103 protein-coding genes are annotated in these 115,086 nt (G+C 60.6%); 49 read left to right on the top strand and 54 right to left on the bottom strand.

What is annotated here, in order from left to right; all coding sequences use genetic code 11:
- The first annotated feature begins 120 nt into the window (after positions 1–120).
- From GVN17_RS14695 to azu, 3 genes are all read left to right on the top strand, one after another.
- Positions 121–2,622, top strand: a complete 2,502-nt coding sequence (locus GVN17_RS14695; RefSeq protein WP_166596000.1) for a circularly permuted type 2 ATP-grasp protein — start codon at positions 121–123, stop codon at positions 2,620–2,622.
- A complete protein-coding gene (locus GVN17_RS14690; protein ID WP_166595999.1) occupies positions 2,622–3,518 on the top strand; it encodes a transglutaminase family protein in 897 nt (298 codons plus the stop codon). Before GVN17_RS14695 ends, GVN17_RS14690 begins: the two co-directional genes overlap by 1 nt.
- Positions 3,519–3,834: 316 nt before the next feature.
- Complete coding sequence (azu, locus tag GVN17_RS14685; RefSeq protein WP_166595998.1) at positions 3,835–4,281, top strand: azurin; 447 nt, start codon at positions 3,835–3,837, stop codon at positions 4,279–4,281.
- Between the two features lie 123 nt (positions 4,282–4,404).
- Here the strand turns inward: azu and GVN17_RS14680 are convergent, their stop codons facing one another.
- The 4 genes from GVN17_RS14680 to GVN17_RS14665 all read right to left on the bottom strand — a co-directional run bounded on the left by GVN17_RS14680 (position 4,405) and on the right by GVN17_RS14665 (position 8,988).
- The gene (locus GVN17_RS14680; protein WP_166595997.1) at positions 4,405–5,427 is read right to left on the bottom strand and encodes a DUF1338 domain-containing protein; all 1,023 of its coding nucleotides are present in this window, start codon (positions 5,425–5,427) and stop codon (positions 4,405–4,407) included.
- A 223-nt stretch (positions 5,428–5,650) separates the two neighbouring features.
- Positions 5,651–6,478 carry an ammonia-dependent NAD(+) synthetase gene (nadE, locus tag GVN17_RS14675; RefSeq protein WP_166595996.1) on the bottom strand — a complete coding sequence of 276 codons (828 nt, stop codon included), beginning with the start codon at positions 6,476–6,478 and terminating at the stop codon, positions 5,651–5,653.
- A 63-nt stretch (positions 6,479–6,541) separates the two neighbouring features.
- Positions 6,542–7,741 (bottom strand): nicotinate phosphoribosyltransferase, encoded by a 1,200-nt coding sequence (gene pncB, locus GVN17_RS14670; RefSeq protein WP_166595995.1) that lies wholly within the window; start codon positions 7,739–7,741, stop codon positions 6,542–6,544.
- A 341-nt stretch (positions 7,742–8,082) separates the two neighbouring features.
- Positions 8,083–8,988, bottom strand: coding sequence for a LysR family transcriptional regulator (locus GVN17_RS14665; RefSeq protein ID WP_166595994.1), 906 nt, complete (start codon positions 8,986–8,988; stop codon positions 8,083–8,085).
- A 163-nt stretch (positions 8,989–9,151) separates the two neighbouring features.
- Here GVN17_RS14665 and GVN17_RS14660 point away from each other — a divergent pair, with 163 nt between their 5' ends.
- From GVN17_RS14660 to GVN17_RS14625, 8 genes are all read left to right on the top strand, one after another.
- Complete coding sequence (locus GVN17_RS14660; protein ID WP_166595993.1) at positions 9,152–10,642, top strand: aldehyde dehydrogenase family protein; 1,491 nt, start codon at positions 9,152–9,154, stop codon at positions 10,640–10,642.
- A gap of 161 nt (positions 10,643–10,803) precedes the next feature.
- A complete protein-coding gene (locus tag GVN17_RS14655; protein ID WP_166595992.1) occupies positions 10,804–12,087 on the top strand; it encodes an FAD-binding oxidoreductase in 1,284 nt (427 codons plus the stop codon).
- A gap of 357 nt (positions 12,088–12,444) precedes the next feature.
- Positions 12,445–13,578: a branched-chain amino acid ABC transporter substrate-binding protein gene (locus tag GVN17_RS14650; RefSeq protein ID WP_166595991.1), complete on the top strand. Its 1,134-nt coding sequence runs from the start codon at positions 12,445–12,447 to the stop codon at positions 13,576–13,578.
- Between the two features lie 183 nt (positions 13,579–13,761).
- Positions 13,762–14,676, top strand: a complete 915-nt coding sequence (locus GVN17_RS14645) for a branched-chain amino acid ABC transporter permease LivH (protein ID WP_166595990.1) — start codon at positions 13,762–13,764, stop codon at positions 14,674–14,676.
- Positions 14,677–14,678: 2 nt separating this feature from the next.
- A complete protein-coding gene (gene livM, locus GVN17_RS14640; protein ID WP_166595989.1) occupies positions 14,679–15,974 on the top strand; it encodes a high-affinity branched-chain amino acid ABC transporter permease LivM in 1,296 nt (431 codons plus the stop codon).
- The gene (locus tag GVN17_RS14635) at positions 15,974–16,849 is read left to right on the top strand and encodes an ABC transporter ATP-binding protein (protein WP_166595988.1); all 876 of its coding nucleotides are present in this window, start codon (positions 15,974–15,976) and stop codon (positions 16,847–16,849) included. Before livM ends, GVN17_RS14635 begins: the two co-directional genes overlap by 1 nt.
- The gene (locus GVN17_RS14630; RefSeq protein WP_166595987.1) at positions 16,846–17,562 is read left to right on the top strand and encodes an ABC transporter ATP-binding protein; all 717 of its coding nucleotides are present in this window, start codon (positions 16,846–16,848) and stop codon (positions 17,560–17,562) included. Before GVN17_RS14635 ends, GVN17_RS14630 begins: the two co-directional genes overlap by 4 nt.
- Before the next feature lie 1,024 nt (positions 17,563–18,586).
- A complete protein-coding gene (locus GVN17_RS14625; protein ID WP_166595986.1) occupies positions 18,587–19,360 on the top strand; it encodes an SDR family oxidoreductase in 774 nt (257 codons plus the stop codon).
- Between the two features lie 135 nt (positions 19,361–19,495).
- On the opposite strand, the gene GVN17_RS14620 is transcribed toward GVN17_RS14625, so the two are convergent.
- The 7 genes from GVN17_RS14620 to GVN17_RS14590 all read right to left on the bottom strand — a co-directional run bounded on the left by GVN17_RS14620 (position 19,496) and on the right by GVN17_RS14590 (position 24,667).
- Positions 19,496–20,632 (bottom strand): AGE family epimerase/isomerase, encoded by a 1,137-nt coding sequence (locus GVN17_RS14620; RefSeq protein ID WP_166595985.1) that lies wholly within the window; start codon positions 20,630–20,632, stop codon positions 19,496–19,498.
- A 225-nt stretch (positions 20,633–20,857) separates the two neighbouring features.
- Positions 20,858–21,445: a HupE/UreJ family protein gene (locus tag GVN17_RS14615; protein WP_166595984.1), complete on the bottom strand. Its 588-nt coding sequence runs from the start codon at positions 21,443–21,445 to the stop codon at positions 20,858–20,860.
- A 25-nt stretch (positions 21,446–21,470) separates the two neighbouring features.
- The gene (ureG, locus tag GVN17_RS14610; protein ID WP_062378949.1) at positions 21,471–22,085 is read right to left on the bottom strand and encodes an urease accessory protein UreG; all 615 of its coding nucleotides are present in this window, start codon (positions 22,083–22,085) and stop codon (positions 21,471–21,473) included.
- 56 nt (positions 22,086–22,141) lie between these two features.
- A complete protein-coding gene (locus GVN17_RS14605) occupies positions 22,142–22,816 on the bottom strand; it encodes an urease accessory protein UreF (RefSeq protein WP_166595983.1) in 675 nt (224 codons plus the stop codon).
- 10 nt (positions 22,817–22,826) lie between these two features.
- On the bottom strand, positions 22,827–23,327 hold the full coding sequence (ureE, locus tag GVN17_RS14600) for an urease accessory protein UreE (RefSeq protein ID WP_166595982.1): 501 nt from the start codon (positions 23,325–23,327) through the stop codon (positions 22,827–22,829).
- A gap of 296 nt (positions 23,328–23,623) precedes the next feature.
- Complete coding sequence (locus GVN17_RS14595) at positions 23,624–24,256, bottom strand: TetR family transcriptional regulator (RefSeq protein WP_166595981.1); 633 nt, start codon at positions 24,254–24,256, stop codon at positions 23,624–23,626.
- A gap of 141 nt (positions 24,257–24,397) precedes the next feature.
- Positions 24,398–24,667, bottom strand: coding sequence for a hypothetical protein (locus GVN17_RS14590; RefSeq protein WP_166595980.1), 270 nt, complete (start codon positions 24,665–24,667; stop codon positions 24,398–24,400).
- A 318-nt stretch (positions 24,668–24,985) separates the two neighbouring features.
- Here GVN17_RS14590 and GVN17_RS14585 point away from each other — a divergent pair, with 318 nt between their 5' ends.
- A complete protein-coding gene (locus tag GVN17_RS14585; RefSeq protein ID WP_166595979.1) occupies positions 24,986–27,052 on the top strand; it encodes an AsmA family protein in 2,067 nt (688 codons plus the stop codon).
- A gap of 164 nt (positions 27,053–27,216) precedes the next feature.
- Here the strand turns inward: GVN17_RS14585 and GVN17_RS14580 are convergent, their stop codons facing one another.
- Together GVN17_RS14580 and osmE are read right to left on the bottom strand one after the other, a co-directional pair.
- On the bottom strand, positions 27,217–27,750 hold the full coding sequence (locus GVN17_RS14580) for a bacterioferritin (RefSeq protein WP_166595978.1): 534 nt from the start codon (positions 27,748–27,750) through the stop codon (positions 27,217–27,219).
- A 272-nt stretch (positions 27,751–28,022) separates the two neighbouring features.
- The gene (osmE, locus tag GVN17_RS14575; RefSeq protein WP_166595977.1) at positions 28,023–28,361 is read right to left on the bottom strand and encodes an osmotically-inducible lipoprotein OsmE; all 339 of its coding nucleotides are present in this window, start codon (positions 28,359–28,361) and stop codon (positions 28,023–28,025) included.
- Positions 28,362–28,669: 308 nt separating this feature from the next.
- Here osmE and GVN17_RS14570 point away from each other — a divergent pair, with 308 nt between their 5' ends.
- Entirely contained in the window at positions 28,670–29,560 is an 891-nt protein-coding gene (locus GVN17_RS14570; RefSeq protein WP_166595976.1) for a triacylglycerol lipase, read from the top strand.
- Between the two features lie 59 nt (positions 29,561–29,619).
- Positions 29,620–29,856 carry a hypothetical protein gene (locus GVN17_RS14565; protein WP_166595975.1) on the top strand — a complete coding sequence of 79 codons (237 nt, stop codon included), beginning with the start codon at positions 29,620–29,622 and terminating at the stop codon, positions 29,854–29,856.
- A 3-nt stretch (positions 29,857–29,859) separates the two neighbouring features.
- Here GVN17_RS14565 and GVN17_RS14560 read toward each other — a convergent pair whose 3' ends face one another.
- The gene (locus GVN17_RS14560) at positions 29,860–30,744 is read right to left on the bottom strand and encodes a DMT family transporter (RefSeq protein WP_166595974.1); all 885 of its coding nucleotides are present in this window, start codon (positions 30,742–30,744) and stop codon (positions 29,860–29,862) included.
- 149 nt (positions 30,745–30,893) lie between these two features.
- Between GVN17_RS14560 and GVN17_RS14555 the strand changes: the two genes are divergently transcribed.
- Positions 30,894–31,184, top strand: a complete 291-nt coding sequence (locus tag GVN17_RS14555; RefSeq protein ID WP_166595973.1) for a PsiF family protein — start codon at positions 30,894–30,896, stop codon at positions 31,182–31,184.
- Between the two features lie 249 nt (positions 31,185–31,433).
- On the top strand, positions 31,434–32,444 hold the full coding sequence (locus GVN17_RS14550; protein WP_166595972.1) for an AI-2E family transporter: 1,011 nt from the start codon (positions 31,434–31,436) through the stop codon (positions 32,442–32,444).
- A 214-nt stretch (positions 32,445–32,658) separates the two neighbouring features.
- Here GVN17_RS14550 and GVN17_RS14545 read toward each other — a convergent pair whose 3' ends face one another.
- On the bottom strand, positions 32,659–33,924 hold the full coding sequence (locus tag GVN17_RS14545; RefSeq protein ID WP_166595971.1) for an Hsp70 family protein: 1,266 nt from the start codon (positions 33,922–33,924) through the stop codon (positions 32,659–32,661).
- Between the two features lie 295 nt (positions 33,925–34,219).
- Here GVN17_RS14545 and cbpA point away from each other — a divergent pair, with 295 nt between their 5' ends.
- Both cbpA and GVN17_RS14535 read left to right on the top strand, forming a co-directional pair.
- Positions 34,220–35,179, top strand: a complete 960-nt coding sequence (gene cbpA / locus GVN17_RS14540; protein WP_166595970.1) for a curved DNA-binding protein — start codon at positions 34,220–34,222, stop codon at positions 35,177–35,179.
- A gap of 2 nt (positions 35,180–35,181) precedes the next feature.
- Positions 35,182–35,481, top strand: a complete 300-nt coding sequence (locus GVN17_RS14535) for a chaperone modulator CbpM (protein WP_166595969.1) — start codon at positions 35,182–35,184, stop codon at positions 35,479–35,481.
- Positions 35,482–35,635: 154 nt separating this feature from the next.
- On the opposite strand, the gene GVN17_RS14530 is transcribed toward GVN17_RS14535, so the two are convergent.
- From GVN17_RS14530 to cbiE, 21 genes are all read right to left on the bottom strand, one after another.
- Positions 35,636–36,769 carry a sensor histidine kinase KdpD gene (locus GVN17_RS14530; protein WP_166595968.1) on the bottom strand — a complete coding sequence of 378 codons (1,134 nt, stop codon included), beginning with the start codon at positions 36,767–36,769 and terminating at the stop codon, positions 35,636–35,638.
- Between the two features lie 224 nt (positions 36,770–36,993).
- Positions 36,994–38,694, bottom strand: a complete 1,701-nt coding sequence (ureC, locus tag GVN17_RS14525) for an urease subunit alpha (protein ID WP_166595967.1) — start codon at positions 38,692–38,694, stop codon at positions 36,994–36,996.
- Positions 38,695–38,814: 120 nt separating this feature from the next.
- On the bottom strand, positions 38,815–39,120 hold the full coding sequence (locus tag GVN17_RS14520; protein WP_081563916.1) for an urease subunit beta: 306 nt from the start codon (positions 39,118–39,120) through the stop codon (positions 38,815–38,817).
- Positions 39,117–39,653 (bottom strand): GNAT family N-acetyltransferase, encoded by a 537-nt coding sequence (locus GVN17_RS14515; protein WP_166595966.1) that lies wholly within the window; start codon positions 39,651–39,653, stop codon positions 39,117–39,119. Before GVN17_RS14515 ends, GVN17_RS14520 begins: the two co-directional genes overlap by 4 nt.
- A 51-nt stretch (positions 39,654–39,704) precedes the next feature.
- Positions 39,705–40,244 (bottom strand): GNAT family N-acetyltransferase, encoded by a 540-nt coding sequence (locus GVN17_RS14510; RefSeq protein WP_166595965.1) that lies wholly within the window; start codon positions 40,242–40,244, stop codon positions 39,705–39,707.
- 31 nt (positions 40,245–40,275) lie between these two features.
- Entirely contained in the window at positions 40,276–40,578 is a 303-nt protein-coding gene (locus tag GVN17_RS14505; RefSeq protein ID WP_081563993.1) for an urease subunit gamma, read from the bottom strand.
- Between the two features lie 157 nt (positions 40,579–40,735).
- Positions 40,736–41,581: an urease accessory protein UreD gene (locus GVN17_RS14500; protein WP_166595964.1), complete on the bottom strand. Its 846-nt coding sequence runs from the start codon at positions 41,579–41,581 to the stop codon at positions 40,736–40,738.
- Between the two features lie 49 nt (positions 41,582–41,630).
- Positions 41,631–42,329: an urea ABC transporter ATP-binding subunit UrtE gene (gene urtE / locus GVN17_RS14495; protein WP_166595963.1), complete on the bottom strand. Its 699-nt coding sequence runs from the start codon at positions 42,327–42,329 to the stop codon at positions 41,631–41,633.
- 129 nt (positions 42,330–42,458) lie between these two features.
- Positions 42,459–43,313, bottom strand: a complete 855-nt coding sequence (urtD, locus tag GVN17_RS14490) for an urea ABC transporter ATP-binding protein UrtD (protein ID WP_166595962.1) — start codon at positions 43,311–43,313, stop codon at positions 42,459–42,461.
- Entirely contained in the window at positions 43,310–44,389 is a 1,080-nt protein-coding gene (gene urtC / locus GVN17_RS14485) for an urea ABC transporter permease subunit UrtC (RefSeq protein WP_166595961.1), read from the bottom strand. The genes urtD and urtC overlap by 4 nt, the downstream gene beginning before the upstream one ends.
- On the bottom strand, positions 44,389–45,981 hold the full coding sequence (urtB, locus tag GVN17_RS14480; protein WP_166595960.1) for an urea ABC transporter permease subunit UrtB: 1,593 nt from the start codon (positions 45,979–45,981) through the stop codon (positions 44,389–44,391). The genes urtC and urtB overlap by 1 nt, the downstream gene beginning before the upstream one ends.
- Positions 45,982–46,194: 213 nt before the next feature.
- On the bottom strand, positions 46,195–47,460 hold the full coding sequence (gene urtA, locus GVN17_RS14475) for an urea ABC transporter substrate-binding protein (protein ID WP_166595959.1): 1,266 nt from the start codon (positions 47,458–47,460) through the stop codon (positions 46,195–46,197).
- A gap of 352 nt (positions 47,461–47,812) precedes the next feature.
- Positions 47,813–49,186 carry a PepSY domain-containing protein gene (locus GVN17_RS14470; protein ID WP_166595958.1) on the bottom strand — a complete coding sequence of 458 codons (1,374 nt, stop codon included), beginning with the start codon at positions 49,184–49,186 and terminating at the stop codon, positions 47,813–47,815.
- Positions 49,187–49,270: 84 nt separating this feature from the next.
- Entirely contained in the window at positions 49,271–49,675 is a 405-nt protein-coding gene (locus GVN17_RS14465; RefSeq protein WP_371928553.1) for a DUF2946 domain-containing protein, read from the bottom strand.
- 80 nt (positions 49,676–49,755) lie between these two features.
- Positions 49,756–50,232, bottom strand: a complete 477-nt coding sequence (locus tag GVN17_RS14460; protein ID WP_166595956.1) for a copper chaperone PCu(A)C — start codon at positions 50,230–50,232, stop codon at positions 49,756–49,758.
- A gap of 54 nt (positions 50,233–50,286) precedes the next feature.
- Positions 50,287–50,703 (bottom strand): DUF2946 domain-containing protein, encoded by a 417-nt coding sequence (locus GVN17_RS14455; RefSeq protein WP_166595955.1) that lies wholly within the window; start codon positions 50,701–50,703, stop codon positions 50,287–50,289.
- A gap of 67 nt (positions 50,704–50,770) precedes the next feature.
- On the bottom strand, positions 50,771–51,064 hold the full coding sequence (locus GVN17_RS14450; protein ID WP_166595954.1) for an addiction module antidote protein: 294 nt from the start codon (positions 51,062–51,064) through the stop codon (positions 50,771–50,773).
- Positions 51,065–51,066: 2 nt separating this feature from the next.
- Entirely contained in the window at positions 51,067–51,369 is a 303-nt protein-coding gene (locus GVN17_RS14445; protein WP_166595953.1) for a type II toxin-antitoxin system RelE/ParE family toxin, read from the bottom strand.
- Positions 51,370–51,476: 107 nt separating this feature from the next.
- Positions 51,477–52,199, bottom strand: a complete 723-nt coding sequence (locus GVN17_RS14440; protein ID WP_166595952.1) for a cobalt-precorrin-6A reductase — start codon at positions 52,197–52,199, stop codon at positions 51,477–51,479.
- Positions 52,196–53,293 carry a cobalt-precorrin-5B (C(1))-methyltransferase gene (locus GVN17_RS14435; protein WP_166595951.1) on the bottom strand — a complete coding sequence of 366 codons (1,098 nt, stop codon included), beginning with the start codon at positions 53,291–53,293 and terminating at the stop codon, positions 52,196–52,198. The genes GVN17_RS14440 and GVN17_RS14435 overlap by 4 nt, the downstream gene beginning before the upstream one ends.
- A complete protein-coding gene (cbiE, locus tag GVN17_RS14430; RefSeq protein WP_166595950.1) occupies positions 53,293–54,495 on the bottom strand; it encodes a precorrin-6y C5,15-methyltransferase (decarboxylating) subunit CbiE in 1,203 nt (400 codons plus the stop codon). Before cbiE ends, GVN17_RS14435 begins: the two co-directional genes overlap by 1 nt.
- A gap of 415 nt (positions 54,496–54,910) precedes the next feature.
- On the opposite strand from cbiE, the gene GVN17_RS14425 reads away from it, so the two are divergent.
- From GVN17_RS14425 to GVN17_RS14385, 9 genes are all read left to right on the top strand, one after another.
- Positions 54,911–55,885, top strand: a complete 975-nt coding sequence (locus tag GVN17_RS14425; RefSeq protein ID WP_166595949.1) for a hypothetical protein — start codon at positions 54,911–54,913, stop codon at positions 55,883–55,885.
- 493 nt (positions 55,886–56,378) lie between these two features.
- Positions 56,379–56,753, top strand: coding sequence for a hypothetical protein (locus tag GVN17_RS14420; RefSeq protein ID WP_166595948.1), 375 nt, complete (start codon positions 56,379–56,381; stop codon positions 56,751–56,753).
- Between the two features lie 396 nt (positions 56,754–57,149).
- Positions 57,150–58,586, top strand: coding sequence for a precorrin-3B synthase (gene cobG / locus GVN17_RS14415; protein WP_166595947.1), 1,437 nt, complete (start codon positions 57,150–57,152; stop codon positions 58,584–58,586).
- The gene (locus GVN17_RS14410; protein WP_166595946.1) at positions 58,579–59,205 is read left to right on the top strand and encodes a precorrin-8X methylmutase; all 627 of its coding nucleotides are present in this window, start codon (positions 58,579–58,581) and stop codon (positions 59,203–59,205) included. Before cobG ends, GVN17_RS14410 begins: the two co-directional genes overlap by 8 nt.
- A complete protein-coding gene (locus GVN17_RS14405) occupies positions 59,202–59,936 on the top strand; it encodes a precorrin-2 C(20)-methyltransferase (protein WP_371928548.1) in 735 nt (244 codons plus the stop codon). Before GVN17_RS14410 ends, GVN17_RS14405 begins: the two co-directional genes overlap by 4 nt.
- A complete protein-coding gene (gene cobJ, locus GVN17_RS14400) occupies positions 59,936–61,651 on the top strand; it encodes a precorrin-3B C(17)-methyltransferase (protein ID WP_166595945.1) in 1,716 nt (571 codons plus the stop codon). Before GVN17_RS14405 ends, cobJ begins: the two co-directional genes overlap by 1 nt.
- Before the next feature lie 336 nt (positions 61,652–61,987).
- Entirely contained in the window at positions 61,988–62,758 is a 771-nt protein-coding gene (locus GVN17_RS14395; RefSeq protein WP_166595944.1) for a hypothetical protein, read from the top strand.
- 49 nt (positions 62,759–62,807) lie between these two features.
- On the top strand, positions 62,808–63,524 hold the full coding sequence (locus GVN17_RS14390) for a hypothetical protein (protein WP_166595943.1): 717 nt from the start codon (positions 62,808–62,810) through the stop codon (positions 63,522–63,524).
- Positions 63,521–64,165 (top strand): hypothetical protein, encoded by a 645-nt coding sequence (locus GVN17_RS14385; RefSeq protein ID WP_166595942.1) that lies wholly within the window; start codon positions 63,521–63,523, stop codon positions 64,163–64,165. The genes GVN17_RS14390 and GVN17_RS14385 overlap by 4 nt, the downstream gene beginning before the upstream one ends.
- Positions 64,166–64,168: 3 nt before the next feature.
- Here the strand turns inward: GVN17_RS14385 and GVN17_RS14380 are convergent, their stop codons facing one another.
- The 12 genes from GVN17_RS14380 to GVN17_RS14325 all read right to left on the bottom strand — a co-directional run bounded on the left by GVN17_RS14380 (position 64,169) and on the right by GVN17_RS14325 (position 79,468).
- Positions 64,169–64,765, bottom strand: a complete 597-nt coding sequence (locus GVN17_RS14380) for a MarC family protein (RefSeq protein ID WP_166595941.1) — start codon at positions 64,763–64,765, stop codon at positions 64,169–64,171.
- A 66-nt stretch (positions 64,766–64,831) separates the two neighbouring features.
- Complete coding sequence (locus GVN17_RS14375) at positions 64,832–67,627, bottom strand: hybrid sensor histidine kinase/response regulator (protein ID WP_166595940.1); 2,796 nt, start codon at positions 67,625–67,627, stop codon at positions 64,832–64,834.
- Between the two features lie 94 nt (positions 67,628–67,721).
- Positions 67,722–69,017 carry a phosphoribosylamine--glycine ligase gene (gene purD / locus GVN17_RS14370; RefSeq protein ID WP_166595939.1) on the bottom strand — a complete coding sequence of 432 codons (1,296 nt, stop codon included), beginning with the start codon at positions 69,015–69,017 and terminating at the stop codon, positions 67,722–67,724.
- A 204-nt stretch (positions 69,018–69,221) separates the two neighbouring features.
- Positions 69,222–70,829, bottom strand: coding sequence for a bifunctional phosphoribosylaminoimidazolecarboxamide formyltransferase/IMP cyclohydrolase (purH, locus tag GVN17_RS14365; RefSeq protein WP_166595938.1), 1,608 nt, complete (start codon positions 70,827–70,829; stop codon positions 69,222–69,224).
- A gap of 79 nt (positions 70,830–70,908) precedes the next feature.
- On the bottom strand, positions 70,909–71,229 hold the full coding sequence (gene fis / locus GVN17_RS14360) for a DNA-binding transcriptional regulator Fis (RefSeq protein ID WP_007907419.1): 321 nt from the start codon (positions 71,227–71,229) through the stop codon (positions 70,909–70,911).
- Positions 71,226–72,239: a tRNA dihydrouridine synthase DusB gene (gene dusB, locus GVN17_RS14355; protein WP_166595937.1), complete on the bottom strand. Its 1,014-nt coding sequence runs from the start codon at positions 72,237–72,239 to the stop codon at positions 71,226–71,228. Before dusB ends, fis begins: the two co-directional genes overlap by 4 nt.
- A gap of 292 nt (positions 72,240–72,531) precedes the next feature.
- Positions 72,532–73,911: a DUF3426 domain-containing protein gene (locus GVN17_RS14350; protein ID WP_166595936.1), complete on the bottom strand. Its 1,380-nt coding sequence runs from the start codon at positions 73,909–73,911 to the stop codon at positions 72,532–72,534.
- Between the two features lie 49 nt (positions 73,912–73,960).
- The gene (prmA, locus tag GVN17_RS14345) at positions 73,961–74,839 is read right to left on the bottom strand and encodes a 50S ribosomal protein L11 methyltransferase (protein ID WP_166595935.1); all 879 of its coding nucleotides are present in this window, start codon (positions 74,837–74,839) and stop codon (positions 73,961–73,963) included.
- Between the two features lie 279 nt (positions 74,840–75,118).
- On the bottom strand, positions 75,119–76,483 hold the full coding sequence (gene accC, locus GVN17_RS14340; protein WP_166595934.1) for an acetyl-CoA carboxylase biotin carboxylase subunit: 1,365 nt from the start codon (positions 76,481–76,483) through the stop codon (positions 75,119–75,121).
- Between the two features lie 17 nt (positions 76,484–76,500).
- Positions 76,501–76,956, bottom strand: a complete 456-nt coding sequence (gene accB, locus GVN17_RS14335) for an acetyl-CoA carboxylase biotin carboxyl carrier protein (RefSeq protein WP_166595933.1) — start codon at positions 76,954–76,956, stop codon at positions 76,501–76,503.
- A gap of 80 nt (positions 76,957–77,036) precedes the next feature.
- Positions 77,037–77,489 (bottom strand): type II 3-dehydroquinate dehydratase, encoded by a 453-nt coding sequence (gene aroQ, locus GVN17_RS14330; protein ID WP_166595932.1) that lies wholly within the window; start codon positions 77,487–77,489, stop codon positions 77,037–77,039.
- Positions 77,490–77,653: 164 nt separating this feature from the next.
- On the bottom strand, positions 77,654–79,468 hold the full coding sequence (locus tag GVN17_RS14325) for a protein-disulfide reductase DsbD (RefSeq protein WP_166595931.1): 1,815 nt from the start codon (positions 79,466–79,468) through the stop codon (positions 77,654–77,656).
- Positions 79,469–79,657: 189 nt separating this feature from the next.
- Between GVN17_RS14325 and GVN17_RS14320 the strand changes: the two genes are divergently transcribed.
- The gene (locus tag GVN17_RS14320; RefSeq protein WP_166595930.1) at positions 79,658–80,629 is read left to right on the top strand and encodes a hypothetical protein; all 972 of its coding nucleotides are present in this window, start codon (positions 79,658–79,660) and stop codon (positions 80,627–80,629) included.
- Positions 80,630–80,631: 2 nt separating this feature from the next.
- Positions 80,632–80,991 carry a hypothetical protein gene (locus tag GVN17_RS14315; RefSeq protein ID WP_166595929.1) on the top strand — a complete coding sequence of 120 codons (360 nt, stop codon included), beginning with the start codon at positions 80,632–80,634 and terminating at the stop codon, positions 80,989–80,991.
- Between the two features lie 35 nt (positions 80,992–81,026).
- Here the strand turns inward: GVN17_RS14315 and GVN17_RS14310 are convergent, their stop codons facing one another.
- Positions 81,027–81,620 (bottom strand): HD domain-containing protein, encoded by a 594-nt coding sequence (locus tag GVN17_RS14310; RefSeq protein WP_166595928.1) that lies wholly within the window; start codon positions 81,618–81,620, stop codon positions 81,027–81,029.
- A 161-nt stretch (positions 81,621–81,781) separates the two neighbouring features.
- Between GVN17_RS14310 and gcvA the strand changes: the two genes are divergently transcribed.
- Together gcvA and GVN17_RS14300 are read left to right on the top strand one after the other, a co-directional pair.
- Positions 81,782–82,696, top strand: a complete 915-nt coding sequence (gene gcvA / locus GVN17_RS14305) for a transcriptional regulator GcvA (RefSeq protein WP_166595927.1) — start codon at positions 81,782–81,784, stop codon at positions 82,694–82,696.
- Positions 82,697–82,876: 180 nt separating this feature from the next.
- The gene (locus tag GVN17_RS14300) at positions 82,877–84,019 is read left to right on the top strand and encodes an alpha/beta fold hydrolase (protein ID WP_166595926.1); all 1,143 of its coding nucleotides are present in this window, start codon (positions 82,877–82,879) and stop codon (positions 84,017–84,019) included.
- Between the two features lie 9 nt (positions 84,020–84,028).
- On the opposite strand, the gene GVN17_RS14295 is transcribed toward GVN17_RS14300, so the two are convergent.
- Positions 84,029–85,690 carry a PleD family two-component system response regulator gene (locus tag GVN17_RS14295; protein WP_166595925.1) on the bottom strand — a complete coding sequence of 554 codons (1,662 nt, stop codon included), beginning with the start codon at positions 85,688–85,690 and terminating at the stop codon, positions 84,029–84,031.
- Between the two features lie 423 nt (positions 85,691–86,113).
- Here GVN17_RS14295 and GVN17_RS14290 point away from each other — a divergent pair, with 423 nt between their 5' ends.
- The 6 genes from GVN17_RS14290 to GVN17_RS14265 all read left to right on the top strand — a co-directional run bounded on the left by GVN17_RS14290 (position 86,114) and on the right by GVN17_RS14265 (position 92,868).
- Positions 86,114–87,217 (top strand): DUF2333 family protein, encoded by a 1,104-nt coding sequence (locus GVN17_RS14290; RefSeq protein WP_166595924.1) that lies wholly within the window; start codon positions 86,114–86,116, stop codon positions 87,215–87,217.
- Between the two features lie 3 nt (positions 87,218–87,220).
- A complete protein-coding gene (locus GVN17_RS14285) occupies positions 87,221–87,766 on the top strand; it encodes an NUDIX hydrolase (protein ID WP_166595923.1) in 546 nt (181 codons plus the stop codon).
- Positions 87,767–87,952: 186 nt separating this feature from the next.
- Positions 87,953–88,324, top strand: coding sequence for a translation initiation factor Sui1 (locus GVN17_RS14280; protein ID WP_092407562.1), 372 nt, complete (start codon positions 87,953–87,955; stop codon positions 88,322–88,324).
- Between the two features lie 184 nt (positions 88,325–88,508).
- Positions 88,509–90,422, top strand: a complete 1,914-nt coding sequence (gene speA, locus GVN17_RS14275) for an arginine decarboxylase (protein WP_166595922.1) — start codon at positions 88,509–88,511, stop codon at positions 90,420–90,422.
- Between the two features lie 289 nt (positions 90,423–90,711).
- Positions 90,712–91,959 (top strand): contractile injection system protein, VgrG/Pvc8 family, encoded by a 1,248-nt coding sequence (locus GVN17_RS14270; RefSeq protein WP_166595921.1) that lies wholly within the window; start codon positions 90,712–90,714, stop codon positions 91,957–91,959.
- Positions 91,960–91,998: 39 nt separating this feature from the next.
- Positions 91,999–92,868, top strand: coding sequence for an alpha/beta hydrolase (locus GVN17_RS14265; protein ID WP_166595920.1), 870 nt, complete (start codon positions 91,999–92,001; stop codon positions 92,866–92,868).
- A 44-nt stretch (positions 92,869–92,912) separates the two neighbouring features.
- Here the strand turns inward: GVN17_RS14265 and GVN17_RS14260 are convergent, their stop codons facing one another.
- Positions 92,913–94,250: an MATE family efflux transporter gene (locus GVN17_RS14260; protein WP_166595919.1), complete on the bottom strand. Its 1,338-nt coding sequence runs from the start codon at positions 94,248–94,250 to the stop codon at positions 92,913–92,915.
- 284 nt (positions 94,251–94,534) lie between these two features.
- Between GVN17_RS14260 and GVN17_RS14255 the strand changes: the two genes are divergently transcribed.
- On the top strand, positions 94,535–99,457 hold the full coding sequence (locus GVN17_RS14255) for an alpha-2-macroglobulin (RefSeq protein ID WP_166595918.1): 4,923 nt from the start codon (positions 94,535–94,537) through the stop codon (positions 99,455–99,457).
- Between the two features lie 197 nt (positions 99,458–99,654).
- On the opposite strand, the gene GVN17_RS14250 is transcribed toward GVN17_RS14255, so the two are convergent.
- On the bottom strand, positions 99,655–99,948 hold the full coding sequence (locus tag GVN17_RS14250) for a hypothetical protein (RefSeq protein WP_166595917.1): 294 nt from the start codon (positions 99,946–99,948) through the stop codon (positions 99,655–99,657).
- Positions 99,949–100,088: 140 nt separating this feature from the next.
- Here GVN17_RS14250 and pbpC point away from each other — a divergent pair, with 140 nt between their 5' ends.
- The 3 genes from pbpC to GVN17_RS14235 all read left to right on the top strand — a co-directional run bounded on the left by pbpC (position 100,089) and on the right by GVN17_RS14235 (position 106,427).
- Positions 100,089–102,389, top strand: coding sequence for a peptidoglycan glycosyltransferase PbpC (gene pbpC, locus GVN17_RS14245; RefSeq protein WP_166596138.1), 2,301 nt, complete (start codon positions 100,089–100,091; stop codon positions 102,387–102,389).
- A 501-nt stretch (positions 102,390–102,890) separates the two neighbouring features.
- Positions 102,891–104,567 carry a collagen-like triple helix repeat-containing protein gene (locus GVN17_RS14240; RefSeq protein WP_166595916.1) on the top strand — a complete coding sequence of 559 codons (1,677 nt, stop codon included), beginning with the start codon at positions 102,891–102,893 and terminating at the stop codon, positions 104,565–104,567.
- Positions 104,568–104,750: 183 nt separating this feature from the next.
- Entirely contained in the window at positions 104,751–106,427 is a 1,677-nt protein-coding gene (locus tag GVN17_RS14235) for a ShlB/FhaC/HecB family hemolysin secretion/activation protein (protein ID WP_166595915.1), read from the top strand.
- Positions 106,428–106,702: 275 nt separating this feature from the next.
- On the opposite strand, the gene GVN17_RS14230 is transcribed toward GVN17_RS14235, so the two are convergent.
- Complete coding sequence (locus tag GVN17_RS14230) at positions 106,703–107,113, bottom strand: response regulator (protein WP_166595914.1); 411 nt, start codon at positions 107,111–107,113, stop codon at positions 106,703–106,705.
- Positions 107,114–107,164: 51 nt separating this feature from the next.
- Positions 107,165–107,386, bottom strand: coding sequence for a Flp family type IVb pilin (locus tag GVN17_RS14225; RefSeq protein WP_166595913.1), 222 nt, complete (start codon positions 107,384–107,386; stop codon positions 107,165–107,167).
- A gap of 332 nt (positions 107,387–107,718) precedes the next feature.
- Between GVN17_RS14225 and cpaB the strand changes: the two genes are divergently transcribed.
- The 8 genes from cpaB to GVN17_RS14185 form a co-directional block, all read left to right on the top strand.
- The gene (gene cpaB, locus GVN17_RS14220) at positions 107,719–108,666 is read left to right on the top strand and encodes a Flp pilus assembly protein CpaB (protein ID WP_166595912.1); all 948 of its coding nucleotides are present in this window, start codon (positions 107,719–107,721) and stop codon (positions 108,664–108,666) included.
- Positions 108,667–108,735: 69 nt separating this feature from the next.
- The gene (locus GVN17_RS14215; RefSeq protein WP_256665235.1) at positions 108,736–109,944 is read left to right on the top strand and encodes a type II and III secretion system protein family protein; all 1,209 of its coding nucleotides are present in this window, start codon (positions 108,736–108,738) and stop codon (positions 109,942–109,944) included.
- Positions 109,941–111,140 (top strand): pilus assembly protein, encoded by a 1,200-nt coding sequence (locus GVN17_RS14210; RefSeq protein ID WP_166595910.1) that lies wholly within the window; start codon positions 109,941–109,943, stop codon positions 111,138–111,140. Before GVN17_RS14215 ends, GVN17_RS14210 begins: the two co-directional genes overlap by 4 nt.
- Positions 111,137–112,399 carry a CpaF family protein gene (locus GVN17_RS14205; RefSeq protein ID WP_166595909.1) on the top strand — a complete coding sequence of 421 codons (1,263 nt, stop codon included), beginning with the start codon at positions 111,137–111,139 and terminating at the stop codon, positions 112,397–112,399. Before GVN17_RS14210 ends, GVN17_RS14205 begins: the two co-directional genes overlap by 4 nt.
- A 20-nt stretch (positions 112,400–112,419) precedes the next feature.
- The gene (locus GVN17_RS14200) at positions 112,420–113,304 is read left to right on the top strand and encodes a type II secretion system F family protein (RefSeq protein WP_166595908.1); all 885 of its coding nucleotides are present in this window, start codon (positions 112,420–112,422) and stop codon (positions 113,302–113,304) included.
- Position 113,305: 1 nt separating this feature from the next.
- On the top strand, positions 113,306–114,193 hold the full coding sequence (locus GVN17_RS14195) for a type II secretion system F family protein (RefSeq protein ID WP_166595907.1): 888 nt from the start codon (positions 113,306–113,308) through the stop codon (positions 114,191–114,193).
- Between the two features lie 8 nt (positions 114,194–114,201).
- Positions 114,202–114,930, top strand: a complete 729-nt coding sequence (locus GVN17_RS14190) for a tetratricopeptide repeat protein (RefSeq protein ID WP_166595906.1) — start codon at positions 114,202–114,204, stop codon at positions 114,928–114,930.
- Positions 114,927–115,086, top strand: a 160-nt coding sequence (locus GVN17_RS14185) for a DUF3613 domain-containing protein (protein ID WP_166595905.1), incomplete at its 3' end; no start/stop codon positions are given. The genes GVN17_RS14190 and GVN17_RS14185, both read left to right, overlap by 4 nt.

Genomic DNA, 115,086 nt, shown 5'->3' with positions numbered 1-115,086 from the left:
GGCCAGCCTGATCTCATGAATCGGGCTGGCTGGCTCAGAAAGCGGCCGCAGGGAAGCGAGCCACTTCGTGTCACGTTGTCTGCGCTAATCTGACCTCTTTAGTTGTCTGCCGAGCCTTCCATGCCCGACCTGCTTGACCGATACCCGCTCTCTGCGGGCACCTATCACGAGATGCTAGATGCCAGCGGCGCCATTCGCCCGCACTGGCTGCGTTTCTACGAGCAGCTGCAACGCAGCACTCCCGCACAGTTGATCCAGCGGCAGGCGTTGCTGGCCAGGCAAATTCAGGAAAACGGCGTCACCTACAACGTCTATGCCGACCCCAAAGGGGCCGATCGTCCTTGGGAACTGGACCTGTTGCCGCATTTGATTCCGGTCGAGGAATGGCAGCAACTGGCGGCGGGTATCGCCCAACGTGCGCGATTGCTCAACGCGGTGTTGGCCGACCTTTATGGCCCGCAAAACCTGATCGCCGAGGGCTTGCTGCCTGCGGAACTGGTCTTTGGCCACAACAATTTTCTCTGGCCCTGCCAAGGCGTAACGCCGCCGGAAGGCACCTTTTTGCACGTGTACGCCGTGGACCTGGCGCGCACCCCCGATGGCCGCTGGTGGGTCACCGCTGACCGAACGCAAGCGCCGTCCGGTGCGGGTTATGCGCTGGAAAACCGGCTGATCGTGTCTCGCGCTTTCCCCGAGCTGTATCGCGATCTGGAAGTGCAGCACCTCTCGGGTTTCTTCCGCTCGTTGCAGGAAACACTGGCGCGACAGGCGCCGAGCAGCAACGAAGTGCCGCTGGTGGTACTGCTGACGCCGGGTCGCTTCAACGAGAGCTATTTCGAACATCTGTATCTCGCCGGGCAATTGGGTTATCCGCTCGTCGAAGGCAGCGACCTCACGGTCCGCGACGCCACGGTGTACCTGAAAACCCTCAGCGGCCTGCGTCGGGTGCACGCGATCATGCGGCGTCTGGACGACGACTTCTGCGACCCGCTGGAGCTGCGCACCGATTCCGCCCTTGGCGTGCCGGGGCTGCTGGAAGCCGTGCGTCAGGGCCGCGTGCTGGTGGCCAACGCCTTGGGTAGCGGTGTGCTGGAATCGCCGGGCCTGTTGGGTTTCCTGCCGAAGATCAACGAGCACCTGTTTGGCGAAGCGTTGATTCTGCCGTCCATCGCGACCTGGTGGTGCGGCGAGCCTCCCGTTCTGGCCCAAGCGCTGGAAAAAATGCCGGAATTGCTGATCAAACCGGCATTTCCTTCTCAGAGCTTTGTCCCGGTTTTTGGCCGTGATCTGAACGGTGAGCAGCGTCAGGCGCTGGCGGCTCGGATGCAGGCGCGGCCTTACGCCTATGTCGCTCAGGAACTGGCGCAGCTGTCCCACGCGCCGGTCTGGCAGGGCGCCGACGCACAGCTTCAACCCCGTGCCATCGGCATGCGGGTGTATGCCGTTGCCACCGCCGACGGCTATCGTGTGCTGCCGGGCGGCCTGACGCGGGTGGCCGCCGATGCCGACGCCGATGTGGTGTCGATGCAGCGCGGCGGGGCCAGCAAGGACACGTGGATTCTGGGCGAGCGCACGTTGGGCAGCGAACCGTGGAAAGGCCGTCACTCGTTGGGCGTGCATGACCTGATCCGCCGCGATCCTTATCTGCCGTCGCGTGTCGTGGAAAACCTGTTCTGGTTCGGTCGTTATTGCGAGCGTAGTGACGATAGTGCTCGCCTGCTGCGGATCATGCTGGCGCGCTACGTCGATGGCGATGACCCGCTGGCGCTGCAAGCGGCGGTCGAGCTGGGCGAGCGCTTGAATCTGGTGCCACGCGAGGACGAAGACGAGCCGAGCGAGCTGCATGACCGCCTACTCGCAGCGTTGCTGGGTGAGGACTGGCCGTTCAGTCTGCGTTCCAACCTGCAGCGTTTGCAGTGGGCCGCCTCGCAGGTGCGCGGCAAGTTGTCTCGGGAGAACTGGCAAGCGTTGGTCGAATTGCAGCGCGAAGCCGCGAACCTGGACACCGACGCCCCCGACTTCGGCGAGCTGCTGGATTTTCTCAATCGCTTGGTGATGTCGCTCGCGGCGCTGTCCGGTTTTGCGCTGGACGACATGACCCGCGACGAAGGCTGGCGTTTCCTGATGATCGGGCGGCGCATCGAGCGTTTGCAGTTCCTCAGCACCAGTCTGGCCGCATTCCTGCGCAGCGACGCGGTGTTCGATCAGGACGCGCTGGACTGGCTGCTGGAACTGGGCAACAGCAGCATCACTTACCGTTCGCGGTATCTGGCGTTGCCGCAGTTGATTCCGGTCCTTGATTTGTTACTGCTGGACGAGCAAAACCCCCACGCCGTGCTGTTCCAGCTCAAGCTGGTGACGCGTTCGGTGAAGCGTTTGAACGACGATTTTGGCGTGCCCCAGGACAATAGCCTCGCGGTCTTGCGCCAGCGGTTGGCAGCGTTCGACCTGGGTTGTCTGGAAAACGGGCTGTTCGGTCAGAGCAGCGTCAAGGCTGCGCTGCACGGCCTGGCGGACTTGCTGCAAAGCATCGGCGACACTAGCGGCCAGGTCTCTGACCGCTTGGCCTTGCGCCATTTCGCCCACGTTGATGATGTCAGCCAGCGCACGGTGTCCGTCTGATGAGCAGCGCTTTCTACCAGATCCTTCACGATACCCACTACAAGTACGACAGCCCGGTGTCGCTGGCCCAGCAACTGGCGCATTTATGGCCTCGGTGCAGCCCTTGGCAGCGTTGCCTTGAGCAGCACTTGGAGATCAGCCCGGCGCCGACCACGCGCCGGGATGAGCTGGACGTGTTCGGCAATCCGCTGACCCGGCTGGCGTTCGAACGGCCCCACGATGAATTGCAGGTCAACGCCCGTCTGCAGATCGAAGTGCTGGAGCGACCGGCGCTGGATTTCCGGCAGTCACCGGCCTGGGAGTTGACCCGCAGCACGCTGACCTACAGCGCAACGAAGATGTCGCCAGACATTCTGGAAGCCTGCCGCTACCGCTTCGAATCCCCCTACGTGCACCTCAAGCAATCGTTCGTCGAGTTTTCGGCCGGTTGTTTTCCGGAAGGGGAGCCTTTGCTGCTGTGTGCTCAGGCACTGATGGAAAAGATTTTCGACGAGTTCACGTTCGACGGCGAAGCGACACAAGTGGCGACGCCGTTGGTGGAGGTGCTGGAGACCCGGCGTGGTGTCTGCCAGGACTTTGCGCATTTGATGCTTGCCTGCCTGCGCTCGCGTGGGCTGGCGGCGCGGTACGTCAGCGGCTATCTGCTGACTCAACCGCCACCCGGCCAGCCGCGATTGATCGGTGCCGATGCATCCCACGCTTGGGTCTCGGTGTTCTGTCCGGTGCTGGGGTGGGTGGATTTCGACCCCACCAACAACATCCAGCCTGCGCTTGAACACATCAGTCTGGCGTGGGGGCGCGATTTTTCCGACGTCTCACCCTTGCGCGGCGTCATCCTCGGCGGCGGCAATCACGACCCGGAAGTGCGTGTGACGGTCATGCCGCTGGATGAGTGAATCTCCGGATTCCAGAACTCACGCGTGACGGTAGTCGTTGTAATCCTGAGCGACGCGGTCGTAGCTCCCGCTGGCGCCACAGGCGTAGGCGGCGAGCAAACTGCGGAAAAGGCTGTTGAGTTGCATGATGGTCGTCCTGATGGATGAGTGACGGGCTCATCTTAGAAAGACCCTGTATGGTTGGCTGCTTGATTGTCTCGATGGGCCTGATAGAGCCCGCCCAGAGATGTTTCATAATCTTGGGTTGATAAATTGTTTAGGATTGAGGCAATCTTTGTATACAAAAAACAGAGCAACCCCATTCAGGAGACTCACCATGATTCGCAAGCTCGTTGCTGCCTCCCTGCTGACACTGGCCAGCGGCCATCTGCTGGCCGCCGAATGTTCGGTGACCGTGGACTCTACCGATCAGATGTCTTTCACCGCCAAGGCCATCGAAATCGACAAGAGCTGCAAGGAATTCACCGTCAACCTGAAGCACTCAGGCAGCCTGCCAAAAAACGTCATGGGCCATAACCTGGTGGTCAGTAAAGAAGCCGACATGCAGCCCATTGCCACTGACGGCCTGAGCGCTGGCATCGACAAGGATTATTTGAAGGAAGGCGATGCACGCGTCCTTGCTCACACCAAGATCATTGGCGCTGGCGAGACCGATTCGCTGAAAATCGACGTGTCCAAGCTGGACCCGGCAGAGAAATACGGTTTCTTCTGCTCATTTCCAGGCCACATCAGCATGATGAAGGGCACTGTTACGCTGAAGTAACGCAGCTTCAGGTGCCCAAAAACTGTAGGAGTGAGCTTGCTCGCGACAGGGGTGTGTCAGCCATCACTGCTTCGAATGACGCACCGCTATCGCGAGCAGGCTCACTCCTACAACGCTATAGCCTCAATTCTTTGACGCGGTCATCTTGAAAATACCCTGTGCATTACTGCTGTCGAAATTCAGGTCGATATTGCCGTTTTCCGGGTCGATCTTGCGTTGGATGAACTCGACGAACGACCCCGGCACCTGATGCGTCTTGAGCACGCCTTCGGCATTCAGCAGCTCGCGACTCACCGTGCACGCCTTGTAGGCGGTCTGCATCACGCGACCTGACGTAGACACCTCGATGCTGTCCTTCATCGGGCGCTCCAGACGAATCTGCTCTTCCACCGTGGCTTCCAGATTGTCGACCCGATCCGTCAGGTGGTTGAAGCTGTTGCCTTCCGTTGAAATCCACGCCATTTCCGCGCTTTCGCCGAGCAGCTGACGATAGTCGGCTTCCTGCACCACACCATGCTGACGACCAAATGCGCGATACAGCCCCGGCAGCAGGCGTGTGGCTTCTTCGAGGCTGCAATGACGCGTCGTGCGCAGACGCTGGAGGATGCTCAGGTCGTCAGGCGTCAGTGGGTCGCGGCTGGAACTCACCACGCGGCTGACAGCGTCCTGAAACGCCTGGCTCAAACGCCCCGGATGCAGCTCCGACACGAAGAACTGCGCGATGTCTTCCGGCAGGTCCATTTGACGATAGCCCCAGCCGGTCATGTTCAGTTTGGTGAGTGGATAAGTGCGCACGTCAGTGAAGCCCAGTGGCTCCAGCAGGCGCGAGAACGCTTGACGACCCCGGGGCAATTCGCCGTTTTGCGCCCAGTCCACGGTCCGGATGGCGCCGTGATCGAACACCACTTTGCGACCGCTTTCGAACTGTTCGTCAACGTAACGCAGGCCGTCCGGCACCGCTTGCACCAGTTTATGGAACAGGCACAGGTTCAGCGCCTCCGCGAGCCAGACGCGATGGACGCCTTCGTCAGACCAGGAGAAATCATGCAGCGCTTGCGGGACGTCGACACGACGTTCGAGCCAGTTAGCAGCGGGCTGGCCGACCGTGGAGGCGACGAGGGAAAAGAGGCCTTGGAAAGCAGTCATGGTTAGCGTCTCTGAGCGAGAAAGTCAGGCCGCTATGAAAGCCTTGATGACGGACGCCATCAAGCGAAAAAAAACGACGGGTTCATTCCGTTTTCGAATGCTGGGCGATGGGCCTGGCGCGACCCTGTAGGAGTGAGCTTGCTCGCGAATGCGGTGTATCAGCAACAGGTGATGCTTCTGACAGATTGCAATCGCGAGCAAGCGCACTCCTACAGGTTTTTCACTATGGCGCGTAAGGCAGGTCGCGCTTGTGCTGGGTCTTGCGGTAGGTGTTGGCGATGATGTCGAACGCTTCCTGGCGCAGCGGTTGGCCGTGCAGGAAGGCGTCGATCTCGGCGTAAGTCACGCCGTGGGAGGCTTCGTCGGGTTTGCCCGGCACCAGGTCTTCGAGGTCAGCAGTCGGAATTTTCTCGACCAGATACTCCGGGGCACCAAAGCTGCGGGCGATGGCGCGGACCTGATTCTTCACCAGACCGCTCAACGGGGCGAGGTCGCAGGCGCCGTCGCCGAACTTGGTGAAGAAGCCCATCACCGCTTCCGCCGCGTGGTCGGTGCCGATCACCAGGCCGCCGCGAACGCCCGCGATGGTGTACTGCGCGACCATCCGCGTGCGTGCCTTGACGTTGCCTTTGACGAAATCCACCGCCGCATCGGACTGGCCTTCGAAGGCTTTGACTTGCTCAACCAACGCCTTGACCGACGGGGCGATGTCCACGGTGTGGCGCTCGTCCGGGTTGATGAAATCCACCGATGCTGTGGCTTCGTGTTCGTCGTGCTGAATGTGATACGGCAGGCGCACGGCGATGAACTGGTAGGCGTTGTCGCCGGTGCTGTCGCGCAGTTCTTTCACGGCGCGCTGGGCGAGCAGGCCGGCGGTCAGCGAATCGACGCCGCCGCTGATGCCCAGCACCAGCACTTTCAGGCGGGCGTTGTGCAGGCAGTCCTTGATGAACTGGATTCGACGCGCGACCTCGGTTTCAAGCTCGCCCTGATTGGCGAAGGGGGCCTGAACCTTGAGCTCTTTAGCGATCTCGAGCTGTACGGCTTGCATGATTAACTCCTTATGAAGAAGAAAAAGAGGCATGTAAAAAAGTGGGGCAGTACGGTGCTCGGGTCAGGCTGGCACCTTGAATACGTGGCGCAGGTAGGACACGAATTCCGGGTCCTTGCATTGCGTCTTGCCGGGCTCGTCGGAAATCTTCGCCACCGGCTGACCGGCGCAGGCGGTCATCTTCAGCACGATGCTCATCGGCTGGACCCCCGGCACATCAGCCGTGAGGTTGGTGCCGATGCCGAAACTGACATTGATCCGACCGCGCAGCGCCCGGAATATTTCCAGCGCTTTGGGCAGGTTCAGGCCGTCTGAGAACACCAGCGTCTTGCTCATCGGATCGATGCCCAGCTTTTGGTAGTGGGTAATACACTTTTCAGCCCACTGAACCGGATCGCCCGAATCGTGGCGCAGGCCGTCGAAAAGCTTGGCGAAGAACAGATCGAAATCGTTCAGGAAGGCGTCGGTGGTGATGCAGTCGGTGAGGGCGATACCCAGCAGACCGCGGTACTCGCGCACCCAACAATCGAGGGCTGCACTCTGGCTGTCGATCAGTCGAGGGCCCAATTGCTGGTGCGCCATGATCCATTCGTGAGCCATGGTGCCGAGGGGCTTGAGGTCGAACTTGCGCGCGAGGTGCACGTTGCTGGTGCCGACGAACTGGCCGGGGAAATCTTTTTTCAGTACTGAAACGACGTCTTCCTGAACCGCGAAAGAGAAGCGGCGGCGGGTGCCGAAATCGGCGACTTTCAGTTCGGCCAACTCGTCAGGCGTGGCGGTGGCGGTCAGCCAGTCGAACTTGCGGTAGAGCTGGTCGCGAGCCTGAATCAACAGCGTGTTGGGGTTGCGATAACGGTTACGCACTTCGCTGACGATGGCCAGGATTGGCACTTCGAACAGGATCACGTGCAGCCAGGGGCCGCAGAGGCGGATGCACAACTCGTCATTCTCAATGCTGGTCTGCACGTAGCGCAGGTTAAAGCGGAACAGACCGAGGAAGCGCAGGAAATCGGGCTTCATGAAACTGATGCGTTCGAGAAAGCCGATGTCTTCGACGCTCAGGGACAGGTCGCACAGCTGCTCGATCTGGTGCCGGATCTCCATCAGATAAGGCCGCAAGTCCTCGCCGTTGCGGCAGCGAAACTCCCACTCAACGTCGACGTTGGGGTAGTTGTGAAGGACGGCCTGCATCATGGTCAGCTTGTAGAGGTCGGTATCGAGCAGGTTCTGAACGATGCGATCTGCGAAAGCGCTCTCACTCATTGTGTCGCTCCAGCCAGCAGTGGCCGCAAACATGCGGCTCGTGGAAATCGAGTCGGTGTCGCATACAACCTTGTGGTAGCTGGGCTGATGGCTTCAGGCCGCTACGTCCGGCGTGTTATTGACGATGACGGACATAATGCCAGTCGTCGCCGGCTTGGGGCAGAAATGTTTCAGCTGTTGGAGCTTTCACGCGTCGCCGTGTAGGAGCGTGGCTTGTCCCGCGATCGGTGACGAAGTCGCCGTAGACTGTGCCTGCACGCTGTACCAGGCACGGCCAGTGCGTGTGGGTTACGACTGCTGCGCAGCCGATCGCGGGACAAGCCACGCTCCTACAGGTCCTATCAGGTAGGTGTCGGTTGATCCAGTTGCTCCAGCATCCATTCCACAAACCCCCGGATTTTCGGCACTTCTGCCGCGTGTTCCGGGTAGGCGAGGTAATAGGCGTCATGGCTCGGCAGTGCATGAGGCCAGGGAATGACCAACTTGCCGTCGGCCAATTCCTCTTCCACCAGAAAGCGCGGCAGCAATGCCACGCCGCACCCCACTTGCGCTGCGCGGATGCACATGTAGAACGTTTCGAAACGCGGGCCGTGATAGCTGTGTTCGGTCTGATAACCCTGACTTTCGAACCACTCATGCCAGCCCTGTGGTCGATGGGCGTTTTGCAGCAAGACCAGGTCGGCGAGTTGAGTGGGATCGGTGAAAGATTTGTCGGGAAGGCTGTCGGGCGAACAGACCGGCACCAGCTCTTCGCCAAAAAGCTTCACACTTTCCGCGCCGGGTCGGGCGCCCTGGCCGAAATAGAACGACAGGTCACAGCGGCTCTGGGCGAGGTCATCGCTTTCCTGTTCGTTCACCAGGTCCAGATGAATGTGCGGATACCGCAGACGCCAGCCTTTCAGACGTGGGACCAGCCAACGGGCGCCGAAGGTCGAGGGCGTCGAAACGCGCAGGACTTCGGTTTCGCCGCCGTAGGAACGCAGGAAGTGCGTGGACATCTCCATCTGCGTGAGGATTTTTCGCACCTCCGCCAAATATAAAGCCCCGGCTGGCGTGAGCTGTAGACGACGGCGCACGCGTCTGAATAGCAGGTGCTGGACGAGCTCTTCAAGTTGCGCGACCTGTTTGCTGACCGCACTTTGGGTCAGATTCAGTTCTTCGGCGGCACGGGTGAAACTCAGGTGCCGGGTCACCGCTTCGAAACATTGCAGCGCGGTGATGGACGGCAGATGGCGTCTGTTCAGCATATTCAGGCCTGCTCGGCGTCAGCATGAAAAAACGGAATGATATCTCGCTTAATCGTCGTTTGTTGCATGACGTCACGCCAGCTATTACTAGAGGCTGACGAAACACCTCAATCCCAGTATTCCGCAATCGCGTTTTACGGCTCATCCGAATCCAGGAGAAATCATGCTCAACGATCTGCTAACCCGTCTCGGTGTCGACCCTGCTCTTTACCAGAAGGGCGACAAGCCTGTTCACACGCCGATCGATGGCAGTCAGGTGGCTTCGGTCAGTTGGGAAGGGGCGGCCGAAGTCGAGCAGCGCATCACCCGTGCCGAGCACGCGTTCGACGCCTGGCGCAAAGTTCCGGCGCCTCGCCGTGGCGAATTGGTGCGCCTGTTCGGTGAAGCGCTGCGCAAACACAAGGCTGAGCTCGGCGAGCTGGTGTCGTGGGAAGCGGGCAAGATCACTCAGGAAGGTCTGGGTGAAGTCCAGGAGATGATCGACATCTGCGATTTTGCGGTCGGTCTGTCTCGCCAAATGTATGGCCTGACCATCGCCTCCGAGCGTCCGGGTCACCACATGCGTGAAACCTGGCACCCGCTGGGCGTCGTCGGTGTGATCAGCGCGTTCAACTTCCCGGTGGCGGTCTGGTCGTGGAACACCGCGCTGGCGCTGGTGTGCGGCAACTCGGTGATCTGGAAACCGTCGGAAAAGACGCCGCTGACCGCCTTGGCGTGCCAGGCGCTGTTCGACCGCGTCGCTGCTGAGTTCTCGGACGCCCCGCAATTCCTCGCGCAATGTGTGATCGGTGGCCGTGACGCTGGCGAGGCGTTGGTGGATGACGAACGTGTCGCCCTGATCAGCGCCACGGGCAGCACCCGCATGGGCCGTGAAGTGGCGCCGAAAATCGCCGCGCGTTTCGCTCGCAGCATTCTGGAACTGGGCGGCAACAACGCCATGATCCTGACCCCAAGCGCCGATCTGGACCTGGCCGTTCGCGCCGTGCTGTTCAGCGCCGTCGGCACCGCCGGTCAGCGCTGCACCACCCTGCGTCGCCTGATCGCGCATAACTCGGTCAAGGCCGAATTCGTGGAGCGCCTGAAAGCCGCTTACGCCAAAGTGCGCATCGGTCATCCGCTGGAAGGCAATCTGGTCGGTCCGTTGATCGACAAGCAAAGCTTCGAAAACATGCAGGAAGCGCTGGAACAGGCGTTGAGCGAAGGCGGCACCGTCTTTGGCGGCAAGCGTCAACTGGCCGACAAATTCCCGAACGCGTTCTACGTGTCGCCTGCCATCGTCGACATGCCTGAGCAAAGCGACGTGGTGCGCAGCGAGACCTTCGCGCCGATTCTGTACGTGGTCGGTTACGACGATTTCGCCGATGCGGTGCGCTTGAACAACGACGTGCCACAAGGCCTGTCTTCGTGCATCTTCACCACCGACGTGCGTGAGGCCGAACAGTTCATCTCGGCGCTGGGCAGTGACTGCGGCATCGCCAACGTCAACATTGGCCCGAGTGGTGCAGAGATCGGTGGCGCGTTCGGCGGCGAGAAGGAAACCGGCGGTGGCCGTGAGTCCGGCTCGGATTCGTGGAAGGGCTACATGCGTCGCCAGACCGCGACCGTCAACTACTCCCGCGAGCTGCCGTTGGCGCAGGGCATTACGTTTGATTGATGCCTGTGACGCGGTGTAGCAACTGCACCGCGTCAACCTGATCGCGAGCAAGCTCACTCCTGCAGGGTAGCGTTGATTCTGTAGGAGTGAGCTTGCTCGCGATAGCGTAAGAATAAGCAATATTGAATTGAATCATCGTTTGTCCTTTTCGAGGTTTTGCGATGCCGCTACGCGAAGAATGTCTGTGGGAAACGCTGACGCCGCAAAGGCCAGAGGCGCCGGCGTTGAAGGGGGAAGTGACCGTCGATGTGTGCGTGATCGGCGCAGGCATCACGGGGTTGTCGGCAGCGCTGCATTTGCTTGAACAGGGCAAGAACGTCGCCATCGTCGAAGCCCATCGCACCGGCCAAGGTGGCTCGGGGCGCAACGTGGGATTGGTCAACGCCGGGCTGTGGATTCCGCCCGACGAGATTGAAGCCGGTTTCGGCGAGAAAATCGGCAGCCAGCTCAACACCATGCTCGGCAACGCGCCGTCGCTGGTCTTCAGCCTCATTGAAAAATACAACATCGACTGCCAGACCACGCGCAAAGGCACCCTGCACATGGCGCACAACGCCAAGGGCGAGCTGGATCTGCGCAGCCGCGAAGAACAATGGAAACGCCGTGGCGCGCCCATCGAACTGCTGACCGGCAAAGCCTGCCAGGAAGCCACCGGCACTCGGGAAATCACCGCCGCGCTGCTCGACCACCGCGCAGGCACCATCAACCCGATGGCCTACACCAGCGGTCTGGCTGCAGCGGTTACCTCGCTGGGAGGCCAGCGTTACGATCACTCGCCGGTCAAGCGGCTGGAGCGTCAGGGCCAACGTTGGTGCGTGATCACCGACAACGGCTCGGTTATCGCCGATCAAGTCGTCATCGCGTCCAACGCCTACACCGAAGGCGATTGGACTGAAGTCCGCCGCAGCTTTTTCCCTGGCTATTACTATCAAGTGGCCTCCGCGCCGCTGACGGAAGAGGCTGCCCAGCAGATTCTTCCCGGTGGGCAGGGCTCCTGGGACACCCGCCAGGTGCTGAGCAGCATCCGTCGCGACGCGGATGGGCGTCTGTTGCTGGGCAGTCTGGGCAACGGCAATCAGAAGCCGACGTGGTTCCTCAAGGCCTGGGCAGACCGCATTCAGCAGCACTATTTCCCGTACCTGAAAAAGGTCGAGTGGGAATGCACTTGGACGGGCTGCATCGATTTCACGCCCGATCATTTGCTGCGCATGTATGAGCCTGCACCAGGACTGGTCGCGATGACCGGATACAACGGCCGAGGCAACACGACCGGCACAGTGGTCGGTAAAGCCTTCGCCGATTACCTGTGCGGCGGCAACCCGAATGTGCTGCCGATCCCGTTTGCTCCCATGCAGCCGCTCTCGGCCATTGCTTTACGCAGCTCTTTATACGAAGCTGGCTTTTCGCTATACCATGCGGGGCAATGTCTCAGGGTTGTGATCTGAGGCGAAATGTTTGTCACAAATCAACACTTTCGCGTATATCCACTACCCTCAAATGGTGCGTCCCGTAGCGGCCCCGCACCGCCGGTGTGCAGTTCGGTGACGCAAGCTGTAACAACAGGGTTGTACAGGTCAGGGCAGTGCGGTTGCGCGCGTTATTCGGGAGGGTTGCTCTATAAAAGTCGCAGGGTTGCACCTTGCGCGGTTTAGACGGTTGCACGCCCAATAAAAAAGGGCTCAAAACAGTCGAATAACAACAAAACGACGACTTTTTTCAGAATAAAAAACCGATGGCACGCCACTTGCTCAGAGCATCTCTGTGGTCGCAGTGCTAATTAAAAAACCTAGGAGCACCAACTCATGTCGCAGACGTTTTACAGGAAAGGCTTTCTGGCACTCGCAGTCGCTACTGCAATGGGTGTGGCTACTTTTGCACAGGCTGACGTCAAGATCGGCGTTTCTGGTCCAATGACCGGCGCCAACGCCTCGTTTGGTTTGCAGTTCTGGAAAGGCGCTCAGGCTGCGGCTGACGCTATCAACGCTGCGGGCGGCGTCAACGGGGAGAAAATCTCGCTGACTCAATACGACGATGCGTGCGAGCCTAAACAGGCCGTGGCCGTCGCCAACAAGGCTGCGTCTGACAAAATGGTCGGTGTCGTTGGCCACTTCTGCTCGTCTTCGACCATCCCTGCGTCGGAAGTCTATGACGAAGCCGGCATCATCACGATCACCCCTGCGTCGACCAACCCGAACGTGACTGAACGTGGCCTGGGCGCGATGTTCCGTATGTGCGGCCGTGACGACCAGCAAGGTATCGTCGCTGGCGATTACATCGTCGACGTGCTGAAAGGCAAGAAAGTCGCGGTCATCAACGACAAAGACACCTACGGTAAAGGCCTGGCTGACGCCACCGCCAAGCAACTGACCGCTCGCGGCGTGAAGCCTGTGCTGGAAGAAGGTCTGACCCGTGGCGAGAAAGACTTCAGCGCCCTGGTCACCAAGATCCGTGGCGCCGGTGCCGACGTGGTCTACTTCGGTGGTCTGCACCCGGAAGCCGGTCCTCTGGTTCGCCAAATGCGTGAGCAAGGCCTGAAAGACGTCAAGTTCATGTCCGACGACGGCGTTGTGACCGACGAACTGGTCACCACCGCTGGCGGCGCTCAGTACGTCGATGGCGTGTACATGACCTTCGGCGCCGACCCACGCCTGCTGCCAGACAGCAAGGCTGTTGTGGATCAGTTCCGCAAAGGCGGCTACGAGCCTGAAGGCTACACCCTGTATTCCTACGCTTCGGTTCAGGCCCTGGCTGCTGCATTCACTGGCGCCAAGTCCACCAAAGGCGAGGAAGCGGCCAAGTGGCTGAAAGCTCACCCGGTGAAAACCGTCATGGGTGAGAAAAACTGGGACACCAAAGGCGACTTGAAAGTCTCCGACTACGTGGTTTACCAGTGGGACAAGGATGGCAAATATCACCAGCTCGAAAAGCAGAAGTAAGTTGAGCGCCTAGTCGAGTCAGCCGTTTTGCGGGCTTGGAACCTCGAAACGGCCTGACCCGGTAATCGACGCCGCCTCGTGCGGCGTCGGATTCTTCTGTTGCCATCGTGTGTGTCCCGCTATTCCTCACGAGGGAATATCCGGTCCGCGCCAGGTTGGCCTTCAAGTTCGTGAGCGTGCGTGATGGATGGTATTTTCCTGCAACAAATGGTCAACGGCCTGACCCTGGGTTCGGTCTACGGCCTGATCGCCATCGGTTACACGATGGTTTACGGCATCATCGGCATGATCAACTTCGCCCACGGCGACGTGTACATGATCTCCGCCTACCTCGCAGCCATCGGCCTGGCCGTGCTGTCGTTCTTCGGTATCGAGTCGTTCCCTTTCCTGATTCTCGGCACGCTGATCTTCACCATCGTGGTGACCGGTGTGTATGGCTTCGTCATCGAGCGCGTGGCCTACAAGCCACTACGTAACTCGACACGTCTGGCACCGCTGATCAGTGCCATTGGTATCTCCCTGATCCTGCAAAACTACGCGCAAATCGCACAGGGCCCACGTCAGCAAGGTGTTCCGACCCTGCTCGAAGGTGCCATGCGGTTTGAAGTCGGCCATGGTTTTGTGCAGATCACTTACACCAAGATATTTATCCTGATCGCCGCGTTTGTCGGCATGGGCGTTCTGACCTATATCATCAAGTACACCAAGCTGGGCCGCATGTGCCGCGCCACGCAGCAGGATCGCAAGATGGCTTCGATTCTGGGGATCAACACCGACCGGATCATTTCCTACGTGTTCGTCATCGGTGCTGCCATGGCCGCACTCGCAGGCGTTCTGATCACCATGAACTACGGCACGTTCGACTTCTTCGCCGGGTTCGTCATCGGCATCAAGGCCTTCACCGCAGCGGTACTCGGCGGTATCGGTTCATTGCCGGGCGCGATGCTTGGTGGATTGATCCTAGGGGTTGCCGAGTCGCAATTCTCCGGTCTGATCAATTCCGACTATAAAGACGTGTTCAGTTTCGGCCTGCTGGTAGTGATTCTGATCTTCCGTCCTCAAGGCCTGCTGGGTCGCCCACTCGTGGCGAAGGTGTAACCATGTCTGCTCCTGTCAAACCCATCGATATCAAACAAAGTCTGATCGACGCGGTGGTTGCCGGCTTGCTGGCGCTGATCGTGTTCGGCCCCATCGTCGGCATCGTGCTGGACGGCTATGGCTTCAACATGCAACCGGGTCGCGTCGCGGCGCTGGTCGGTGTGGTGGTGGTCGGTCGCTTCCTGATGAGCCTGTTCCTGCAAACCCCGAAAGGTGTGGCCATCGCCCAGAGTTTCGAAAGCACCGGCTCTGGCGTCCACGTGCTGCCACCGGGTTACAAGACTCGCCTGCGTTTCATCATTCCGCTGATGATCCTGATCGCCGTGATCTTCCCGGTGTTCGCTGACAAATACGTCCTGACCGTCGTCATCCTCGGGCTGATCTACGTGTTGCTGGGCCTGGGCCTGAACATCGTGGTCGGCCTGGCCGGTCTGCTCGACCTGGGTTACGTGGCGTTCTACGCCATCGGTGCTTACGGTCTGGCGCTGGGTTATCAGTATCTTGGCCTGGGTTTCTGGTCGGCGTTGCCACTGGCGGCCATCGCTGCGGCGTTTGCCGGTTGCATCCTGGGCTTCCCGGTCCTGCGCATGCACGGCGACTACCTGGCCATCGTGACCCTGGGCTTCGGTGAAATCATTCGTCTGGTGCTCAACAACTGGCTGTCGTTCACTGGCGGCCCGAACGGCGTGCCGGTGCCTTCGCCAACGTTCTTCGGCCTGGAATTCGGGCGTCGGGCCAGAGATGGCGGGATTCCGATCCACGAATATTTCGGCTTCGAATACAACCCGGACCTGAAATTCATCTTCATCTATGCCGTGCTGTTCCTGGTCGTGCTGGCGGTGCTGTACATCAAGCACCGTCTGACCCGTATGCCGGTCGGCCGGGCTTGGGAAGCGTTGCGTGAAGACGAAATCGCCTGCCGTTCCATGGGCCTGAACCACGTGCTGGTCAAGCTCTCGGCGTTCACCATCGGTGCCTCGACGGCAGGCTTGGCGGGTGTGTTCTTCGCCAGCTACCAAGGCTTCGTCAACCCGACCTCGTTCACCTTCTTCGAATCCGCGCTGATCCTGGCCATCGTTGTCCTCGGCGGCATGGGTTCGACCGTGGGCGTGGTGATTGCCGCATTCGTGCTGACCGTTGCCCCTGAAATGCTGCGCAGCTTCGCGGAATACCGCGTGCTGCTGTTCGGCATCCTGATGGTGCTGATGATGATCTGGCGCCCACGTGGCCTGATTCGCATCAGCCGCAGCGGCGTACAACCACGCAAAGGCGTGCTGGCAAAAGTGGAGGGCGCGTGATGAGCGACGAAATCGTTCTGTCCGTCGAGAACCTGATGATGCACTTCGGCGGTATCAAGGCCCTCAGCGACGTGAGCCTGGAAGTGCGCCGCAACTCGATCTTCGCCCTGATCGGCCCTAACGGCGCGGGCAAGACCACCGTGTTCAACTGCCTGACCGGCTTCTATAAAGCCACCGGCGGCAAGATCGAGCTGAACGCGCGCGGCAAGAAAACCAACGTGATCCAGCTGCTCGGCGAGCAATTCCGCGTCAGCGACTTCGCCTCGCCCAAGCGTTTCGGCAGCCGTCTGTTCTACAAGATGTTCGGCGGCACGCATCTGGTAAACCGTGCGGGCCTGGCGCGTACGTTCCAGAACATTCGCCTGTTCAAGGAAATGTCCGTTGTCGAGAACCTGCTGGTCGCCCAGCATATGTGGGTCAACCGCAACATGATCGCGGGCATCCTCAACACCAAGGGCTACCGCAAGGCCGAAGAAGACGCGCTGAACACCGCCTTCTACTGGCTGGAAGTGGTGGATTTGGTGGACTGCGCCAACCGTCTCGCCGGTGAGCTTTCTTACGGCCAGCAGCGTCGTCTGGAAATCGCCCGCGCCATGTGCACCCGCCCACAGGTCATCTGCCTGGACGAACCGGCCGCAGGGCTCAACCCACAGGAAACCGAAGCGCTGAGCGGCATGATTCGTCACCTGCGCGACGACCACGACATGACCATCGTGCTGATCGAGCACGACATGGGCATGGTCATGGGCATTTCCGACGATATCGTCGTGCTCGACCACGGCAACGTGATTGCCAAGGGCAAGCCGGAGCAGATTCGCAACGATCCGAAGGTGATCGCGGCGTACCTGGGTGCTGATGAAGAGGAGCTGGTATGAGTAAGCCGATCCTCGAACTGAAAGAGATCGACGTGTATTACGGGCCGATTCAGGCTCTGAAGAAAGTCTCGATGCACATCAACGAAGGCGAAACGGTCAGCCTGATCGGCTCCAACGGCGCGGGCAAATCCACGCTGCTGATGTCGATCTTCGGCCAGCCTCGCGCGGCCAGTGGCCAGATCATCTATCAGGGCACCGACATCACGCAGAAGTCGTCGCATTACATCGCGTCCAATGGCATTGCGCAGTCGCCGGAAGGCCGCCGTGTGTTCCCCGACATGTCGGTGGAAGAGAACCTGATGATGGGCACGATTCCGATTGGGGATAAGTACGCAAGCGAAGACATGCAGCGCATGTTCGAGCTGTTCCCGCGCCTTAAGGAGCGTCGTAATCAGCGCGCCATGACCATGTCCGGTGGCGAACAGCAAATGCTCGCCATCGCCCGCGCCCTGATGAGCCGCCCGAAGCTGCTGCTGCTGGACGAACCAAGCCTTGGCCTGGCGCCGATCATCGTGAAGCAGATTTTCTCCACCCTGCGTGAACTGGCGAAAACCGGTATGACGATCTTCCTCGTCGAGCAGAACGCCAACCACGCTCTGAAGCTGTCGGACCGCGCCTACGTCATGGTCAATGGCGAGATTCGTCTCACAGGCACCGGGCAGGAGCTCCTGACCAACGAGGAAGTGCGAAACGCCTATCTCGGCGGGCATTGAGTCCTCCAGTACTTCGGCAATAACCAACGCCTTGAGTGTTATTCACTCGGGGCGTTTTGCATCCTGCGTGGCGCGTCGAGCGTTCCTGGTAATGGAATAAGCGGCCTACCCCTGTGGGAGCGAATTCATTCGCGAGAGGGCGGTACAACCGATAGGGATGTGTCGGATGTACCTACCCATCGCGAATAAATTCGCTCCCACAGGTTTGTCGTCGGCTCATCCGTAGGAGTCCGGCGTGCTGGCGCAGGGATTTTTCGGACGCCACCGCCGCCAAGCCGTGCTGCTAAAGAGGAACGCAAGGCTGATGATGCCAATTGTGGAAAACAATTTTGAAGAGCTGCCAAAGCGCGACACTTAGCCGCTGCAAATGGTTGTTTTGTCACGTTTTTGACTTGTTCAGTTTTACTGTGGAGGTGACTGTGAATAAGTTGGTGGCAGTTGGCTACAGGCCTTTGTTTATAAGGCTTACAGAGGGTTGGTCAATTATTGATCAGTAGGTTTGGCCGTTATTTCTGCTGAGTTTGTCAACGCTTTAGAGGCTGGTTTTTTATCCAGTTTTTTGCTTTGATCCTCCTGTGGATAACTCTGTGTGCAACCCTTGGAAAGACCGCCGCAGATAGCGCAATCCCTGAGGTTGGACGAGCGATCCTGTCCGTTCGTACAACCTGAGCGCTCGACAGGCGGCAGATCCGTTTCAGCAGGTCAAGGGAAAACCCATTTTGAATTGCCCACAGGCCCCGCATGCCGTGACGTGTAGCCCTGCGAGTTGCGCACCGATTTTGTGTGTCTGGCTGTGGATAAGGTGGGCAAAACTGCGCCCAGCCCTGATGGCATAAGGCTTTGGCGTGTTTGGTTGTTTTTTATACAGTTGGAACGTATCCACAATGCAGTGCGAGGTTTGTTACGCGCAGACTTGATCCCGAGCCGCCCGCGCGGGCATTCTCCAGAACTTTCCTACACGTAGCCGCTGCGCTGCGTTCACCCGAGCTTATTCCCAAGCCGAAACCCCCGTCAGGAGAACGACATGACTTCTACCGTGTTCATTACCGGTGCTACATCCGGGTTTGGCGAAGCCTGCGCACGCCGCTTTGCAGAAGCAGGCTGGTCGCTGGTGTTGACCGGCCGCCGCGAGGAGCGTTTGCAGGCGTTGAGCGCCGAACTGTCGAAGCAGACCAAGGTGCACACCTTGACGCTGGACGTCCGCGACCGTGCGGCTGTGGAAAAGGCCGTAGAGGGTCTGCCCGCCGAGTTCGCGAAAATTCGTGGCCTGATCAACAACGCCGGTCTGGCACTGGGCATCGACCCCGCGCCGAAGTGCGACCTGGACGACTGGGACACCATGATCGACACCAACGTCAAAGGGCTGGTCTACACCACTCGCACGCTGCTGTCGCGCCTGATCGCCTACGGCCGTGGTGCGAGCATCGTCAACCTGGGTTCGGTCGCGGGCAATTATCCGTATCCGGGCGGTAACGTGTATGGCGGTACCAAGGCCTTCGTCGGACAGTTCTCGCTGAACCTTCGCAACGATCTGATCGGTACCGGCGTGCGGGTGACCAACCTTGAGCCCGGCCTGTGTGAAAGCGAGTTCTCCCTGGTGCGTTTCGGTGGCGATCAGGCCAAGTACGACGCCACTTACGCGGGCGCCGAGCCGATCCAGCCGCAAGACATCGCCGAGACGATTTTCTGGATCATGAACACCCCGGCGCACGTCAACGTCAACAACCTGGAGCTGATGCCTGTGAGCCAGACCTGGGCCGGGTTTGCGATTGATCGTACGCGTGGTGAAACGAAGTAACACAGGACAATGATCGTTCCCATGCTCCGCGTGGGAATGCCGCCCTCGACGCGCTGCGACGGCCGTTGAGGTGGCGCAGAGCGCCAAGGGATGCGTCCCCACGCAGAGTGTAGGGACGATCATCAAGTAGGGGATTCAGGCGCCGAAGTATTCAGCCAAGCCGATATAGCACGTCGCCAGGTGATAGGGCGTGGTCGACGGCATGTCGCTGCGGCTAATCTGTCCCTGGCTATCCAGGCACTCATTCCAGCCGCCTGCATGCAAAAACCGCTGCTGCAAGGCGTTCAACTGACGCGCCAGCAACGCCTGGCTATCAGGGCGCAACGTCAACGCCCGCAGGTACTCGGCCTGCGCCCAGATGCGCTGAGTGCCATCTTTCACCAAGCCTTCCACATCCAGTGTCGCGACCACAGCCCCTGTGACCGGATCGACCCCTTGCGCCTCAGCGTGGCCAAACGCAGTGGTCAGCGAGCGATGCAGCGGGGTGCCACGCAGGTGTGCCGACGACTCCAGCAGGTAGAACCATTCGAACTGATGCCCCGGCTCGGACCAGTTATCCACAGCGTCGAGGGGTTTTTCGAGCATCACGCCGTGCTCGACATCGACAAAGCGCCGCTGCATGGCTTCCGCCAAGGCGTCGAGGGCAGCGAGCGTGTCGGCGTCTTCGCGCACTTCCAGCGTCGCCAGAAACGCTTCAGCCAGATGCATCAACGGGTTCTGCAGAGGCCCGGCGTCCAGCGAGGACCAGTCTTCGTTCAGCACGGACTCGTACAAGCCATCGCCATCGGCAAAACGCTCGGCGACGACGTGCAGCGCGGCATTGAGTACCGATTCCACCAACGGCTCGCGCACCTTCGCCCAGTAATGCGCGCAGGCGAAGACGATGAACGCGTGGGTGTAGAGGTCTTTTCGACGGTCCAGCGGCGCGCCCTGTGGGTCGATGCTGTAAAACCAGCCGCCGTGTTCGGCATCATGGAAATGCCGTTGCAGCGAGCGGAACAGCGCCGCCGCACGAGTTTCGGCATCAGGCACTTGCGGGTTGCCCATGAAACTGGAAAACAGAAACAGCTGCCGCGCACAGGCCATGGCCCGGTAACGCTGAGGGGGCAACGGTTGGTGTTGAGCGTCCAGCGCCTCATACGGCAGCGCCATCTCGGCATTCCAGCCCGGCCCCTGCCAAAGCGGGACGATCACCGCCATGAAATGCTGCTGCACAGTGGCGAACACAGCGAACAGTTCAGGCTTGGAGGCGGGCAGAGAAACGTCAGGCATCGGATGGCGTCGCGGCAGAGGTCAAATTGCGCGACATGGTAGCAGGAGGCGGGGATGGCGGGGTAAACGGGTGGATCAAATGAGGGGCCGTCCTGCGCAGAGCCCCTGTGGGAGCGAATTCATTCGCGATTGGCCGGTACATCCGACATAGTCTCTATCGGCTGTACGGGCGTATCGCGAATGAAGTCGCTCCCACAGGGTATGAGGTGCGTCAGGGAGAAGATTTTAGCCTGCGAACAACCACACACCCGTCGCAGCTGAAAGTGCCCCGGCCACTCGCACCATAGGCGTAGCCGCCGCTGGCAGGAAGCGCACCACGGCGTAACCGGCGGTGTGCAGCGCAGCGGTGGCGCCGACGAAGCCCAATGCGTATCCCCAAGGGCTGGACATCTCCGGCAGCTCAAGGCCATGGGCCACGCCATGGAACATCGCGAACAGCGCGGTCGCCGTCACAGCCACGAACAGCGGCGGACGCACAGCCAGTGCCACGGCCAGACCCAGTGCAAACACCGACGCCGCAATCCCGCTTTCCAGCCCAGGCAATGCCAGGCCTTCAAAGCCCATCAACCCACCCATCAGCATGGTGCCGACAAACGTCATCGGCAGCGCCCAGCGAGCGGCGCCTTTCTGTTGAGCGGCCCACAACCCGACGGCCACCATCGCCAACAGGTGATCGATGCCGCTCAGTGGGTGGCTGATACCCGCCACCAGACCGCTTTCATCGTGGCCGGGGTGAGCGAACGCCAAGGCCGGAACCAACAGCAGCGCCAGTGCGCCGAGGATTTTGGTGCGCGATAAGGTTTTGCGATTCATCAATGATCGTCCTTAGTGAATGAAATCAGGCAGCGGTCAGCAGGCCTTGGCGCTCGATGAAGGCGATGATGTCCTCCAGGCCATGGCCGGTTTTCTGGTTGCTGAACACGAACGGTTTGTCACCGCGCATTTTTTTGGTGTCGCGATCCATCATCTCCAGCGACGCGCCCACCAGCGGTGCCAGGTCGATCTTGTTGATCACCAGCAGGTCGGATTTGCAGATGCCCGGCCCGCCTTTGCGCGGCAGCTTGTCGCCTGCCGACACGTCGATCACGTAGATGGTCAGGTCCGACAATTCAGGGCTGAACGTCGCGGACAAGTTGTCGCCGCCCGATTCGACGATGATCAGGTCCAGGCCTTCGAAGCGACGGTTCAACTGATCCACGGCTTCCAGATTGATCGACGCGTCTTCGCGGATCGCAGTGTGTGGGCAGCCGCCGGTTTCCACGCCAATGATGCGCTCAGGCGCCAAGGCCTCGTTGCGCACCAGAAAATCGGCGTCTTCGCGGGTATAGATGTCGTTGGTGACCACGGCGAGGTTGTAGCGCTCGCGCAACGCCAGGCAGAGGGCGAGGGTCAGCGCAGTCTTGCCGGACCCGACCGGGCCGCCAATACCGACGCGCAAAGGTTGGCTGTTCATAAAGTGTTCTCCGTTGATCTTTTTTTGTGCAGTTCGTAGGGGGGGCCAATAAAGGGTCACGATCGAAACAGTCGGCTGTACTGGCGCTCATGGGCCATGCTTGCCAACGCCAGGCCAAACGGCGCGCTGCCCATGTGTTCAGGATCAAGTTCAGTGGCACGTAGCTGCGCGGTCTGCAGCAAAGGCGTCAACTCGCTGGTCAGACGTTGCGCGGCCTGTTGCCCCAGCGGCAGGGTTTTCATCAACACGGCCAGTTGGTTCTCCAGCCAGCTCCACAGCCAGGCGGCGAGGGCGTCCTGCGGGTCGATGTGCCAGGCGCGTGCGGCGAGCGCCCAGCCCAGGGCCAGATGCGGCTCGTCGGTCTGACGCAAGAAATCCCGGGCAGGCTGATCGAGCTCAGGCAGACCGATGAGCAACTGCTGCAACGAGTAACCCATCTGCCGACTTTCCAGATGCAGCTCACGGGTTTCCCGGCTGGCGCGATGCTCTTCGCTCAGTTGCAGCAACGTGGCCCAGTCCTCGTCGGCCGCCGCCGTGCAATGGGCCAATAAAAGCGGGGCTTCGAAGCGGCACAGATTCAGCACCAGTTGATCGCCGATCCAGCGCGCGGCGCTGGGCGGGTCGCGGACGATGGATCGCTCCACGGCCATTTCCAGCCCCTGGGAATAGCTGTAGCCGCCAATCGGCAGTTGCGGGCTGGCCAGACGCAACAGCGCCCACGCCTTGTTCATGGGCGCGGGCTCATTTGCGGACGCCGAACTGATGAATGCGCGGCGCGTAGTTGAAGTCCTCTTCCCCCGCACGCGAATGGTGATGCCCCCCGCCATACGCGCCGTGTTCCGGCTGGAAGGGCGCTTCAATGGACTCGGTGGTCGCGCCCAGTTGATCGAGCATGGCCTTGAGCACGTAGTCGTCGAGCAAACGCAGCCAGCCATCGCCGACTTGCAGTGCGACGTGTCGGTTACCGAGATGATAAGCGGCGCGGGTCAGCTCGTAAGCGCTGCTGCAGGTGACGTGCATCAGTTGCTCCGGCCGAGCGCAGACGCGCACGATGCGGCCGTCTTCCGCCTTGAGAAAATCCCCATCCCGCAGCGGCGGCTGTCCGCGTTCGAGGAACAGCCCCACGTCTTCGCCCTCGGCACTGAAACAGCGCAGACGGCTTTTACTCCGCGCTTCGAAATTCAAATGCAGCTCAGCGGCCCATTCGGCCTGGGGTTCGATTCGTTGATGAATCACCAGCATCGGAAAACTTCCAGCAATGTGCGATGGAATAGGCAGAGCAAGGGGCTTGCCAACTGACAGGTCAGTCAGGAATGGGCGGCGGGGCGTGAGGAGGTGATAGAAGGTGGGGCGCTAGTGCGGGTTATGTTGGTGCGTGATTGAAGATGATGCACTGGTTTGGGTCGATCGTTGGATGAATTGTAGGAGTGAGCTTGCTCGCGATAGCGCAGTGTCAGTGCCGTCGATATTGACTGGCACACCCTTATCGCGAGCAAGCTCACTCCTACAGAAAATCGGATAGCCAAAAGTGCAGGGAGCTACTCCGTACTGCCCAGGCCCTGCCAGCGCTTGGCGCCGATGAAGATGAAACGCAATTGCTGCGTGATCTTGGCCCGAGGCGTCATGTGCTCCGCCAACGTCACGGGTGGTGGGTCGATGAGTTCGGGGAGCATGGCGAACACACTTTTGACCACCAGGTCGGCCATCACCGCGAGGTCATCGGGATTGAGGTGGTGAAATTTGGGCATCGACGCCAGGTCGGTCGCGAGGTCGGCGATGATCGCCTCACGCAAGGCGCCCAGCGCCTGACGCACCTTCAGCGAGCCACCGTACTGCTCGCGGGCCAGAAACAGAAACTGCGAGCGATTGGCCGCGACCACTTCAAGAAAAATCCGCACCGAAGCATCGATGATCCCGGTGTTGATGTCGCTGTTATGCCGCACCCGGCGAATGGTTTCGCGAAAGGTCTGACCGACTTCGCTCACCAACGCCAGGCCCAGATGGTCCATGTCGTCGAAATGGCGATAAAAGCCAGTGGGCACGATTCCCGCCGTTTTCGCCACTTCCCGCAGGCTCAGACTGCCAAAGCCGCGACCGCTCTCCATCAACCCCCGGGCTGCATCGAGCAGGGCGTGACGGGTCTGCTGTTTCTGTTCGGCGCGGGGCAGCATGGAGTAGGCAATATCTGAAGGAGAAGTGGGCAGCACTCTAGCAAATGCGTTTGCGCGGCGTCGAACCCGGTTTTCCGCAATGGGCAGTCGACACGAAAAAGCCCGGCATCAGGGCCGGGCTTTGGCATTTGAACATCGGGATCAGGAAACGCGCTGATACTGCTGGACCAGACGGTCAGGGCCGTTGTCGGCAACACGCTGGTAGCGGTGCGCGAGGTTGTCGCAATTTTCTTCGATAGCAACGCGCTGGTACTGATGGATGACACGATCAGTCCCTTCCTGCGCCAAGGTGGGCAGACCGGCTTCCTGGGACAGTTTCACTTCGCCGAGCATCGGTTGTTCGCTGGCAGGCATCGCGAACGCGCTGGAGGCGAGAAGGGAAAGGGTCAGTGCGATCAATTGGCGTTTCATGGTGGTTGCTCTTGGAAAGGGCGTGTTGTGAACGTGAGGGCAATTTTACTGGCGGAGCGGGGATAAAGAAGTTCAAAGGGCTGATGGTGACCATCGACAGAATTGATTCGGCGGCGCGGGCCTTTATTTACGGGGCTTGTAGCTCGATTGGTCGGCTTGCTCAGCACGCCAGGGAATGTCTGCGACAGGCCGGTGCGGAACTTTTCCGAACCTGATTTCCCGATTTCATCAAACCCACGGCGCTTTTGTCAGTCAGAGGGGGTATGACGTGCAAGACGCGCCCAGGAAGGGCCGTCTGTAGATTGGGGAGAAAACGCAATGACGCGAGGCCGCAAGATTTTCGCCTGGACAGTCGGCATTCTGCTGCTGTTGCTGGCTGTACTGATCATCGTGATCGCAACGTTCGACTGGAACCGGCTCAAGCCGACCATCAACGAAAAAGTGTCGACCGAGCTGCACCGACCGTTCGCCATCAACGGCAATCTGGCCGTGCAATGGCGCCGCGAGCCCGACGAAGGCGGCTGGCGCGCTTGGGTACCATGGCCGCACATGTCGGCTGAAGACATCGCGCTGGGTAACCCCGAATGGTCGAAAGTCCCTCAAATGGTGACCCTCAAACGTGTGGAAATGCGTTTGTCGCCGCTGCCATTATTAGCGCAGCGCGTCGTTATTCCGCGCATTGACCTGACCGAACCCAACGCCAAGATTGAACGTCTGGCCGATGGTCGCGCCAACTGGGTGTTCGACCTGCCCAAGAGCGACCCCAACGCCAAACCGTCGAACTGGGTGGTGGACATCGGCTCGATCGGCTTCGACAAAGGCTTCGTGAGTTACAACGACCAGAAAATCAACACCGCCGTGGAAGTGGTCATCGACCCGCTTGGTAAGCCGATTCCGTTCAGTGACATCGTCGGCAGCGGCGAAGCGAAGAAAGTGAAAGACAGAGGCGCGTCGGCTCAGGACTACGCGTTCGGCTTCAAGGCGAAAGGCCAATATCACGGCCAGGCCCTTAACGGCACCGGTAAAGTCGGTGGCTTGCTGGCGTTGAAAGATGCGGCGCTGCCGTTTCCGGTTCAGGCGGATGTCAGTGCGGGCAACACGCGGGTGGCGGTTGCAGGCACGGTCACCGACCCGCAGAACCTGGGCGAGCTGGACCTGAGCCTGAAACTGTCCGGCGACAGCCTGGGCAATCTCTACCCGCTGACCGGCGTAACGCTACCGGACTCGCCGCCATACTCCACCGATGGCCGACTGATCGCCAAACTCCATGATCCGGCAGGGGCCTCGTTCCAATACAAAGGCTTCAACGGCAAGATCGGCAACAGCGACATCCACGGCGATCTGGGTTTTGTCGCCAGCGAGCCGCGTCCAAAGTTGAGCGGTGCGCTGGTCTCCAATCAATTGCTGATGGCTGACCTCAAGCCGCTGATTGGCGCCGATTCAAACGCCGAACAGAAATCCCGAGGCGGCGAGAGCAAACAGCCTGCCGACAAAGTCCTGCCGGTGGAGGAATTCAAAACCGACCGCTGGAGCGCGATGGACGCGGACGTCGAGTTCACGGGCAAGAAAATCGTCCAGAGCGCCGAGCTGCCGTTCACCGATCTCTACACCCATGTGGTGCTGAACGACGGCCAATTGAGCCTCGAACCTCTGCGATTTGGCGTGGCGGGCGGCAAACTGGACGCAGACATCAAGCTCAATGGCCACTCCCAACCGTTGGAAGGACGCGCGAAGTTGACCGCGCGCGGCTTCAAGCTCAAGCAACTGTTCCCGACCTTTGAACCGATGAAAACCAGTTTTGGTGAGCTGAACGGCGACGCTGACATTGCTGGCAAAGGTAACTCCGTGGCGGCATTGCTGGGCACGGCCAATGGCGAGATGAAGCTGCTAGTGAACGACGGTGCGATCAGCCGTGACCTGATGGAAATTGCCGGTTTGAACGTGGGCAACTATGTCGTGGGGACACTGTTCGGCGACAAGAACGTGAAGATCAACTGCGCGGCCTCCGACTTCGGGTTCAAGGACGGGCTGGCGACCAGCAAGCTGTCGGTGTTCGACACTGAGAACGCGATCATCTACATCGACGGCACGGCGAACATGAAGGCCGAGCAGTTGGACTTGAAGGTTACGCCGGAATCCAAGGGTTTCCGTGTCTTCTCCCTGCGGTCGCCGCTGTACGTGCGCGGTCCGTTCATCAAGCCAAGTGCCGGTGTGCAATCTGGTCCCCTGCTACTGCGGGGCGCCGGGATGGTGCTGCTGGGTGCGGCGGTCGGACCTGCGGCGGGATTGCTGGCATTGGTCGCGCCGAGTGGTGGCGAGCCGAACCAGTGCGCGCCGTTGCTGGAGCAGATGCGCGCGGGCAAGGCGCCGAAGACGGTTCAGTGATGCACTGACTCCTTTGTAGCAGCACGGCTTGACGGCGGTGGCGATTCTGATGACGCTGCCGCCGGCAAGCCGAACTGCTATAGGAGTGGCCCAAGCCTTATTAATCCGCCACCCACAAAAAAGCCAGGGCACATGCCCTGGCTTTTCGCATTCCCGCTCTGGCATCACAGCCCGTCGAGGATGTCCGCCATGTCGTCGGCGTGTTCTTCTTCCTGCGCCAGGATCTCTTCGAAGATGCGGCGGGTGGTCGGGTCTTTGTCGCCGATGTACTGAATGATCTCGCGATAGCTGTCGATGGCAATGCGCTCGGCGATCAGGTCTTCAGTGACCATCTCTTTGAGCGTATTACCGGCCACGTACTGCGCGTGGGAGTTTTTCGACAGCAGGTCGGGGTTCAGTTCCGGCTCGCCGCCCAGTTGCACGATACGCTCGGCCAGCTTGTCGGCGTGCTCGGCTTCCTGTTCGGCGTGTTCCAGAAATTCGGCCGCCGCGACCTGGGCTTTCACACCTTTGGCCATGTAGTAGTGGCGCTTGTAACGCAGGACGCACACCCATTCTGTGGCCAGCGAGGCGTTGAGCAGGCGAATGATCTCTTCGCGGTCGCCGTCATAGCCTTCGGTCACTGCACCGTTTTCAACGTTGTGACGCGCACGTTCGCGCAGGGTGCTGACATCGGTTAATTGCTGCACATCGCTCATCATTCATCTCCAGGGCTAATCCGGTTTTTTGCCGTCTCGCTCTTGATGCGCTGGTCGTGAAAAGCCTGACCGGCGCCCGGTGAGATCGGGTCTTAAGGTGTGAGTGTCGAGCGCGGGGAAAAGTTTTATTTGTTTTGTCGTCGTCCGCACGGGACACAGGAACCTTGTAGGAGTGAGCTTGCTCGCCATCAGGGTGTGTTAGCCGGTATCAATTTATGAGACAGACCGCCATCGCGAGCAAGCTCACTCCTACAGTTCAGATTGTGTGTGGATCACATCGCCTTTTCATTCGCCTCACGCTGTTCGCAGGTCATGAAACCTTTGCTGTCCACGCGGTCGTTGGCGCCAAAGGTCACGTAATACGCCTGTTGATGGCCATCCTTATTCAAGATGTAGTTGTTGCACGTGCCAGGGTGAACCTTGCGATGCACACGGGTGGAAGGCTCGCCGCCGAGGGTCAGCACTTGCTGTTCGGTCATGCCCGTGTCGACCTGCTTGACCAGTGGCTCGTTGCGATACGTCGCGTAGTCCACCGGGTTTTGAAGGGTTGTCGATGTACAGCCCGCCAGCGCGGCCATTGCGAACACTACTGCCAAGGATTGCTTGTACATAACCGGTCACTCCAGAGAAAGGCCATTGGTGGCCCGTTGCAGTTATGAGCGTTGGCCGATTGAAAGAGTTCGATCAAAAGATGGCGATGGGGCATTGCTCCGTTTTGTCATCATTGATGAATGGTTTGCGGCTAGGGTTTAGATTCCGGGCCGCGCTGAGGAGGCGGCTGGACGCGGATTCTGTGGGAGCGAACTCATTCGCGAACAATCGTACATCCAGCGGAAATGTTTTGGCTGGACTGACCCATCGCGAATGAAGTCGCTCCCACAGAGGGATTGTCATTCGACATCAGGAGATTCAACCGCCCATGACGCAAGAACAGGCCACGCGTTATCCGATTGTGCTGGTGCCGGGGTTATTGGGCTTTGTGAAGCTGATCGTCTATCCGTACTGGTACGGCATCGTCCCGGCGTTGCGACGGGGTGGGGCGACGGTGATTCCGGTGATGGTCTCGGCGGTGAACTCCACCGAAATTCGCGGCGAACAATTGCTTGCGCGAATCGAAGAAATCCTCAGGGACACGGGGGCCGCCAAGGTCAACCTCATCGGCCACAGCCAGGGCGCGCTGACCATTCGCTACGTCGCGGGCGTGCGGCCGGACTTGGTGGCTTCCGTTACCTCAGTCGCCGGTCCCAATCACGGCTCGGAACTGGCTGACTATCTCGAAGAACATTACCCGCAAACGACGGTGCGTGGTCGGGCGGTGAACGCAGGCATCCGCTTGACCACGCTGGCGCTTGCTCTGCTCGACACGGGTTATCGCGGTACGCGGCTGCCGACCGACGTCGACGCTGCTCACCATTCGCTGACCACCCGTGGCGTTGCACGTTTCAATCGGCTGTTCCCGCAAGGCCTGCCTGAAAGCTGGGGCGGGCAGGGCGAAGAGCTGGTCAACGGCGTGCGGTATTACTCGTGGTCCGGCACCTTGCAACCGGGGCGCACGGACCGGGGAAAAAACCGCCTCGATGCCGCTAATCTCACCTGCCGAATATTCGCTCGCACGTTCACGAAAGAGCGAGGTCAATCTGATGGCATGGTCGGGCGATTCAGTTCGCACCTGGGCACAGTCATCGGTGACGACTTCCCGCTCGACCATTTCGACATCGTCAACCAGCACTTCGGGCTGGTCGGCAAAGGGGCTGATCCCGTGGGGCTGTTTCTCGAACACGCCTCGCGATTGAAAGCCGCTGGCCTCTGACTTTTTTAGCCGTAGTTCGTGATCTGTCGGCCCAAATGGGCCGCAAAGGAAGTGATGCGATGAGCGATAAAGAGCTTTATGAGATCGAGTACACCCTCGCTGGCGAACATCACGTCGATGTGATCGAAAACCTGGATGTGCCGATCATTGAGGTCGTCCACGAGTTGGCGCACAAGCACCACGTTGCGGTGGATGACGATCCCCTCGATGCGGGCAATCCACACGTCGGTCTGCCCCATGTCGCGGGCATTACCGACGTGTCGATTCACAGCGCGGAAGATCGCGAAGAGGCGTAGACCCTAACGGGTTGCGGCTTTGCGCAGCGGGGTGGTCCAGCGTTCAGCGAGGATCACGCCGCCCAGCGTCAATGCGCCGCCGATGAAGTGATAGGACGCCAGTTGCTCGCCCAACGCCAAGGCAGCGACCAAGGCCGTCAGAATCGGCACCAGGTTGAAGAACAGCGTCGTGCGGCTGGGGCCGAGGATGCTGATGGCCTTCATCCACAGCAGAGGCGCGATCATCGACGTCGGGATGCAGGCGTAGAGCACCAGCGGGATGTTGCTGCCGTTCAGCCCGGTTTTCGGCGAGAGCAGGAACAGCGGAAACAGCGCGATGATCGCCACCAGAATCTGCAAATACAGCAATTGCAGCGGCGGCATGCGCAGCTGCCATTTCTTCAGCAGCGTGGTGTAAGTCGCGTAGGCCAGCGTCGCGACCAGCATCATCAAGTCCCCGAAGTTGACGCCATGGGCGATCAGCACGGCCCAACTGCCTTGCGACACCACCAACAGCACGCCCGCGAACGACACGAGTGCGCCGACCAACGCGCCTGCCGTCAGCGCAGTGCCAAGACTCGCAATCGACATGCCCAGCGTCATCACCGGCACCAGCGACAGGATGATGCCCATGTTGGTCGCGGTTGTGATGTTTGCCGCGTAGTACGCGAGGCTCTGATAAATCGCCATTCCCAGCACGCCCAGCACCACGACTTTGCCGACGATGGGCCGAATCGCCGCCCGATTGCGCAGCACCGGACCAAGCAGGAATGGCGTGAACAGCAAGCCCGCCAGCAGCCAGCGATAGAAGCCGATCTCGGCAGGGAAAATACGCCCGGCGGCCGCTTTGGTGATGACGTTGTTTCCCGCCCAGATCATGACGGTGAGCAGGGGATACAGGTATTGCATGGGAAAACCGGCAGAAGAATGAGGCGTCATTATCGGCTTGTCAGCATTGGCGTCTACCTCGCTGGCCGGTTTCGCGGAAATATGTCGCAACATTCTTTGACTACACTGCGTTCAACGCTGCGTCTGTGCGGCCATCCCGGAGAAAGTCGATGAAAATGCTGCGTGTTCCTCTGTTGGTCATGGGCTTGTTGATGTGCGCTCAAGGTTTCGCCGCCACGGCACAGCAAAACAAAATGACCACCTGCAATGCCGATGCGTCGGCCAAATCCTTGAAAGGCGACGACCGCAAGGCGTTCATGAGCACCTGCCTGAAAGCCGCACCAGCCCCGGCGGCCACCCAGCAGGAGAAGATGAAAACCTGCAACGCGACGGCCTCGACCCAGGCGCTGAAAGGCGATGCGCGCAAGACGTTCATGAGTGACTGCCTGAAGAAAAAATAAGGTATTTGTTACCAGAGTTATCGAGATGAAACGGACCTGTGGGAGCGAATTCATTCGCGAAACGGCAGCGAAGACGATGCAGATGTATCGCCGTAGTGGCCAATTGTCAGATCACCGCCCGGAGTGAATTCGGTCCCACAGGTATTTGCGTGACAGTTAGAGCGACTAACGACACTTCTAGGCGCTGGTCCTTAACAGGGAACGCTGGCAGACTGCCCATCTTTTCAGGCCGTTCGTTTTTGAGGCTGTATGCCAACGTTTTCGCCGCGTCATGTGTACATCGCCAGCTGCATTCTCGTGTTCGGCGGTCTGCTGCTGGTGTTACCGCTCAAGCTCCTGCCCAGTCTGCTCGCGGGTCTGCTGGTTTACGAACTGGTCGACATGCTCACTCCACAACTGCAACGCCTGATCGCCGGTGAACGCGCGCGCTGGTTAGCGGTGGCCTTGCTCGGCACGCTGGTCGTCAGTGTTCTTGCGCTGCTGTTCGCGGGCGCGATCAGTTTCATCCTGCACGAAGCCGAGAATCCCGGCGCGTCGCTGGATAAGTTCATGATTCTGGTGGAGCGTGCCCGCGGCCAGTTGCCGCCGTTCATCGACGGCTATTTGCCCGCCAGCGCTTCTGAATTCCAGGCCTCCCTCAGCGCGTGGCTGACCAAGCACATCGGCGAGCTGCAATTGCTCGGCAAAGGCGCCGCACACATGTTCGTGACCCTGCTGATCGGTATGGTCCTGGGTGCGATCATTGCGCTGCAACGCATTCCCGACGTCACCAAGCGCAAGCCCTTGGCCGCCGCGCTGTTCGAGCGTCTGCACCTGCTGAGTCAGGCGTTCCGCAACATCGTGTTCGCGCAGATCAAGATATCGCTGCTGAACACGGCGTTCACCTCGGTGTTCCTCGCGGTGATCCTGCCGTTGTGCGGCGTGCACCTGCCGCTGACCAAAACGCTGATCGTCCTGACCTTCCTGCTCGGCTTGTTGCCGGTGGTGGGCAATCTCATGTCCAACACGCTGATCTTCATTGTCGGCATGTCGCTGTCGATCTGGGTCGCGTTGGCGGCGCTGGGGTACCTGATCGTGATCCATAAGGTCGAATACTTCCTCAACGCCCGGATCGTCGGCGGGCAGATCAGCGCGAAATCGTGGGAATTGCTGCTGGCGATGCTGATCTTCGAAGCCGCATTCGGCCTGCCCGGCGTGGTGGCAGGGCCGATTTATTACGCGTATTTGAAGAGCGAGTTGCGCAAGGTGGAGTTGGTATAGCCGTCTCGCTGCGGTTTTCGGTTCGACGCTGATTGCTTCTGGCCGAAGGCCGTGGGAGCTGGCTTGCCTGCGATCTGTTGGGCAGCAACAGCAAACCCGGCGAATGCGGTTCTGCTGATACAACCGGGTTTTCTGCATTTGCTGCCGGTTCCCGGCAGATCGCAGGCAAGCCAGCTCCTACGCCTCCGGCAGAAGCGGATCGGTGTGATGCCGCTTAGCCGTACCGCTTCTTCGCCTCGATCGCCAGCCCGCTGCCGATGCTGCCAAAGATGTTCCCTTCGACGTGCCGCGCGTTCGGCAGCATCGCCGCGACGCTGTTGCGCAGGGCGGGGATGCCGCTGGAACCGCCGGTGAAGAACACGGTGTCCACGTCGGTCACGCCCACCCCTGCATCGTTCAGCAGGCTCGTCACGCTTTGTCGCACACGCTCCAGCAGCGCATCGATCGACGCCTCGAACAGCTCGCGGCTCAGGTCAGCGTTCAAACCGGCCTCGATACGGTCCATTGGCACCACGCGGTTGTGGGCATGGGTCAGCTGGATCTTGGTTTCTTCCACTTCCATCGCCAGCCAGTGCCCGGCGCGCTGTTCAATCAGCTTGAACAGGCGATCAATGCCCAGGGTGTCTTCGATGTCGTAACGCATGCTGCCCAGCGCCAGTTGCGACTTCTGCGAGTAAACCGAGTTGATGGTGTGCCAGGTCGCCAGGTTCATGTGGGTGCTGGTGGGCATGTAGGCGCCGCTTTTCATCCGGCTGCCGTAGCCGAACAGCGGCATCACGCCCTGCAGGCTGAGCTGCTTGTCGAAGTCGGTGCCGCCGATGTGCACGCCGCCGGTGGCGAGGATGTCGCTCTGGCGATCATCCACCAGACGACGCTCCGGCGAGAGACGCACCAGCGAGAAGTCCGACGTACCCCCGCCGATGTCGACGATCAGTACCAGTTCTTCACGCGCCAGCGTCGACTCGTAGTCGAAGGCCGCCGCAATCGGTTCGAACTGAAACGACACGTCCTTGAAGCCGATTTTGCGCGCCACTTCGGCCAGGGTGTCTTCAGCCTCCTGGTCGGCGGCGGCATCGTCATCGACGAAATGCACCGGTCGGCCCAGCACCACTTGTTCGAATGAATGACCGGCGGCGGCTTCGGCGCGCTTTTTCAGCTCGCCGATGAACAGCCCGAGCAGGTCCTTGAACGGCATCGCCGTGCCCAACACGCTGGTGTCGTGCTTGATCAGCTTGGAACCCAGCAGGCTCTTGAGCGATCGCATCAGGCGGCCTTCATAGCCTTCCAGGTATTCGTGCAACGCCAGACGGCCGTAGACCGGGCGACGCTCTTCCATGTTGAAAAAGACCACCGAGGGCAGGGTGATCTTGTCGTCCTCCAGCGCGATCAGGGTTTCCGTTCCGGGGCGCAGCCAGCCGACCGTGGAGTTGGAGGTGCCGAAATCGATGCCTACGGCACGGGCTGGGGATGGGGTGCTCATGTCTGTACGTTCCGGTCAAAAAAACGGCCGCGCAGTGTATGCGACAAAGCGCCAGATTCGTAGCGCGCACGTCGGTTTTTCTTTTCATAGGCGTCTATTTCACGCGGGCCGCTTGAATCAGCGCACATCACCCCAATCTCCAAGGCAACTCTCAATGCATACGGCCGGTTTGGACCCTGTTTCAAGCTCGCGAGGCCGTGTGCCGATAACCTTGCAACATTCAGCGCGGTCGACGTTCTCATTTGATAACGCGGTACGGAACTGTGCTGGAGACTCCGGAATGGGTGACCGTTAGATGGACTTCAAAGATTATTACAAGATCCTTGGCGTTGAGCCGACGGCGGACGAGAAGACGATCAAGACCGCTTACCGCAAGCTCGCGCGCAAGTATCACCCTGACGTCAGCAAAGAGCCTGGCGCGGAAGACAAATTCAAAGAGGCGTCCGAGGCCTATGAAGCGCTGAGCGACCCTGAAAAGCGCGCCGAATACGACGACATCCGCAAATACGGCCAACAGGGCCGTTTCCAGCCGCCTCCGGGCTGGCAGGGCCGTGGTGGCGCGGGCGCAGGCCCGGGGTTTGGCGGTGGCGGTTTCGAGGGCGGGGATTTCTCCGACTTCTTTAGTTCTATTTTTGGCAATCGTGGCGGTCAGCCGGGCGGACGTCCGCGCAGCACGGGACGTAGAGGGCAAGACGTGGAACTGGACCTGGCGATTTTCCTGGAAGAAACCCTCTCCACCGAGTCAAAGAAGATCAGCTTCAAGGTGCCGCAGCACAGCGCCAACGGCCAGCGCATGGCGGACATCACCAAAAACCTCAATGTGAAGATTCCGGCGGGCGTTAGCGACGGCGAGCGCATTCGTCTTAAAGGACAAGGCGCGCCGGGCATTGCCGGGGGCGAAAATGGCGATCTGTTCCTGACCATTCGTCTGGCGCCGCATCCGCGCTTCGACGTTGAAGGCCATGACCTGATCATCACCGTGCCGCTGGCCCCGTGGGAGGCTGCGCTGGGTACGAAGGTTGCAGTGCCGACCCTGACCGGCAAGATCAACCTGACCATTCGTCCGGACAGTCAAAGCGGGCAGCGATTGCGGGTTAAAGGTAATGGTCTGTTGAACAAGCAGGGCGAGCGTGGCGATCTCTTCGCACAGTTGAAAATCGTCATGCCAAAGTCCACCGATGACGCCACCAAAGCGCTGTGGGAGAAACTGGCCGAGAAGGCCGCTTTCGATCCGAGGGCTCAATGGAGTAACTGATCATGCGCAATACCCTGGTCGTAGACATGAAGGAGTTCTGCCAGGTGGTCGATATGCCGGCCGCCTACGTCATCGAGATTGTCGAACACGGCATCGTCGAACCCCAGGGACTCAAGCCGGACGATTGGCTGTTCGACACGTACTCGCTGTCGATCGCCAAGCGTGCGGCCAAATTGCACCATGATCTGGAAATGGAATGGGACGGCGTCGCCCTGGCGTTGAACCTGCTGGATGAGCTTGAGCAGGTGCGGGCCGAAAACCGCATGCTCAAGCAGCGGTTGGGCAGGTTTTTGCAGGATTGAGCAGGATGCAATGCCCGCGACGACGGACCTTTGTAGGAGCGAATTCATTCGCGAGGCGCCGGTACATCCGATGCATTTTTATCGCCAGAGCGAACCCATCGCGAATGAATTCGCCCCCACAGGGGAATGCGTACATCCGATGATTTGACGCCGTTCACCCCCTCTTCGGCAATACCACCGTAAACGTGGTCCCATCCCCGACATTCGACGTCACGGTGATACTCCCGCCGTGGGCGTTGACAACCTCTTTAACGATGAACAACCCCAACCCCAGGCTGGTTGAAGGGTTGTGCGTGCCGGCTTCTTCATTAAGGGCACGCACCATCGGGTCGAAAATACTGCCGATGGCTTCCTGCGCAATCGGCTCGCCTTCGTTGTGCACCGACAGACTGATGTGATGCTCGCTGCCCGTGAGCGTCACGCTGATCTTGTGCGGCGAGGCACCATGTTGCAGGGCATTGCCGATCAGGTTTTGCAGTAGTTGGTCAATTCGCGCGCGGTCCCACTCGCCCTGCGTCTCGCCGTGAGAGGTGAACGCCGGGTCGCAGTCGGGATGGCCAGCGATGGCGGCATCAATGGCCTCACGACAGGCCACGGTCATCTCCATCGGCTTGCGCTCGACCGGCAGACTTGAACCGAGACGGCTGCGCACGAACTCCAGCAAATCTCCGACCATGGTCGCCATGTGCCGACCGCTGCTTTTGATGGCCTTGATGTAAGCCATGTCCGCATCGTTGATGGTGGTCTTGCGCATCAGGATTTCGGACGACATGCCAATGGCTTGCAACGGCGCGCGCAGGTCGTGGCCCAGAATCGCCAGGAAAATATCCCGCGAACGGGTAACACGTTCGGCGTAAGCCGCCGTTGACTCAGCCAGCGCTTCATCGATGGCTTCGTTGAAGCGGATCATGTCCGTAAAGTACGCGATCTCCGGCGAAGTCAGGCTTTCTACCCAAAATCGGATCACCGTTGCGCGCAGGTGACGAAACTCCGACGTCATCTGCACCAGGTCGAAGCCGACCGTGTGCCGCAATTCGCCATGGCTGGCGGCGGCCTCATCCAGCGTCGGGGTCTTACCGACCTCTTCACCCTGCGATTTGGCGATCTGCTCGGACTTGGTCTGTGCCGTGTTCATGTCCCGCGCGGCCGCCAGCAGAATGGCCTTGGCGTGATCGCGCAGTTCCACACTGTTCATCGAATCCGCCGCAGGCGTCAGCGTCGCCGCGAATTTTTCCCATTCGTCGACGATGCGGTCCACGTGCTGAACGATGAAGTCGGAAAGACGCATGGGGGTACAACCTTGCTGGCGAAGCGCTGAGTGAAAGTGGGGCCATATTAGCGCCATGTCGTGACGGGAAGAACAGGGGATTCATCAGAAGCACCGCAGCCCCTGTTGGAGTGAGCTTGCTCGCGATAGCGGTCTGCCTGCAGCACTCAGGTGACTGACCTAACGAGATCGCGAGCAAGCTCACTCCTACAAGGCGGCGTCATCCCGCGTGAGGAGTGCGCTCATCAGAACAGAAAATACCGCTGCGCCATCGGCAATACGTCCGCAGGTTCGCACCACAGCAGCACGCCGTCGGCCTTGACCTGATAGGTCTGCGGATCGACGTCGATCTTCGGCAGGTAGTCGTTGTGGATAAGGTCCGCCTTGGTCACGCTGCGGCAGCCTTTGACTACGCCGATCTGTTTCTTCAGGCCTAGTTGTTCCGGCACGCCCGCGTCGAAGGCGGCCTGGCTGATGAAGGTCAGGTTGCTGGCGTGCAGGGCGCTGCCGTAGCTCGCGAACATCGGGCGGTAGTGCACGGGTTGTGGGGTCGGGATCGAGGCGTTGGCATCGCCCATCAGACTGGCAGCGATTGAGCCCCCTTTGAGGATCAGCGTCGGCTTCACGCCGAAGAACGCCGGGCGCCAGAGCACCAGGTCCGCCCATTTGCCCACTTCCACCGAACCGACTTCGTGGCTGATGCCGTGGGTGATCGACGGGTTGATGGTGTATTTGGCGATGTAGCGTTTAACCCGGAAATTGTCATTACCTTCGCCGTCACCCGGCAGGGCGCCGCGTTGGCGTTTCATTTTGTCGGCGGTCTGCCAGGTGCGCATGATCACCTCCCCAACACGGCCCATGGCCTGGCTGTCGGAACTCAGCATCGAGAACGCGCCCAAGTCGTGAAGGATGTCTTCGGCGGCGATGGTCTCGCGACGGATGCGGCTCTCGGCGAAGGCCACGTCTTCGGCGATGCTCGGGTCCAGGTGATGGCAGACCATGAGCATGTCCAGGTGCTCGTCGATGGTGTTGCGCGTGAATGGCCGTGTCGGGTTGGTCGAGCTCGGCAGCACGTTGGGGAAGCCGCAGGCCTTGATGATGTCCGGCGCGTGGCCGCCACCAGCCCCTTCGGTGTGATAGGTGTGAATCGTGCGGTTCTTGAACGCGCCGAGGGTGGTCTCGACAAAGCCGGACTCGTTCAGGGTGTCGGTGTGGATCGCCACCTGCACGTCGTATTGGTCGGCAACGGTCAGGCAGTTGTCGATGGCGGCAGGGGTGGTGCCCCAGTCTTCGTGCAGCTTGAGGCCGATAGCACCTGCTTTTACTTGCTCGATCAACGGTTCAGGCACGCTGACGTTGCCCTTGCCGGTGAACCCGATGTTCATCGGGAACGCTTCAGCGGCCTGCAACATGCGCATCATGTGCCATTTGCCGGGGGTGACGGTGGTGGCGTTGGTGCCTGTCGCAGGGCCGGTGCCGCCGCCGATCATGGTGGTCACGCCGCTCATCAGCGCTTCTTCGATCTGCTGCGGGCAGATGAAGTGGATGTGCGTGTCGACGCCGCCAGCGGTGAGGATCATGCCCTCGCCCGCGATGACTTCGGTGGCCGCGCCGATGGCAATAGTCACGTCCGGCTGAATGTCCGGGTTGCCTGCTTTACCGATGGCTGCGATGCGCCCGTTCTTGAGGCCGACGTCGGCTTTGACGATGCCCCAGTGGTCGATGATCAGCGCGTTGGTGATCAGCGTGTCGACCACGTCGTCGGCTGACAGCTGGCCTTGGCCCATGCCATCACGAATGACCTTGCCGCCGCCGAATTTCACTTCTTCGCCGTAGGTGGTGAAGTCCTTCTCGACCTCGACCCACAGCTCGGTGTCGGCCAGACGCACGCGGTCACCGACGGTGGGGCCGAACATGTCGGCGTAGGCTTGTCGGCTGATCTTCATTCTCGTTCCTCGAATCCAATTTGAGCTGCGAGCTTCAAGCTGCAAGCCTCAAGTAAAAGCGGAATTGTGTACACCGCGGACTGCTGTTTCTTGCCGCTTGTGGCTTGAAGCTCGGCGCTGCTACAAATCGCCCATGACGCGCCCGGCAAACCCGAACACCCGGCGATGCCCCGCCAGGTCCACCAACTCAACCTCTCGCGCCTGGCCCGGTTCGAAGCGCACGGCAGTGCCGGCCGGGATGTTCAGGCGCATGCCGCGGCTGGCGGCGCGGTCGAAGGTGAGGGCGTCGTTGGTTTCGAAAAAATGGAAATGCGAGCCGACCTGAATAGGCCGGTCGCCGCTGTTGGCGACGCTGAGGGTGATCGTGCGGCGCCCGACATTGAGCTCGATGTCACCGGGCTGGATCTGGTATTCACCAGGAATCATGCGCTCTTCCTCGACAGTAACTTGTAGTAAATGGCGGTGGCGTGGTACTCGCCGTCCGGGTTGCAGGCATAGTCCGGCAGTTGGCCGCACAGCTCGTAACCCAGCGCGCGGTAAAAATCTTCGGCAGGCGAACCGGCCAGGGTGTCCAGATAGAGCAGCCCGCGTTTCTGCTGTGCAGCGGCCTGTTCGACCGCCTGCATCAATTGCGTGGCCAGCCCGCGACGGCGGGCGTGGTGCAGCACCAGCAGCTTTTGCACCTCGGCGCGGTTCAGGCCGTTGGCCTTCTGGCACAGCGCCAATTGCACGGTCGCCAGCACCTGCTCGTCCTGCACCACGACCCACATCAGCACCTTGCCCTGCTCGACCTCGGTCTTGATGCTCTCCCACCAGCTATACGCCTCGTCGGCGCTCAGATCGGCCATGAAACCGATGGACGCGCCCCGGTGCACAGCGTCCAGCAACAACGCCACCAGACCGTGGCGGTAATGCGCAAAGCTTTCACCGGTGACACGTCGCAACTGAGCAGCATTCATGACTTGGCTTCCTTCAAAGAGAGAAATCAGGGCATAGGGTTGGCTTGTGGATTATTGCCTTGGCGCCTGAGACGGCGGGGCCTTAGCCCCCGGCGACAGGTCCAGTTGCATGAAGGTCAGGTCCAGCCAGCGGCCGAATTTGGTGCCGACTTGCGGCATCTGGCCGGTGGTGATGAAGCCTTGCCGTTCGTGCAGGTGAATCGAGGCGGCATTTCCGCTTTCGATGGCCGCGACCATCATGTGCTTGTCGCAGGTTTTCGCGCGTTCGATCAGCGCTTTCATCAACAAAGGACCGAGGCCATTGCCGCGCTGGTCGGCGCGCACGTAGACCGAATGTTCGACGGTGTGGCGGAAGCCCTCAAAGGGCCGCCAGTCGCCGAACGAGGAGTAGCCGAGCACCTGACCGGCGTTATCGACGACCACGAGGATCGGGTAGGCCTGGGTCTGGCGCGCGGCGAACCACGCTTCGCGATTGGCCAGGTCCACCGGCTGTTCGTTCCAGATCGCCGTGGTGTTGAGGACGGCGTCGTTGTAGATGTCCAGCACGGCAGGCATGTCAGTCAGCAGCGCGTCACGAATCGTATACGTCATGTTCGTTTTCACTTGTTCAAAAAGGGGTGTTTCAGGCAATCGGTTGATGCACGGTCACCAGCTTGGTGCCGTCAGGGAACGTGGCCTCGACCTGGATCTCCGGGATCATTTCCGGGATGCCTTCCATCACTTGTTCACGAGTGAGCAGGGTGGTGCCGTAGTGCATGAGTTCCGCAACGGTCTGGCCATCGCGCGCGCCTTCCAGCAGCGCGGCGGAGATGAAGGCCATGGCTTCCGGGTAGTTGAGCTTCAAGCCCCGGGCCAGTCGCCGCTCGGCCACCAGGCCTGCGGTGAAGATCAGCATCTTGTCTTTTTCGCGTGGCGTCAGGTCCATGTTTCTTCCGTTTCAAAAAGCCAAATAAGTTGTGACCGCCACAAATCCTGTAGGAGTGAGCTTGCTCGCGATAGCGGTGTGTCAGACACATATCCTTTTCTGACAAACCGCTATCGCGAGCAAGCTCACTCCCACAGAGATGTGTGAATCCGCAAAATCAGGTACTCCAGATTCTCGGCGCGACAGCCTCTCTGCCCAACAGCGCAGGCCGCAGCACTTTCCACAATTCAATCAACCACGCCCGCGCATGCAGCGCTTCATCGGCCAGGCAGCGCGCGACGATCAGCCCTGGCAACTGACTCACATCCCCGCGCACCGGCGACTGTTCAGCCAGTTCGCGGCAACGCTTCATCAACGCCGCGTCAATCTCGCCGGTCACGATCAGCGTCGCGAACACGGGTTTGCCGCACAGGCCCACCGGCGAATCCAGCAACCCGTCATTCCCTGTGATGCGCTGGCGCTCATGCCACAGCAGTTTGCCGTCGCGACGAATGTCCAGGTGCGCCTGAAAATGCCCTTGTTCAAAACGCTCGCCACTGGCCGGCCGCCCGAGCGCCACGACGTCCCAGTACAACAGCCGCGCATCGCCTTCAAGCTCGATACGCGTGGTCAATTCAGCCTTGGCCTCGCTGAAGACGATCGTCTCCTGCGGCAGCCATTCCAGCGTAGCGCCTGCGGCAACCTTCAACTCTAGCTGTTGATAAGCGGAACCCGCCGCGCGATACCACTTGGCAGCGCCGGGGCTGGTCAATTGCGCCCAGGCATCGGCACCGACGCTGGCGCTGATGTCCAGTCGGTCGCCCCCGGCAATCCCGCCCGGTGGGTGAACGATGATGTGCTGACAGACTTCCGGGCCTTCGGGGTACAGGTGCTTTTGCACCCGCAACGGACCTTTGTGGCGGCGTTGGGTCGGGCGCGTAGTGTCGTCGAAACGCCCATAGCCCAGCTCCAGCTCGGCGTGCCAGCTGGGTGTGAACAGGGCGGTGTGGGCAGGCAGGTTCATAGTGTTCGGTGTCTTTCTTTGAAGGCGTCTACCTTAGCCGATCGGTGCATCATATGGTGACCAGACCACGTACGCCTTCGGCCTCCATGTTTTCGCCGCGACCTTGCTGAACGATCTCGCCACGGGACATGACGATGTACTGATCCGCCAGCTCGGCAGCGAAGTCGTAGAACTGCTCGACCAGCAGAATCGCCATGTCGCCACGGGCTGCGAGTTTCTTGATCACCGCACCGATTTCCTTGATCACCGAGGGCTGAATGCCTTCGGTGGGCTCGTCCAGAATCAGCAGGCGAGGGCGACTTGCCAGGGCGCGGCCGATGGCCAGTTGTTGCTGCTGACCACCCGACAGGTCGCCGCCACGGCGATGCTTCATCTGCAGCAGCACGGGGAACAGTTCGTAGATGAACGCCGGCACTTCCTTGGCCTCTGAGCCGGGAAAACGGGACAGGCCCATCAGCAGGTTTTCTTCCACCGTCAGACGCCCGAAAATCTCGCGTCCCTGGGGCACGTAAGCGATGCCGGAATGCACGCGTTGGTGCGGCTTGAAACCGGTGATCGGCTTGCCTTCCCACTGCACCACGCCTTCTTTGGCGGGCAGCAGGCCCATCAGGACTTTTAGCAGGGTGGTCTTGCCCACGCCGTTACGGCCCAACAGGCACGTGACTTCGCCGATCTTCACGTCAAAAGACAGGCCGCGCAGGATGTGGCTGCCGCCGTAGAACTGATGAAGCTTTTCAACCTGGAGCATGGCGTCATTTCCCAAATATTTAGGCAGGACCTGTAGGAGTGAGCTTGCTCGCGATAGCAGAGTGTCAGGCGATGAGATGCCGACTTCAGAATCGCAATCGCGAGCAAGCTCACTCCTACAGGGTCGGCGTTATCTGCCGAGATAAACCTCAATCACCCGCTCATCCGCCTGCACTTCTTCCAGCGACCCCTCCGCCAGCACACTGCCTTGGTGCAGCACGGTGACGTGGTCGGCGATGGTGCCGACGAAGCCCATGTCGTGCTCGACCACCATCAGCGAATGCTTGCCCGCGAGGCTCTTGAACAGTTCGGCGGTGAATTCGGTTTCGGCGTCGGTCATCCCCGCCACAGGCTCGTCGAGTAGCAGCAGCTGCGGGTCCTGGACCAGCAACATGCCGATCTCCAGAAACTGCTTCTGCCCGTGGGACAGCAAACCCGCAGGCCGCGCCATCGATGAGGTCAGGCGAATGGTTTCCAGCACGTCGCTGATGCGATCGCGTTGCTCGCCGTTGAGCTTGGCCCGCAGGCTGGCCCAGACCGATTTGTCGGTCTTCTGCGCCAGCTCCAGGTTCTCGAATACGCTCAGCGCTTCGAACACGGTCGGCTTCTGAAACTTGCGCCCGATCCCGGCCTGAGCAATCTGCACTTCGCTCATCCTGGTCAAGTCGAGCGTCTCGCCGAACCAGGCGGTGCCGTGACTGGGGCGGGTCTTGCCGGTGATCACGTCCATCAGCGTGGTTTTGCCTGCGCCGTTAGGGCCGATGATGCAGCGCAGCTCGCCCACGCCGATGTACAGATTCAGATCGTTCAGCGCCTTGAAACCGTCAAAACTGACGCTGATGCTTTCCAGCGTGAGAATGGTGCCGTGTCGGGTGTTCAGCCCTTTACCGGCGATCTGGCCCAAGCCGATGGCGTCGCGGCTGGTGCCTGCGTCGCTGTTCGGGTCCAGCACGGGATCGAATGCGGGAGTCGGCGTGCTTTTCATTGTTCGCCCCTTTTTTTCATCAGGCCAATCACGCCTTTGGGCAGGTACAGCGTCACCACGATGAAAAGCGCGCCGAGGAAGAACAGCCAGTATTCCGGGAAGGCCACGGTGAACCAGCTCTTCATGCCGTTGACCAGACCGGCCCCCAACAGCGGGCCAATCAGCGTGCCACGACCGCCCAAGGCGACCCAAACAGCAGCCTCGATGGAGTTGGTCGGCGACATTTCGCTGGGGTTGATGATGCCCACTTGTGGCACATACAGCGCGCCCGCCAAGCCGCACAAAACAGCGCTCAGCACCCAGACGAACAGCTTGAAACCGCGCGGGTCGTAGCCACAGAACATCAGGCGGTTTTCTGCGTCCCGCACAGCGGTCAGCACCCGGCCGAACTTGCTGCGCGCCAGGCGCCAGCCGACGAACAGGCTGCCGACCAGCAAGGTCACGGTGAGCAAAAACAGCACCGCCCGTGTGCCTTGGGAGGTGATGCTGAAACCCAGAATGCTGCGGAAGTTGGTGAAGCCGTTGTTGCCGCCGAAACCGGTTTCGTTGCGGAAAAACAGCAGCATCCCGGCGAAGGTCAGGGCCTGGGTCATGATCGAGAAATACACGCCCTTGATCCGCGAACGGAAGGCGAAAAAGCCGAACACCAGCGCCAGCAGTCCTGGCGCCAACACCACCAGGCACATGGCCCAGAGGAAGTGTTGCGTGCCGACCCAATACCACGGCAGTTCGGTCCACGACAGGAAGGTCATGAACGCAGGCAGGCTGTCGCCCGAGGCTTCGCGCATCAGGTACATGCCCATCGCGTAACCGCCCAGCGCGAAGAACAGGCCATGACCCAGCGACAACAGGCCCGCGTAGCCCCAGACCAGATCCAGCGCCAGAGCGACGATGGCGTAGCACAGAATCTTGCCCACCAGCGTCAGGGTGTAGGCCGACACTTGCAGGCTGTTGCTTTCGGGCAGCAGCGAGAGCAACGGCAGGGCGATCAGCAGGGCGAGGATGACCACGCCCACTCCGAGCGTGACTTTGGTGCCAGCGCGTTGCGCGGCGGTAACCATCAATGGCTGGTTCATCAGTCGATCACCCGTCCTTTGAGCGCGAACAGCCCTTGCGGACGTTTCTGGATAAACAGAATGATCAGCGCCAGGATCAGGATCTTGCCCAGCACTGCGCCGATTTGCGGTTCGAGAATCTTGTTGGCGATGCCAAGGCCAAAGGCCGCCGTGACGCTGCCAGCCAATTGCCCGACGCCGCCGAGCACCACCACCAGGAACGAGTCGATGATGTAGCTCTGGCCCAGGTCAGGACCGACGTTGCCGATCTGGCTCAGCGCCACGCCGCCCAGCCCGGCAATGCCGGAGCCGAGCCCGAAGGCCATCATGTCGATGCGCCCGGTGGGCACGCCGCAGCAGGCGGCCATGTTGCGGTTCTGGGTCACGGCGCGCACGTTCAGACCCAGGCGGGTCTTGTTCAGCAGCAGCCAGGTCAGCACCACCACGAACAGCGCGAAGCCAATGATGATGATTCGGTTGTACGGCAGCACCAGGTTCGGCAGCACTTGAATGCCACCGGACAGCCATTCGGGGTTGGCGACTTCGACGTTCTGAGCGCCGAACACCACGCGGATCAGCTGAATCAGCATCAGGCTGATGCCCCAGGTCGCGAGCAGGGTTTCCAGCGGGCGACCGTACAGGTGACGAATCACGGTGCGCTCCAGCGCCATGCCGATGCAGGCGGTGACGAAGAACGCCACCGGCAGCGCCACCAGCGGATACAACTCGATGGCGCCGGGTGCGTAGCGCTGGAACATGATCTGCACAACGTACGTCGCGTAGGCGCCGAGCATCAGCATCTCGCCGTGGGCCATGTTGATCACGCCCAACAGGCCAAAGGTGATCGCCAGCCCCAGTGCCGCGAGCAGCAGGATGGACCCCAGGGAAACACCGCTGAACACTTGGCCGATCACTTCACCCACCATCAGCTTGCGTTTGACTTGCGCCAGGCTGGTTTCGGCTGCAAGGCGCACGGTGGGGTCGGTTTCAACGTTCGGTTCGAGCAGGTTCTGAAGACGGGTGCGGGCCAGTGGGTCGCCGGTTTCACCGAGCAAACGCACAGCGGCGAGGCGCACGGTCGGGCTGGTGTCGACCAGTTGCAGATTCGCCAGCGCGAGGTTCAGGGCCGAATGAACGGTGTCGTCTTTTTCGCTGGCGACTTGCTGCATCAGCAGTTGCAGTTGCGCAGGGCGGGCGCTTTTCTGCAGGGTCAGCGCGGCGGCCAGACGCAATTTGGCGTCGGCGGCGAGTAATTGGTGACTGGCCAGCGCGGTTTCCACCAGACCGCGCAAACGGTTGTTCAGGCTGATGGCCTGGGGCTCGTCAGGATTGGGCGCATCGGCTGAGGCCGGAGCATTCGGGTCGACGGCCGTGTAGGTGTCGCCGTTCTGGATGAAGGCGCGGTTGCTGCTGTCGGCGGCCACCCGGCCTTCCTGCAGGGCAACCAGCAACTCGACGCGCGCAGGGTCGGGCTTGGCGGCCCAGGCTTCCAGCAATTCAGCGCGTTCGGAGGATTCGGCCGCGACAAAGTCACCGGCATCGCTGGCGTGGGCTGCGAAAGGCAGCAACAGGCTCAGGGCGATAATGAGGCGGTAGAGAAGAGATCTGGGCATATCGTTTGGCCTTGGTGTCGGCGTACAGCAGAGAAACCGCGTTGAGGCATTTCGCGAATGAATTCGCTCCCACAGAAGATCGCGATCAACTGTAGGCCTTCGCTTGCTCGCGATAGCGGTTTGCCTGTGGTCTTTGCGCCGTCTGACACACCGCCATCGCGAGCAAGCTCACTCCTACAGGAACGGTCTTTTCTGGCCATCCCCTGAGCTTGCTTAGTTACTCTTCACCGCATAGTCAGGCTTCTTGTCGTTGCCCGGAATGAACGGACTCCAAGGCTGAGCACGGATCGGCTCCTTGGTTTTCCAGACCACGTTGAACTGACCGTCGGCCTTGATCTCGCCGATCATCACTGGCTTGTGCAGGTGGTGGTTGGTCTTGTCCATGGTCAGGGTGAAGCCCGACGGCGCGGCGAAGGTCTGGCCGGCCATGGCTTCGCGGACTTTATCCACATCGGTGGACTTGGCTTTCTCGACCGCCTGTGCCCACATGTGGATGCCCACGTAGGTGGCTTCCATCGGGTCGTTGGTCACGGCCTTGTCGGCGTTCGGCAGGTTGTGGGCCTTGGCGTAGGCTTTCCAGTCCGCGACGAACTTGGTGTTGACCGGGTTCTTCACCGACTCGAAGTAGTTCCAGGCGGCCAGGTTGCCCACCAGCGGTTTGGTGTCGACGCCGCGCAGTTCTTCTTCGCCCACCGAGAATGCAACGACCGGTACGTCGGTGGCCTTCAGGCCCTGATTGCCCAGTTCCTTGTAGAACGGCACGTTGGAGTCGCCGTTGACTGTGGAGATCACCGCAGTCTTGCCGCCAGCGGAGAACTTCTTGATGTTGGCCACGATGGTCTGGTAATCGCTGTGACCGAACGGGGTGTAGACCTCTTCGATGTCGCTGTCCTTCACGCCTTTGGAGTGCAAGAACGAACGCAGAATCTTGTTGGTGGTGCGTGGGTAAACATAGTCGGTGCCCAGCAGGAAGAAGCGCTTGGCCGCGCCGCCGTCTTCGCTCATCAGGTACTCGACCGCAGGAATCGCCTGCTGGTTAGGTGCAGCGCCGGTGTAGAACACGTTCGGCGACATCTCTTCGCCTTCGTATTGCACCGGGTAGAACAGCAGGCCGTTCAGCTCTTCGAAGACCGGCAATACCGATTTACGCGACACCGACGTCCAGCAACCGAACACCACAGACACCTTGTCCTGAGTGATCAACTGACGTGCCTTTTCAGCGAACAGCGGCCAATTGGACGCAGGGTCAACGACCACGGCTTCCAGCTTCTTGCCGTTGACGCCGCCTTTGGCGTTGATTTCGTCGATGGTCATCAGCGCCATGTCTTTGAGCGACGTTTCGGAGATGGCCATGGTCCCGGACAAAGAATGAAGAATGCCGACCTTGATGGTGTCGGCGGCCTGGGCGGTCCACGTCAAACCCATAGCGGCGATCGATGCGGACAAGGTGAACGCTTTAAGCAAACTACGACGCTTCATTGGCTAGCTCCATTCTTTGATTTTTTTAGGAAAGGCTGTTGGCGGTGCAGAGGTTGTGTCTGCTTAGGCTTTAGCAAAGGCTGGGCCAACGCCGGAAACGTCGCAGAATCGAATGAAAGCGTCGCGATCGAGAGAGGGGGTGCACCAATGTGGGATGGCGCGGGAGCCGTGGTGCGGTGGGTGCGCTGATGTGGTGCGGATGTTGTCTGGGTCGACAGGTTTTTGGTGGGGCGCGCTCAAACGACGCTGCACATGTCGGACAGAAAAACAAAGACGGGGCCTGAAACCGGAAATGAGGAGGAATTCATCACTAAACCACCCAAAAAAGGTTCCAGGCCCCGCAGGACGCAATCTAAGCTGTTGTCGTCGATTTGGCAAAGCGCGAAAGGGCTATCCGATCGAGTAACCATATTGCCATTATGGAAATCCCGACGAGCGGAAAGGCAACCCCCAGCGCAATCATCACCACTGTCGCCATTTTCCAGCGCGGCAAGTCATGACGCAGCGGCGGAACACCCCAGCCGTTTTGCGGCCGACGTTTCCACCAGATCACAATCCCGCTCACCGAACTGAGCAGCACCATCAGGCAGATGAACAGGATGATCAGCTGATTGATCCAGCCGAACATCTTGCCTTCGTGCAGCATCACGCCCAACTCGGTGGCTCGCGACACCACGCTGTAATCGGCGTAGCGGACGTCCGCCAGCACCTTGCCGCTGTACTGATCGACATGCAGTGTGGCGTCGTTGTGAGGATCGTCTGCAAACACCGACACTGTGAACACGCCGTCGGCGGTTTTGGGTGACGTGATGCTGTAGCCAGGTTCGATCTTCCGCTCCTTGGCGATGTCCACGACCCGTTGCAACGTGATCTTGGGCGCGGCAGGTGCGCTGGACATGGCGCTGTGATTCATGTGCTCCGCGTGATCGTCGGACGACACCGGCATGGGTGTGTTTTCCAGCGCCCACGGCACGGTCTGCACGGCGGCGGAGTTCAGATCGCCCGCCTGTTTATCGGACTTCGGCACGTCATTCCACATCGCCGCAGGAAACGTGTTCCACACATCGGCGTAGACCTTGCCCCACATCCCCGTCCACGTCATGCCGCTCAAGAGCATGAACAACAACGCCACCGAACCCCAAAAGCCGGTCACCGCATGCAGGTCGCGCCACAGCACTCGGCCTTTGGCGCTGATCCGCGGCCATAGCACGCCTGCCGATGAACGCCCTCGCGGCCACCACAGATAAAGGCCGGACACCACCAGCACGATGCCCCAACCCGCTGCGAGCTCGACAAGACGATCGCCGACCGTGCCAATCATCAGTTCGCCGTGCAGCTCGCGGGCCATCGCTTGCAGGTTGCTCTTCGCATCCTGGGTGCCGAGGATCTGGCCGTTGTAGGGATCGATGAACAGGTTCACGTCGCGGCCGTCTTGTTTCACCACGAACTGCGCGCTGCTCTCCGCGTTCACAGGCGGCAGGTATTTGCTGATCAACACGTTGGGGTAGGCCGCGAGCACACGCTGTTGCTGCTCGTCGGCGCTCAGCAGGTGATGGGCCGGTTTGACCGTCAGCAGGTCGCTGTACATCAGCGAATCGAGCTGCGGTTTGAACAGATAAACCATCCCGGTCAACGACAGCAGGATCATGAACGGCGCCACGAACAGCCCGGCATAGAAATGCCAGCGCCACGCCAGGTTGTAGAAAGACACGTTGGGTCTGGACACGGTAAAACGCTCCCGTCAGGGATAAGCACGGTGCAGCCCGCTGACGGCTGCATGGCCGTCAGCGGGTGCGAATGTTCTGAATGTTCAAGCGACGGAAGTGAAGGGCGGAGCGCGACTGCGTGCGTTGGGGAAGACATGCCGCTGAGCGTGCCCCTGTTGCGGGGTCGCGTTGTAGAAGTCGGCAGGTTTCGGCGGTACAGGCGCAATGACCGCCAACGTCTGGGTCAGTGCAGGGCAACTGAACAGCAGGGTGCAATAGCCGCACTTGGCCCAGATCACATGATCCACGCCTGCCCCGTCAGCCGTCTTTACGTGGTGTCCGCTGTGATCGGCAGACGCCATGTCCATCTGGATGGACATGTCCATGTCGGCAGCCATCGACGCCGACATCGGCATGCCCGCGTGGTGCTCCATCGGCATCGACTGCGAGATCAGCGGGCCGATGAAAATCATCAGCATTGCGAACAGGCTCAGCCACGCACCCGATATTTTGCGGGGTGCGTGAGCGTGACGACTGTGGATCGCGGACAAGCGGCTCAAGGGCGTTAAGCTTCGATGATCAGGGGCGATTAATGGGCATGGGCAGGCGCCGAATCGTCAGGCGCGTCCTTTTGCACCATCACCTCGACCGCCAGGTCTCCGGCCTTTTCGAAGTGCAGGGTCAACGGGAAGCGCTGGCCAGAAGTCAGCTTCGAGCGGTCCTTCAGGTCCAGCAGCATGACGTGGTAGGCCATAGGGGCGAATGTCACCGTGCCACCTGCCGGAATGTCCACCGACTCGACCTGTTGCATCTTCATCAGGCCGTCCTGATGCACATGCTGGTGCAATTGAGCCGTGCCCGCGATGGGGCTGTCGACGCTGACCAGACGATCGGCGTCCGAACCGCCATTTTTGATCACAAAGTAGGCGGCAACGGTGGGCGAGTTCGGTGGCAGCTCCATTGACCACGGGTGAGCGATGGACAGTGGGCCTTTTTCATATTCGTGAGCATCCACCACGCAGGTAGACAGCAGCAAAGCTGCCAGCAGCAGAACTTTTTTCAACATGGGGCAGGCCTCTTCAGGTCATTCAGATACGCGAAGTAAAGCGTGAACGAACGATCAGACGCGCGGAGAGGCCCGGGGATTGAGGTTGGGCCATAACACCCGAGGTGGCGCGTGGAACACCAAAATGGCATTCGGCAGGCGGACAGGCTGGACGAACACGATGAAACCTGGCTGATTGTCGGCCGGAATCGCCACCATCGACAGAACGCCGGAGCAGCACGGGCAATGCTCCATCAGGGCGTGGTCGTTACGCTCCGGGCTGCTTTGATCGGCAGACGAAATGGGCGTGGCCACCAAACGCGTGCCGCTGCCGGTACAGAAGCTGCCCCATACCACCCGCTCGCCTTGCGTACGCGGCATCGTCGGCGTCATGGGCATCGCCAACATGCCGAACAGCAGCGCAAAGCACGCAACCCAGGCAAAGGCCCGGCGCCGCTTGAGGCTGATGAGGGTACGTTCTTGTTTTTTCATGTCGGCCATTTAGCCTGAATGGGCGCGAGATGTAAAAAGCGTGGGTGCGGCGATGTGTCGCGGGCGGTCAGGTTGTGGCGTGGAGCTTGAGTCCCAAGGCTTTGATGACCTTCATGATGGTTTCAAGGTCTGGATTACCTTCATTGCTCAGCGCTTTGGAAAGGCTGTCCATATCCATTCCCATGTCTTGGGAGATTTGAGTCATGCCGTGCGCTCGGGCGATGTTGCCGAGCGCTTTGAGAACGAGGACGCCGTCTCCTTGATCTTCTTTCAGGCAAGCGTCCAGATAGCCCGCCATGTCTTCCGGCGTATCAAGGTAGTCCAACACGTCGTACGGTTTGAATTCTTCTTTAACTTTCATCTTCATGTCCTCATGCCGAGGTTCTTGACCATTTCCTTGGCCTGATCGATATCACGCGCCTGTGTGGATTTATCGCCACCAATCAGCAGCAGGTACAAAACGGTGCCACGGCGGATGAAGTAGATCCGATACCCAGGTCCATAATGTATTCGCATTTCATAAATTCCGCTGCCAACCGGTTGGCAATCCCCGAAATGCCCCTCTTGAGCGGCGTCGAGTCGCGCAAGAATGCGTCGTTGGCCAGTTTTGTCCTTTAGCGACTTTAACCAAGCCGAGAATGAGGTAGAACGTTCGAAAAAAATCATGCGGAAAAGATATTCCGTAAGGCTTTTTTTCGAAGTCAGGCGAAGCAGACGAAAGAAGTCGGAGCGTTCGTCGTGTTGCTGATGAATTTGCAGCGATTTGGGATGGATCAGGAAAAGTCTTGCAACGCAGATAAAACCTGCACGGCGTTCCAGAACTCCCGATCCACCGCTGCCAACTTCGGCCGTTTCAGCACCAACACCGGCACCCCACGCTCCCGCGCCACTTCCAGCTTGGGCTCTGTCGCACTGCTCCCGCTGTTCTTGCTGATCAGCACATCGATTCGGCGACGCTCGAACAACTCACGCTCGTCCTCAAGGTGAAACGGCCCGCGCGCACCGATGACTTCGCAGCGTGCGTTGCCGGGGTAGACGTCGAGGGCGCGGAGGGTCCAGAACTGGTGGTCGGGGATTTCGTGCAGGTGTTGCAGCGGCTCGCGGCCCAGTGTGAAGAGTGGGCGTTTGAAGGGGGCGAGTGCCGTGATGAGTTCTGCCCAGTCCGAGACCTCTCGCCAATTGTCGTCGGGACCGGCTTGCCAGGCAGGGCGACGCAGGCCCCAGCAGGGAATGCCTGTCAGGATGGCGGCAGTGGCGGCGTTCTGACTGATCTGCGCGGCGTAGGGATGCGTCGCATCGAGGATCAGACCAATCCCTTCATCGCGTACGAATTGCGCCAGGCCTTCCGCGCCGCCGTAGCCGCCGACGCGCACTTGGCAGCGCAGATCGTTGGGTACACGACCTACGCCCGCGAGGCTGTAGATGTGTTGTGGCCCCAGGGTTCGGGCGATGGCCAATGCTTCCGTCACGCCGCCCAGCAGCAGGATGCGCGTCATGTGAAGGCCCCCGCATGGCCGACGATGCCACCTTGCCGGTCAATGGCAAACACCTCGACTTGCACCTGCGAAGGCACCACGCTGCGGGCGAAATCCAGCGCGTGCTGACACACCGCATCTCCCAGCGCCACACCGACTGCCGACGCCATGGCCAGCGCCTGTTGACTGGTGTTGGCTTCGCGAATCTGCTGCTGCAATTGGGCGTCAGCGCCGACGTCGGCGGCCCATTGCGCCAGTTGGTCCAGATTGATGCTGGAGTGTCGGCTGTGCAGGTCCATGTGTCCGGCGGCGAGCTTGCTGATCTTGCCAAAGCCGCCGCACAGGCTGAGTTTATCCACAGGCACCTTGCGCAGATGCTTGAGGACAGCGCCGACGAAATCGCCCATCTCGATCAGTGCGATGTCGGGCAGGTCATAGACCCGGCGCATGGTGTCTTCGCTGGCGTTGCCGGTGCAGGCGGCGATGTGCTGGTAGCCGTTGGTCTTGGCGACGTCGATGCCTTGATGAATCGACGCGATGTAGGCCGCGCAGGAAAACGGCCGGACGATGCCGCTGGTGCCGAGAATCGACAGCCCGCCCAGAATCCCCAGACGCGGGTTCATGGTTTTGAGCGCCAGCTCGCTGCCTTTTTCCACGCAGACCGTGACTTCGAAGCCGCCGGCATAACTCAGGTCAGCCGCCAACTGAGTCAGATGCTCGGTCATCATGCGCCGGGGGACGGGGTTAATGGCCGGCTCGCCGACGCCCAGCACCAGGCCTGGGCGGGTCACGGTGCCGACGCCGGGGCCTGCGACGAATCGCACACCGGGTTCGGACATCAGCCGCACCTGCGAGTACAACAACGCACCGTGGGTGACGTCCGGATCATCGCCCGCATCCTTGATCGTGCCCGCTTCCGCGCCACCTTCGATGGCCCGGCAAAACTCTAACCGCATCTGCACCTGCTTGCCCTTGGGCAGCGTGATGTCGATGGCGTCGTTCATCTCACCTGCCAAGAGCAATCGCGCCGCCGCGAGGGAGGTCGCCGTGGCGCAGCTGCCCGTGGTCAGGCCGCTGCGCAGGGGAGCGGGTTGCTCGGCGGTTTCGTCGCGCATCAGGGCTTGATCGCTTCGAGCAGGGTGATCGGCAACGCCTGACGCCACGTGTCGAATTTGCCGAGCGGCTTGGAGTGGGCGATATGAATGCGCGTCAGCTCGCCGCCATGCCGTTCACGCCAGTTCACCAGCATCGCTTCGCTTTGCAGCGTGACGGCGTTGGCGATCAAACGGCCACCTGAACGCAATTGCTCCCAGCAGCCGTCCAGCACGCCGGGTCGTGTCACGCCGCCGCCAATGAAAATCGCGTCGGGGCGTTCCAGCCCTTCAAGCGCGTCGGGCGCGCGGCCGCGCACCAATTGCAGACCGGGAACCCCAAGCGCGTCGCGGTTGAATTCGATCAGTTGATGGCGATCTTCATTGGACTCAATGGCGATGGCGCGGCAGGTGGGATGGGCGCGCATCCACTCAATGCCGATGGAGCCGCACCCAGCACCGACGTCCCACAACAGCTCGCCAGGCACGGGCGCGAGACGGGCGAGGGTGATGGCGCGCACGTCGCGTTTGGTCAACTGGCCGTCGTGACGAAACGCGTCATCGGGGAGTCCGCCGAGGGGCGACAGTCGCAAAGTGTCTGGCGCGGCGCGGCAGTCAATCGCCACCAGATTCAGTGGCGCGATGTCTGGGTCCGACCAGTCCTGAGCGGTGCCGTCCACACGGCGTTCCGCCGGGCCGCCCAAGTGTTCGAGGACGGTCATGTGGCTGGGCCCGAAACCCCGCTCGCGCAGCAAGGCCGCCACCGCGGCGGGGCTGTGTCCGTCATTGCTCAGCACCAGCAGGCGCAAACCGTGATGCAGTTGCGCGTTCAATGCCGCCAAGGGGCGAGCGACCACCGACAGTGTCACCACATCCTGCAACGCCCAGCCCAAGCGGGCGGCAGCCAGCGAATAGGAGGAGGGGGAGGGGATCACGCGCATCTGCTCGATGGGCACCTGGCGTGTCAGGCTGACGCCGACGCCAAACAGCATCGGGTCGCCGCTGGCAATCACACAGATCGGCTCACCGCGCTGATCCAGCACGGGCTGCAAGGAAAACGGGCTAGGCCACTGACGGCGTTCAGCCTGGATGCACGGCGGCAACAGGTCCAGCTGGCGCGAGCTGCCGAACACCTGACGCGCCTGCAACAGCGCATGCCGCGCATTTTTGCCCAGCCCCTTGTAGCCGTCCTCACCGATTCCCACGACTGTCAGCCACGGCGACATGTATTGCCCTCAGACCCAATGCTTGCGACAGGCCGGTTTGAAAGGCCTGTGGATAAAGGTGGGCATGATAGCGCGCTGGCAGAGCGTCGTCGTCCATGGGCCTGTCGCAAAGATGGGCGCAATCCTCTGTGGGAGCGAATTCATTCGCGAGACGACGGTGCAATCTATACATCTCTGTTGGTTGGAATATTTTTCGCGAATGAATTCGCTCCCACAGATTCAGGCGCCAGCGGTCGTACTGGCTGTCAGAAGATTTCTGGCGCTCACGTCTGTTTCGTAAGGTTTTTGAAGACGACAGGTAGGGCATTTCTGAAACTTCCGTAGTCACGCCCAAATCCCCGCGTCATCTACTGACAACCCCCAAAACCCACCCCTATCGTCCTTGCCTTCATCAAACGATCAGGACGATCCCTGCATGTCCACGCCTTACGCGTTCATCAATGACGGAAAACGCAGTCTCTCCTGGTATCGAGAGGGTCTCATGATGGGTGGGCGCGCCCACCAGAAATTCGACCGGGTCAACGCTCACCTCGGCTTGGGGGGCATGGGCAAGCCGGGAGAGTTAATCATCGTCGGTGACGACTCAACGGAGATGTGCACACCGGACGAGGAAATGCTCATGTTCCATGCTCGAAACGTCCATCAGACCCTCTTGGGCAGCAACAACGCCAGCGCACACCTGCAGACTCACAATTACGACTTGCTGCAAAGCATCATGACCTACGGCTCCATCGGCGTCGGCAGTGCGACCTCGGCGTGGGCAACGCACCTGAATCAGGTGCAGGACACGCTGAAAGACATCGGTACGGCGTATCAGAAATGGCGCTTCGGAGTGTTCACCAAAGATCAGTTTCTCGCACAGCGCCAAGCGCTGTTCAGCACGCTCGACGGCCTGTTACGGGGGATTGGACGCTGGGGAACTGGGCTCAAGAACAACTCGTCGATCAAGAAAATGCTGGGGATCTCCAGTAAGCGATACCTGCACACCGGCGAGATCGCCAACTATGCGAAGAACGTCAAACGCATGGGCAACGTCGCGCGTCATCTGAGTTCGGGAACGGTCGTGGGCGTGATGCTGGACCTTGGCGCCGGAGGATTGGAAATCAAGGAGGCCTGCTCGACGGGGCGCGAACAGCAATGCACGAAGGCGAAGTTTGTGGAGGTGGGGAAGATGATGCTTGGGATTCCGGTAGCGTGGAAAGGTGGAGCTGTCGCGGGCCCCGCTGCAGCCCAACTGTGTCTGAGGATGGCGGGACCGTCTCGTGGCGCGAGTGTTGTCGTATGCGGGATCGCGGGAGGTGCGCTGGCTGGCTGGGGGGCTGGCAAGGGCGGTTCGGTTGCTGGAGAGGTGTTAAGTACGATGTTGTATGAGGTCATTGAAGGTGAATGATCTTTTCTTATTGTGGGTTGCTCTTATCTCAGCCGGTTTTTTACTCATTGGACATTGCCTTGCGCTCTATGCCGCGTACCGTGTCCTCCCTGAGATTGAACGACGGTTGTACAACTGCAAAATCGTTACAGATGCCATTAGATTTTGGGGCCCGTACAGCCATCCGGGAAGGATGTATCGCTACTCGATGCTCAGCTTGGTACTGACGTCTCCCCGGCTTTTGCACAAGCATGGCCTGATTGATCTCGAACAAGTGTGCAGCCTTTCTGTAAAGCATCGACGTTGGATAAGCATTCCGTCGAGGATCGGAGGCATCGGCCTTATCACAATGTTGACGGCGCTGGCGCTTACAGGACGGCTTTGGTAGCCCTCACTGTATTCATAGGCGGAGCTGGCTCGTAACTTCTGGCTAGCGTCTTATACGGCTCATTCCGTAGGTCTGCGGCGGTTATAACTGAGGCGGGTGGAGCGATGCTCTACGAGTTGATTGGCGATGAGTGACCGTTTTTTGGAATGGATCGCTTTGATATCAGGCGTGATTGTGGTTGTGAGTTTTTGCATTGATGTCTACGTCAAATACTTCGTATTGGAAAAAGTTGAAGCCCAACTCAAAAGTTGCAAAATCGTCGAAGACGCACGCTTGCTGTGGAGCGGCAGTGGCTTCGTAGGTAGACGATACAGATTGGTGGCAGTCAACCTTGCGCTGACATCCACCGAGCTTCTATTTGAGAATGGGCTGGTGGATGTCGGCGAGGTAAAGCAGGTGCCCTCTCACCTGAGGCGGTGGATTTGCATACCTGACACGATCGGGCTGGGAGGTTTCGTCGTTGGGATGATTGCTTTGGCGCTGCTGGGCAAACTTTGGTAACGCTATTGATGTGGACGGGCATTACGGCTGCGGTAGTGCAGCTCATCGGTTTTCTCTTCATGCTCTACGCCGCCTATTTCATCCTCCCCGAGATTGAACGGCATTTGTACAGCTGCAAACTGGTCACTGACGCTAGAAAATTCTGGGGGCCGTACAGTCATGCCGGGAGAATGTACCGGTATTCAATGCTCAGGCTGGTGCTGGGGTCTCCTCTGCTTCTTGAACGAAAAGGCTTGATCGATGTTGAGCAAGTGAACAGCCTTTCCCTTCGGCATAGGCGATGGGTGTACCTCCCGATGCGGTTCACAGGCGTGGGGTTCTTTGGTGTGCTCACAGTCGGGGCTCTCCTCGGCGCATTCGGGTAACGCGCATTTCCATCCGACAGACCGCCTTTTCATGCCTGCCGCCAAAGCAGGCATAATACCGCCCTCGCAGATCCCGCGATCTGCACTTCCCGACCCGATCACGTCAGGTGACCCTTTGGCCGAGCCGCTGTCTGCTCGTATTCCCGTTGCGCCCCTACGCCCCTCGGCTTGTCCGGGGTTGTTGCGTATCGTCCCGGCGCTGGATGGGGGTATCTGTCGGATCAAGTTGCCCGGCGGCGTGATCACGGCTGGGCAGGCGTTCGCCGTGGCTGATGCTGCCGAGCACTCCGCTGGCGGAGTAATTGAGGCGACGAATCGCGGCAACGTGCAGATTCGTGGCATCGGTGCCGATCACGAGGGTTTGATCACAACCTTGCTGGAGGCTGGTCTCGGCCCCAAGAATCCCGCCAGCGATGACGTGCGCAACCTCATGCTGAGCCCCACGGCGGGTGTCGATCCCGAGCAACTGTTCGACGTGCGTCCGCTGGCTGCACAGCTCCTGAACACGCTGGAAACCCATCCCCGCTTTCACGAGCTGTCGCCGAAGTTCGCCGTGTCGCTGGACGGGGCCGAAGGCGTGGCGATGCTCGAACACCCTCACGATCTGTGGCTGTCAGCGCTGAACGTGGAGGACGAGACGCTGCTGGGCTTTGGCCTGGCGGGTTGTCCTGCGACCGGCTCGCCGCTGGCGGCGGTGTCGCTGGATGCCGGGCATGATCTGGTGGTGGCGGTTCTGGAGCTGTTCCTCGAACACGCGCGTCCCGATCAGACCCGCATGCGCCATCTGCTGGCCGACATGCCTGCCGATCAGTTCCTCGCACAGCTCTCGGAGCGTTTGCCGCATTCCGTGCGGCATGATCAAAAAGTAACCACGTGGCGTCGCTCGCCGATCAGACTCAATGCGCACATCGGGTTTTATCCACAGCGCCATCCGGATTTCACCTCGGTGGGTGCTGTCGTGCCTTTAGGGCGCTTGAATCCGTCCATGTTGCGCAGCGCTGCGACGCTCGCCGTTGAACTGGGCGACGGCACCGTGGCAATGACCCCATGGCAGAGCCTGATGTTGCGCAATGTCCGCACTGAAAACGGTTCGCGTGCTGTCGACGGTTTACGTAAGGCGGGCCTGCTGTGCGACGCCGATCAAGCCCTGTCGCAGGTGATTGCCTGCACCGGCTCCGCCGCCTGCGGCAAAGGGTTGGCCGACACTAAGGCCGATGCGCTGCAACTGGCGGCCTGCCTGCAACGCGAGGGTGTCAGCCAGGCTGTGCACCTGTCGGGTTGCGACCGGTCCTGCGCCGCCGCTCATGTCGCGCCGATTACGTTGCTGGCGGTGTCCGCTGGCCGTTACGACCTGTATTTTCGCCACGCAGAACAGCCGGGTTTTGGCGAGCTGCGAGGGCGTGATCTCACTATAGAAGCAGTCGGTGCGTTGTTGACCGCCGACTCACGGAGCAACACCGATGATTGATTACATCCGCGACGGCCAGGAGATTTATCGCAACTCCTTCGCGATCATTCGCGCCGAAGCCCGTCTCGACACCATTCCGGCCGACCTGGAAAAGCTCGCTGTGCGCGTGATCCACGCCTGCGGCATGGTCGACGCGGTCGAAGGGCTGCGCTTCTCGCCCGGTGCTGGCACCGCAGGGCGTCAGGCCCTGGCGGCTGGCGCGCCGATTCTGTGTGACGCGCATATGGTGGCCGAGGGCGTGACCCGCGCCCGTCTGCCCGCCAACAATCAGGTCATTTGCACCCTGAAAAACGAAGGCGTGCCCGAGCTGGCCCGTGAGCTGGGCAACACCCGCTCTGCCGCCGCGCTGGAACTGTGGCGCCCGCATCTTGAAGGCGCGGTCGTGGTCATCGGCAACGCGCCGACCGCGCTGTTTTACCTGTTGGAGATGATCGACGCGGGTGCACCGAAACCTGCATTGATCCTCGGTTTTCCAGTGGGGTTCGTCGGCGCGGCAGAATCCAAGGACATGCTCGCCGCTGACAGCCGAGGCGTGCCGTACGTGATCATGCAGGGCCGTCGTGGCGGCAGTGCCATGGCTGCCGCTGCGGTCAACGCCCTCGCCACGGAGGTCGAATGATGCAGGCTCGCGGTCGTCTGATAGGTCTGGGCGTGGGGCCCGGAGATCCTGAGCTGATCACCGTCAAGGCGCTTCGCCTGTTGCGCGAGTCGCCGGTGGTGGCTTACTTCGTCGCCAAGGGCAAGAAGGGCAACGCCTTCGGCATCATCGAAGCGCATCTGCAAGATGCCCAGACGCTGATGCCGCTGGTGTATCCGGTGACCACCGAAGTGCTGCCCGCGCCGATGTCCTACGAGCAGATCATCAGCGATTTTTACGACACCGCCAGCCTCGACGTTGCCGCGCATCTGGATGCCGGTCGTGACGTGGCGGTCATCTGTGAGGGTGACCCGTTCTTCTACGGCTCCTACATGTACCTGCACGACCGGCTGGCCGAGCGCTACGAAGCTGAAGTGGTGCCGGGTGTCTGCTCGATGCTCGGCGGCGCTTCGGTCTTGGGCGCGCCGTTGGTGTATCGCAATCAGAGCCTGTCGGTGCTGTCGGGCGTGTTGTCCGCCGATGAGCTCAAACGCAAGCTGGTGGACGCCGACGCGGCGGTCATCATGAAGCTGGGCCGCAACCTGCCGAAAGTGCGCCAGGTATTGGTGGAAACGGGCTTGGCGGAACGCGCGCTGTATGTCGAGCGCGCCACCATGAGCAATCAGAAAATCGTGCCTTTGGCCGAGGTCGATCCGATGTCGTCGCCGTATTTCTCGCTGATCATCGTACCCGGCGAAAGGTGGCAAGGCTGATGGGCGATTCCAGTCATAAAGCCCCTGCCATCGTCATTTTGGGCAAGGGCGCGCTGAACACGGCGCGGCGTATTCAACAGTTGTACCCGGATGCGTTGATTCACGGGTTGGTCGAGCGCGTTGAAGGGGTTGACCAAAGCTATTCCGATTTTGGCGCGACGCTTCGTCAGCTGTATCAACAGGACACGCCGATTATCGCCCTGTGTGCGGCGGGCATTGTCATCCGCACCCTTGCGCCGGTGTTGCTGGAGAAAGGCGCCGAGCCGCCCGTTCTTGCCGTTGCTGAAGACGGCAGCGCGGTGGTGCCACTTTTGGGTGGACTGGGTGGCGTCAACGTCATGGCTCGCGAGATTGCTGCGGGCTTGAACACAGCTGCCGCGATCACCACCAGCGGCGAGCTGCGTTTCGGAACCTGCTTGCTCAATCCACCCTCCGGCTACGCGCTGGGCGACCTGGAGTTGGGCAAGCGTTTCGTCTCTGATTTGCTCTCCGGTGAAAGCGTGCGCATTGAAGGTGCGGCGCCTTGGCTGGCGCAAGCGCAATTGCCGGAGGACGATCACGCGCATCTGGCGATTCATGTCGGGTATGCCGAACGTGAGCCGTCGGCCAATGAACTGCTGATTTACCCGCGCAATGTGTTGGTGGCGGTCGAGGCATCGGTCGAGAACATCGCCGACGTTGTGAAGGCCACGCTGCACGAATCGCGCATCGCGTTGCCATCGCTTGCCTGCTTGCTGGCGGGTGAAAGCGACATGGCTCGCCCGCAATTGCATGCCGCCGCCGATGCTTTGGGTGTACCCGTGCGCTTTACCTCGACAGCGTCGCCGAGCGACATGGCACAGCAGGTCTTGCCCCAGTTACTACTGCCCCCGGTTACGCCCATTGAAGGCCTCGCCATTGCCGTCGCACCGCAACCGCTGGACATCGAAAAGATCGGTCGCGGACGCGGTCGGCTCGCCGTCATCGGCCTTGGCCCCGGTGCTGCCGAGTTCATGATTCCCGCCGTCAAGGCTGAGCTGGCGCGGGCCAACGATGTGCTGGGTTACGAAACCTACGTGCGCATGGCTGGGCCGTTTCGGACCGATCAAGTGCTGCATTGCACCGATAATCGGGAGGAAATGCAGCGCGCTCGCCACGCCTTCGAACTGGCCGCCCAAGGGCGCTCGGTGGTGGTCGTGTCATCGGGTGATCCGGGCGTGTTCGCCATGGCGGCGGCGGTGCTGGAAGCATTGCATGAGTCCGATGATCCACTGTGGCACTCGGTGGATCTGGAGATCCTGCCAGGGGTTTCAGCTTCACTGGCAACGGCCGCTCAAGCCGGCGCGCCACTGGGGCATGACTTCTGCGTGATGTCCCTGTCGGACAACCTCAAATCGTGGGAAATCATCGAAAAGCGTCTGGACCTCGCCTGTCAGGCAGACCTGGCGCTGGCGTTCTACAACCCGATCTCCCGCTCCCGCCCGTGGCAGTTGGGGCGTGCGTTGGAGATTGTCCGTCAACATCGCACGCCAGAAACGCCGGTGACCTTGGGGCGTGACATTGGCCGACCGGGCCAGACCTTGCGCGTGATCACGCTGGGCGAACTCACCCCCGAGCAGGTCGACATGCGGACCATGGTGTTGATCGGCTCATCGTTGACCACGACCTTTCCTCGCTCGGAAGGAGGGCAGTGGGTGTACACGCCGCGTTGGTATGGCGCCAAACCCGCTCATTAAGTTGTAGATGTGAAGGAGGAAGACTTCGGAATCCCTCCTTATCTGCGTAGGAAAGAGCATTTCTGCGATGGGAAAAATCCTTCCCTGAAGTCTGGAAAAATCATCCAGCCGAGCGCGCATCTTTTCCACGGTGTTAACCCCTCATTGTCAGTCCGATCACTCTATGGTCAGAAGCTCCCGGCGTGCGGGCGCTTCAGGTCGTGGTACGCATTTGCTCACGTTTATTTCGACGCTCAATCGTGAACGCATGTAACGGCTGGTACAGCGTTCCAATCCTCCGTTTGCGCTAGGGTGCTCACGTCCACGACGGACAACTTTTCTTAAAAGGACTTAGCAATGAACAACCAAGAGTTTCTGGATCACCTGGCCTGCGTGCCTTCCCTGGACTCCATCCCTCCTGCCATCACTGCGCGCACTGCCCGCACCGACCTGATCGATCCGGCCAGCGGCGCTGTGGTAGGTCAGGCGGTCCTCGGCTTCGTCGCAGGCATGAGCCAGCAAGCCCGTGAGGACGTGCTGGACACCTTCACCTACGCCACCCTGGCGGCGGACAAGCGTTACAACGTCGTGACCGACAATGGCGAGTGGTACAAGACCTTCCGTTCAGCCATGACCCGCGCGTTGAACTGGGCGCCTCAAGACATCGCGTTCGTCAGCCACTCCAGCCGCGAACGTGTCCTGACCATGGACAAGATCGGTCTGGAACTCATCGCTTCTTCCATCGCCGCTGTCGGCACTGGTGGGGCGGCAGGACCGCTGATGCTGCAAATCGCCGGTGACGCTGTCGAGGCGCTGAAACAAGGGGATGAGCCGGTCCGTCTGTTCAACAGCCGCACCAAAAAACCGGGTGGCGCCCGTTTCATGGTGGGCGGGTGCAACGAAAGCGCAGACGGTGTCATCACGCTGGCCGTGGCCGCAGTCGAGGCGAAAACCCGGATCAACGTCACTAACGTTCTGTTCGTCAACTGGAACTCGGTGGCTGTCGACCTGAACAAAAGCGCCGACGTCTTTATCTTCAATCAGTCGCTGTACGCCCACCGTCGCGAGCTCGTTCGTCAAAAGCTGCTCGAAGCGTCCGACGCGGCCTTCATGGAATTCCCGATTTAAGGGACAGGGCCGCAGCCTGTTTTGCGGCCCTTTTTTCACAGGAGTGAGCATGATGACTCAGGACATCGTGGAAACGTATTTGAATGATGGCGTGTTGATGATGTTTGCCGCGCCCGTGGATCAGGCTTTCAAGCGCGATGTGATGGATTCCAGCCTTTACGCGCAACTGGCCGCCGGTAAGCAGTTCGACAGATTCACGCATTATCGCGAGTGGCAGACGACCCTTCTAAAAGCCATGACGACGTTCGGCTGGTTGCGGCTGGACCTCTCGGACAAACACGGGATCACGGACGAGACGTTTGTGGTAGCCGACAGGCTTCGGGAGCTATTGCCCGATTCGTTTGCCTTTTTGCGCGGGAAGAAGCTGGACACTTTTTTAGCGTCTCTGTGCGTCACCCACGCCAGCAAGATTGCCCAGGTGATGGTGGCGCAAGACGCTCAGGTAGCAGCAAGCCCGTCAGGCTCTAAAGCCGGAAACGCGTCGTGTGCTGAACCCGTATCGTCTGTCGTACTCCAGGTCGCCTTCGTGCTGCCTTCGCGACAAAAGGTCTTGCTCTGTGTGGCATTCGAAACCCTGGAACCCGTCGCGGCCAACCCATTCGCACAGCGCTTGACGAAGAGCCGGTTGGTGGGAGAAGTCAGGTCGTTTGGTTTCGTCGGTACGCTGGATGACCTGCGCTATGCGCAATTTCGGGAGCGGGTGGACGCGGCACTCGCGGGCAAACGCGCTGGGTTGTCGCACGCCATCCAGGAGGTTGAGCCATGAAGGGGGCGAAGGGTGCAATCGTCGGCTCCAGCATGGTTTCGCTGTACAACGGGATCGACGCGCAAGACCGCGACGATATTTTCGACTGCCTGCTGTATGCCGATGTGTTCGCAAGCCGTTTTCACGACCAGAGAAAGGACTATTCCAACTGGCTGTTTCGCTACCGCAGACGGTTGGAAACCCGAGGCTGGGTGCTGGAAAACCCGATCAGGCATACGCCTCACGTTATTTTTCGAGCTTCGGACCTTGATGCGGCCACGTTCCACGTCATCGACTCGACGGGGGCGAGGGCACTCGCGGATCTGGCGCAGGCCACATGGCGATCGACAAGGATCAATCATCATGCGGATCATTTTTTCAGCCGAAGCTCACAGGACGGTGAACTGGCCCGCTTTCAAATGGTGCCGTGCATGAGCGATGCCGACGGGACGGTTTTGATGTTGATCTGCGCCATCCGACTCACCGGCTCGGTCGACATCCGCGACTTCGAGTTCTGGACCGAAACCCGCCGTGAAATGCTCTTGCGCATCAGTGGCGGGGTGTACCGCTTTGATCGGGCGGTTTACGAGAAATACCGGGAGGACGTCCGCACACAACTGATTGGCAGCTCCGACCGGGCGATCGAGGAATTCCCCATCTGACCGTCACGGCACCAGATAGCCTTTGATGCCCGTGAAAATGATCTGAGCCGCCAGCGCGCAAACGAACAGTCCCATCAAGCGGCTGACGATCTGCAAGCCCTGATCACCCAGAATACGTTCGATGCTGTGGGAGAGATAAAGCACCACACCCACCGTGAAGCTCGCCAGCGCAATGCTCACGATCGCGGTGAGTTTGTCGTCCCAGTGGGGCTGGCTGACGCCCATCACCAGCAATGCGCCGATGGTGCCAGGACCGACGGTGATAGGGATGGTCAGGGGGACGATGGCAACGTCCTGCTGCACGTTGTCGGTCTGCACGCCGGACTTGCCTTGCGCCATGCCCAACGCCGAAATGAACAGCACGCTGCCGGCGCCGATACGGAAGGCGTCGGCGGTGATGCCGAACACCCCGAAGATCACCCGACCGAACAGATACAGCAACACGCTGGACACCAATGTAGCGAAGGCAATTTTCCACGCCAGATAGCGGCGCTCTTTACGCGAATAACCGCGGCTCAGACTGATAAAACACGACAGGACGAAGAACGGGCTGTAAAGCACCAGCATCTTCAGATAAACGCTGAACAGCACATGAAGCATGGTTTGAGCTCGTGGCGGCAGACTCGGACGGGAGGAAGTCTATCAGGCGTTGAGCGAGGAGGCGGGTCAGTTTTGCTGATAGCGGTCTTGATCGTCAGTGTCGTCGCCACTCTGACGGCGCGCCCGTTGCTCGACCCAGTGTTCCACCAGTTCCCGCAGCTGCGAGAGCTCTACCGGTTTGGACATGTGGCCGTCCATGCCGGACTGGCGGGCGCGGTCTTTGTGCTCGGTCAGAATGTGCGCGGTCAATGCCACCACGGGGGTGCGGAGCCGCTGGTTACCCAGCTCCCAGGCGCGCAACTGCTGGGTGGCAGAGAAACCGTCGAGGATCGGCATTTCGCAATCCATCAGCACCAGGTCGTAGCGCTGGGCTTTCATGGCTTGCAGGGCTTCTTCGCCGTTGCTGGCCGTATCCGGTTGCAGGTTAAGCTTGCCGAGCATGCCACGAATCACCTTCGTGGAAATGCTGTTGTCTTCGGCCACCAGAATCCGGAAGTCGCTGGGCACGTCCACTTCGCCGAGGACGGCTGGAGAATGAGGGTAAGGCGCCTGGCCCTTGTTGCGTTGATTCAATTCGTCCGCCAGCGTGGTCTTGAGCGTGTAACCCGCGACGGGCTTGGCGAGGATGCGCTTGACCCCGGCGTTGCGTGCAATGACTTTACTCGGAGCGTTGCTGATGCCGGTCAGCATGATCAACAGGATGTCGTGGTTGAGGCTCGGGTCTTCCTTGATCTTGGCGGCCAACTGCATGCCGGTCATGCCAGGCATGTTCTGGTCCAGCAGCACGATATCGAAGTAATCACGCAGGTGGGCCTTGGTGCGCAGCAAGGCGAGTGCCTCTTTGCCAGACGGCACGGCGCTGACGTTCAACCCCCAGGCGCTGCACTGCTGCACCAGCACTTTGCGGCAAGTGTCGTTGTCGTCCACCACCAGCACTCGCGCACCCTTGAGCGGGCTGTCGAGGTCAGCCGGTGGTTGCTCCAGGCGTTCAGGGTCCAGCGGCAGGCTCAGCCACAAGGTGCTGCCTTGGTTGCTGCCGCTCTGAATGCCGAATTCCCCGTTCATCAACAGGATCAACTGGCGGGCGATTACCAACCCCAAATGCCCACCGACCTTGCTGGCCGCGAGGAAATTCTTGCTGTGCAGTTCCGCGTGGAGCAGGGCGTCGCGCTCCTTGGCGGTCAGCGGCGTGCCGCTGTCCTGAACGGCGATGCGCAGCCGCGGTTTGCCGCCCCGAGAATCGAGCGCGACGACCAGCAGAATCTCGCCCTCGTCAGTTTTCTTGAGGGCGTTTTCCAGCAGGCTCAGCAGGGTTTGACGCAAGCGGGTCGGGTCGCCGCTGATCACGCGAGGCACCTGCGGCTGAATGAAGCTGATCAGCTCGACGCTTTGCTGTTCGGCTTTCGCCCGAAAAATACTCAGGCAGTCCTCGATCATGGCGTTGAGGTCGAACTGCACATCGTCCAATTCGATCTGCCCGGATTCCAGTTTGGTGATGTCTAGAATCTCGTTGATCAGCGTCAGCAGCTCATTGCCCGCGCTGTGGATCGTCTGCACGTAATCGCGCTGTTTGACCGACAGGGGTGTGCCCAGCAGCAGCTCGGTCATGCCCAGCACGCCGTTCATGGGCGTGCGGATTTCGTGGCTGATCTTCGCCAGGAATTCAGCCTTGGCGTTGATTTCGGCCGTGCTGGCCGCAAGTTCCCGGCTGATGCTGAAGTTGTCTTCGGTGATGCTGCGATGGCGCTCGCTCAGGGCAATGCTCATCAGCAGGCCGCACAGGCAGAACATGCCCAGGACGGCGATGATCAGGGTCTGCGCAGCGATGGTCGTGAGCCACAGCATCGCAGGCAGAACGACCAGATTGCCGAGATTGAACACGATCATCGCGATCACGAACGGTCGTGCCGGTCGGTAGCCTTTTTGCAGGTGATAGATCGACACCAGCGTGATGGTCAGCGTGGTCAGCGCCACCAGCAAGAACGTCATGATGTTCAGCGGCAGGGTATCGACGAACAGCACCAGCAGACCGCCGAAGCCAACGATCAGCAGTACGCTCATCAGCAGGCGATTGAGTGTTTCGGCGCCTCGCTGAATGAAGAAACAGTAGGCGTACATCAGTCCCGTGGCAGCCGCCATCAGCAAGGCGAGGTGAGCGCTCGGGGTTTGTGCGAGGTGCCAATGGGGCAGCCATGACGCTTGCAGGTTCAGCAGCAACAGCGCGCTGAGCCCGAGAAAACCTTCACACGCCGCCAGCCATAGACTGCTCACCGAACGCGATTGAGCGTAGCGGGTGATGTTCTGCACGATCAGCATGATCAGCGAACCGAAGAACAGCCCGAGCAACAGTGGACGGCGCTCGTCGGCCGCACTGGCTACGGCAGATTCCAGCGAAATGTTCGGGCGCAGCTCTTGCTCGGATTTCAGACGCAGATAAAGGTCCAGCGGCCTGTCGCTTTGCGGCACGGGGAGCAGAAAGTCGATAGAGGGCAACGGTTGTGCCGCCCGTGGGACTTTGTTGCCGGAGCGCGAGTGATCGATCAGGGCTTCGCCGTCGATGACGTACATGTCGACGGTGGCAAGATCGGGCGCGAAGATGCGCATCAGTTGTTCGTGATCGGTCGGGGGGAGGCGATAGTGCAGCCACAACGCGGCTTCACGGCTGATGGCGCGAACCTGGTCGAGTTCGACCGGGCTGAACTGGGTGTCGTAATGGGGAGAGCGAATGTCGCTGAGTTGGAGATTGGCCTGATCGTCGACAAGCGTTGACCATCCTGCGCTGACCTCGGCCGAAGCCGGGGGCACACAGAGGAGGGTCATCATCGCGATGATCGAACAAGCGGCAATCCTGAGCCAGCGCACGGCGAAATCCCTTCGTGAATGAAGCCAGTTACCCTGGTGCGGCCCAGAATGATCGGACAGTCGCCTGGTTTCAGGCGACTGTCCGGCCTCGGACTTACTCCAAGTGTTCGCCGCGTTCCCGGGCAATGGCGCGGTAGCCAATGTCCTTGCGGTAGAAACAGCCTTCCCAGTCAATCTTTGCAGCCAGTTCATACGCCTGCTTTTGCGCGTAGCCAACGGTGTCGCCCAGTGCAGTGGCACACAGGACGCGGCCACCGGAGGTCACGACCTGACCGTCTTTCAACGCAGTGCCCGCGTGGAACACTTTGCCCGGCAACGCTGCAGCAGCGTCCAGGCCGTTGATCGCGGCGCCCTTGGCGTAATCGCCAGGGTATCCGCCTGCCGCCAGCACGATGCCCAGGCTCGGACGTGGGTCCCACTGGGCTTCCACTTTGTCCAGAGCTTGCGCCAAAGCGGCCTCGACCAGCAAGACCAGGCTCGATTGCAGACGCAGCATCACCGGTTGGGTTTCCGGATCGCCGAAGCGGCAGTTGAATTCGATGACCTTCGGATTGCCGGCCTTGTCGATCATGAGACCAGCATAGAGGAAGCCGGTGTAAACGTTACCTTCGTCGGCCATGCCTCGGACGGTCGGCCATATGACCAGATCCATCACGCGCTGGTGCACGTCAGCGGTCACGACGGGAGCAGGGGAGTATGCACCCATACCACCGGTGTTCGGGCCGCTGTCGCCGTCGCCGACGCGTTTGTGGTCCTGGCTGGTGGCCATCGGCAAGACATTCTTGCCGTCAACCATGACGATGAAGCTCGCTTCTTCGCCGTCCAGGAATTCTTCGATCACGACGCGGGAACCGGCATCACCGAAGGCATTGCCCGCGAGCATGTCGCGCACGGCTTCTTCAGCCTCTTCCAGCGTCATCGCGACGATTACGCCTTTACCGGCGGCCAGGCCGTCGGCCTTGATCACGATCGGTGCGCCTTTCTCGCGCAGGTACGTCAGCGCAGGCTCGATCTCGGTAAAGTTCTGGTAATCGGCCGTCGGGATTTTATGGCGTGCCAGGAAATCCTTGGTGAAGGCCTTGGAGCCTTCCAACTGGGCGGCACCCTTCGTCGGACCGAAACAGTCCAGGCCACGGGAGCGGAACAGGTCCACGACACCGGCGACCAGCGGGACTTCAGGGCCGACGATGGTCAGCGAAACGTTCTTCTCGGCGAAGTCGGCCAGTTGTTCCAGGGCCAGCACGTCGATGGCGACGTTCTCGCACTTTGCTTCGATGGCGGTCCCGGCGTTACCCGGCGCGACGAAGACCTTCTGCACGCGAGGGTCCTGCGCGACCTTCCAGGCCAGCGCGTGTTCACGGCCACCGCTGCCGATGATGAGTACGTTCATTTTAAAAACCTCGATGACGCTAATGCTGTGGGTGTCGCCTGGTATCTGCGGTTCGCAGATCCTGTAGGAGTGAGCTTGCTCGCGATCGGACGGTACAGCCGACGTGGATCCGGCGTCAGGAACATCGCATCGCGAGCAAGCTCACTCCTACAGGAGATGGCGTGCAATCCGGCAGCCGCTTGTATTAACGCAGCTGACGTCGTATCAATGCCTAAAGTGGCGCATGCCCGTAAAGACCATCGCGATGCCTGCTTCGTCAGCGGCAGCAATGACTTCTGCATCACGCATCGAACCACCTGGCTGGATCACCGCCGTGATGCCGACCTTGGCCGCGTTGTCCAGACCGTCGCGGAACGGGAAGAACGCGTCCGATGCCATCACCGAACCGGCGACCTGCAGGCCAGCGTGTTCAGCCTTGATGGCAGCAATACGGGCGGAGTTCACGCGGCTCATCTGGCCGGCGCCGACACCGATGGTCTGACGGTTCTTGGCGTAGACGATGGCGTTGGATTTGACGTACTTGGCGACTTTCCAGGCGAAGATCAGGTCGTGGATTTCTTGCTCGGTCGGGGCGCGTTTGGTCACAACTTTCAGGTCGTTGGCGCTGATCATGCCGATGTCACGGCTCTGCACCAGCAGGCCGCCGTTGACGCGTTTGTAGTCCCACGCCGGTGCACGTTCCGCATCCCACTGGCCGCTGGTCAGCAGGCGCACGTTGGCTTTGCTGGCGACGATGGCCTGGGCTTCGGCGCTGACGCTCGGGGCGATGATCACTTCGACGAACTGACGCTCGACGATCGCTTTGGCGGTCTCGGCATCCAGCTCACGGTTGAACGCGATGATGCCGCCAAAGGCGGATTCGCTGTCGGTGGCGTAGGCCAGTTCGTACGCCTGGCGAATGCCGCCTTCGGCGTCCGGGCTGACAGCAACGCCACACGGGTTGGCGTGCTTGACGATGACGCAGGCCGGTTTGACGAAGCTCTTCACACATTCCAGCGCGGCGTCGGTGTCGGCCACGTTGTTGTAGGACAGTTCTTTGCCCTGCAGTTGGGTCGCGGTGGCGATGCCCACTTCGGCAGGCTTGGCTTCCACGTAGAACGCCGCGCTTTGGTGCGGGTTCTCGCCGTAGCGCATTTCCTGCGCCTTGATGAACTGAGTGTTGAAGGTGCGCGGGAATTGGCTGCGGCCTTCAGTCGAAAGCGTTTCGGCGCTCTGATCGACGCTGCCCAAGTAGTTGGCGATCATGCCGTCGTAGGCTGCGGTGTGTTCGAACGCCTTGAGCATCAGGTCGAAGCGCTGGGCGTAGGTCAGGCCACCGGCCTTGAGGCTTTCCAGCACTTGGCCGTAGTCGCTGGCGTTGACCACGATGGCCACGTCTTTGTGGTTTTTCGCGGCCGAACGGACCATGGTCGGGCCGCCGATGTCGATGTTCTCGATGGCGGTCGGCAGGTCGCAGCCAGGCTTGGAAACCGTGGCTTCGAACGGGTACAGGTTCACGGCCACCAGGTCGATCGGCTTGATGCCGTGCTCGGTCATGATCGCGTCGTCGGTGCCGCGACGGCCCAGGATGCCGCCGTGGATTTTCGGGTGCAGGGTCTTGACCCGGCCGTCCATCATTTCTGCGAAGCCGGTGTAATCCGCGACTTCTACCGCTGCGACGCCGTTGTCCTTGAGCAGCTTGAACGTACCGCCGGTGGACAGAATCTCGACGCCAAGGGCTTCGAGTTCACGGGCGAACTCAAGGATACCGGTCTTGTCGGAAACGCTGATCAAGGCGCGGCGGATCGGCAGGCGGGTCGTCTGGTCGGTCATCTCAACTTCCATCAAAAGCAAAAGAATTCAGCAAAAAAAACGACCGCATCAACGTGGGTCGTTTTTCTGTTTTGGAGGCTTACAGCAAGTCGTACTGCTTGAGTTTCTTGCGCAGCGTGCCACGGTTCAGACCGAGCAGTTCGGAGGCCTTGGTCTGGTTGCCCTTGACGTAATTCATCACGCACTCAAGCAACGGCGCCTCGACTTCCGAGAGCACCAGGTTGTAGACATCAGTGACGGCAGCACCTTCCAGGTGAGCGAAATAATTGTGCAGCGCCTTTTCGACGCTTCCGCGCAGGGTCTGACCCTCTTCGCTCGGCGTGTTGAGGTGCTGTTTCAAATTGACGTTGTCGCTCACGGGTGTTGTTCCACTCACTAAAGTCTCTGTCATCATCGTCATGCGGCCACCTCTTGTTCGGTCCCTGACTGCGGGCTTTTTATGCGTTCGGCAAAAAAATCCCGAACGTTGGCGCACTGTGCTTCCGTATCTTCCAAACGATTGAAAAGGGCGCGAAACTCCCTGGCGCCCGGCAAGGTTGCGAGGTACCAGCCGACGTGTTTCCGGGCGATCCGCACGCCCATCACGTCGCCATAGAACGTGTGAAGCGCGGCCAGATGCTCTAGCAGAATGCGTTCCACTTCTCCCAGCGCCAGGGCGGGGAGTTTTTCCCCGGTGCGCAGGTAGTGTTCTATCTCGCGAAAAATCCATGGGCGCCCTTGGGCGGCCCGGCCAATCAACAACCCGTCGGCACCGGTCGCGTCCAGGACGTGCCGTGCTTTCTCCGGTGAAACGATGTCGCCATTGGCAAACACCGGGATCGACACCGCCTGTTTTATCGCGGCAATCGTGTCGTATTCGGCTTCGCCGGTGTAAAGGTCCGCCCGGGTTCTGCCGTGCACCGCGAGCGCCTGAATACCCGCTTGCTCGGCGATTTTGGCGACGGTCAGACCGTTCTTGTTCTCCCGGTCCCAGCCGGTGCGAATCTTCAGGGTGACCGGTACCTCGACTGCCGCGACCACCGCATGCAGGATTTCGGTCACCAACTGCTCATCTTTCAACAGCGCGGAACCGGCAGCCTTGTTACAGACTTTCTTGGCCGGACAGCCCATGTTGATGTCGATGATCTGTGCGCCAAGTTCGACGTTGGCGCGTGCCGCATCCGCAAGCATCTGCGGATCTCCACCGGCGATCTGTACCGAGCGCGGCTCGGGATCACCTTCATGAATCATGCGCAACCGCGACTTGCGGCTGTTCCACAGGCTCATGTCACTGGTGACCATTTCCGAGACCACCAGGCCTGCGCCGAGTTGGCGACAGAGCTGTCGGAAGGGCTGGTCGGTGACGCCCGCCATGGGGGCGAGGATCAAGCCGTTCTGCAATGTATAGGGGCCGATGCGTACCGCCGACATAGGGTGACCTGTTGTGGGGCCGTATCACGAAGCCTGGTCCGAAAAGTGCTTTCGCAGCCATTCAGACGGGACCCAGAGTATGAAAAAGGGTGGGCATGATACCCGCTCTCGATGACTGGATAAAGGCTGAATTGGATAAAATCTGAACAGTTGCTTTCTTATCGCGAACGGTTAGGTATTGGTTCGCATTGTCATAAAACCGTCGTCAGCTTTCAGATGACGGCTTGCCGCATTTCAGTGCGACAGCACGCGCTGGATAGCCCGGTGCGCGCGGCCTGTCAGGAAGGTGAGTTTACTCCGGCGAGCGAAAACTCAAACTGTAATTCACGGCCTTGGGTCCCGGATCGAGAATGTCCAGGGCGATGTGAATAGGCGTCTGTGGCGGCATTTCGTCCTTTCCGGCGAGTTCGCCGCTCAGGTATTCGCCCGGCTTGAACCGACGACTGGCAATCAGCTGACCACTGGTATCGGCGAAGCGCAATTCCAGGAGCGGGAACGGTTGAGAGAACGAGGCACGGTTGTAGATGATCGCGTCGACCACCAGTGCGCCCTGAAATTCGGGATGACTGCGCACGACGAGATTGCTGCTTTTCAGGAGCTTGATATCGACCTTCGACGGCAATTTGCAGCCGACTTGCGGGCAGATGTCCTGAAACCAGGAGCGGTACTGGTCCTGACGCGCCAGTTCATCAAAGTGATACCAGACGTACTGCCCTGCCAGCCCCAGTAAGGCAATCAATGCCAATAGCAGCCAAAGCACGCGGCGTCCCCAGCGTGGCTTGGGTTTTTGCCAGGCGAGTTGCAGCGGGTCATCGGTGAGGTCGAGCAGTGCCGGGTCGCGTAGACCGGGTTCGTTACGCCCGCGCTTCCCTTTCGTCGGGGGAAGGTCGTCTTCGTCGTCGAGTTCATTCGGATGGCGCCGATCATGGGCGTCGTCACCGTCCAGTGCCGAGAAACGTTCGGATGACGAATGCTCCTCGGGTTCTGCTTCGGCGTGCATGCGGTTTTCGGCGTGCGGCTCGTCGTCCAGATCGGCGGGAGCCGAAGAGAAGGACGGCTCGGTGCGGTGGTCATCGTGCCCGATTTCGTCGCGGTCGAGGGGTTCGATCAGCGAATCCGGTTCGTGGTGAACCTCAGTTTCTTCGATGACCTCGGCGCGCAGTTCCGGTAACTGGCTCACATCGTCGTGGCTCAGGCCCTGATCCCACGCCTCGCTGGCGACCTCAGGCTCATCGCGACGAGCGCTGAAGGATTCCACTTCGTCATGATCGCGATGGCCGCGCGCTTGACCGAAAGATTCCGGCAGCTGGATTTCCCGTTGTTCCAACCGGGCAAGTTCGACATCCAGGTCATCGAGGTCAAGGCTGTCCAGGTCCACTGAACGACGTTCGGACGGCACCGGCAAAGGTGCAGGCTGAGCGGCGACCACGGACTGAGGCGCGAGGACTTCGACGACCGGCGCTGGAACGGGCTGCGCTGGTTCCAGGGGCTGGGCTGCGGCTTGAGCGGCGGCCCGTGCCTCGGCGCTTTTTTCCAACAGTTGTTTCGCGGCATTGAACACTTGCAGGCAAGAGCCGCAGCGCACCATGCCTCGCGCAACGCTCAGTTGAGCGTGGCTGACGCGAAAACTGGTCTGGCAGTGAGGGCACTGGGTGACGAAACTGTCGGTCATGCGGGTATCCGGAGTAAACGAGCGCCTAAAGGGTTGTGATCAATGGCTATCAGCGACGGCGACCGGTGATCCGGACCCAGCCGTCGCGGTTGGCGATCGGGTCCAGCTCGAACGTGTCAGCGTACGCAGCAGCAACATCTTCGCCTTGTTCGGCCAAAATGCCGGACAACGCCAGTCGGCCACCGGGTTTGACCAGGCTCGCCAGCTGAGGTGCCAGCGAAACCAACGGTCCAGCCAGAATATTAGCCACCAATACGTCGGCTGGCTCTTTTGGCAGGTCTTCCGGCAGGTACAACGGAAATTTCTCCGCCGGTACATGGTTGCGACCGGCGTTGTCGCGCGAGGCTTCCAGGGCCTGCACGTCGATGTCGGTACCCACTGCATGTTTCGCGCCCAACAGCAGGGCAGCGATAGCAAGGATGCCCGAGCCGCACCCGAAATCCAGCACATTGGCGCCGGTCAGGTCCTGGCCATCCAGCCACTCCAGGCACAGGGCGGTGGTCGGGTGGGTGCCGGTGCCGAAGGCCAGACCCGGATCGAGCAGCAGATTGACGGCGTTCGGCTCTGGCGCGGCGTGCCAGCTTGGCACGATCCACAGGCGCTGTCCGAAACGCATGGGCTGGAAGTTGTCCATCCAGCTGCGTTCCCAATCCTGATCTTCGATGACTTCGTGGGTGTGTTCAGGCAATGGCGCGCCGGTCAGCAGCGTCAGGTGAGCGAGGACCTGATCGGCGTTAGTGTCGGCCTCGAACAGCGCCAGCAGATGTGTGTGGGACCACAGCGGCGTGGTGTTCAGTTCAGGTTCGAAGATGGGCTGATCTTCAGCGTCCATGAAGGTCACGGACACGGCACCGACTTCAAGAAGCGCGTCTTCGTAGGTTTCGGCTTGTTCTGGGCTGATGGCGAGACGGACTTGCAGCCAAGGCATGGCGGATTACCTTCGAATTGAAAATTGACAGAGCGGCGCAGCGCCGCGAAAGACCGGCAAGTTTACGGGGTTCGGGGGGAAACAACAAAGAGCAGACTTGTGCGTGTCTCTGTAGGAGTGAGCTTGCTCGCGATCGCGTCCGGTCAGTCCCTATAGCGTCTACAGGCAGATAGCGATCGCGAGCGAGCTCACTCCTACAGAATTTGCAGCGTTTGATCCGGGATAAACAACAAAGCCGCTCGAAAGCGGCTTTGTCGTTCTGTCGCACATTCTGACCGATCAGTGTTTCTCGGCAGCCAGTTTGTGTTCCAGGTAGTGGATGTTGACGCCGCCTTTGCAGAAACCTTCATCGCGGGTCAGATCACGGTGCAGCGGGATGTTGGTCTTGATCCCGTCGACCACGATTTCGTCCAGGGCGTTGCGCATGCGAGCCATGGCTTCTTCGCGGGTCGCGCCCCAGGTGATCAGCTTGCCGATCAGTGAGTCGTAGTTCGGCGGAACGGCATAACCACTGTACAGGTGCGAGTCGACGCGAACGCCGTTGCCGCCCGGGGCGTGGAAATGCTTGACCGTGCCTGGGCTCGGCATGAAGGTTTTCGGGTCCTCGGCGTTGATCCGGCACTCAAGGGCGTGACCGTGAATTTTCACGTCATCCTGGGTGTACGACAATTTGTTGCCAGCGGCGATGCTCAGCATCTCCTTGACGATGTCGATGCCGGTGACCATTTCCGAAACCGGGTGCTCGACCTGCACGCGGGTATTCATTTCGATGAAATAGAACGCACCGTTTTCGTACAGGAATTCGAACGTACCGGCACCGCGATAACCGATGTCGATGCACGCCTTGACACAGCGGGCCAGCACTTCGGCGCGGGCTTTTTCGTCGATACCTGGCGCTGGTGCTTCTTCCAGCACCTTCTGGTGACGGCGTTGCAGCGAGCAGTCACGGTCGCCCAAGTGGATCGCCTGGCCTTGACCGTCGGACAGGACCTGAACTTCCACGTGACGCGGGTTGGTCAGGAACTTCTCCAAATACACCATCGGGTTGCCGAAGGCTGCGCCTGCTTCTGAACGTGTCAGTTTGGCCGAGGAAATCAGGTCCTCTTCCTTGTGTACGACGCGCATGCCGCGACCACCGCCGCCGCCAGCGGCCTTGATGATCACCGGGTAACCGACCTGACGGCCGATGCGCAGCGCTTCTTCTTCGTCTTCGGGCAGCGGGCCGTCGGAGCCCGGTACGGTCGGAACGCCCGCCTGAATCATCGCGTCCTTGGCCGATACCTTGTCACCCATCAGGCGAATGGTGTCAGCGTTCGGGCCGATGAACGCAAAACCGGATTTCTCGACCTGCTCGGCGAAATCGGCGTTTTCCGCCAGAAAGCCATAGCCTGGGTGGATGGCCGTGGCGCCAGTCACTTCGGCTGCCGCGATGATCGCCGGAATGTGCAGGTAAGACTGAGAGGCCGATGCCGGACCGATGCAGACGGATTCGTCGGCCAGACCCAGATGCATCAGTTCCTTGTCGGCCTTGGAGTAAACGGCGACGGTCTTGATGTCCAGCTCTTTGCAAGCCCGCAGAATCCGCAGAGCGATTTCACCGCGGTTGGCGATCAGCACTTTTTCCAACTTCGCAGGATTCGTCATCAAAGGCACTCCGCGGTTCAAACGATGGTGAACAGCGGCTGGTCGTACTCAACCGGCTGGCCGTCTTCGACGAGGATGGACTCGATCACGCCGCTGGTTTCGGCTTCGATGTGGTTCATCATTTTCATCGCTTCGACGATGCACAGGGTGTCGCCTTTCTTCACGGTCTGGCCGACTTCAGCGAAGGCTGGCGAGGTTGGCGAAGCTTTGCGGTAGAAGGTACCGACCATTGGCGAACGCGCAACGGTGCCGTTCAGTTTGGGTGCCGATGGCGCTTCTGCTGCGGCCGGAGCGGCAACAGGTGCAGGTGCTGCGGCAGGCGCGGCAACCGGGGCTGGCGCGTAGTACTGCTGTGCTGGAGTCTTGCTGTGACGGCTGATTCGTACGGACTCTTCGCCTTCACGGATTTCCAATTCGTCGATGCCGGACTCTTCCAGCAATTCGATCAGTTTCTTGACTTTACGGATATCCATTAATCATCAACTCCCAAGGGTCGGTCAGGGGTATTTGGTGGCCGGTTCAGGTCATGGGGCTCAGTGCGAAACTGCGCCGGTCATGCTTTCGAACGGGTGGCCAGTTGTTCCAGGGCGGCCTCCAGGGCCAGTCGGTATCCGCTGGCGCCAAGGCCGCAGATCACACCTACAGCAACATCTGAAAAGTAGGAGTGATGGCGGAAAGGTTCGCGTTTGTGCACGTTCGAGAGGTGCACTTCGATGAATGGGATGCTCACTCCCAGCAATGCGTCACGTATTGCGACACTTGTGTGAGTGAAAGCAGCCGGATTGATCAGAATGAAATCCACGCCTTCATCGCGTGCAGCGTGAATGCGGTCGATCAATTCATACTCGGCATTGCTTTGCAGGTACATCAGATGGTGGCCGGCTTCGCGCGCGCGCTTTTCCAGATCCTGGTTGATGTCGGCCAACGTGATCGAGCCGTAGATACCCGGTTCACGGGTGCCCAGCAAGTTCAGGTTAGGTCCGTGAAGAACCAGTAAGGTCGCCATCGTGTGTTCCTTGTTGGGTGCTTTTTCGACGCTCACCGCAGGTGCGAGCCATTGATGCGGAGCGACTATGCCGGAAAGCGTATTGGACTGTCCAGTTACCGACCCAGATATCGACAATGTTCGGCACGATGACCGATGTTCGCGCAAAATTTGTGACTAAGAGGCTAAATTTGGTCATTTGCTCTAGAAAGCCGCTCGGAGAAGGCTTCCACGTCGATTTCGCCGGCGACGCGCACATTTGTCAGCTCGTTCCCGTCTTTTCCGAAAAACAACAGAGCAGGCGGACCGAACAGTTTGTAAGTGTCGAGCAGGGCGCGCTGCTCGGCATTGCTGTCGGTCATGTCGAAGCGAATCAGACGAAAGCCTTTGAGTTGGCTGACAATTTTCGGATCGGGCAACACTTCATGCTCGATGACCTTACAGCTGATGCACCAGTCCGCGTACCAATCCACCAGCACCGGTTTTTCGGCGCTTTTTGCCTCAGCCAGAATCTGTTTGAGCGTCGACACTTCGGTGACGGTCTGCCATTTCTGCGCGCCGCTGCTTTCTCCCGAGATTTGCGTGGTAGATACACGGCCCAATGGCCGCAGTGGGTCGGTCTGCCCGCTGAAGGCCCCGTACCAGCAGCAGAGAGCGTAGACCAACAGGAAAACCCCGAGTAGCTGAGCGAGGCGGCCCCGGGTGGTTTTGACGGTGAACTCCAGCGCGCCGAGAAACACCGCGACCCCTGCCCACAGCAGTCCGATCAGCAGCAACGTGGCTTCCCCAGGGATCACCCGACTCAGCAGGCCAATGGCCAACGCCAGCAGCAACACGCCAATCGCATTTTTGACGGTGACCAGCCACGGTCCGCTCTTCGGCAGCCATGCCGCGCCGCCCGTCGCCACCAGCACCAGTGGCGCGCCCATGCCGAGTCCGAGGGCGAAGAGTTTCAGCGCGCCGCCCACGGTGTCTCCGCTGGCGCTTATATAAAGGAGGGCACCGGCCAAGGGCGCTGATACGCAGGGCGACACCAGCAGGCTTGATACAACGCCCAGGACGGCAGCGCCCCACAGCGATCCGCCTTCGGTGTTGCCAGCGATGCGGTCGAGCCTGTCATTCAAGGCGCGAGGCAGGCGAAGTTCGAACACCCCGAACATCGCGATGGCAAACACCACGAAAAACAGCGCGAACGGCACCAGCACCCAGGCCGATTGCAGCCGGGCCTGGAGATTGAGGCTGGCGCCGAACATCCCCATCAGTGCGCCGAGCATCGCGAAACAGATCGCCATCGGCAGCACATAGGCAAGGGACAGAGAGAAACCGCGCAGTCCACCGATCTGCCCGCGCAGCACCACGCCGGAGAGGATAGGCAGCATCGGCAGTACGCACGGCGTGAACGTCAGGCCAATCCCCGCGAGGAAGAACAGCGCCAGTTGTTTCCAGCTGAAAGGCGTTTGGCTCGGCGTGGTCGTGGGTGCCGCGGTGTCAGCGACGGAGGCTGTGTCGCCAATGCTCAGGCGCTGGGTTTCAGGGGGGTAGCAGAGGCCTTTATCCGCGCAACCTTGGTACGTCACGACCAGCGTGAAGGGCCGCGTGTCGCCCGCTTTGCGCGGCAGGTCGATGTCGAGAATCCCGTGATACACCTCGACATCGCCGAAGTACTCGTCGTGTTTTTTCTCGCCGTCCGGGAGCTGTGCGGCGCCCAAGATATCCGCAGGTTCTGTACGGAACTGGAAGCGGTGGCGATACAGGTAATAGCCTTCAGCAGCGACGAATTGTAGCTTGATCGACGCCGGGGAGGTGTCGATGAGGTTCAGCTGAAACGCTTGGCGAACGGGCAGGAAATCCTTGCTGTTGTCGATGCTGGAACTGCCCAGTGCCGAGCTACTGCCCAGCATCGAACTCCCAAGCCCTGAACTGGGCCGACTGTCCAACAGGCTCGCGCTGAAAGCAGGCAGGGCGATGGTCAGCAAAATCAGACAAAGCAGGCGGCGCATGGCGGTCTCGCATCACAAAAGTCGCCGCATGATAACGCAGGGTGGGAGCGGATGCAGAGACGGGCGAGGAGGCTGTAGGTTCTTTCTGAAAACACTGTAGTCAGTGCAAATTCAACGCGCTGTTTACTGACAGGGCGTTCATTCCGAACCAATGTTCTTCCCTCATACCTGCACCTGAGAGGGAGCCCATTGTCCAGGCCCTATGCGTTCATCAATGACGAAGTCCGAGACTATTACCAGTTCCGGGATTACACGCTGAAGGTTCCCGCCAGCGCCCGCGCGAAATTCGATCAGCTCAATGCCCACCTCCGCCCCCATCCGATCCTGCCCGGCCAGGTCGTGGTGATGACGGATGGGCCTTCGCACCTGTGTACCCCCGAAGAAAACGAGCTGATGATGCTGGCCAGGAATGTCCGCCTGTCGATGGTGGGGCATGACCCGCACAGCAGTCGGGTCATGGTCCAGAATTACGACGTGCTGCAAAGCATCATGGGTTACGGGTCCATCGGTCTTGGCAGCGCGACCGGTGCATGGAGCGGGCATTTACGAGAACTGGAAAAACTGCTCAAGGAAGTCGAAAACCTGATGCAGCGCTGGCGATCAGGCGCCCTCACCAATGATCAGTTCTTCGCCCAGCGACAGGTGCTGTTTTCAAAGATCGAGACCCGTTTGCAGAACATTGGCCGCCTCGGTTCCGGACTTGGCAATCAAGGCAAAATCAAAGACATCCTCGGCATTTCCACTAAACGCTTCCTCCATACCGCTGAGCTGAGGGGCTACGCGCACAACGTGAGGCGGATTTCCGCGACGGCCAAGGTGCTGAGTCGAGGCACTTATGTGGGCGTTGCGCTGGATGTTGGCGTTGGAGCGCTGGAGATTCAGGAGGCGTGTGCGTTGGGGAGGGAGGATGTTTGTACCAAGGCGAAGTATGTGGAGAGTGGGAGGGCTGCGGCCGGCATCGCAGGCTCTGCTGGTGGAGCGTGGCTGGGTGGGGCAGCGGCCAGTGGGATATGTCTTGGGCTTGGCCTTCCATCTGGCGGTGCGATTACCGTTGGCTGCGTTCTTGTTGGGAGTGTGGCCGGTGCTATCGGTGGCGGGAAAACGTTGAGCCCTTTTGGGGCGGATGCGGGGTCGGTGCTTTTCTCGACATTTGAAGAATGAAGATGGAGACCAATCAGATCGTGGGTTTTGTCGTGTTTGCAGTGTTCATCATCAACAGCTGTGTCGGCCTATACGCATCGCACTCCAAACTGGAAAAAATGGAGGCATATTTAATACGAAGCAAATACATCAGGGATATTAATCTGCGTCTTCTGGGCACTGGCTACTACGGTCGATTGACACGCTTCGGGAATGTCGCCGGATGTTTGCTCTTTCCTCAGTTCTGGATAAGACGCGGACTTCTAGATCCAGAAGATGTAGCTTATTTTCCCAAGGGCTTGAGATTGCTGGCGGTGGTGCCGTTAGTCACAACCGCTCTTTGCTTCGCCGCACTCGGAGTGCTGAATGTCATGGATGCCTGATCATTCCAGATAATCAAGCATCCTCACTCGATCCCTCACGCAAACGCCTTCTCACCCCCAAACGCCGGACGGGCGAAAACCCGTCGCACCATCGGTTCGAAATACTCCAGTGGCAGGGTGTCGTAATCGGGATCGAACGCGGTCTGGTCCCAGCGTTCGCAGAACATCGCCGAGCGCTCGAAGGCCGGGTGGTCTCGGTATTTATCGCGTTCGTTGCGATCACGGCCAATGTGATGGAAGTAGTAGTAACCCTGAAAAATCGCGTGTTTGGACAGCATCCAGTGGTTGTCGGCCGAGATGTAGGGCTTGAGAATCGCCGCGACCAACTCGCCGTGGTTGTAAGGCGCGATGTCATCGCCGATGTCGTGCAGCAAGACGCACACCACGGTTTCCTCATCGGCCCCGTCGCGCACGGCGCGGGTCGCGGCTTGCAGCGAATGCTCGTAGCGGTCGACCGGGAAACCCAGGGTGCTGCCTTTCAGCGTTTCGAGGTTTTTCAGCACGCGGTCTGCCAAGCCACGCTCATAGACGTCGCACAGGTGTTCGATGTGCTTCCAGTCCTCGGCCGTTGATTCAGTGAAGCTCTTAAAAGCAGGTACCGGGCGATCCTGATGAAGAGTGTGCTGCATGTCGAACTCATCCTTTCGGTGATAAGGCTCACGTCATGGGGATCGCCATTGCTATCACTTGACTTGCCCCGATGGATCAATTTTTATCCCGTTTCGTGGGGTGTGACAAACAACCAATGCTCACGGTATGCATCAATGCACATAATCCATGAGGTCAAGCCATGCAGTCGCGTCTTCCACCGTTGAATCTTCTGCGAGGCTTCGAGGCGTCTGCGCGGCACCTGAGCTTCACGCGGGCGGCGGATGAGTTGCATATCACGCAAGCCGCCATCAGCCACCAGATCAAGCAACTGGAAGAGCACCTGGGCGTCCTGCTGTTTCATCGGATGATTCGCAAACTCCGTTTGACGGACGAGGGGCGACTGCTGTTGCCCGTCGTGCAAACCGCGTTCGAGCAAATCGGCGAAGCCGTCACCACGCTTCGCGCCAGCCAGGGCACTCACTCCCTGACAGTGGGCCTGGAGCCTTCGTTTGGTGCGAGCTGGATGTCCCCTCGGCTTGGGCGTTTTTGGGCCCGGCATCCGGGTGTCGATTTACGCTTGCACCATTCGGTGCAAAGAACGCTATTCGCCCACGAAGAGCTGGATTTGGCCGTGCGCTGGGGGAGCGATGACTGGCCGGGTCTAACGGCCGAGCGTTTGATGGGGCTTGCGTTTGCGCCCGTGTGCAGCCCCGCTCTACTGACGGGATCATCTCCGCTGCGCACCCCGTCGGATCTGACTCACCACACACTGCTCCATGATTACGACCGTGAAGGCTGGCGCGAGTGGCTGGCCAGTGCCGGTGCCGAAGGCGTGAAGCCGGAAAGCGGTGTGGTCATCGATGACACCAACGTGGTGACGCAAGCCGCCATCGACGGGCAAGGCGTGGCGTTGTGCGGGCTCGCGCTGGTTGCCGGGCATCTGGCGGCAGGGCGTCTGGTCAAGCCGTTCGAGCACACCGTCGAAACGAACTCGGCTTATTTCGTGATCTACCCGCCCGCCGCGATCAAGCGCCCACACATCCGCGAGTTCATCGCCTGGCTGCACGAAGAGGCCGCCCGGGATCGTTCAACGGATTCCCACCCTTGGGAATGACTCATGAGTGGACGCGTAAAACCGTGCATGCATTAGTTAAGCTTATTCATTCGGCGATAAATATTCGTTTGTCGTCCCCATCCGGCGCTGGCTAGGATTCAGGCAATTGACGTTGCCCGTTGTGTCATGAACGGATGACGACCCCGGCTGATCTGCTCTTTCGCCTGAAGGTTTTACGCGATGACTGACACGGAGTATCTCGACGAGATGCCACTGCCGGAGGGCATCCGCTCCCGCCAGATCGAGGGCGTAAACGGCCTGAGCATGCATGTGCTGGAGGCCGGGTATTCCAATCCTGAGCGGCCTTGCATCCTGCTGCTCCATGGTTTTCCAGAGCTGGCCTACAGCTGGCGAAATACTCTGCTTGGATTGTCGCGGCAGGGGTATCACGTCATCGCGCCCGACCAGCGAGGTTATGGCCGAACGACAGGATGGGAGGCGGAGTACGAGACGGACCTGCGGCCTTTTTTCATGTTGAATCTGGTAAGCGATGCTATTGCGTTGCTGGCGGCCATGGGGCGTGACTCCGTTGCCGCCGTAGTAGGGCACGACTTCGGCTCACCCGTCGCGGCTTATTGCGCGTTGGTCCGGCCGGATATCTTTCGCGCTGTCGTGTTGATGAGCGCGCCGTTCAGTGGGCCTCCGCTGTTGGCGAGCGCCGTCGATGGACCCGACATGAGCGAGCTGCTTGCGGCGTTGTCTCCGCCGAAAAAACACTATCAGCACTATTACTGCACCCGGAGCGCCAATCGCGACATGACCGAGCCGGAAGGGGGGCTCGCTCGTTTTTTACGAACGTATTTCCACGTCAAAAGCGGCGACTGGTCAGGCAATTCGCCTTTTCCGTTACTCGCATGGTCAGCCGATGAGCTCGTGAAGATGCCGCCGTACTACATCATGGGGCTGGATGACAGCATGCCCGCCGCTATCGATGCCGATGCGCCGGATGCCACGGAGGCCAAACGGTGCGAGTGGTTGACTGGATCGGACCTTGCGTTCTTCACCGGGGAATTTCAACGGACTGGCTTTCAAGGCGGGCTCAACTGGTATCGATGCAGCTTCTTGGCCGATCACGATCATGAGTTGAGCGTGTTTGCGGGGCGCACGATCAACGTGCCTTCGTGCTTTATCTATGGCGAGAAAGATTGGGGGGCCTTTCAAGCCCCTGGCGCGCTGGAAACGATGCAAAACACGGCGTGCACCGACATGCGGTTCATCGAGTCGATACCGGGTGCAGGGCACTGGGTTCAGCAGGAGCAACCGGAGCGCGTGGTCAGCGCCATGATGAGGTTTCTTCAATCAGCCGAGGGATTGTCTCGTTGACGATCCTCGTCAGTTCACGACGTCCAGCGGCGAATGCTTTTTGGCAAGCATGATGTCTTCACGCAACGTGTGGACCTGATTGCGTCCGGCCTTTTTCGCGCGATACAACGCGTCATCCGCCTGAGACGCCAGCATCAGCGCATCATCGCCTTCTTCCAGTTCCACCACGCCTGCGCTGAAGGTGCAGAAAAGGTCCACCGGTTGCGCCGGGTAATGAATTTCCGCGAAGCGGCGACGAATCTCGTCCAGCACGCCGAAGGCCGATTTGAGGTCGGTGTCAGGCATGACCACGGCAAACTCCTCACCACCGTAGCGGCCAATGTAATCGGTCTTGCGCAGGCGTTGCTTGAGGAATAGCGCGAGGCTCTTGATCACGCGGTCGCCCATGGGGTGGCCGTGACCGTCGTTGACCTTCTTGAAGTGGTCGATGTCCAGCATCACGAAGCTCAGCGGCTTGTTTTCCCGGCGTGCGCGGAAGCTGCAATCTTCCAGCAGTTGCAGGATATGAGTGTGGTTGTACAGGCCGGTCAGGCTGTCACGCACCATTCGCGCTTTGAGGTTTCGCGCCCGAGCGGCGCGGTTGCGCACCGTCGTGATCAGATGGCGCGGCTTGATCGGCTTGGTCAGGAAGTCGTCACCGCCCTCGCTCATCGCGTCCAGCTGTTTGTCCAGGTCGTCTTCGGCGGACAGGTAAATGATCGGCACGCTGACGTAACGGTCGTTGTGACGAATGACCTTCGCCAGCTCGGTGCCGGTGCAGCCGGGCATGTACATGTCGAGAATGATCAGGTCCGGCTGAAAGTCAGCCAGCTCAGCCATCGTCTGAATCGGGTCGAACAGTGTGCGCGTCACGATGCCGGCATTGTTCAACAGCCGTTCGGTGTGCGTGGCCTGGGCGCGAGAGTCGTCGATGATCAGCACTTTATACGGCTCGTACTGCGCGACCCGCGTCAGAATCTCGATTTTTTCCAGCAGGCTTGAGGCCTCCAGCGTGCCGGTCAAAAACTCTTCGCCACCGGCACGCACGGCGGCCAGCCGCGTCGGGGTATCGGTTTCGTGATGGCTGAAAAACAGCAAGGGCAGTTTCTGTTCCAGACCTTCCTGCATTTTGGCAGCGAGCTTCAACCCTTCGCCCACGCCACCGAAATCCACGTCCATCACCACGGCGGCGGGCAAGCGCTCGGCCAGGGTGGCGTGGAAGGCCTGCGGACTTTCCATGGATTGCGCGCTCAGACCGAAAAACTCCAGCTGTTTGGCCAGGCGTTCAGCGCGTTCGTGATCTTGCAGCATCACGTAAATCGGCTTGCGCAGCGGTGGCAGCGACGTGTGTTCCAGCCGATCGCCATGACGCAAGCCCGTGCGGGAAAGGCGCTGCATCAGGCGGTTCAGGTCGGTGATCAACGCGCTGCTCAAGCGGCCGCGATTGGCTTCCACTTCCAGCAAGGATTGGGCGATTCCACGCGCCAGATGCGCGTGTTCTTCCTGTTCGAAGCGGTCGGCGAACCGCAGCAGGCGCTGGTTGGAGTCGCTGAGTTCTTCCAGATCCGCAGCCGTCCATTCGCTTTGTTGCAGGCGTTGCCAGACCTCCAGGATCTGACGGGCCTGGTGGATCACGCGCTGGGCGAAATGGTGCTTGAGACGGTCTCGGCTCGGATCTTCTGCTTCGGTCATGTCCTGACTACTTCTAGGGGAAACCCTGATACGGATGCTGGCGCTATGCTAGCACTACTTATCTCACACAGGTGCGCCGTAAGTCATTTTGTTGTCATTTATTCACGTCAACTTTCTGTCTTTGTAAGCCAAATGCGTGCCAAGCCCATTGGCGTTGTGTAGGGGTATGGATGAGGCATCCAGGCGCGTTGCATGTGACAGTCGTGAGCAGATTTGTTGCATGACAATTCACGTTTCCAGGCTGAAACCCGATAGCGACCACCGTCTTCGGCCATCCTGGCCCGCAAATCCTGACAGCGCACGCATGACGCACACGGACCCGTCGATTACGCATTTGAGCCATCCCCCACGTTCCTGCCAAACGCACCTTGCTGTAAGGTTGCGGTCAGAAGCACTGAATTCCGTGATTGAAAGGACAAGGCCATGCTGGATTGGAAGAAGCGCTCGGGCGCTGCGGGCGGGAGTGAGCGTGTTGAGGAAAAGCCAGTAGGCAAAGAATCGCGCGCGCCTCGTGGGTACTTGAGTGGATTGCTGTTCAGCCGTGCCGTGGGCGCGGTGGTCGGCATTTACCTGGTCGTTACCGTGGCGCTCGGTATCTGGTGGAGCAGCGAGCCCCCACTGTTCCCGGTCCAGCAACAGGCGCAGGCTGCTGCCGAGCGTGAAGGCAAGCAGATGGTGATCGGCTACACCACCGTCGAAACCCTCAAGACCGTCGCGTCGACCCTCCTCGACAAACCCGGCGGCTACATTTCCAACGACCGTTTCCCGCCAGGCCTTTGGCTGGATAACACCCCGAGCTGGGAATACGGCGTGCTGGTCCAGGTCCGCGACCTGAGCCGTGCACTGCGTAAAGACTTCGCTCGCTCGCAGTCCCAGTCGGCTGAAGATGGCGATCTGGCCCGCGCCGAGCCGCTGTTCAACTTCGACAACAAGAGCTGGATACTCCCGTCCAGCGAGTCTCAATACCGCGAAGGCATTGCCGCGCTGAGCCGTTATCAGGCGCGCCTGTCCGACCCGAATCAGAAGGGCGCGCTGTTCTACACCCGCGCTGACAACCTCAACAACTGGTTGGGCGACGTCGGCACCCGTCTGGGCTCGCTGTCCCAGCGCCTTTCCGCCAGCGTTGGTCGCGTGAAGCTCAATAGCACATTGAAAACGGAAGCGCAGTCCACCGTGACTGTGAAGCCGGGCGAAGTGCCGCAGGTCGATGAAGAAATCGTCGAAACCCCGTGGATGCAGATCGACAACGTGTTCTACGAGGCCCGTGGTCAGGCGTGGGCGCTGTCCCACTTGCTGCGCGCCATCGAAGTCGACTTCGCAGACGTGCTGGCCAAGAAAAACGCCACCGTGAGCGTGCGTCAGATCATTCGCGAGCTGGAAGCCTCGCAAGAGCCGATGTGGAGCCCGGTCATTCTCAACGGCAGCCCGTTCGGCGTGTTCGCCAACCACTCGCTGGTCATGGCCAACTATTTGTCGCGGGCCAACGCAGCGGTCATCGACCTGCGTCAGCTGCTGTCTCAGGGTTGATCGGTGTCAGTCTCTGAAAACGAAGTCGCGCACCGCGCGGCTTCCGACGCCGAACTCATTGCCTGGGTCGACCGTCAGGATCGGCTGCTGGGTTCCTTGCCTCGCGCCGAGCTGCGCGAGCGTGGCCTGATCGGTCGCGGCACCTACATTCTGCTGTTCAACTCATCAGGCGAACTCTGTGTGCACCGCCGCACCCTCAGCAAAGCGATCTATCCCGGATTCTGGGATGTCGCGGCAGGAGGCATGGTTCAGGCGGACGAGAGCTACGTCGAATCGGCTGCGCGAGAACTGGAAGAAGAGTTGGGTGTGGCGGGCGTCGAGCTGACCGCTCATGAAGAGTTTTTTTTCGATCAGCCGGGTAACCGACTCTGGTGTGCCGTGTTCTCGGCGGTCTGGGACGGGCCGCTGAAACTGCAACCGGAAGAAGTGCTCGAAGCGCGTTTCATCGGCATCGAACAGGTGCTGCGCGAAACCACCGAAAAGCCTTATTGCCCGGACTCTCTGGCGGCGTTGAAGCGGTATTTGGGCGACGTCGCAAATGTCCCGTAAATTGGCGCATATTTGCACTTAGCATCTGCGCTTTTTGCCGTTACACTGCGCGACTTTTCACGCCGGACTGGCTTCACGGTCCGGTTGCGCTGCCCCTGCCTGAGTGGGGCTTCGCGGTCGGTTCCGCAGACTGGGGTTTAACCGTTCTGCCCGACCAGACTTTGGTCCTCAAGAAGAGGATTCCCGGTGGCCAAAAAAGCCGCATCCTTCGCTGCCCTCGGTGGCCTGGTGTTTTCGACCGACGCTGGACGCCACTGTCCAGACTGCCGTCAGCCCGTCGATGCCTGTATCTGCAAGAAATCCGTTATCCCCGAAGGTGATGGCATTGCCCGTGTGCGCCGCGAAAGCAAAGGCCGGGGCGGTAAAACCGTGACCACCATCACCGGGGTGCCGCTGGCCGAGGATGCACTCAAGGAACTGGCGACTACGCTCAAACGTCGTTGCGGAACCGGTGGTGCGCTCAAGGATGGCGTGATCGAAATTCAGGGTGATCACGTCGAGACACTGCTGGCGGAACTGGTCAAGCAAGGCTTCAAGGCGAAAAAGTCAGGCGGTTGAACTGTCCTGTCGGATCGCCTCTGGTTTCGTTTTCGGTCGGGCGTCTGTTTTCAAAAAACAAACTCTGGTTCGTGTCATGGGTCTACAGAGCCATGCGGGCTGGCGCCAAACCGTCATTTCCACTCTATACACTGCGCCCAGCCGGTCAGGCCGGGGCTTTATGACTTTTATATAGGGGACTTCGATGTCCGTACGACGCACACGCAAAGACGATGGCAGCCAATGGACCGTGGCAGACAGCCGCAGTGTCTACGGGATTCGTCATTGGGGGGCTGGTTATTTTGCAATCAACGAAGCCGGCCGTGTTGAAGTCCGCCCCAATGGGCCGGGCAGTTCGCCCATCGACCTTTATGAGCAAGTCGACCAGCTGCGCAAGAGCGGCTTGTCCTTGCCGTTGCTGGTGCGTTTCCCCGACATTCTCCAAGACCGCGTGCGCCAGCTGACGGGCGCCTTCGACGAGAACATCGCGCGCCTGGAATACCAGAGCCAATACACCGCGCTGTACCCGATCAAGGTGAACCAGCAGGAAGCGGTGGTGGAGAACATCATCGCCACGCAAAACGTCTCCATCGGTCTGGAAGCTGGCTCCAAGCCTGAGCTGATGGCCGTGCTGGCGTTGGCCCCGAAAGGCGGCACCATCGTCTGCAACGGTTACAAGGACCGCGAATTCATTCGACTGGCGCTGATGGGCCAGAAGCTCGGCCATAACGTCTTCATCGTCATCGAGAAAGAATCCGAAGTCGAACTGGTCATTGAAGAAGCCGCCGAGCTGAAAGTCGCGCCGCAGGTGGGCCTGCGGGTTCGTCTGTCGTCGCTGGCGTCGAGCAAATGGGCCGACACCGGGGGCGAGAAGTCCAAGTTCGGTCTGTCTGCCGCGCAATTGCTGTCGGTGGTCGAGCGTTTCACCAAGGCCGGTCTGGATCAAGGCATCCGCCTGCTGCACTTCCACATGGGCTCGCAGATCGCCAACCTGGCCGACTACCAGCACGGCTTCAAAGAAGCGATTCGTTACTACGGCGAGCTGCGCAATCTGGGCCTGCCGGTCGACCACATCGACGTCGGCGGCGGTCTGGGCGTCGATTACGACGGCACGCATTCCCGCAACGCCAGCTCCATCAACTACGACATGGACGATTACGCCGGTGTCGTGGTTGGCATGCTCAAGGAGTTCTGCGATGCGCAAAGCCTGCCGCATCCGCACATCTTCTCAGAAAGCGGCCGTTCGCTGACCGCGCACCACGCGATGCTGGTGATTCAGGTCACCGACGTCGAGCGTCACAACGACGAAGTGCCGGTGATCGACGACAAGGAAAGCCTGCCGGAAACCCTGCAATGGCTGATCGACCTGCTCGGCCCGACCGACATCGAGATGGTCACCGAAACTTACTGGCGCGCCACGCACTACATGAGCGATATCGCCACCCAGTATTCGGACGGCAAGATCACCCTGGCCCAGAAAGCCTTGGGTGAGCAGTGCTATTTCGCCGTGTGCCGCCGCCTGCACAACTCGTTGAAAGCGCGTCAGCGTTCTCATCGCCAAGTGCTGGACGAACTCAACGACAAGCTGGCCGACAAGTACATCTGCAACTTCTCGGTGTTCCAGAGCCTGCCGGACACTTGGGCGATTGACCAAGTGTTGCCGATCATCCCGTTGCACCGTCTGGACGAAGAGCCGAACCGTCGTGCCGTATTGCAAGACCTGACCTGCGACTCCGACGGCAAGATCAACCAGTACGTCGACGAGCAGAGCATTGAAACCAGCCTGCCGGTCCATGCCCTGAACGAAGGCGAGGACTATCTGCTGGGCGTATTTCTGGTCGGCGCGTACCAGGAAATCCTGGGCGACATGCACAACCTGTTCGGTGACACCGACTCGGTGAACATTTACCAGAATCAGGACGGCAGCGCGTACTCAGCGGGTATCGAAACCCACGACACCATCGAAGACATGCTGCGTTACGTGCACTTGTCGCCCGAAGAGTTGATGACGCACTACCGCGACAAGGTCGCCGGCGCGCGCATCACCCCGCGCGAGCGCACGCAGTTTCTGGACGCGCTGCGCCTGGGCCTGACGAGGTCTTCGTACCTGTCGTCGTAAGGCATGCGCCGGTACGTTCGATGACGTAAACCGCTCGGCTTGTCGACGGTGGCGATTTCAACACCGCCACCACCGGCTAGTCGTGCTGTACAGAGATGCGTGCCCCCATTCAAGGCGTTTTTTGACGCGATAAATACCTTCAAAATCCTTCGCTCCTACAGATTCTCAATCGCCTGCTGTCCCTGCCTGTAGGCCATTTCCTGTTCTGCGTTTACCCCCTCTACTTGACGCATCTTCTGTTACAGAATCCCCGGCCGCCTGAAACCGCTCGCCGAGGACATCCCGCGCCATGCACCCGTTTAACGACATACCCCACCTGCGTCTGGACATCAGTCGCCACAAACGCTCATTCGAGGTGTTGACCTGCGAAGGGCACGAATTTGCCGACCAACCCTATAGCTTTCAACTTGAAATTCTCAGCCCGAACGGCGCGGTGGATGCCCATGAACTGCTGTTCGGTGCCTGCTTTCTGTATCCGGCGGGATCGAGGTCGGGTATTCACGGCCATGTCCAGAGCATCATGCGCAGTAGCAGCAGCGAACGCGCCTCCAGTGACCTCAACCAGCACACGCCCTCGCGTTACTTGATCACCGTGGGCCCTCGGCTCGGACTGATGGCTTATCGTCACAACCAACGGATCTTCCAGGGGATGTGCGCCGAGCAGATCATTACGCAGGTGCTGAGTGAGCACGGGATCGATGACTCGGGTTTCTTCTGGCGTCGCAAACAACCGTGTGTGACACGCGATTATTGTGCTCAGTACTGCGAGACCGACCTGCAACTGGTACAGCGATTATGCGAAGAAGAAAACATGCACTACCACTTCCTGCATGCTCGAACCGGGCATGTCGTCGTCTTTTCCGAAGAACTCCCGGAAGGCGTGAGTCTTCAGCCACCCGAATGGGTTGTCCGGGAGCCGAGTCACAGCCTGCAAGCACGGATACCGCCCTTGGCACCCAAGATGTGCATGCAGCAGGCCTGCGTCGTCGGTGGCTTGTTCGAACCTGCCCGGCGTGACGACCGGGGCCGGATTCAGGTGCGGTTTGAGTGGAGCAATCAAGGGGATGGCGCTCGATTCAACGATTGCTGGATTCCCGTCGATCCGGCGCTGAACCAACGTGATCAGCCGTGGTGGGGTGGCATGGAAGTGGTGGTCAATTTTCGTGATGGTAACCCCAACTTGCCTTATATCAGCGACCGGTTATGGGACCCGGACATCAACCCGCGTGCCCGTCCGGACCCCGCCTCGGTGACTCGCCGGGTGTTGACCACCCGGATCGACACGTCGGCGTTTCTCGACGACTCCCGGCAATTTTCTGTCGACGATCAAATGGTCATGCGGCTGGCCGCGCACCATGAAATGCATTTCAGGGTGGGCACGAGTCTCGTGACCATCGATTCGAAAAGCGTTTCATTGAGCGGGCTGAAAGTGATGCTGTCTTCCATTGCCGAGGCTGAGGCCGAAGCGGAAATCGAAGCGCAAGGTGAGGGTGGAGGCACAGATGTTCTGAATTCAGCGGGCGGGGCGGAGTCGTAAGCTGTACCGACTCTTTGTCTCACGCCCTGGCAAGCCTCAATGATCAGAATTGCATGTCGACTGTTGCTCGCGGGCGGATTGTTAGGCCTGTTGATGGGCTGTTCGCCACTGAAGGTCCTCAACGCATTCACGCCAGGGGGCACGTTCACCAGGATGGCGGACCTTGGCTACGGCAGCGACCCGCGCAATCGGCTGGATATCTACACGCCGGTCGATGCACCCGCCGATGCGCCGGTGGTGGTGTTTTTTTATGGCGGCAGCTGGAACAGCGGTTCGCGCACCGATTACAGCTTTGTCGGAGAGGCGCTGGCTTCGAGGGGCATCGTGGCAGTGCTGGCGGATTACCGGCTTTATCCACAGGTGCATTACCAAGGCTTTCTCGATGACAGCGCGCGAGCGGTGGGCTGGACTCGCCAACACATTCGCGAATATGGCGGCGATCCAGATCGGCTTTACGTGATGGGGCACAGCGCGGGAGGGTACAACGCGGCGATGCTGGCATTGGACCCGAAATGGTTGGCGACGGTGGGTATGAAACCGTCGATGCTCAGCGGTTGGATCGGCTTGGCGGGGCCCTATGATTTCCTGCCGATTGAGAACCCTGAGGTGAAGCCGGTGTTTTATTTTCCGAATTCGCCACCCGACTCGCAGCCCATTAACCACGTCAGCGCCGAGTCGCCCCCCGCGCTGTTGATGGCGGCGAAGGACGACACCCTCGTCAATCCCGAGCGCAACACCGGCGGCATGGCCAAACGGATGCGGGAACTGGGGGTGCCGGTGCGTGAGCTGTACTTCTCCAAGCCGGGGCATGCGACGTTGGTGGCCGCGTTTTCACGGCCAATGCGCGGGCTGGCGCCGGTGCTGGATGAGGTGGTTCGGTTTGTTCATGGGCAAGATCGAACTCACTAGGTCATCAGGGCTAGGGCCTGCGCCCGCAGGCTGCCTACTTGGACCTACAGAAACCACCCACCCGTCTGGTTCAACCGCCGCGCAATGACGCCCAACGTCACTGCCCGCAACGCCATGAACAGCAGAAACGCCACCCACAGCCCATGGTTGCCAAAACCGTGGGCCAGCCATGCAAAGGGCGCGGAGATCAGCGCGGTGACGACCATCGCGTTGCGCATTTCCGTTGCGCGGGTCGCGCCGATGAACAGGCCATCGAGCAAGTAGCTCCAGACCGCTACCAGCGGCAGCACGGCGAGGTAAGGCAAATAAACGAAGGCAATCTCGCGGACTTCCACGATATCGGTCTGCATCTCGACGAACAGATGCCCGGCCAACAGAAAAAACACCGCAAACGCCACGCTGCAGATCAAAGACCAGCCTGTCGCCACATTCAACGAGCGACGCAGGGCTTCGCGGTCCCGAGCACCAATCGCATGGCCGCACAACGCTTCCACGGCATGAGCCAGACCGTCCAGTGCGTTGGCGGTCAGCAGCAAGCCGTTGAGCAACAGCGCGTTGGCGGCCACCGTTGCATCCCCCAACCGTGCGCCTTGCACCGTGATAAAGAAAAACACCGATTGCAGCACCAGGCTGCGAATGAAGATGTCGCGGTTGACCCCGAGCAGCGGCCGCCAGTTGTGCCAGCGCCTGAGCGCCGACACGATCAATTGGCCGGGATAATCACGAAGCCCTTTGCGAGTCAGCGCCAACCCCAGCAGCGCGCCGACCCATTCCGCGATGACCGACGCGCGGGCGCAGCCAACGACGCCCCAGTCGAGTCCGAGCACGAACCACAGGTTGAGCGCGACGTTCGCGAGATTGGTCGTCAGCAGAATCGCCAGCGGCGCCCGGGCGTTTTGCAGACCGAGAAACCAGCCCACCAGCGCGTAGCTCGCCAACGCGGCAGGCAGCCCCAGCAGTCGGTTGTGGAAGAAGTCTTGCGTCAGGTCGTTGAGGTCGGGGGAGGGCTGCATGATCTGCAACGCGAGATGCTGGAACGGCAGGCCGATCAGCCCCAGCAACACCGAAAACCCGAGCGCCAGCAAGAGGCCCTGAAGCAGCACCTGACGCAACGCCGAGCCGTCATTGCGCCCCGCCGCCTGCGCAGCGAATCCCGTGGTGCCCATGCGCAGAAAGCTCATCGCCCACGCCAGAAAACTGTACAGCGTGCCACCGACCGCCACCGCGCCGAGCTGATGGGCATGGGGCAAATGGCCAATCACCGTGCTGTCCACCAGCGAAACCAGCGGAACAGAGAGGTTCGACAGAATCATCGGCGCAGCCAGCGCCCACACCTGTCGATGGGTGACGCGCTGACGCCAGTCTGCAAAGAAATTGGACATAAGGCTCCCGGGGAAGGGCGGCATTGTAGCGGGTACCGGGCACTTGTAGGAGTGAGCTTGCTCGCGATTGCGTTCGGTCTGTCGCTGCAGAGTTGTCTGGCACGCCGCTCTCGCGAGCAAGCTCACTCCTACAGGTTTTGCGTGCGTAAGGAGATTGTGACCAGCGCCGCGCCGATGCGAACAAACGCACAAACCCACGGTCTATCTCGGCGCCGCGCTGTACGTTCACGATTGCGGTGCTATAACTGCTGCTCCCCACACCAACTGCTGCCAATGAGTGCCTCATGCTTAACAAAGGATTGTTCCTGGCCTGCGCGCTGGTACTGCTCAGTGCCTGCGATTCCTCCACCTCCGACAAACCCGCTCCTGCCCCCGCGCAACCTGCCGCGCCTCAAGCGGCGGCGGTGGACACGGCCAAGCCCAAACCTGCGGTCGACCTGCCTGCGCTGAGCAAGCGTTACGCCGGGCGTGAGCTGACGGTGGTGGACGTGTCGGAAATCCAGCTCGACGGCGCCAGCACGCTGTCGCTGAGCTTTTCCGTCCCACTGAATCCCGACCAGAAATTCGCCGAAAAAGTGCACGTGGTGGACAGCGTGAACGGCAAGGTCGATGGCGCGTGGGAGCTGTCGGACAACCTCATGGAGCTGCGCCTGCGCCACCTTGAGCCCAAGCGCAAGCTGGTCTTGACCATCGACTCTGGCCTCGTGGCAGTGAACAGCAACACGCTGGCGGCGGAATATTCGGCCCGTCTGGAAACCTCCGACCTGCAAGCCACAGTGGGCTTCGCCAGCCGAGGCAGCCTGTTGCCGACGCGTCTGGCCGAAGGCCTGCCGGTGATCGCGCTGAACGTCGACAAAGTCGATGTCGAATTCTTTCGCATCAAGCCCGACTCGCTGCCCGCGTTCCTCAGTTCGTGGGAAGGCGCGTCCAGCCTGCAAAGCTATGAATCCAAAGAGCTGCTGCCCATGGCCGATCTGGTCTACGGCGGCCGTTTCGACCTGAACCCTGCGCGCAACACCCGGGAAACCGTGCTGCTGCCGATTGCGGGCCTCAAGCAGCTGCAACAGCCGGGCGTGTACCTGGCCGTCATGCGCGCCTCGGGCACTTACAACTATTCGCAGCCGGCAACGCTGTTCACCCTCAGCGACATCGGTCTTTCGGTGCACCGCTACAGCAATCGTCTGGACGTCTTCACCCAAGCGCTTGAAGGTGGCAAGGCCCTGAGCGGCGTCGATCTGGAACTGTATGACGACAAGGGCCGCGTGGTCGGCCAAGGCAAGACCGACAACGCCGGTCACGCCGAACTGCCGTTGCCCGCCAAGGCCGAGGTGCTGCTGGCCAAGCAGGCCGAACAGACCAGCATGCTGCGCCTCAACAGCGCCGCACTGGACCTGGCCGAGTTCGACATCACCGGCCCCCAGGCGCATCCGTTGCAGTTCTTCATCTTCGGCCCGCGCGATCTGTATCGCCCCGGCGAAGTCGTGCTGCTGAATGGCCTGCTGCGGGACAACGACGGCAAGCGAGTGAAAGCTCAGCCGATCACCGTGGAAGTGCGCCGTCCGGATGAGCAGGTCAGTCGCAAATTCGTGTGGGACGCCGACGCCACCGGGCTGTATCAATATCAACTGCAGCTGTCGGACGAGGCCCCGACCGGGCGCTGGCAATTGGTGTTCGACCTGGGTGATGGCAAGCCGCAGCTGTATGAATTTCAGGTCGAGGATTTCCTGCCCGAGCGCATGGCCCTCGAACTCAAAGGCAGCGACACGCCACTGGCGCCTGATGCGGCGTTCGACATTTCCATCAATGGTCGTTACCTCTACGGTGCACCTGCGTCGGGCAACCGCCTGACCGGTCAGCTGTACGTGCGTCCTCTGCGTGAAGCGGTGCCGGGGCTGCCGGGGTATCAATTCGGTTCGGTCACCGAAGAAGACCTGAAACAGGACCTGGAAATCGAAGACAGCACCCTCGACGCCAACGGCCAGCTCGACCTGAGCATCGACAGCCAATGGGCCAAGGCCCGTTCGCCGCTGCAATTGGTGCTGCAAGCCAGCCTGCAGGAGTCGGGTGGACGTCCGATTACCCGCCGTCTGACCCAGCCGGTCTGGCCTGCGGATACGATGCCGGGCCTGCGTGGCCTGTTCGACGGTGAAGCCACCGATGGCGATGGCCCGGTCGAATTCGAAGTGCTGATGGCCGACGCCGAAGGCCACAAGCTGGCCGCCGACAACCTCAAGGTGCGGCTGATTCGTGAGCGTCGCGACTACTACTGGAACTACTCGGACAGCGACGGCTGGAGCTATCACTACAACGAGAAGTACCTGAACCTGTCCGAAGAAACCGTGAGCGTGAAGAAGGATTCCACCGCCAAAGTCAGCTTCCCGGTGGAGTGGGGTCCGTATCGCGTCGAGGTCGAAGACCCGGCCACCGGCATCGTCAGCAGCGTGCGTTTCTGGGCGGGTTACCGCTGGCAGGACAACGCCGAAGGCGGCGCGGTGCGTCCCGATCAGGTCAAGCTGGCGCTGGACAAAAAGGCCTACGCCGATGGCGACACGGCCAAGGTCACGGTGACGCCGCCGTCAGCGGGCAAGGGTTATCTGCTGGTGGAATCCAGCGAAGGGCCGCTGTGGTGGCAAGAGATCGACGTGCCTGCCGAGGGCAAGACCTTCGACGTGCCGGTGGACAAGAAGTGGGCGCGTCACGATCTGTACGTCAGCGCGCTGGTGATCCGTCCCGGTGAGCGCAAGGCCAACGTCACGCCGAAACGCGCAGTCGGTGTGCTGCACCTGCCGCTGGACCGCTCGCAGCGCAAGCTGGCATTGACCGTCACGGCGCCGGAGAAGATGCGTCCCAAGCAGCCGCTCAAGCTGAAGGTCAACGCCAAGAACGCCGACGGTTCGATTCCGAAAGACGTGCACGTGCTGGTCGCGGCGGTGGACGTGGGCATCCTCAATATCACCGAATACGCCACGCCAGACCCGTTCGCCAGCCTGTTCGGTCGCAAGGAGTACGGTGCCGATCAGCTCGACATCTATGGGCAGTTGATCGAAGCCGGACGTAATCGTCTGGCCAGCCTCGCCTTCGGTGGTGACGCGGCGTTGGCCAAGGGCGGCAAACGCCCTGAAACCAGCGTGACCATCGTCGCCCTGCAAAGCGCGCCGGTGACGTTGAACGAACAGGGCGACGCCGAAGTCAGCGTCGACATTCCGGACTTCAACGGCGAGCTGCGCATCATGGCCCAGGCCTGGACCGACGAGCGCTACGGCATGGCTGAAGCGAAAACCGTCGTGGCCGCGCCGCTGATTGCCGAGTTGTCCGCGCCGCGTTTCCTGGCCGGTGGCGACCAGACCAAAGTGGCGCTGGACCTGTCGAACCTCTCCGGCAAGCCGCAGAAGCTCAACGTGCAGGTCACGGCCGACGGGCAACTGAGTTTGGGCGAAGGGGAGGGTGCGAAAGCCGTCAGCCTGAATCAGGGGCAGCGCACCACGTTGCAGATTCCGGTGAAGGCCCAAGGCGGTTTTGGCAAAGGCGTGATCCGCGTCACCGTCAACGGTCTGGACTTGCCGGGCGAGAACCTGCCCGCGTTCAGTCGCGAGTGGACCATCGGCGTGCGCCCCGCCTACCCGGCGATGCTGCGTCAATACCGCGCGGTGCTCAAGGATCAGGCCTGGAGCCTGCCAGACGGCGCGCTCGACGCCTTCGAACCGGCGGGCCGGGAAGCGTTGCTGGCGGTGTCGAGCCGTCCGCCATTGAACCTTGGCGAGCAGATTCGCGCGCTCAAAGCCTACCCGTATGGTTGCCTGGAACAGACCACCAGCGGGCTGTACCCGTCGCTCTACGCCGACGCTGCGACCCTCAAGCGTCTGGGTCTGGAAGGTGAGTCGGACGGGGAGCGCAAACGCAAGATCGAGATTGGCATCGAGCGTCTGCTGGGCATGCAGCGCTACAACGGCAGCTTCGGCCTGTGGGGTGCGGACGGCGAGGAAGAGTATTGGCTGACGGCGTACGTCACCGACTTCCTGCTGCGCGCCCGCGATCAGGGCTTTGCCGTACCGCCGGATGCGCTGAAAAAGGCCAACGAGCGTCTGCTGCGTTACCTGCAGGAGCGTAATCAGATCGAGGTGAACTACAGCGAAAACGCCGAGCACACCCGTTTTGCCGTGCAGGCCTATGCGGGGCTGGTGTTGTCGCGCAGCCAGCAGGCGCCGTTGGGGGCGTTGCGCAGTCTGTTTGATCGCCGCACCGATGCGCGTTCGGGCCTGCCGCTGGTGCAGCTGTCCATCGCGCTGGAAAAAATGGGCGACAAGCCGCGTGCCGATCAGGCGTTGCTGGCAGGACTTGCTGCAGGTCGCAAAGCCAACGACTGGCTGGCGGATTACGGCAGCCCGTTGCGCGATCAGGCGCTGATTCTGTCGTTGCTGGAAGAGAACAAGCTGGCGTCGGACAAGGTCGAGGAGCGGCTGTTTGCGCTGTCGGATCAGGTCGCGGCCAGCCGTTATCTTTCGACGCAAGAGCGCAACTCACTGTTCCTTGCCGGACGTGATTTGCTCGGCAAACCTGAGGCGAAGTGGGCCGCGACGTTGAACAGCGGCAGCAACAACCGCGAGCTGAGCAACGACCAGCCGGGCGTGAAGCTCGACAGCTCGGTGTTGGCGTCGCCACTGACCGTTCAAAGCACGAATGGCGAGACCTTGTATCAACAGCTGACGATTTCCGGGTATCCGTCGCAGCCACCCGTGGCGGGGGGCGAGAACCTGGCGATTCGTCGCGAATACCTCGGCATGGATGGCGACGCCCTGAACCTCAACGCTTTGAAAAGCGGCGAGCTGGTGTTGGTACACCTGGAACTGAAATCCAAGGAGCGCGTGCCGGATGCGTTGGTGGTGGACCTGCTGCCAGCCGGTCTTGAGATCGAAAACCAGAACCTGGCGCAAAGTGCGGCGAGTCTGGAAGACGCCAGCGAGTCGGTGAAGCAGTGGCGCGAGTCGATGGAAAACGCCGGGTTGAAACATCAGGAATTCCGGGGTGACCGTTATGTGGCGGCAGTGGATTTGCAGGGCTTTAACACTGTGCACCTGCTGTACCTGGCGCGGGCAGTGACACCGGGCACCTACCGCGTGCCGCCGCCGCAGGTGGAGTCGATGTACCGGCCGAACTGGCAGGCATTGGGCGACGCGCCTGCTCAGTTGGTGGTGAAGGGGAAGAAGTAAAGGGGGGCCGCGCGTTATCCGGTCGCGGTTGACCGGATGTATGCGGTTTGACTGTAGGAGCGAATTCATTCGCGAAGCGGTGGTACAGCCGAAAAATCCGCATCGGATGTACCGTCCTTTCGCGAATGAATTCGATCCCACAGGGGGTGTTGCGGTGTGTCAGATGAAGTCTGTGAATGCGTCCGACCACACGCCGATCAATGAATAATCCAGCTCAACAACCACAACCCCAGAAACAGCCAGATGATCCCGAGGATGATCGAGGCGCGCATGAAGGCGCGGATCGCGGAGTACAGGAACATCAGGCCGATGATCAGGGCGATGATGCTGATCAGTGAAGTGTCCATCCCCAGCGTGCGCGACAATCCGTCGACGAAATTGCCACCGGCATGAGTGAACATGTTGAACAACCAGCTTAACCCGTCGACGACGAAGCGGATCACCGCCCCAATGACCTGGCCCAGCCATTCGAAAACGCTTTCTACCTGCATGTCTGCTTCCTGATGAAAGGGGTGAAACGGAAAAGGGCGTGTTCGCTTTGGCTACGGATGGGCGGGGCGAGTTCCCTAGAGCATAAAGGCTCTTTGGCATGAGGCGAGGAAAACTTGCCCTGCGCCTGTTGCGCGGATTCATGGTCGGCGCTTTGGGCCTGTGCTTGCTGCTCTGGCTCGCGGACCGAATCTGGCCGTTGCCCCTGCCCAAGGACGATCTGGCCCGCGTGGTGCTGGCCGAAGACGGCACGCCGCTGTGGCGCTTCGCCGATGCCAACGGCGTGTGGCGCTACCCGGTCACGGTGGATCAGGTGTCGCCCTATTACCTTGAAGCGCTGCTGACCTACGAAGACCGCTGGTTCTATCAGCATCCCGGCGTGAACCCGATGGCGCTGGTCCGTGCCACGTGGCAAAACCTCAGCGGCGGGCACGTGGTCTCGGGGGGCAGCACGCTGTCGATGCAGGTCGCCCGGTTGCTCGATCCTCACGCCCGAACCTTGCCCGGCAAGTTGCGCCAGTTGTGGCGAACGATGCAACTGGAGTGGCATCTGTCCAAGCAGGAAATCCTCGGTTTATATCTCAATCGCGCGCCGTTCGGTGGCACGTTGCAAGGTGTGGCGGCGGCGAGCTGGGCGTACCTCGGCAAGTCGCCGCAACAACTGACCCGCGCCGACGCCGCATTGCTGGCGGTACTACCGCAGGCGCCGAGCCGCTTGCGTCCGGATCGTCATCCGCAACGCGCTCAGGCCGCTCGCGACAAGGTTCTCAGGCGCTTGGCCGAGTTCGGCGAATGGCCGCAGCAGTCGGTCAACGAAGCGCTGGAAGAACCGCTGCTGCTCGCCCCGCGTCAGGAACCGACCCTCGCGCCACTCTTGGCGCGGCGCTTGAACCGACCGAACAGCCCGCCGTTGATTCGCACGACACTGGACGCCGGTTTGCAGCGTCGCCTCGAAGACCTGCTGCTGGGCTGGCGCGCGCGTTTGCCCGAGCGCACGTCGGCGGCGATTCTGGTGGTCGAGGCGGAGAACATGGCGACGCGGGCCTACGTCGGCTCAGTGGACATCGGCGATGACAAACGCTTCGGCCACGTGGACATGGTCAATGCGCTGCGCTCTCCGGGTTCGACGCTGAAACCCTTTTTGTACGGCAAGGCGATGGACGCGGGGCTGATCCATTCCGAATCGCTGATGCAGGACGTGCCACGTCGTTACGGCGATTACCGTCCGGGGAATTTCTCGTCCGGTTTCAACGGCGCGGTGGCGGCGAGTTCTGCATTGTCGATGTCGCTCAATCTGCCCGCCGTGCAACTGCTGGAGGCTTACGGCCCGAAACGCTTTGCTGCCGAACTGCGCAATGGCGGGGTGCCGTTGACCTTGCCTCCGTTGGCTGAACCGAACCTGGCGCTGATCCTCGGCGGCGCGGGCAGTCGGTTGGAAGATCTGGTGGGCGGCTACAGCGCGTTCGCGCGGGGAGGGCGCAGCGCCGACATTCGCTTGCAACCGGAAGATCGCCTGCGTGATCGGCCGATGATGTCCCCCGGCGCGGCGTGGATCATCCGGCGGATTCTGAGCGGCCAGTCGCGCCCCGATCTCGACCCTCACGCTGATCTGGTGCAGCGCCCGCAACTGGCGTGGAAAACCGGCACCAGTTATGGCTTTCGCGATGCCTGGTCGATTGGGGTGGGGCCACGATTCCTGATAGGCGTGTGGATCGGCAGGCCCGACGGGACGCCCGTACCGGGGCAGTTCGGTCTGGCCTCGGCGGCGCCGCTGATGTTGCAGGTACACGACCTGTTGGTGAACCGCGATGCCCAGCGCAACATCCTGCCGCCCGTGCAACCGGTGCCGCTCAGCGTGGGCGTGGCCGCGATCTGCTGGCCGCTCGGGCAGATCATGAACAAGAGCGACCCCAACTGCCGACGTCAGCGCTTTGCCTGGACGCTGGACGGCACCACGCCCCCGACCTTGCAAGCCACCGATCAGCCGTTGGGGCTGGGGCTGCTGGAGAAAGTCTGGATCAACGACAAGGGGCTGCGCGTCGGCGCCAGTTGTCCACAGGCTGAAGCCCGTGATATCGCGCTCTGGCCTGCGCCATTGGAACCGTGGTTGCCGAAGGGTGAGCGGCGTGAGGCGCGCTTGCCTGCCATCGATCCCTCTTGCCCACCTCAGGGCTTGAGCCTGGCCGCGCCGATTTCAATCGTGGGCGTGCGCGAAGGCGATCAACTGCGGGCGCCCACCGGCAGCCAGCAGCAGTTGCGATTGAAGCTGTCGGCATTGGGCGGCAACGGTCGCCGCTGGTGGTTCATCGACGGCGCGCCGGTGGGGGATACAGCCAATCAGGACAGCTACACCCACACCTTCAACCGCTTGGGGCGCTATCAACTGAGCGTGCTGGACGAAAGCGGGCAGACGGCGCGGGTGGAGTTCAGTGTGGTGGATTAGAGCGTGCATCCGCTAATGCCGCAGCGAATGTGCGATCGCATCGCGAATGAATTCGCTCCCACAGGTCCGGTGTTGAACCCAACTCCCAGTCTCGCCGCCATATCTAATGGGCTGACCTCAAAAATCAGCACGCTGAAGGCCCTGTGGGAGACGCGGAGGTTACGACGGCAGGGAACGCGGTGTGCCAGACAGCACATGCATTTCTGATCCTCCGCCTCGGCAGGACGCGAGATTTTTTGAGCGCCTCGGACCTGTCAATTACGACTATATAACTTTCGTCTGCGCAGGCTGCGGCGGTTATTTGCGTCGCTACTAACATCCTGATTCAAAACACGATTTTCACACCTTCAGTCACCCTTTCTCGCAGGTATATAAGGCGTTAATACCAAGTTGTGAGTTGCCCAATCCCCTTCCAAAGCCTGTCATGGCGTCATGGACAAGTGCTTTTCGGCTCAAGCCGGGAGGCCAATAAAACAATCGTGTTTTGGAAGGATTCTCCCCATGAAAACCCAGATGTTTTTCGCATCATCGGCATTGGCACTTGTTCTGGCGGTCAGCTTGGGTGGGTGCAGCAGTGGCGGTGGCGGTTCGAAAAGTCATGTCGATGGTTCCTCATCCACAGCGGGTACATCGGGAGGGTCAGCCAGCGGCGGAACCACCGATGGCAGCGGTTCGGGCGGCACCGGTAATACGGGTGGGACAGGAGGCACAGGCGATACCGGAACGGGTGGCACAGGCGGAACAGGCGGAACCGGTGGTGGCGTGGTTGACGGCGGCACCGGAGGCACGGGCGGAACAGGTGGTACAGGCGGTACAGGCGGCACTGATGGTGGAACCGGCGGAAACGGTGGCGGCACTCCGGTGATCCGGACACGCAGCACGACCGCACAGACCAGCGTCGATCTCGGCAACGTCCTCGGTCAGGTGGGCGATGCGGTCGTGGGCGTAGGTGATGCCGTGTCGTCGGTGCCGATTGCGGGCAACACCGATCTGACCTCCGGCGCGGGTGGCCTGGTTTCATCCCTTGGTTTCGCGGCGAACAGCGTCAGCGGCGGTTTGGTCGATGGCCTCGGCACACTTGGCACCGACAGTAATTCCCTCGGCATGACGCTTTCCAGCGTCGGCACGGCGACCGGCGACCTCGGCACTGGCGTCTCTTCCCTCGGCACTGGCGTGTCGAAATTCGCCCGATCCTCGGCCATCGAACAGGTGCCGTTGGTGGGCACCGTGGTCGGCGGCGCAGGCGATCTGGTCGACGGCGTAGGCCAGAAGGTCACCATGCTCGGTGACACCCTCAGCGCCGCCACCACCAGTGGCCCGCTCGGCTCGGCCACGCAAGCCATCGGCGACAAACTGGTGCCGGTGGTGGCGATGCTCGAATCGACCACCAACAAAGTCGGCAGCGCGACAGGGCTGGGTCAGCCAGTGAACGGCTTGCTGCAGAACGTCAAAGGCACGCTCAATAACGTCGGCAGCAGCCTGCAAAACGGCGCGCAGAACAATCCGCTCACTGCAGGGCTGGGCGGCTCGCTCGGCGGCCTGGGTGATGTGGCGGGCACGGCAGCCGGTTACCTGCAAGCCAATGCCGGCACGGGTGGCGGCACCACGTTGCCTGGCCTGCCGGGGCTGCCCAGCGTTCCGGGCTTGAACGGCGGCTTGCTTGAGAACGTCGGTGGTGTGGTCGCTGCCGCAGGTTCGGGGCTGACCGCAGGTTCTGGCGGCGGTCTGCTGGGCGCCGCAGGTCTGAATGGCACCGGCGCCGGCACGACGGTCGCGTCCCTTGGTCCGATCCTCGGTGGCAATGGGGCCGCCAATACGGCGCTCGGCGCACCGGTCGCTGCGTTGACCAATAACGTCGCCTCCGCGATTACGCCCGTCGTGACCAACGTCGCCAGCGTCACGCAGAACATCGTCGGGGCCACGGGCATCGGCGCACCGGTCAACGGCCTGCTCACGCAAGCGGGCGGTGCAGTCAGCAGTCTGGGTAGCCAGATTGCCGCGACCAACGCCAACCCGGTCACCACGGCGGTTGGCGGCACGGTCTCGACACTGGGCACTACGGTCGCTCAGGTGGGTGGCCTGGTGAATGCAAATGGCAGCGCGTCGAACGGTGGCGTCGGCGGGCTGCTCAACGGGGTTACAAGCGTCCTCGGCGGTGGGTTGGCTACGCGTAAGTAAGAAGTGCTGGGCAGTGTGAGAACGTTCGCGAGTTAGTTGTCCGCGATGCCGTGTTCTTTCTCCAGCTTGCTTCGCTAGCGACTTCTCCCACAACGCCTACGCTTGTTTCAGACAGGGGAGTCGGAAGATCCCCTGTCTTTTTTTTGCCCGTGCACCGCTGCTGTTGGCCAATGGAGTGTCCTTATGCGTGCTTGTATCCCTGTCTTCGTGCTGGGTGTTTCTGTCTCTCCTTTCTTCGCGAACGCTGAACCGCTTCCCAGCTTCCTCAACAGCAACGACCGCGAGCGCACGCTCCCGGTGCCCAACCTTCCCGCTGATGCCTACCGTCCTGCGACGCCCGCCCTGCAGGTGCCTGCACCGCCGTCCGACGCCACGCCCTTGATGATGAGCACCAAAGTCGGCGTGCGCAAAATTCGTATCGAAGGCGGCACGGTGTACCCGCTGGAACAGCTCGGCGCTGCCTATGAACCCTTGATCGGCCGCGACGCCACACTCGCCGAATTGATCGAGGCCACGCGCGGCATCACCCGGCGTTATCAGGATGACGGCTATCTGTTGTCCTACGCGTTCCTGCCGCCGCAAAACTTCGATCAGGGGCTGGTGCGCGTGGTGCTGGTGGAAGGTTACGTGCGGGATTATCGGCTTGAAGGTGACATTGGCAACGTGTCGGCGTACCTGCAAAAGCTCGTCGACAAGATCAAGCAGGAGCGTCCGCTGACCCGCAAGACGTTCGAGCGCTACACCTCGCTGATGAGCCGGGTGCCGGGCGTGACCTTGCAGGCTCAAGTGCCGCCACCGGGCACCACGGACGGCGCGACCACGTTGATCGCCCAAGCCTCGCGCAAACCTTTCACCAGCACCCTGAGCACCACGGACGATAACCGCGATGGCCTGCAAGCGTTGCTCGGTTTGAGCAGCAACGCGCAGACCGCCATGGCCGAGCAACTGACCTTCAGCGGCCTGTTCCCGCCAGGAGACGACAAAGAGCATTACTACCGTCTGGATTACAGCCAGTACCTCAATACCGAGGGCACGCAGCTGAATCTCTCGGCGTCTCACTACCGCAGCGAGCCGGGCACCAACGTGGCGTTGGACAATGGGTTGGAGTTGAAGCAACGGCGCGACAACGACCGGTTTTCCATTGGCTTCACCCATCCGCTGATTGCGGCTCAGAACGAATGGCTGAGCGCAGGGGCGCGGCTGTACGCGGTGAATGACAAGACGCGTTACGACGTGATTGGCTTTCCTTTGAGCGTGCAAAGTCGCACCGATATCCGCGCTGTGGCGGTGGAAGGCGATTGGCGCAAATCGACGGATCGCCAGCTACGAATTCTCAGCGCCGGGGTGTACCAGGGCATCGATGGCATGGGCGCGAAGACCGACGACAGCACATACGACCTGGACTTCTTTCGGGCGCGGTTGTCGGGGGTGCAAAGCGACAAGTTTTTCGAGCATTGGCAGGGGGTGTTTTCCGCTGCGTTGTACTGGAGCGACGACACCTTGCCAGACAGTGAGCGGGCGCAGTTTGGCGGGCAGAATTTCGGCCGAGGCTACCCGACCGATCAAGCGTCCGGCGACAAGGGCTGGGGCGTGGCGTATGAGGTCAACTACAGCTTCACCCGTGACGGCAACTGGGTGAAAGTGCTGCAACCGTACGTAGTGTTCGACGCGGCGCGGACGTGGTTCAACGAACTGCCGGTCAAGGATTCGAAACTGTCCTCAGCGGCGGGCGGACTCAGGTTTGGCGATGGCCGTTATTACAACATCGCGCTGGAAGCGGCCAAGCCGATGTCAGACGTCGGGCTGGACAGTTTCAACCGCAATCCCAGGTTCACGTTGAGCTTCAGTTATCAGCTTTGAGAGAGGAGGGCGGTGTGTCGGGCTTGGATGTGGCCTGATATACCGCCTTCGCTGCCGTCGTAACCTCCGGCGTCTCCCACGAGTCTTATGCCGTTCTGAACATTTGTGATCGGCACCGAGGGAGCTAGAAGGCGAGGCGTTCGGTTCGGGTTTGCCGCAGAACCTGTGGGAGACGCCGGAGGTTACGACGGCAGCGAAGCGGTGTGCCCGGCGACGGATAGGCCGACGGGCACAGCACCTTCATGGTCATTGGGAATCCCGGTCGAAAGGAAGGCTCAAGGCCCGACCTGATACACCTTCGGTTTCGGAAACAGGTTGTCGAGGGTTTCCAGCAGCCGGACGTGGTAGATGGGTTTGCGGAACAGGTCCAGCACGTGCAGGCGCAGCAGGTCGCTGACGTCTTCCATGTCAGCATGCCCTGAAGTGACGATGACCGGCAGGTGCTGGCGTGACGTATGCTCGCGCAGGCGTTTGATCAGCGAGATGCCGCTTTCCTCCGGCATCCGCAGATCAGTGATCACCAAGGCGATGTCCGGGTGCTCGGTCAGCAGCTTCAGCGCCACCTTGACAGAGGGCGCCGTGAAGCAGCAAAACCCCTCGCCTTCGAGCAACTCGGCCAGCTCTTCGTTGGCGTCCTCTTCGTCGTCAACGAGTAGTAATTGTTGGCGTGTAGGAGCGGCGGCCATAAAGACAATCCTTAGTGATGGAGATTTCCTTAGAGTAGGCGCCTTTTGAGATTAGCTGCCTGAACTGCCCGAACTCCCTGATGATCCAGAAGTCGGTGTCAGCGCCGTCGTAATGCTGCTGAAAGTATTGGTCAGCGCGGTTTTGACGCTTGGAGAAATACCCACGATAACCAGCGCAACCATCGCGATGATGATGACGTATTCAACAGCCGAGGCACCATCTTCTCGTTTGAGAAATTTTTTGATCCATCTAACGGTTTTTGCAAGGTACATCTCACTTCTCCTCAGCGCACCAAAGCGCGTTACTGCACGCAAAAAGCGTTTGCCAATCCTTCGTACCCACAGCATTGACCCCATTTCCACACTCCACAATCGCAAGAAAGCATTAATCCGAAAGTAATAATGCCAGGCGGCCCACAGGCCGTGGCCTGGCCCCTCCGAATGAATGAGTGCATGGGAAATTTCCGACGAATGATGGCGTTTTGAATGACCTCGTCTACCTTCATAAGGCGAAAAGGAAGAATGTTCACAGCCAACTGACTGATCGGTTGTCTCGAACCGTTTTCGAAGTGATCCGCAGAGCGGTAAGGCACAGGAGGGCCGTCATGAGCAGTCGCGTCACACTAGGGCTCGCTGTACTTTTTCTGCTGGGTGCGCTGTTTGCCGGGTATTGGGGATTGGTATTGAGCCGCCAACCCGCGCCTGCACCTCAAGCGCCTGTCGCACAGACCGTTACCCCGGTCGCCGCCCCCGTTGTCGAAGAAAAACCCTCCGAAGACCCGACCCGCCAATCCGTGCTGGTGCTGGCGCGCGATCTCCCCGCGTTTGAGCCCATCAAGGCTGACGACCTGATTGTCGAACGCCTCAAGGTCGCGCCTGCCGGAAGCTTCAGCAAACCGGATGAGGCCATCGGCCGCCTGTCGTGGCGCCCCCTCGCGGCAGGCACCTGGCTGACCGACAGCAGCTTCGAAGCCGGTGGCCCATTGGCTCGAATGATCCGCTCCGGCGAGCGAGCACTGGCGCTGTCCATTGACGAAATCATCGGTGCCGGAGGGCAGTTGAGCCCCGGTGATTACGTGGATGTCTTGCTGTACCTGCCTCCGGACCAGGCCAATAACGACCGCAGCGCGCAAACCGTCGTTCCAGCGTTACGCGTGCTCAGTGTGGGGGCGTTGATGGGGCCGGTGAATCAGGGCCAGGACGATCAAGGCATCAGCCGCGACGAGCGCGCCCAACAGCAAAAAGGCAGGGTCAATGCCCGGAGCGTGGTCGTCGCGGTGCCGGAAAAGCTGCTCAACCGTTTGATGCTGGCCTCGCAAGCCGGCCCTCTGCGCCTGGCTGTGCGCAGCGCCGACGAGAAAAATCTTGAGCGTTACTGGGCGGGCGACAGCGACATAGCCCTGCAGCTGGACACCACGAATCGCAACGTCACCCACTTCAACCAACTGAGTCTGCAGTCCAACGTTGCGGTTCGCGCCAGCGGGGGTGCCCCGCGCGGACCGCGACCGGTGGAAGTCATTCGTGGCAATCAGATCACGCAGCAAACCCCCTGATTCGAGCAAGGATTGCACTTGATGAGCAGCCGTTCCAAACCGGTGTTGAACCGTATCGTGTTGGCCTTTATGTCTCTCGGTCTGTATCAGGGCATCGCGGTGGCCGCGCCGACCGGGTGTTCGGGACTCGCGGCCATGCCAGCGGCCACCGAGATCGGCCAGGGCGTGCAGCAAGCTATCCGCTCGCCTGTCGCCATTACGCGTCTGGCAGTGGGCGATCCGAAGATTGCGGATGTTCATGTGAACGGCGACGACAACGGCGGCTTCCTGCTGACCGGTGTGGGACCGGGCACTACCAGCCTGATGATCTGGACGGCGTGTTCCACTTCGCCCCGGCAGAGCATGGTGTTCGTGCGTGGCACCGCGAAGACGGCGATGACTGACACCCTGCTGCCACCTTCCGAAGACCCGCTGCTCCCCAGTCAGGTGCAAACCGACATTCGTTTCGTCGAGGTCAGCCGTACCAAGTTGAAAGAAGCCAGCACCTCGATCTTTGGCAGAGGCTCGAACAATTTCCTCTTCGGCTCCCCCGGCACCGTACCGGGCGTGACGGTGACGCCGGGCACCGTGGGCGGCACGCGACCGGCGATCCCGCTCAGCAACAACAACTTCAACATCGTCTGGGGCGGCGGCAGCAGCAAAGTGCTGGGCATGCTCAATGCCATGGAAACGAGCGGTTTCGCCTACACCCTCGCCCGGCCAAGCCTGGTGGCATTGAGCGGGCAGAGCGCGAGTTTCCTGGCCGGTGGCGAATTCCCGGTGCCGGTGCCCAACGGCGAAGGCAACGGCATTTCCATCGAATATAAAGAGTACGGCGTGCGCTTGACGCTGACCCCGACCGTGGTGGGCCGCAACCGCATATCGCTGAAAGTCGCGCCCGAAGTCAGCGAGCTGGATTTCACGGCGGGGGTGACCATCGCGGGCACCACCGTACCGGCGCTGAACGTCCGCCGCACCGACACCAGCGTCTCGTTGGCCGATGGTGAGAGCTTCGTGATCAGTGGCCTGATCAACACCAGCAACATCGCCTCGGTGGATAAATTTCCGGGGCTCGGCGACATCCCGATCCTCGGCGCGTTGTTTCGCAGTTCGCAGATCAACCGCGATGAACGTGAGCTGCTGATGATCGTCACCCCGCACCTGGTTCAGCCGATGGCCGTGAATGCGCCGTTGCCGTCACTGCCGGGTGAAGGGCTGCGCAATTACGACCCGAGTTTCCTCAAGATGTACTTCCTCGAAAACGGCAGCTTTGATCGCCGCAGTGGGTTATCGCAATGAGCCAGGGACCGAGCCTCAGCCAGACCTTTCTGGCCATCACCCGCAACAGCACCGACCTCGAATGGCTGCAGGGTGCGCTGGCCCCGTTAGGCCAGGTGGTCAGCGCGGGCACCGGCAGCCTGGATGAACTGCTGGCGCTGGTGGATGTGACCTTCGCCAGCGTGGTGTTCGTCGGCCTCGACCGCGAGCATTTGATGAACCAGAGCGCGTTGATCGAAGGCGCACTGGAGGCGAAGCCGATGCTGGCCATCGTCGCGCTGGGCGACGGCATGGACAACCAGCTCGTGCTCAATGCCATGCGGGCCGGGGCGCGGGATTTCGTGGCCTACGGTTCGCGCTCCAGTGAGGTGGCCGGTCTGGTGCGGCGCCTGAGCAAACGCCTGCCGCCCGTGGCGCCGAACCCCAACATGGGTGGCCTGACCGTGATCTACGGCGCCCAATGCGATGGCGATGGCGCGCTGGTGTCGGCGCATCTGGCCCTCGTCGCGCAACAGAAGGAACAGCGCACCTTGCTGTTGGATTTGGGCATGCCTCGCGGCGACAGCCTGGCCATGTTGAGCCTCGAATCCTCGTTCAATTTTGGCGATGCCGTGCGCCATTTGCGTCGTCTTGACTCCACCCTGATCGACAGCGCCTTCACGGTCCACCCGACTCAACTGCGCATTCTCGCGTATGGCGAGGACGACATGTCGCTGGAACACACCAGCGCCGCCGAGCTGTACATGTTGCTCAGTGCGTTGCGTCAGCACTTTCAGCATGTCGTGGTGAATCTGGTGGGCCAGCCGGACAGCGAGTCGCTGCGGACCTTCGTCACTCATTGCGATCAGTTGCTGTGGTACGTCGATCAGAACGTCATCGAATGCCGTCGCAACCTGGCGATCCTCAATCTGTGGCGCGAAAAAGGCCTGAAGTTGCAGCAGGGCGGGTTGCTGGTGGACAAGTACCTGCGCCAGGTCACGCCCAACGCCGAGGCACTGGAGAAGACCTTCGGGCTGCCAGCCATGGCCGTTTTGCCGCTCAGCCCCGAGTTGCGCCTGAACGCGAAAAATCAGGGCCTGTCGCTGTTCGAGCTGTCGCCCCGAGAGTCCTTGAGCACCGGCTTGAAAAACCTGGGCGAGCGGATGGCCAGTCAGAACCAGACGCCGGACAAGCCCCGTGACGGCTGGCTCGGACGTTTACTGGGAGCGCGTAAATGAAAGGCGAAAAGCTGTTCGGCGTGTCGTCGCGTCCTCAGGATGCGGGCGGCGACGGTCAGGGTCTGAAGCTGGTCCTGCACCGCTACATCATCGATGCCATCGAAGAAAGCGGACGCAACCTGCTGGAAGGCACGCGCCCGGCGCTGGCTCAGTTCGTCACCGACAAAGTGGCCGAATACGTGGCGCGGCTGCGGCTGGCGATTTCCCGTTACGAGATGGAGCGGCTTGCGGAGGAGTTGGTGGATGAACTCACCGGTTTCGGTCCGCTGGAGGTGCTGCTGCGGGACAAGTCAGTGACGGAAATTCTGGTCAACGGCCCGAACAAAGTGTTCATCGAGCGCGAAGGCGTGTTGCACCATTCGGACCTGCGCTTCATCGATTCCCACCACGTCGAGCGTGTGATTCAGCGGATTCTCGCGCCGCTGGGGCGTCGTCTGGACGAATCCTCGCCGATGGTCGATGCGCGTTTGCCCGATGGCAGCCGGGTCAACGCGATCATCCCGCCCATTGCGCTGGACGGGCCGTGCGTGTCGATCCGGAAATTCCGCAAGGACATGCTCAAGAGCGCCGACCTGGTGGCGATGCAGACCATCGACCAGTCGATCTACGACTTTCTTGAAACCGCCGTGAGCAAGCGCTGCAACATCCTCATCAGCGGCGGTACGGGCACTGGCAAGACCACCATGCTCAACGTCATGAGCCAGATGATCCAGACGCAGCAGCGGCTGGTGACCATCGAAGACGTCGCCGAATTGCAGCTTGGCCACCCCCACGTCGTGCGCCTGGAAACCCGCCCCCCCAATGCCGAGGGCCACGGTGAGGTGCGCGCCAGCGACCTGATTCGCAACGCTCTGCGGATGCGCCCCGACCGGATCATCCTCGGCGAGATTCGAGGCGTTGAAGTGCTCGACGTGCTGACCGCGATGAACACCGGGCACGACGGCTCCATGAGCACCGTGCACGCCAACAACGCGCAGGATGCCTTGCTGCGGCTGGAGACGCTGGTGGGGTTGACGGGCCGGCAAATCGCCGAGAAAACCTTGCGGCAGATGATCTGCGCGGCGCTGGACGTGATCATCCAGCTAACGCGCATGCCCGATGGGCGACGCTGCGTCAGCGAGGTGGTGGAAGTGGTGGGCGTGCGTGACGACGTGTACGTCACCAATACGTTGTTCCGCCTTGATCGGCGGACTGGTTTCGGTTTCTTGCGCGAGGCCATGAACCCCGCCGGGGACAAACTGCGGCAGATGGACTATTAGGCAGGGTCAGGGAGGTTCAGGTGAAAGGCGCGATTATCCTCGGGCTCGTCTTCATGTTGCTGATGCTGCTGTCGTTCTACCTGTTTTATCGCGGGCTGAACCAGGGCGCTCACGACCGTGTCATGGCGCGCCTGTCATTGGGGCAGCCTGAGCCTGATGCCGCAAAACCGGGTCTGGCGCGAATAGAACGTGCCTTTCTGCGGGCAGGGTTGGGGCGGCCCACCGAGCGCTTGCCGCTGGCCCTCACCGTCTGGGCGATGGCGATGTTGCTGGGCTATCTGCTGCACGACGGGTTTGGTCTGATGCTGGGCATTTTGCTGCCGGTCATCGTGTTGCGTTTTTACGTCAGCTTTCGCTATCGGCGTCGGGTGCGGCGCATGATCGAGCAATTGCCGCAGTTGCTCGATCACGCCGTGCGCAGCCTGAAATCCGGCCGCACGTTGGGTGATGCCATTCTGCACAGCATCGACTCGGCGAGTTATCCCTTGAACGACGCCATGTCGCGCATCAAGCGCAACGTGCAGATGGGCGTTTCATTACCAGACGCCGTGCAAGACTTCGCTGAGCTGTACGAGCGCGATGAGTTCCAGCTGTTCGCCATGGGCCTGCGGGTCAATCACCGTTACGGCGGCAATGCCAGCGAATTGCTCGACAACCTGATTCGCTTGATCCGTGAGCGCGAGCAGGGCGCACGGCAGTTGCGGGCGATGACCGGCGAAACCCGCATGACCGCCGTGGTGCTGGCGCTGCTGCCGGTGGGCATGGTGGCGTACTTCCTGGCAGTGAACCCGAACTACCTTCTGCACATGTGGAACGACGGTTCGGGGAAGACCATGCTGATGGTCGCGTTTGGCATGCAGACGGCGGGCTGTCTGGCGCTGTGGCGCATGTTGCGGAGCGTGTGAGATGGCCTTGTTGCTCAGCGCATTGATGTTCTTCATCGCCGGATTCTTCCTGCTGCTGACCGTGGCCCGCCAGCGCCGCAATGAACGCCTGGTGATGTCGCGATTGCAAGGGGTGGTCGCCCGCGACAGTCGCGTGAGCACGTTATTACGCTTGCTGGGTGACAGCCGATTCGGCCAGCGTTCGGTCAGTCTCGACAGCGAAACTCAAATCCTGTTGAACCGCATCGGCTGGCGGCGGGCGAGCCAGCGTTCGTTGTTCGCGGCCTGCCAGGTCGGCACGCCCATTGTGGCGGTGTGCATCGTGATGCTGGTGCAGGCGCTGTTCTTCAGTGACGTCGAATACCCGCTGCTGGCGCCGATGTTCGCGTTGGGTCTGGGCTACCTCGCGCCCAAGCGCATTCTGGCCACGGCGGCCATGCGCCGGCAAAAACAGGCAGTCGCGGAAATCGCCACATTCATTCCACTGCTTCGCATCCTGTTCGAATCGGGCATGGCGGTGGAACAGGCGCTGCGGGTGTTGAGCAACGAGGGGCGAAGCCTGCTGCCGGTGCTGTCGTCGGAGCTTCGGGTGATGCTGGTGCGTATCGACTCCGGTCTGGAACTGGGTGATGAGCTGAACAAGATGGCCGCCGTGCTGGCGGTGGATGAGTTCAGCGACACCTGCGTCATTCTCAATCAGTTGATTCATCAGGGCGGGGGGGCGATGAAGTCGCTGCTGGCGCTCAAGCAGTTGATCGATGACCGCCGTTTGACGCGGTTGCAGGAATACATTTCCAAGCTGTCGGCGAAGATGTCGATCGTGATGATGGTGTTTCTGTTTCCCGCGTTATTGATCGTATTGGCCGGGCCAGGCTTCGTCGCCATTGGCAAGGCATTGGGTTCGCATTAGGAGATCGAATGAAAGCGCTCATCGCAGTAATAGGCCTGGCGTTGCTCAGTGGTTGCGCCGCTGACGGCACGGCGCCTTGGCTGGCGCAGGCCACCGCTGGCAGTTGCGCGAAGCCGACGTCGGATCAGGAGCTGGCGTTGAACATGGCGCAGGACATGGCCGATGAAGGCCGCTTGCACGCGAGCCTGGCCCATCTGGAAAGCTTGCCGCCGACGTTGCCGGATGTGCGGCTGCGCAAGGCCCGAGTGCTGCGTCTCTTGGGTAGCAACGAGGCCGAGCCGCTGTACAAGAGTCTGATCGGGACCTGTCGCGCGGCGGAGGGCGAGCATGGGCTTGGCCAGCTCGCGGCAGCGCGGGGCGATAACAATCAGGCGCTGATGTATTTGCAGGCGGCAGTGAAGCTCTCGCCCACCGACGAGAAAATCCGCAACGACCTAGGTGTCGTCTACCTCAATCAGCGCAAGCTCGACCTGGCACGCTTTCAGTTCCTCACGGCGATGGAGCTGAAACAGCCCGATACGTTGGCAGCGCAGAACATGGTCACGTTGCTGATTTATCAGGATGACTGGACGCAAGCGGCGGAGCTGGTGTCGCGCACCGGGTTGACACCTGAGCAGGTGAACGACGCCCAGGCACGCGCCGAGACACTCAAAAAAACCCCGGCAGGCACGCCACTCAAGGCCGACAAAGTCGCCGCCGTCATCGAGGCTCCGACGATCGCAGGGAGACAACCATGAAACGCCTATTGTTGACGGGTTTGTGCATGCTGACGCTCAGCGGCACAGTCTTCGCCATAGAACCTGGCCCGTCCTCGGCTGCGCAAAAACAGACGGAAGACTGGCTGCAACTCCAGGCCAGCGGCAGGGCCGCGTCCCCCATTCCCCAACCCCAAG

It is taken from the genome of Pseudomonas sp. SLFW (genome assembly GCF_009905615.1).
GTDB classification, from domain to species: Bacteria; Pseudomonadota; Gammaproteobacteria; order Pseudomonadales; family Pseudomonadaceae; genus Aquipseudomonas; species Aquipseudomonas bambusae.
Note: the sequence above shows the minus strand (reverse complement) of the source record. Positions and strands in the feature narration are given on the sequence as shown.

Coding starts and splice junctions, on each gene's coding strand:
- GVN17_RS14695 (WP_166596000.1), top strand. CDS start 121: ATGCCCGACCTGCTTGACCGATACCCGCTCTCTGCGGGCACCTATCAC.
- GVN17_RS14690 (WP_166595999.1), top strand. CDS start 2,622: ATGAGCAGCGCTTTCTACCAGATCCTTCACGATACCCACTACAAGTAC.
- azu (WP_166595998.1), top strand. CDS start 3,835: ATGATTCGCAAGCTCGTTGCTGCCTCCCTGCTGACACTGGCCAGCGGC.
- GVN17_RS14680 (WP_166595997.1), bottom strand. CDS start 5,427: ATGACTGCTTTCCAAGGCCTCTTTTCCCTCGTCGCCTCCACGGTCGGC.
- nadE (WP_166595996.1), bottom strand. CDS start 6,478: ATGCAAGCCGTACAGCTCGAGATCGCTAAAGAGCTCAAGGTTCAGGCC.
- pncB (WP_166595995.1), bottom strand. CDS start 7,741: ATGAGTGAGAGCGCTTTCGCAGATCGCATCGTTCAGAACCTGCTCGAT.
- GVN17_RS14665 (WP_166595994.1), bottom strand. CDS start 8,988: ATGCTGAACAGACGCCATCTGCCGTCCATCACCGCGCTGCAATGTTTC.
- GVN17_RS14660 (WP_166595993.1), top strand. CDS start 9,152: ATGCTCAACGATCTGCTAACCCGTCTCGGTGTCGACCCTGCTCTTTAC.
- GVN17_RS14655 (WP_166595992.1), top strand. CDS start 10,804: ATGCCGCTACGCGAAGAATGTCTGTGGGAAACGCTGACGCCGCAAAGG.
- GVN17_RS14650 (WP_166595991.1), top strand. CDS start 12,445: ATGTCGCAGACGTTTTACAGGAAAGGCTTTCTGGCACTCGCAGTCGCT.
- GVN17_RS14645 (WP_166595990.1), top strand. CDS start 13,762: ATGGATGGTATTTTCCTGCAACAAATGGTCAACGGCCTGACCCTGGGT.
- livM (WP_166595989.1), top strand. CDS start 14,679: ATGTCTGCTCCTGTCAAACCCATCGATATCAAACAAAGTCTGATCGAC.
- GVN17_RS14635 (WP_166595988.1), top strand. CDS start 15,974: ATGAGCGACGAAATCGTTCTGTCCGTCGAGAACCTGATGATGCACTTC.
- GVN17_RS14630 (WP_166595987.1), top strand. CDS start 16,846: ATGAGTAAGCCGATCCTCGAACTGAAAGAGATCGACGTGTATTACGGG.
- GVN17_RS14625 (WP_166595986.1), top strand. CDS start 18,587: ATGACTTCTACCGTGTTCATTACCGGTGCTACATCCGGGTTTGGCGAA.
- GVN17_RS14620 (WP_166595985.1), bottom strand. CDS start 20,632: ATGCCTGACGTTTCTCTGCCCGCCTCCAAGCCTGAACTGTTCGCTGTG.
- GVN17_RS14615 (WP_166595984.1), bottom strand. CDS start 21,445: ATGAATCGCAAAACCTTATCGCGCACCAAAATCCTCGGCGCACTGGCG.
- ureG (WP_062378949.1), bottom strand. CDS start 22,085: ATGAACAGCCAACCTTTGCGCGTCGGTATTGGCGGCCCGGTCGGGTCC.
- GVN17_RS14605 (WP_166595983.1), bottom strand. CDS start 22,816: ATGAACAAGGCGTGGGCGCTGTTGCGTCTGGCCAGCCCGCAACTGCCG.
- ureE (WP_166595982.1), bottom strand. CDS start 23,327: ATGCTGGTGATTCATCAACGAATCGAACCCCAGGCCGAATGGGCCGCT.
- GVN17_RS14595 (WP_166595981.1), bottom strand. CDS start 24,256: ATGCTGCCCCGCGCCGAACAGAAACAGCAGACCCGTCACGCCCTGCTC.
- GVN17_RS14590 (WP_166595980.1), bottom strand. CDS start 24,667: ATGAAACGCCAATTGATCGCACTGACCCTTTCCCTTCTCGCCTCCAGC.
- GVN17_RS14585 (WP_166595979.1), top strand. CDS start 24,986: ATGACGCGAGGCCGCAAGATTTTCGCCTGGACAGTCGGCATTCTGCTG.
- GVN17_RS14580 (WP_166595978.1), bottom strand. CDS start 27,750: ATGAGCGATGTGCAGCAATTAACCGATGTCAGCACCCTGCGCGAACGT.
- osmE (WP_166595977.1), bottom strand. CDS start 28,361: ATGTACAAGCAATCCTTGGCAGTAGTGTTCGCAATGGCCGCGCTGGCG.
- GVN17_RS14570 (WP_166595976.1), top strand. CDS start 28,670: ATGACGCAAGAACAGGCCACGCGTTATCCGATTGTGCTGGTGCCGGGG.
- GVN17_RS14565 (WP_166595975.1), top strand. CDS start 29,620: ATGAGCGATAAAGAGCTTTATGAGATCGAGTACACCCTCGCTGGCGAA.
- GVN17_RS14560 (WP_166595974.1), bottom strand. CDS start 30,744: ATGCAATACCTGTATCCCCTGCTCACCGTCATGATCTGGGCGGGAAAC.
- GVN17_RS14555 (WP_166595973.1), top strand. CDS start 30,894: ATGAAAATGCTGCGTGTTCCTCTGTTGGTCATGGGCTTGTTGATGTGC.
- GVN17_RS14550 (WP_166595972.1), top strand. CDS start 31,434: ATGCCAACGTTTTCGCCGCGTCATGTGTACATCGCCAGCTGCATTCTC.
- GVN17_RS14545 (WP_166595971.1), bottom strand. CDS start 33,924: ATGAGCACCCCATCCCCAGCCCGTGCCGTAGGCATCGATTTCGGCACC.
- cbpA (WP_166595970.1), top strand. CDS start 34,220: ATGGACTTCAAAGATTATTACAAGATCCTTGGCGTTGAGCCGACGGCG.
- GVN17_RS14535 (WP_166595969.1), top strand. CDS start 35,182: ATGCGCAATACCCTGGTCGTAGACATGAAGGAGTTCTGCCAGGTGGTC.
- GVN17_RS14530 (WP_166595968.1), bottom strand. CDS start 36,769: ATGCGTCTTTCCGACTTCATCGTTCAGCACGTGGACCGCATCGTCGAC.
- ureC (WP_166595967.1), bottom strand. CDS start 38,694: ATGAAGATCAGCCGACAAGCCTACGCCGACATGTTCGGCCCCACCGTC.
- GVN17_RS14520 (WP_081563916.1), bottom strand. CDS start 39,120: ATGATTCCTGGTGAATACCAGATCCAGCCCGGTGACATCGAGCTCAAT.
- GVN17_RS14515 (WP_166595966.1), bottom strand. CDS start 39,653: ATGAATGCTGCTCAGTTGCGACGTGTCACCGGTGAAAGCTTTGCGCAT.
- GVN17_RS14510 (WP_166595965.1), bottom strand. CDS start 40,244: ATGACGTATACGATTCGTGACGCGCTGCTGACTGACATGCCTGCCGTG.
- GVN17_RS14505 (WP_081563993.1), bottom strand. CDS start 40,578: ATGGACCTGACGCCACGCGAAAAAGACAAGATGCTGATCTTCACCGCA.
- GVN17_RS14500 (WP_166595964.1), bottom strand. CDS start 41,581: ATGAACCTGCCTGCCCACACCGCCCTGTTCACACCCAGCTGGCACGCC.
- urtE (WP_166595963.1), bottom strand. CDS start 42,329: ATGCTCCAGGTTGAAAAGCTTCATCAGTTCTACGGCGGCAGCCACATC.
- urtD (WP_166595962.1), bottom strand. CDS start 43,313: ATGAAAAGCACGCCGACTCCCGCATTCGATCCCGTGCTGGACCCGAAC.
- urtC (WP_166595961.1), bottom strand. CDS start 44,389: ATGAACCAGCCATTGATGGTTACCGCCGCGCAACGCGCTGGCACCAAA.
- urtB (WP_166595960.1), bottom strand. CDS start 45,981: ATGCCCAGATCTCTTCTCTACCGCCTCATTATCGCCCTGAGCCTGTTG.
- urtA (WP_166595959.1), bottom strand. CDS start 47,460: ATGAAGCGTCGTAGTTTGCTTAAAGCGTTCACCTTGTCCGCATCGATC.
- GVN17_RS14460 (WP_166595956.1), bottom strand. CDS start 50,232: ATGTTGAAAAAAGTTCTGCTGCTGGCAGCTTTGCTGCTGTCTACCTGC.
- GVN17_RS14455 (WP_166595955.1), bottom strand. CDS start 50,703: ATGAAAAAACAAGAACGTACCCTCATCAGCCTCAAGCGGCGCCGGGCC.
- GVN17_RS14450 (WP_166595954.1), bottom strand. CDS start 51,064: ATGAAAGTTAAAGAAGAATTCAAACCGTACGACGTGTTGGACTACCTT.
- GVN17_RS14445 (WP_166595953.1), bottom strand. CDS start 51,369: ATGATTTTTTTCGAACGTTCTACCTCATTCTCGGCTTGGTTAAAGTCG.
- GVN17_RS14440 (WP_166595952.1), bottom strand. CDS start 52,199: ATGACGCGCATCCTGCTGCTGGGCGGCGTGACGGAAGCATTGGCCATC.
- GVN17_RS14435 (WP_166595951.1), bottom strand. CDS start 53,293: ATGCGCGACGAAACCGCCGAGCAACCCGCTCCCCTGCGCAGCGGCCTG.
- cbiE (WP_166595950.1), bottom strand. CDS start 54,495: ATGTCGCCGTGGCTGACAGTCGTGGGAATCGGTGAGGACGGCTACAAG.
- GVN17_RS14425 (WP_166595949.1), top strand. CDS start 54,911: ATGTCCACGCCTTACGCGTTCATCAATGACGGAAAACGCAGTCTCTCC.
- GVN17_RS14420 (WP_166595948.1), top strand. CDS start 56,379: ATGAGTGACCGTTTTTTGGAATGGATCGCTTTGATATCAGGCGTGATT.
- cobG (WP_166595947.1), top strand. CDS start 57,150: ATGCCTGCCGCCAAAGCAGGCATAATACCGCCCTCGCAGATCCCGCGA.
- GVN17_RS14410 (WP_166595946.1), top strand. CDS start 58,579: ATGATTGATTACATCCGCGACGGCCAGGAGATTTATCGCAACTCCTTC.
- GVN17_RS14405 (WP_371928548.1), top strand. CDS start 59,202: ATGATGCAGGCTCGCGGTCGTCTGATAGGTCTGGGCGTGGGGCCCGGA.
- cobJ (WP_166595945.1), top strand. CDS start 59,936: ATGGGCGATTCCAGTCATAAAGCCCCTGCCATCGTCATTTTGGGCAAG.
- GVN17_RS14395 (WP_166595944.1), top strand. CDS start 61,988: ATGAACAACCAAGAGTTTCTGGATCACCTGGCCTGCGTGCCTTCCCTG.
- GVN17_RS14390 (WP_166595943.1), top strand. CDS start 62,808: ATGATGACTCAGGACATCGTGGAAACGTATTTGAATGATGGCGTGTTG.
- GVN17_RS14385 (WP_166595942.1), top strand. CDS start 63,521: ATGAAGGGGGCGAAGGGTGCAATCGTCGGCTCCAGCATGGTTTCGCTG.
- GVN17_RS14380 (WP_166595941.1), bottom strand. CDS start 64,765: ATGCTTCATGTGCTGTTCAGCGTTTATCTGAAGATGCTGGTGCTTTAC.
- purD (WP_166595939.1), bottom strand. CDS start 69,017: ATGAACGTACTCATCATCGGCAGCGGTGGCCGTGAACACGCGCTGGCC.
- purH (WP_166595938.1), bottom strand. CDS start 70,829: ATGACCGACCAGACGACCCGCCTGCCGATCCGCCGCGCCTTGATCAGC.
- fis (WP_007907419.1), bottom strand. CDS start 71,229: ATGACGATGATGACAGAGACTTTAGTGAGTGGAACAACACCCGTGAGC.
- dusB (WP_166595937.1), bottom strand. CDS start 72,239: ATGTCGGCGGTACGCATCGGCCCCTATACATTGCAGAACGGCTTGATC.
- GVN17_RS14350 (WP_166595936.1), bottom strand. CDS start 73,911: ATGACCGACAGTTTCGTCACCCAGTGCCCTCACTGCCAGACCAGTTTT.
- prmA (WP_166595935.1), bottom strand. CDS start 74,839: ATGCCTTGGCTGCAAGTCCGTCTCGCCATCAGCCCAGAACAAGCCGAA.
- accC (WP_166595934.1), bottom strand. CDS start 76,483: ATGACGAATCCTGCGAAGTTGGAAAAAGTGCTGATCGCCAACCGCGGT.
- accB (WP_166595933.1), bottom strand. CDS start 76,956: ATGGATATCCGTAAAGTCAAGAAACTGATCGAATTGCTGGAAGAGTCC.
- aroQ (WP_166595932.1), bottom strand. CDS start 77,489: ATGGCGACCTTACTGGTTCTTCACGGACCTAACCTGAACTTGCTGGGC.
- GVN17_RS14325 (WP_166595931.1), bottom strand. CDS start 79,468: ATGCGCCGCCTGCTTTGTCTGATTTTGCTGACCATCGCCCTGCCTGCT.
- GVN17_RS14315 (WP_166595929.1), top strand. CDS start 80,632: ATGGAGACCAATCAGATCGTGGGTTTTGTCGTGTTTGCAGTGTTCATC.
- GVN17_RS14310 (WP_166595928.1), bottom strand. CDS start 81,620: ATGCAGCACACTCTTCATCAGGATCGCCCGGTACCTGCTTTTAAGAGC.
- gcvA (WP_166595927.1), top strand. CDS start 81,782: ATGCAGTCGCGTCTTCCACCGTTGAATCTTCTGCGAGGCTTCGAGGCG.
- GVN17_RS14300 (WP_166595926.1), top strand. CDS start 82,877: ATGACTGACACGGAGTATCTCGACGAGATGCCACTGCCGGAGGGCATC.
- GVN17_RS14295 (WP_166595925.1), bottom strand. CDS start 85,690: ATGACCGAAGCAGAAGATCCGAGCCGAGACCGTCTCAAGCACCATTTC.
- GVN17_RS14290 (WP_166595924.1), top strand. CDS start 86,114: ATGCTGGATTGGAAGAAGCGCTCGGGCGCTGCGGGCGGGAGTGAGCGT.
- speA (WP_166595922.1), top strand. CDS start 88,509: ATGTCCGTACGACGCACACGCAAAGACGATGGCAGCCAATGGACCGTG.
- GVN17_RS14270 (WP_166595921.1), top strand. CDS start 90,712: ATGCACCCGTTTAACGACATACCCCACCTGCGTCTGGACATCAGTCGC.
- GVN17_RS14265 (WP_166595920.1), top strand. CDS start 91,999: ATGATCAGAATTGCATGTCGACTGTTGCTCGCGGGCGGATTGTTAGGC.
- GVN17_RS14260 (WP_166595919.1), bottom strand. CDS start 94,250: ATGTCCAATTTCTTTGCAGACTGGCGTCAGCGCGTCACCCATCGACAG.
- GVN17_RS14255 (WP_166595918.1), top strand. CDS start 94,535: ATGCTTAACAAAGGATTGTTCCTGGCCTGCGCGCTGGTACTGCTCAGT.
- GVN17_RS14250 (WP_166595917.1), bottom strand. CDS start 99,948: ATGCAGGTAGAAAGCGTTTTCGAATGGCTGGGCCAGGTCATTGGGGCG.
- pbpC (WP_166596138.1), top strand. CDS start 100,089: ATGGTCGGCGCTTTGGGCCTGTGCTTGCTGCTCTGGCTCGCGGACCGA.
- GVN17_RS14240 (WP_166595916.1), top strand. CDS start 102,891: ATGAAAACCCAGATGTTTTTCGCATCATCGGCATTGGCACTTGTTCTG.
- GVN17_RS14235 (WP_166595915.1), top strand. CDS start 104,751: ATGCGTGCTTGTATCCCTGTCTTCGTGCTGGGTGTTTCTGTCTCTCCT.
- GVN17_RS14230 (WP_166595914.1), bottom strand. CDS start 107,113: ATGGCCGCCGCTCCTACACGCCAACAATTACTACTCGTTGACGACGAA.
- GVN17_RS14225 (WP_166595913.1), bottom strand. CDS start 107,386: ATGTACCTTGCAAAAACCGTTAGATGGATCAAAAAATTTCTCAAACGA.
- cpaB (WP_166595912.1), top strand. CDS start 107,719: ATGAGCAGTCGCGTCACACTAGGGCTCGCTGTACTTTTTCTGCTGGGT.
- GVN17_RS14215 (WP_256665235.1), top strand. CDS start 108,736: ATGTCTCTCGGTCTGTATCAGGGCATCGCGGTGGCCGCGCCGACCGGG.
- GVN17_RS14210 (WP_166595910.1), top strand. CDS start 109,941: ATGAGCCAGGGACCGAGCCTCAGCCAGACCTTTCTGGCCATCACCCGC.
- GVN17_RS14205 (WP_166595909.1), top strand. CDS start 111,137: ATGAAAGGCGAAAAGCTGTTCGGCGTGTCGTCGCGTCCTCAGGATGCG.
- GVN17_RS14195 (WP_166595907.1), top strand. CDS start 113,306: ATGGCCTTGTTGCTCAGCGCATTGATGTTCTTCATCGCCGGATTCTTC.
- GVN17_RS14190 (WP_166595906.1), top strand. CDS start 114,202: ATGAAAGCGCTCATCGCAGTAATAGGCCTGGCGTTGCTCAGTGGTTGC.